The organism is Bradyrhizobium sp. USDA 3650, assembly GCF_054057395.1.
Genome location: NZ_JBSRZG010000001.1, coordinates 897,763 through 1,008,201, shown reverse-complemented (window position 1 = coordinate 1,008,201; position 110,439 = coordinate 897,763). Strand labels below are relative to the sequence as shown.

Sequence of the window (110,439 nt, the reverse complement as noted above, 5' to 3'; positions counted from 1 at the left end):
GTTTGATCTTCGAGCGTCAACTCCACCCGGCAGTTGGGATAGCGTGCCGCGTAGGCCGTGACGACGGCGACGACGACGGCGGTGCCGTAGTCGTTGGGCGCCGTGATCCGCAAGGTGCCGGTCGGCGCGGCGGCGGCCTGGGCGAGTTCGTCGAAGGCATCCTCCGCTTCGCGCAGGATCATGACGCAGCGCGCATGAAACATCCGGCCCGCCTCGGTCGGATGCACCCGGCGCGTCGTGCGCACGAGCAGGCTGGTGCCGAGATCGCGCTCCAGCTGCGCCACCTGTTGGCTCACCACGGCCTTGGTGATGCCGAGCCGCTCGGCGGCCCGCGTGAAGGATCCGGTGTCCACGACGGCTGCGAAATAGGCGAGACGGTTCAGGTTCATAGGCTCCGCCGGTAAGATCTAACTGTCAGTCTATCACATACATTCTGTCTGTTTTGTTGATATTTATCTACCAATTCGCACGTGCCACATTGCGATTCAAGGAGATCGCCATGTCCGCGCCCATTCAAATCACCTACCTGTTCGACCCGCTCTGCGGCTGGTGCGACGGCGCCTCCACGCTGCTGGAACAGCTCGCTGCCCGACCGGATTTCGCAGTCGAACTTGCGCCGACAGGCCTGTTCGCCGGCGAGGGTGCCCGTCCGATGGACGACGGCTTTGCCGCTTATGCCTGGACCAACGACCAGCGGATTTCGCGTCTGAGCGGTCAGCCCTTCAGCGAAGCCTATCGCCGCGATGTGCTGGGCGACCGCACGCGCCTGTTCGATTCCGGCCCGGCGACATTGGCGCTCACGGCTGTTGCGCTCACGGCGCCTGATCGGGAGTTCGCGGCGCTGAAGGCCTTTCAGGTCGTCCGCTATGTCGAGGGCCGCGACAGTACGGACATCTCCGTTCTCTCGGACGTGCTGCGCGCGATGAATTTGCCTGAGGTTGCCGCGCGGCTGGCGAGCCCCGACGCTGCACTGATCACCGCCTACCGCGCGCGCCTCGAAGCGGCGCGTGCTGAGATGCGCCGGTTCGGCGCCAACGGCGTCCCGGCCCTGATCGTCGGGACGGGCCATGATCGCCGCCTGGTGCAAGCAAGCGCGCTGTTCGGCAGCCTCGACGTCCTCGTCGACGGACTGAAGGCGGCCTGAGCGCAGCGATCAACACAGACCGGACCATCCAGCTTTCATTTCGCGATCCCAGACCAGCACCAGGAGACCAACATGCCGACAAGGAGAACCATCATGAAAACCACTCTCGCCGCGGGCGCTGCCGCCATCTTCGCACCCGCAGGCCTCGGCCATGCCGCCGGCGGGCTAGCCTGGAAGCATTTTCCAGCCGGACAGAACGGCTTCTTCCGGGCTCCCGTTCTGGTGTCCGGACCGAGCGAAGCCGTGCTGATCGATGGCGGCTTCACGCTTTCTGATGGCAAGGCTGTCGCTGACGCCATCAAGGCCACCGGCAAGAAGCTCACCACCATCTATATCAGCCAGTCGGACCCGGATTATTATTTCAGCCTCGGCGCGATCAAGGCTGTCTTCCCCGAGGCCCGCGTGCTCGCGGCGCCCGCAACATTGGCGGCCATTAACGCCAGCGTCGAAAAGAAGCTTGCCGTCTGGGGGCCGCAGCTCAAGGCGAACGGCCCGCAGGTGCTCGCCGATGTGGTCATCCCCGAAGCGTTCGACGGCAAGACGCTCAGCGTGGACGGCGAGACCATCGAGATCGTCAGCGCGGACGGCCTGGTCAACCGGCGCTATCTGTTCGTGCCCTCGCTCAACGCGGTGTTCGGCGGCGTGCTGATTTTCTCCGGCGTCCATGTCTGGACCGCCGACACGCCGACCAGGGAGCAGCGCGCCGCCTGGATCGCCAATCTCGAAAAGATCGCGGCGCGCAAGCCGGCGGTCGTCGTCCCCGGCCATTTGTCGGCGGATGCGAAGACCGACCTGTCCGGTGTCGAGCACACCATCACCTACCTCAAGGCGTTCGACGAAGAGCTGGCCAAGGCCAAGGAGTCCGCGGCGCTCAAGGCGGCGATGGAGGCGCGCTTCCCCGGCCTCGGCATGGGCGTTGCGCTCGACATCGGCGCCAAGGTCGCCACCGGCGAGATGAAGTGGGGTTGAGATGGGGGCGAACCTCGACCTGATCCGCGCCACTTATGAGGGATCGTCGTCGGAACAGAACGGCCGCAACTTGCTGGCCGCTCTCGCTCCCGATGCCGCATGGACCGAAGCGGAAGGCTTTCCGTACGCGGGCACTTATGTCGGACCCGACGCGATCATATCAGGCGTGTTCCGGCGTCTCGCCACCGAATGGACCGGCTACCGCGCCGATGTTCACACCTATCTCGAAGACGGCGACCGCGTCGCCGCCTTCGGTGTCTACTCCGGGACCTACAAGGCGACGGGCAAATCCATGCGCGCCAGTTTCGCGCATCTCTATCTGGTGAAGGACGGCAAGATCACCAGCATGACGCAATATGTCGACACCGCGATGGTGCAGAAGGCGCTGGAGCCTGCTGGCCTGTAACAGCGGTATGATGTCGGAATCTAGGAGAGGGGAGCCCGCGACATGCGGGCTCCCCTTTTCGTTTCGGCGTCTGCTAGATCTTGATGAAGTTGTGCGCGGCCAGCGCGCCGAAGGGCAGGGTTGCCAATCGTCCGCCGACGTCGAGCGAGCCCAGATCGACCGGGAAGAAGCCGGCGCCTTCGATGAGCTTGCGGACCTCGGCCTTTGCGGCAGCGTCATCGCCCGAATAGAACAGTACGTGCCGGCCACCCGCCACGTCCGGATTCGACAGCGCCGCGACGTCGTTATGGTTGAATGCCTTGACCACGCGGGCGTCCGGAACGAACTGGCTGAAGACGTCGCTCGAATGCTTGTCGCCGAGATCGACGGCCTTGATGCCGTAGGCCGCGAGCGGGTTGCTCGGGTCCTTCGCATCCGCCGAGTTGGGATCGAGGAATTCCACCGGGTTGGTGGCGTCGATGACGATGCGACCGTTCCAGGCCGGCAAGCGGCTGAACACTTTCTGCACATCAGTCCAGCGGACGGCGGCGATGACGATATCGGCGCCGGCCGCCTCTTCCACGGTGCCGGCCTTGATCGAGGGGCCGAGCTCCTGGACCAGCGACGCGAGCGATTCCGGTCCGCGGCTGTTGGAGATGGTGGCCGAGATGCCCTCTTTGGCGAGAGCGCGTGCGAGGTTCGAGCCGAGAGCGCCAGAACCGATGATACCAATACTCATGATGGACTCCTGTGAGGTGAGGGGCTTGAAAATCAGGACCGCCAGCGCCCCGAAGGCTGGTCAGCCATCCGCTGATCAATGCCGTTCGGCGTCGAATATATCATGTGTCAATGACACGATTACATTTAAGGGCAAAACAAATCACCAGGCGAGCGGAATGGAGAACTTGCCCAGCCGCGCCACCTCGGCTGCAACATCCGCCACTGTCGTTTTGGCGAGTTCAGCCTCGAGCGCTTTGCGCGCGCGGTCTAGGGCGGGTTGTATCGCCGCAATGATGTTGCCGCCGACCGCGCAACTCTCGCAGGGCGGGGTCCGGTGCAGGGAAAACAGCTCGGTGTCCTCGACCGCCGCATAGACATCGAGCAGCCGTATCTTCTTCGCCGGTTTCGCCAGCAAGGAGCCGCCACCCGCTCCGAGCTGCGAACGCGTCAGCCCGGCATCGCTCAGGCGGGACAACAGCCCGCGGATGACGACGGCACCGGTGTTGGCCGACCAGGCGAGATCCTCGGACCGCAGCGGCTTTCCCTCGCTCACGGCAAGCCCGGTGAGGATATGAACGGCGACGGCGAAGCGGGTGCTGGTCGGCATGATGATCTCGTTGGTGTGTAACCACCACTATTACACACTTTCGGCGATGTCAACACTCGTGCGTCTGCAAGCGGCTGGATGCGCGGCTGTGCCGGAGCTAAAGGTAAGCGCCTTTGGCGACGCGCGCGTGAACGAGGTCATGGATATGACCACCGGCGCCGTCTATACCGACGTCCGACGAGAGGCTAAAGCGGCGATCGTATGGTCGCAGTCATCGCGGTGAAGATATGACTGCCGACGATCTCGGATTTTGACGTGAGGAGCCATGGCGGTTTCGGAAGACAACAAATCTCTCGCCCGCTATTTGAGAGATGTTACGCAGGGCTCGCCGACGGTCACGAAATATTGGGATGACGCCCACGTCTGCGACGTCGACATCATGATCATCAAGAACGTCCCGGCAGGAGGCGTTTCCACCTATGCCAGCCTCGCGCTCTCTGATGCGAAGACAGGCCTGACGTCCGGCGACAAGGCCCTCGGCATCGAGATTCTGCTGGCTCTGGCGACGGAATGCGCCGAGGGCGCCAACATGATCGCGACCTGCGCTTTCAGCATCAAGAAGGCCGAGATCACACCCTTGCCCGGCGCCATCATTCCGCGAGCCCTGGAACTGTATGGCGAAGGGCGTGACATGAAGCACGCCATGCTCATCTCTCCGTTCTTGTGGGACCTGGAAACACAGTCCTTCTCGGCCAAGTCCGTCGCCTGGCTGCAGGTGCTGCCTATTTCCGACGCCGAGCGGGACTACGCGCTGGCGAACGGGCCCGAAGCGCTGGAGGATCTGTTCCAGGACCGACAGATCGACGTATTCGACATCGATCGTCCCAGCGCTCTTTGATACCTTGATGCCGCCATCCTCGTGGACGCCTGCGCGGTGCCTGGAGGGTATCGCTTCGCGTCTCCCTACCGCGGCGCCAGCCCCGCGCCGTTTTGAAATGCCAACAGCCCAATGCAGAAAATCGCTGCGCCAACCCACAGCACCACCGGCACCAGGTACGGCGACGAAATGACTTCCAGCACCGGGAATGCTTTGTCTGAAACAAACCTTCTGTGCGCCACCCATGCGGTTGCGACGAGGGGCGTAAAGGCGACAACGAAGTAAAGCGCCCCCAGGATCCAGCCAAAGGCGGTCAAATCCCTGGATCGCGTGACCTCTCCCGCGAAGCCGAGCGCGGCAATTGACACGAACGCACCCAACGCGCTGATGAGGAGCTCGGCAGCCAGGACGACGATGGATAGAGTTGCATTCATGCTTGGATTCCGTTTGCGAATGAGAATTCCCCGAAGCCGCAGCCCGGATGGCCGCTGACCGCATCAGCCATGATTGAAGTCCTCGAGATCGCGGATGAAGCGTTCGAAGTCGGGCGTCAGTTCGTGCATGTTCGGGAAGTCGGCTCGAAGGGGAACGCCCACTTGTGGGTCAAGGGGTTCCGACAGTTTAGCGCGGAGAGGAAGGTGCTTGCAATCGGCGTGGTCATTCGAACTGGGATTGGCCAGACTCGGCCAAACCGCAAGATCGGTCGAGCAAATCATGCCCGTCAGCGACTAGATGGAGCCGCCACGGAGGAGGGACGATGAAGGCGGCGCTGCAAAACTATCAGGACCGGATGCGACGGGTGCTTGATCATATCGACCGGCATCTCGACGATGATCTGGATCTGGACACGGTGAGTGCTGTTGCGGCTTTCTCAAAATTTCATTTCCACCGGCAGTTCTCGGCAACCTTCGGATTATCAGTGCATCGCTATGTCCAGCTGGCCCGCATGAAGCGCGCTTCGCATCAGCTGGCCTATATGGACGCCCTTGATGTCACGGAGATTGCGATGGATGCCGGTTACGATGCACCGGATGCCTTCGCCCGCGCCTTTCGGCAACGGTTCGGGCAATCGCCGTCGTCGTTCCGGAAGTCTCCCGACTGGGAGCCGTGGCTTGCGGCCTTCGGGCCTCTCGACAATGCGAGGAGCAAGCTCATGCAGAAAACCTTTACCACTGACGACGTGACGATCCGCGATGTGCAACCCACCAAGGTGGCGATCATGGAGCATCGCGGCGACCCGGCGACGCTTCCCGCCACGATCCAGCGCTTCATCGCGTGGCGCAAGGCGGCGAACCTGCACCCCAGGACAAGTCCGACCTTCACGGTCTGGCGCTCCGAGCGGCGTCCTGCCTCGCCGGCCGAGTACAGCACGGACCTCTGCGTCGGCACCGACCAGCCGATCGCGTCGAATGGCGAAGAGATCAAGGCCGGCGAGATCCCCGGCGGACGCTGCGCGGTGCTGCGCGTCGTCGGCTACACCGACAATCTCGAGCCGGCCGCGCTCTTCCTTTATCGCGACTGGCTTCCCGCCAGCGGCGAAGAAGCGCGCGACTTCCCGATCTATTGCCAGCGGCTGAGCTTGTTCCCGGAGGTGCGGGAGCACGAGACGGTCGCGGACGTTTTCTTGCCGCTGAAATAACCCATGGCAACGACCTGGCCTTTCGGTCGCAAGCGTCCGGCAGGCCGCCATCCGCGATCAATGCCGCCGCCACATCCGATCCCGCGTGTGACTCGGGAAACGGGTGGCGGTCGGCAGATGCCCGAGTCTTGTTCGCTCGTTTTTGACATCAGGAGAGTCTCACCGTGGAACTGGCAAACAAGACGATCATCGTAACCGGCGCCAGCAGCGGTATCGGTGCTGCTGCAGCGTCATTGTTCGCGTCCGAAGGCGCCGATGTGGTGCTCGGGGCGCGTCGCGGCCCCGAGCTGCAGGCCGTTGTTGCAAGCATCAAAAGCGCCGGAGGGCGCGCGACGTTTCTCGCGGGCGACGTTCGGGACACCGGCTATGCAGCCCGCCTTGTCGAGCACGCCGTCAAGACTTTCGGAAAGCTTGACGGCGCGTTCGACAATGCCGGCATCGTCGGCGACATGACGCCGGTCCCCGAGATGAGCGTCGAAAACTGGACCGATGTGCTTGCGGTGAATCTCACCTCGGCGTTCCTCAGCGCAAAGGCGCAGATCCCGGCACTGCGGAAGCAGGGCGGTGGCTCCATCGTCTTTACCTCGTCCTTCGTTGGCTTCAGCAACGGGGGCCTGCCGGGAATGGCGGCGTACGCAGCCTCAAAGGCAGGACTGATCGGCCTGGCTCAATCACTGGGCGCCGAGCATGCGGCCGAAGGCATTCGGGTCAACGCGCTTCTGCCTGGAGGGACCATCACCCCGGCGGCAGGCGAGGGAAATCCCGACGCCTTGAATTTCATCGCCGGGCTTCACCCGATGAAGCGGATGGCCAGTCCCAAGGAGATCGCGCAGGCGGCGGTTTTTCTCCTGAGCGACCGGGCATCGTTCATGACGGGAAGCCCCATGACGGTTGATGGCGGCATGTCGGTGCGCCTGACCTGACGACGAACCCGCCAAGCGCGCGGCGACGGTCACCTCGGCGCAAACATTGGATGTTCGCCACGTATCTCCATGATACGAGACCCCGTCGTTCGCTTCCGGAGCCCAACGTTCATGTCCGCCGCCACCGCCCCGAGTCAGCCGTCTGCAACCGCCGCCGAAACCGATCCCGAAACACTCGGCTGGATGAAGGGCTTCCCGCCGCCGGAAAACCGCACCATCAGTTTCCAGGACGGCTCGTTCCGCAGCTTCCCCGAGCTGCGCTGGGCATGGAGCAACATCCGCCAGCTGGTGCCGACCGTGAACGTCTGGCGCGGGGCGGGGCCTGCGTCGGTGCTGCCGCGCCAAGAGCATGACATCGGCGCGTCGGCCTCGACCACGATGGACGGCCGGCCCATGACGTTCGCCAAGATGCTAGAGGAGACCTACACCGACGGCATCGCCGTGCTGCATCGGGGCAGGCTGATTTATGAGCGCTATTTCGGCGCATTGAAGCCGCACAAGCCGCATATCGCGATGTCGGTGACGAAGTCGTTCACGGGCGTGCTCGCCGGCATTCTGGTCGCCGAGGGCAAGATCGATCCGCAGGCGCCTGTCACGGAGTATGTGCCGGAGCTGAAGACCAGCGCCTTCGGCGATGCGCGCGTGCACGAGGTCATGGATATGACCAGCGGGCTCGAATACACGGAGGTCTATACCGACAAGAACTCTCACGTCTGGGGCCTGCGGCGGGCGAACGGCATGGCACCGATTCCGCCGGATTACGACGGCCCGACCACCATCTTCGAATTTCTGATGGCGCAGAAGAAGCAGGGCGAGCACGGCAAGGCCTTCGCCTACAAGACCGTCAACACCGACGTGCTCGCGTGGATCATCCGGCGCGTCGGCGGCATGAACTTGTCCGATCTGCTGTCCGAGCGCATCTGGCAGCCGATCGGCGCGGAGGAGGACGCGCATTACCATGTCGATCGCATCGGCACCGAAAGCGGCGGCGGCGGCCTCTCCACCACCTTGCGCGATCTCGCCCGCTTCGGCGAGGCCATGCGCAATCACGGCCGGTTCAACGGCCGGCAGATCGTGCCTTCATCTGTCGTCGAGGACATCGCGCGCGGCGGCGATCCCGAGAAATTCAAGCCCGCCGGTTACACCACGCTAACAGGTGCCTCCTATCGCAATCAATGGTGGGTCACGCATAACGCCCACGGCGCCTATATGGCGCGCGGCGTTCACGGGCAGGGCATCTATATCGATCCCAAGGCCGAGATGGTGATCGCGCGCTACGCCTCGCACCCCGCAGCGGGCAACGCCGCCAACGACCCCGTGACGCTGCCTGCCTACATGGCGCTGGCGAAGCAGCTGATGGCGGGCGGGTGAGGCCGCCTACGGCAGCTCCCGCCAGCGCATCGGCAAAATGCCGTCCTGCCTCAAACTGGCGAGGAAGCGGAAGCGGGCGGCTTGCGGATTGGGGCGGGCTTCGATCGGCGTGCCCAGGATCTGCACGACGTCCTTCTCGTCATAGGCGGGCCAGGGTGGCAGGCCCGATCCGTTGGGATCGCCATGCGCTGCAAAATTCACCCAATAGGCCATCATGGTCCGCGCCAGAGCGCGGTCCTGTTCGGCCGGCGGTGCCGAGCTGCCGATCACCTGTTGCGGTGTCAGTGTGCCGAACACGAACGGAATTTCAGTGACGTGCGAGGCAATCGGCGTGTAGCGCGAGGTATAGCTGAAGTGATAGCCGTAGACCGGCGCACGTCCTCCGCGCCGATGCAATCGTAGCCACTGCCAGCATTGCTCGCCGACCACATAGTCGCCGTTAAGCGCCGCCGCGGAAGACTTGGCCTCCGCGTCGGTCGCGGCGGGATAGACCTTCAGGAAATCGGCCATGCGCTCCTTGCCGAACATCGCCTCGGCCGCGGCGAGAAAGGCTTGCGCCGATTGATCGGGCAGTGACTGCGAACGGAAAGGAAATTCTTCGGCCGCATTCCAGCCCGCCAGCAGCGGGATGTGCATCTGTTCGCCGCGCAGGAAGCGCCGCGCGGGCACGTCAGGCACAACATGACCATCGATACTCGGCGAGAAGGCCGTCACGACCGGGCTGGTCCTGAAACTCCACGGCGCGGCTGCATTCAACCGATCGGCCGGCATGCTGCGCAACGCTGCGATCGACGCGTTGCCCTGTTGCCGGGCAAAAGCCAGACCACGCGCGCGGGCTTCTTCAAAGCCCTGGAGGGGACCGTGCTTACCGTCCCAGAACGCACCGCTCTGTCCAATGGCCTTGTGAAACAGTCCGTGCGCGAGCGGCGAGGCCATCAGGATGCCGACGGCCATGGCGCCGGCGGATTCGCCGAACAGGGTGACGTTGCCGGGGTCGCCGCCAAAGCCGGCGATGTTGGCCTTGACCCAGCGCAGCGCCGCCAGTTGATCCTGCAGGCCGTAATTGCCTGACGGCGCCTCCGTATCGAGATCGGGATGGGCGAGGAAGCCGAGGATGCCGAGGCGATAATTGAAGCTGACGACGACGACACCTTTCGCTGCCAGCCGGCCGCCATCGGTTGCCGGATTCGCCGAGGAGCCGAACTGAAAGCCGCCGCCGTGAAACCACACCATCACGGGCCGCTTCTCATCCGCGTGCTTCGCCGCGGTCCAGACGTTGAGATAAAGGCAATCCTCGTCGCGCGGTCCCGGCCGCTGGTCGTTTTCGAGCGCCGATAGACACCCAGCGCCGAACACAAGCGCATTGCGCACGCCATCCCAGGGCGCCGGCGGCTGCGGTGCGCACCAACGCAGAGGCCCGACCGGCGGTGCTGCGTAGGGAATGCCTTTGAACGCGATCACGCCGTTTGCATCGCGCGGGCCGCCACGCACGAAGCCCGCTTGCGTGCGGACCACGCGTTGCAGCTTGGCTGCTGTCGTACTTGTGGAACCATGCATGGCGTTTCTTTCGATCGCGTGGGCGCGCCCGGCCGCCGCCGGGCAGGTTGAGACAGCAGCCTATCGACATTCTTCTGCGCTCGATTTAGATGTTCCGCCAATCAATTGCTAAAAACCGGCAAGCATGCGGCAGCCGCTCCGTTTTCCTTGGCCTGATCTCGATGTGGATGATGTCTCCGCGCCTGTGATCGCGGTGCGCGTCGACGTGATCGGGACCAAGGGCGAAGTGCCCGATCACAGCCACCGCAAGGGGCAACTTGTCTTTGCGCTGGGTGGCGCCGTGACGTGCCGCGTTCCCACCGGTCTGTGGATGGTGCCGCCGCATTGCGCGGTGTGGATTCCCGGGGGCATGCAGCACAGCAACCTCGCGACAGAAAATGCCCGGCTGTTCTTCATCTATATCGAGCCCGACCGCGTGGACTTGCCGGATCGTTGCTGCACGCTCTCGATCTCCCCACTGCTGCGTGAAGTGATCGTCGAGCTAGCCGATCAGATCGCGGATGACGAGGCGAGGGGGGACCTTCTGGCGAGCGTCCTTCTGCGCGAGCTTCCCCGCATGCCGGTTCAGCAGCTTCATCTGCCGCTCTCGCCCGAGCCGCGCTTGAAGAAAATTGCCGCAGCGCTGGCAAAAGACCCGTCCGACCGCAGAACGCTGGCCGAATGGGCCGATCGCGTCGCCCTGAGCGAGAGCAGCCTCGCGCGTCTCGTTGTCCGGGAAACGGGCTTGAGCTTCGGGCGCTGGCGCCAGCAATTGCACCTGATCGTCGCCTTGCGGGAGCTGACCTCCGGCGCGAGCGTGCAGCAGGTGTCCGCCGATCTCGGCTACGACTCCGTCGCGGCCTTCATCACCATGTTCAAGAAGGCGCTTGGGAAATCGCCGGGCAAATATCTGAGCGGCATTTCCTCATAATATAAGAGTTGACTTATATTAGCTTCGGCCGATATTCATCCTTGCACGAAACGACAGGGAGCAAGCGCCATGGAGATCGACGTCGTCAGGGTATTGGGGCTGGTTACGCGTTCGGTGAGGAATTTCGAGAAGGACGGGAAAGCGGCCAGTGCGGTGACGCTGACGCGGCTATACGAGACCAGCGTCGACGATCTCTGGGACGCCGTGACCAGCCCGCAACGCATTCCGCGCTGGTTCTTGCCGGTCGAGGGAGATCTCCAGCTCGGTGGAAAGTACCAGCTCAAGGGAAATGCCGGCGGCACCATTACGGCGTGCACGCCGCCGACCCATTTTGCAGCGACGTGGGAATTCGGCGGCGCGATGAGCTGGATCGATGTCAAGCTGACGGCGGAACGATCCCAAGCGCGGTTGACGCTTGAGCACACCGCGATCATCGAAGATCATTGGGAGCAGTTCGGTCCAGGGGCGGTAGGCATCGGCTGGGATCTCGCCATTGCGGGACTGGAGCGATATGTTGCGACCGGGGCATCGGTCGACCACGAGACGGCCGAGGCATGGATGGGCTCTCCCGCGGGTAAGGAATTCATGACGAGCAGCGGCGAGTATTGGCGCGCGGCGCACGTCGCAAGCGGCGTGGATCCTGCCTCCGCGAAGCAGCGGTCGGACCGCACCATCGCTTTCTATCGCGGCGAGACGCCGCCCGACGTCGCGCATCCTGGCACAGGAAGTTGATGCAAGTCTTCGATGTCCTTGCCGATCCCGTGCGCCGGCGCATCCTCGAGCTGCTTGCGCCCGGGGAAATGGCCTCCGGCGAGGTCGTCGAGGTGATCGGAGCGGAGTTCGGGATTACGCAGGCCGCCGTGTCGCAGCACCTCAAGGTGTTGCGCGAGAGCGGCTTCGCGACGGTTCGGGCGGAGGCGCAACGACGGCTCTATTCGGTCGATGCTGCGGGGCTCCAAGCGGTCGATACATGGATCGGTCAGTTCCGCAATTTCTGGGAGCCGAAGCTGGACGCCCTGGCGACCGAGATCGCGCGCGGCAAACGCGAGCGTCGTAACGCGCCCATGACCAAGCGGGGCGGGAAGCGGGCGTGAAGGCATCGAGGCGAAGGCAAAGTCGCTATCGCGCCGCTTCAGTGAGGCACGAAGGCCGCAGCCAAGACCGCAAGCATGCCAAAGCTGGCGATATTCCAGAACAGTGAGCGGACGAGCGGTATGCCGGACAAGTAAAGCGCGGTGTAGGCGATGCGACCGCCAAGATAGGCGATCGATCCCCAATAAGTCAGCTCGTTGTGAACGCCTGCGGCGTGAGCGATGAGGATCGCGGCGGCAAAGAACGGAAACGTCTCCATGTAGTTGCGGAAATTTCGGTTGAGCCGGCCGGGGATGGGCTTGAGCGGCGGCATCTCGGTGTCGCGCGGGCTCGCAGCCCATCTGAGGCCGTACTGCAGGTTCGCGGCTTGCGCGGCGGCGACAAGCTGTACGAAGCCCCAGACGATTGCGGCGGCCAGCATCGACAGCTCGAAGCTCATCGTCATTGGCTGTCCCCCAATCTGCAAGAAATCAGCGCGATCCCGGGTGCCATTCCGGGAGTTTGGGAATCTCGGGATCGAGGTGATCCCAGGCATATCCGCGCGAGCAGAACAGCACGACGGACGGTTTGAACGTGCTGGCGTCGTCCAGCGTGCCGACATAAATGCCGATGAACTCCGGCTTCTCGTCCGGCTTGTTATAGATCGGCGAGCCGCAGTTCGGACAGAACCCTTTGCGCTTGACTGCGCCGCTGCCGGCCGTGCGCGCGATTTCGCGTACCTCGCCGGTTACCGAGACTGCGTTGCGCGCGAACACGAAGATGGAGCTGTGGCCGCTGCCGGTGTCGCGCTGACAGTCGCTGCACTGGCATTGGAAGCCGCGGATCGGCGCGGACGCGATGGTGTAACGAACCGCGCCACAGGCGCAGCGACCTGAATGAGCCATTCGTCTCCCTCCCGACGGGGCCGACCGTTCCAATCATATCAGGCTGGTTTGATTTCGCCACATCGAGCAGCCGGCGCGATTTCACACAAGTCCGATCTTCGTCCGCACGCTCACCCGCGCGACATCTTCTCGAACTTCTTCACCAGCCGCTCCCGCTTTAGCCGCGACAGCCGCTGGATCCAGAATCTGCGTCCGTCGTCCCTTTCGTGATCCAGACTATCGTGATCCAGATTATCAAGGTGGATGGACCACCCCAGCGGGGGAGCTCACGCGGGGTGCGGAGCCGGTTCGCAATACTCGATCAGCAATTCGGTGAGGACCCGTATTTTCCGTGCGGGATGCTGACCCGGCGGGCGGACCACATAGGCCCCCGCCGGAGGTGGAGGATAGCGTGTCATGACCGGCACCAGCGCCCCGGAGGCCACATACTCGTGGGTGAGGCAATTGGGCAGGTAAGCAATCCCGAGCCCTGCTGCCGCGGCGGCGACTAGAGCAGGGCCGTTGTCGGCCTTGAAGCGCCCCTGCGGACGAACCGTGATGATCTTGTCGCCATCCGTGAGTTGCCAGCTTTCGGTACTCTGCATGAGAGCTTCATGAGCGACGAGCTCCTCCGGCGTCTCGGGCGACCCATGCGCCTTGATGTAGTCCGGGCTCGCGACGAACTTCCCATGGATCGGTCCGACGCGTCTTGCGATCAAGTTGGAGTCCTGAAGATAGCCAACCCGTATCGCACAATCATACCCCTCCGTGATGAGATCGACGAACCGATCACTGTAGCAGGTGTGGATCTGGAGCTGAGGGTGGCGTCGGGCCATTTCCGCGATGATAGGAGCGAAGTGAGACTGGCCGAACGAAAGTGGCACGGCCACTCGCAACCGGCCGCGAAGGTCACCGGCGGGTAGGATCGCTTCCCTGGCCACGTCGACCTCGGCGCAGACTCTGGCTGCATGGTCTCGGAAAGTGACCCCGGCTTCCGTGAGAGCAGCCCCGCGGGTCGTTCGTGCAAGGAGCTGGACGCCAAGTTCCGCTTCAAGCCGGAACAATCGACGACTGACGATCGACTTGGCGACGCCGAGCCGGAGCGCGGCGGACGAAATCCCCCCGGTATCAGCAACTTCGACGAATGTCCGCAACTCTTCGATATCCAATTCACTGTTCCCCATTTCGCGACACAGCGTACCGCAATGCGACGCTACCGCAGCGCATCTGGGAACGCCAATGTCCGTCTTGGGCAACGTCGCTGCTGACGTATGTCTGCGAAAAAACCAGTGCCGCTCACAACGGCAGCAAAGGATGGAACAATGACTTTTCGTAACGGCCTTGCTTCGCTTCTTCGCCCCGAAGATTCGGTACTCGTCCTGATTGACCACCAGCCTTATCAACTCGCGAACGTGAACAGCCACGAACCGCAGATGGTGATCAACAATACGACGGGCCTGGCGAAGGCCGCCAAGGCTTTCGGTGTCCCCACGATCCTGACCACTGTGATCGCTGAGCGGGGCGGTCTCCTGTTCCCTCAGATCACGGATGTTTTCCCTGGCCAGAAAGTGATCGACCGCACGCTCATCAACACCTGGCAGGATCGGAAGGTGGTGGACGCAGTCAAGGCAACGGGCCGCAAGCAGCTGGTCATCGCGGGCCTTTGGACCGAGGTCTGCGTCGCAATGCCGACGATTCAGGCCCTCGGCGAAGGTTGGGATGTAACTGTGATCACCGATGCCTCCGGCGCCGTTTCGGTCGAGGCCCACGAGGTCGCAATTCAGCGCATGATCGCGGCGGGCGCGAACATGATGACCTGGATGGCGCTGGCGGCCGAATGGCAGCGCGACTGGGCCAGGACCGATCAAGCTGCCGCGCTGACGGAGGTGATCACGCAGCATGCCGGCGGCAGCGGAATCGCGTTCCTGTGGGAGCAGCAGCTGCTCAACACGCCTGTCCCAGGCAACGCCAGGTGATCTGCAAGGTGATCTGCAAGGTGATCTGAGCGGGTGCGTAGGGTGGATTTGCCCGCGGCTGCGCGAAAGCAGGCCGTTGGCGTAGTTTGTCATCGCGCCGGGGGATGGCCGATTACGGTTCGCCAATCCACCCTACAAATTCCGCGACAGCTTCTCGAACTTCTTCATCAGCCGCTCGCGCTTGAGCCGCGACAGCCGCTGGATCCAGAACATGCCGTCGAGCTGGTCGATCTCGTGCTGGTGGCAGACGGCGCGCAAGGCGTCCGACTCCTCGCTGTGCATGTTGCCGTCGAGATCCCGATAGCTGATACGCACGCGGGCGTGGCGTTGCACCTCGTCATTGACGCCGGGCATCGAGACGCTGCCCTCGCGGTGCATGATAATCTCGGGTGAGGCCCACTCGATCTCCGGGTTGACGTAGGTCTGCGGGCCGTCCTTGGCGTCGAGCTCGAGCACGACGACGCGCAAGGGGACGCCGATATGCGGCGCCGTGATGCCGATGCCGGGCGCGGCGCGCATGGTCTCGAGCAGATCGTTCGCGAGCTCGCGCAGCGTTGCATCGAACGCGGTGACGGGGCGGGCCGGCATCGCGAGCCGGCGGTCGGGATAGCGGACGATCGGGCGAATGGTCATGCTGGCTCCTAGCACTCACGGATGGTTGAAGCATCCCGTTCTTGACGCCCTACCAACTGGAAGGTAGCTAGGGGCCATGACCAACGTTTCCTCGACTGCCGACGACATCCTGGCCTGCGCGCGCAGCTTGATCATCGCGGGCGGCTATAACGGCTTCAGCTACGCAGACGTGGCCGAGGTTGTCGGCATCCGCAAGCCAAGCATCCACCACCATTTCGCCAGCAAGGTCGATCTGGTCCGCACCCTCGTGTCGCGCTACCGCGCCGAAGCCGAGGCGGGACTGTCCGCGCTCGAGCGCAATGTCCCTGATCCGCGCGGCCAGCTCGAAAACTATGTCGCGTACTGGAAGGCGTGCATCAATGATGCGACGGCGCCGTTCTGCGTCTGCGCGCTGCTGGCCAGCGAGCTTCCGATCCTGCCGGAGGAGGTTGCGCTCGAAGTCCGCGCGCACTTCCGCTCCTTGGCTTCCTGGCTGACGGCCGTCATGGAGCGCGGCAAGCGGAAAGGGCAATTCAAACTCTCCGGCACAGCCCGGGTCGAGGCCGAAGGATTCATGGCGACCATTCACGGCGCCATGCTGTCGGCGCGTGCCTATGGCGATCCAAAGATGTTCGGTGTGATCACCACCCCGCTGCTGGACCGGCTGTCCAACAAACACTGAGAGACATCAGCGAGACGATGGCGACAGCCCGCAAGCGGGCTGGAGCGAAGTCGGTTTCGTTGTGTGTATGTAAACTACCAACTAGTAGGTATAGGAGAGAGACTGTGATGGCGCGATATCAATTGGATCCGGTTCATACCGACCGCGAGCGATGGCTGAAGCAATACTACTTCGTGCGAGCGGCATTCTCGGTTGCCTGGGTCGCTGCTGCGTTTGCCGCCGGGGCTTCTTCTCCGGTGATCGCCGGCGCCTTGCTCGTCCTCTATCCCGCATGGGACGCCGCAGCCAATTTCGCGGACGCGCTTCGCAGCGGTGGGCTCGCTCAAAGCCGCACGCAGGCTCTGAACGTCGTGGTCAGCCTGGCGACCACCGTCGCGGTGCTTGTGACCTTGCAGATGGGCATGAACCGGGTGCTCGGAATCTTCGGGGCCTGGGCGATCCTGTCGGGATTGCTCCAAGTCGGAACGGCCATCCGCCGCTGGCGGAGTCTTGGCGCGCAATGGGTCATGGTGCTCAGCGGTGGCCAGTCGGCTCTCGCAGGCGGGTTCTTCATCTTTCAGGCCACGATGCCCGCGGTTCCCTCGATCGCGAATGTCGCGGGCTATGCCGGCGTTGGTGCGCTCTACTTCCTGGTCTCGGCGGTCTGGCTCACAGTCGGCGAGTGGCGGCGCGGCGTGGCTGTTTGAAGCCTTGTTCGCGGGGATGAAATCAATAGCGGCGGGATGATGCGATAATGCAGGTGTTTTGCCCGACGAGTCAAACGGCGAGTCTTCCTTCGCACCGCAAAGAGCTGTGCTGTAAGTCCTTGATCCCAAAGCGCCCGGCTACTGTGCATGGGGTTGTTTTCGCGTTTTTTGTTTGGCAGGTCACAAAAGCGTGCCGCAAAAACTTGCGTCGGCCTGTCGGCTCACCATGTTCCCATTCGTCTTCCACCCAGACAGACCTGACGGGAGACCAAAATGAACTCTTCCTCCTATCGCTGGGTGATCGTCGCCGCGGGCGGCTTGCTCGGCTGCGTCGCCATCGGCGGCATGTTTTCGCTGCCGGTGTTCCTGCAGCCGATCGCAAAGGACACCGGCTGGTCCGTGACCGGCATCTCCAGCGCGATGACGATCGGCTTTCTGGCAATGGCCTGCACCAGCATGGCCTGGGGCACGCTGACGGACCGGTTCGGGCCGCGGCTGGTCGTGCTGACGGGATCGACAGTGCTGACCGTGAGCCTGTTCGCGGCGAGCCACGCCACCTCGCTATTGGCGTTTCAGTTCGTCTTTGGCCTTCTGGTCGGGGCCTCCTGTGCCGCGATCTTCGCGCCGATGATGGCGACCGTGACCGGCTGGTTCGACACCCATCGCAGCCTCGCGGTCTCGCTGGTGTCAGCCGGCATGGGCATGGCGCCGATGACGATGGCGCCGCTCGCGGCCTGGCTCGTCTCCGGCCATGACTGGCGCACCTCGATGCAGATCGTGGCGCTGGTGGTCGGCGCCATCATGATCCCGGTCTCGTTCCTGGTGCGCCGCCCGCCGGCGCTCGCGCACGCCATGGCCGCGCCCACGGGTGAGGGCGCCGTGCACGGTGAGATGTCGATGGGAGAGGCGCTGCGCTCGCCGCAATTCCTGATCCTGCTCGCGACCAATTTCTTCTGCTGCGCCACCCATTCCGGCCCGATCATCCACACTGTCAGCTATGCCGTGAGCTGCGGCATCCCGCTGGTCGCGGCGGTGACGATCTACAGCATCGAGGGCTTTGCCGGCCTTGGCGGACGCATCGCCTTCGGCCTGATGGGTGACCGCTTCGGCGCCAAGCGCGTGCTGGTCTCGGGCCTGCTGTTGCAGGCGTTCGGCGCACTGGCCTATGTCTTCGCGCACCAGCTCACGACATTCTATGCGGTCGGGGCTGTCTTCGGCTTCATCTATGCCGGCACCATGCCGCTCTACGCCGTGCTGATCCGCGAAAATTTCCCGCTCAAGATGATGGGCACCGTGATCGGCGGCACCGCCATGGCCGGCAGTCTCGGCATGGCCACGGGCCCGCTCGCCGGCGGCCTGATCTACGATGCGTTCTCGAGCTACGCTTGGCTCTATATCGCTTCCTGGGCGATGGGCCTCGGCGCCTTCCTGATGGCGATGAATTTCAAGCCGTTTCCGAAGCCGCGAGCGGAGTTGGCGCCGGCAGCAGCGTAAGCAGGTTCATCGAGGCGCAGCGCTAGAGCTGCGCCTCGATCGCTCCCTTGTCGATGATGGACCACACGTGCCGTATTTTTCCGTCGCGAAATTGATAGAACACGTTTTCGCAGAATGACACGCGCCTGCCGTTCACATCCAGCCCCAGAAACTTTCCAGCCGGCGTGCAATCGAACTTCAATCGGGAGGCGATCTGAGGCGGATCGCAGACCAGCAGCTCGATGTTGAAATGCAGATCCGGAATTGCGCGAAAATCCTGCTCCAGCATGGCGCGATAGCCGGACAGTCCGAACGGTCGCGCATTGTGGGCGACGTCATCGTGGACGAACTGTCCAAGCGCGAGCCAATCCTGCCGGTTCAGGCAGGCGATGTAGTCGCGGTAAATGTCGGCGAGGTCGGACCTGGTCATGGCGTTGCTCCTGCGGCTCCGGCCATAACGCGGCAACGGGAGAAAAGGCGCCGGCGCTTACAGACGTTTTTCGAAGAACAGGTCCGGGTAGGGGTCGTCATTGAAGCGGGGGATCTCGCTCCAGCCGCTTCGTCGGTAGAGCTGGCCGGCCTCCGCCAGCGCGCTGTTGGTGTCGAGCCGCAGCAGCTTGATGCCGAGCCCGCGCGCGACATCCTCGGTCATATCCATCAGCCGCCGGCCGAGCCGCAATCCGCGCGCAGCCGGTGCGACCCACAAACGCTTGATCTCGGCATAGCCGTGATCCGTGCCCTTGAGCCCGACGCAGCCGACCGGCAGCGTGTCCGACATCGCGACGATGAACGTGCCGCGCGGGCGGCGCATATCCTTGGCGTCGGGATCCCGCGACAGCGAGACATCAAAGCCCTGCTTGAAGCGGCGGCCGAGCTCGCCATAATATTCGCCAAGACAATAGCGGGCCTGCTCGCTCCGCGGATCGATCTCGTCCAGTGTGACGCGCTCGCGCGTCAATGCGCAAGCAATCAAATCCATCGCCGCCAGCAGCGCCTCGCGCTGCGAATGCTGGGCGAGGAAGCCCTCCGCCTGCGTATTCGACAGCGCCTCATAGGCCGCGAACTCGCGCCGGCCCGCACGTGTCAACGTCGCCACGCGGCGGCGCGCATCGTCCTCATGCGCATTGGTCTCGACCAGCCCTTCGTCCTCGAGGCTGCGGAGCAGGCGGCTCATCAGGCCGGAATCGAGGCCGAGATAGTCGCGAATCTCGGCCACCTCCGAACGTCCATGCCCGATCGCGTTGAGCACGCGCGCCGTCCCCAGTGGCCGCCCGCGCCCCAGGAACGACGTGTCGAGCGCGCCGACAGCGGACGTGACGGCGCGATTGAAGCGGCGGACGCGTGAAACAGGGTCGAGCACGATGTCTGACTTTAGTCAGGCATATCATCGATGTCAATCAGCGCAGGCTTTCGCTTCACCAGCAGCTGCGCTTCAGTCGAGATCCAGCGCCTTGCGGGATTTCCGCGTGAGTTTCGCGGCGACCATCGCGTGCGCCTGCGCCAGATAGGCCGTGAGCTCGGCGTCCGGCAGCGCATTGTTGCCGACGAGCTGCACCCATTTGGCGCGCGCCAGATACGGCGCCGGCCGCGCAAGGCCGTGCTCGATCAGCATGGCATAGGCCATGTTCGAGACCTTGAACATGTAGCCCCCGGAGCGCGCGGCAAAGCCGCCGCCGAGTGCGAACATCTTGCCGCCGACCTTGAACACCGAGGTGCCCTCCCACTGCACCACTTTGGTGACGGCGGGCAGGCGCAGGCAGCGTGTTTCGAAAGTTTTGGGAGTCATCGCCCGAGCGATAGCACAGCGCCCGCGACTTGCAACGCCCGCAACGTCGGAGCGCCACGGCGTGCCGCACCGCATCCGGGACACGAGAGGAACGACCCTACTTGTATCGTGCCGTCCGATCCCCCACACTCCCCACCACTCAGTCAGTCATAGGAATAAGAACATGGCTCGCGTTCGCTGTATCACCGAGATGGGTATGGGCGTCGACGTCCATGGCAGGGACGCCACAAAGGCGGCGAGGCGTGCCGTCTCTGATGCCATCAGGCATTCGAGCCTCGGCTTCTTCCGGATGATCGACAAGACCGCGAACGACATGTTCGTGGACGTCACGATCGCGGTGCCGAATCCGGAAAGCGTCGACAAGGATGCGGTCGCGAAGGAACTGCCTTACGGCACTGTCACCGTCAACGCGGTGAAGGGCGGGCTGGAGATTCCGTCGGCACCGGAACAGGGCAACGACCCCATCCTCATCGCCAATGCCGCCGTCATCGTCAGCTTCGAGAAGGAGTGAAACGGTGTCCGACGGTGACGAGACGCTGCTGGATCGCCCGATCTGGAGCGCGCTGACGACCAGCCACAAACATCTGGCCGAAGGTGGCCCGCGAGCATTGCGCTACCCGGTGGACGTGACGCCCTTTGCCGACATGGTCGACATGTCCGCGGCGAGCTTTGCCGCGCTCCGTGATCTCCTGTCGGGCTCGCAGGTCGCCGCACTGTTCACACCGGAGGCCGTCGACGTTCCCGCCGGGTTCAAGGTCGTGGTGGCCGGACCCGGCGAGCAGATGATCGGCTCGCCGGCCGACAGTCCGCTTCGCGATGCCGAGATCGTTCGGCTGGGGGCGGCCGACGTTCCCGCCATGATGGCGCTGACGGAGTTGACCAAGCCCGGTCCATTCGCGCGGCGCACCCATGAACTCGGGACGTTTCTGGGCATCCGCGCCGGCGGCGAATTGGTCGCGATGGCCGGCGAGCGCATGAAGCCGGGCAATTTCGTCGAGATGACAGCCGTCTGCGTCCACCCCGACCATCGCGGGCGGGGCTACGCGCAGGCGCTGCTGGCGGCGGTCGCGCGCCAGATCGAGGCACGCGGCGAAATTCCGTTCCTGCACGTGTTCTCGAGCAACTCTTCGGCCATCGCTCTGTACCAGCGGCAGGGGATGCGGATTCGGCGCCGCCTGCACGTCACCGCGTTCATGAAGCAGGAATAAGCCGCGCCGTCCGATCAGGCTTCTCATCCGGCGAATTCACGCTATATCGATCCCAACCATCATTGGGGGAAGCACATGGACGCCAGAACGCCTGATTTTTCCGCCACGCGGACGGCAATGCAGCGTTACGTCGATCAGGAGATCATTCCCGGTGCGTCCTGGGCGGTACTGCGGGGCCACGAGGTCGTCGATCAGCAGTGCGTCGGTTTCGCCGATCGCGAGGCGAGCACCGCGCTGCGGCCCGATCACATTTTTCGCGCGTTTTCCAACACCAAGATATTCGTCACCTGCGCGATCATGCTGCTGGTCGAGGAAGGCCGCATCGGGCTCGACGACGTTGTCGAGAAATTCCTGCCGCAACTCGGCAATCGCAAGGTTCTGAAGCCCGGCGCTTTGAGCCTTGCCGACGTCGAGCCGGCGAAAAGCCCGATCACGATCCGGCAGCTTCTGACCCATACCTCCGGCCTCAGCTACGGCATCTTCGATCCCGGTACGGTGCTGTTCAAAGGCTATAACGAGGCGCGCGTTCTCAATCCGTTGACGCCGCTGACCGGCATGATCGACCAGCTCGCCGAGCTGCCGCTGTCCTTTCATCCCGGCGCGTCCTGGGAATATTCGGTGGCGACCGACGTGCTTGGGCGTGTCGTGGAGGTCGTCTCGGGCAAGCCGCTCGACGCCGTCCTCAAGGCGCGCATTTTCGAGCCGCTCGGCATGACCGACACCGGCTTCCACGTGCCGGACGCGCAGCAGGGCAGGCTGGTCGCACTCTACAACGGCGCGGATGTCCTCGATCCCATGAAGCCCGGCCTGACCCGGGCCGACGACCTGCCTTATCCGCAGGCCTATCGGCGGCAATTCCCGCGGCTGTCGGGCGGCGGCGGACTGGTCTCGACCTTGCCCGACATGCTTGCTTTGGTCCGCGCGCTGCTCCCGGGCTCGGATGCGCTGCTGAAGCCGGAGACGCTGCGGCTGATGATGACGAACCAGCTGCCCGCGGGCGAGAACATCCGCTTCGCCAATCTCGGCCCGATCCCCGGCAAGGGCTTTGGCCTCGGCGGCGCCGTCACCTTCGCGCCGATGCCGTTCGATCCTCCGAATTCGACCGGCGAATTCCAGTGGGGCGGCCTTGCCGGCACCCATTGGTGGATCTGCCCGCAGGCCAATACCGCCGGCGTGCTGATGGCGCAGCGCTACATGGGCTTCTGGAATCCGTTCTTCTTCGAATTCAAGCGTCTGGCCTATCAGGCCGTCGGAGGCTGATCGCGAAAAGAATTGCACGTTGCCGCGAATCCTTTCTGGTCGTCGCGCCCTCTCTTGACGGTCGAGGCATTTTGCTTCGGCTTATGTCGGAGGATGTGATGGCATTTTACAGGAAGAACATCGGGAGCCTGCATCAGGCCGTGCGGATCGCCTTTGGCGTCGCGGTGGCCGTCGCGGCATTCGTGTACCTGACCGGCGCCGCGGCGTGGCTCGTTGCGCTCGGCGGCGGCAGCTTCGCACTGACCGGCCTCGTCGGCTATTGTCCGATGTGCGCGATGGCCGGCATCGGAAGGGGAGGCGTGTCGTGAGCGCCGCTGTGATCTCGCCGGACCTGTTCGAGGCCGCGCGCCTCGGCGATCCCCAGGCGATCGCGTCTCTGCTCGAGACGGCGCAACCGAACATCCGCCGCTATGCCCGCGCCACCTGTCGCAGCTCGGCGGATGCCGAGGATGCGACGCAGGAGGCGCTATGGATCCTGTTTCGCCATGTCGGCACGATCCGCTCGTGGCTGGCGTTTTCGGCCTGGCTGTTCAGTGTGGTCCGCCGCGAATGCCTGCGGCTCGCCCGTAAGACAGGCCTCGCGCCGGCGATCGACGACGGAGAGGCGGAGGCGCTGCTGCTGTCGCGTCCTGAAGCCGATTTGCGGCTCGACGTCGCTGCGGCCTTCGAGGCACTGCCGCCGCACTACCGCGATGTCGCGCTGATGCGCGACGTCAAGGAAATGACCATCGACGAAATCGCCGTCGCACTCGGTGCGACCCGGCAGGCCGTGAAAGCACGCCTGCATCGCGCCCGCGCCCTGATGCGCGAATACCTGACGAGATGAGCCATGACCTGTTATCAAAGTCCTGACGATCTGAAATCCATCCCGGCCTTCGTGGCGCTCGCGCCGGTCGAGGCCAACGCGTTCCTTGCGTTCAACCACGCGGTCGAGCGCAAGGACGGATTGATTCCGCCAAAATATCGCGAGCTGATCTCGCTCGCGGTCGCGCTCACCACGCAATGCGCCTATTGCCTCGATGTGCACACGGCGCAGGCGGCGAAGGCCGGTGTAACGCGCGAAGAAATCGCGGAAGCCGCGCTGATTGCGGCGGCGGTTCGCGCCGGCGGCACGCTCGGCCACGCGTTGCTGGCGCAACGCCTGTTCGAGCAGCACCGGAGCGAGGAACCGGGATAGAGGAGCGGGCGGATATCCGTCAGGGATCAGGAAATTGCCAAACTATCTCGGCCTTGACGGATTTCGCTTCGGCTGGGTCGCCGCCTGGATTGACGAGTGCGGCGATCACGGGTTCGACTATTCGCCGGGTCTCGCGCGGCTGCTTGCGCTGCCGCATGCCCGGGCGATGATCGACATGCCGATCGGATTGAAATGGAGCGGATATCGCATCTGCGATTTGCGCGCGCGCGAGCTGGTCGGTCCTGCCGTGTTTCTCGGCGCGCGCCGCGACCTCTGGAAATTTGCCGACATGGCCGCAGCTAACCGTCACTACTGGGAGTGCGAGGGCAAGGGCAGGGGCGTGTCAGCGCAGCTCTGGAACATCAGGGACAAGATCAGGGACGCCGACGAGATCATGACGCCGACGCGGCAGACGACGATCGGCGAAGCGCATCCGGAATTGATTTTCTGGAATCTCGCTGGGCGGGTCCGTCTTGCACGGAAGACATCGCCGGAGGGCCGCGAGCAGCGCATTGCACTCCTGGAGCAGCACGGCTTCGCGCGTTTGCCGAAATGGCTGAAGCAACGACACGGCACCGGCGTCGGCCGCGACGACCTCATCGACGCCTGTGCCTGCGCGGTCGCGGCGCGCGACAGCACGCAGCGGTTCGGCGGGGAGGAGACCGACCCGCAGGGCTTGCGGATGGAGATCAATTATTGAGGCTGCCGGGGTGCGAGGGACCGGGAAAAAGCTGCAATTTATTTGAAGCTTGCAGGAACAGACGACGGCCCGCCCGCGTTCCTCGTGCGACCGAACACGGAGAAGCTCGTCCGATGAGGGATGCCAGTCAGTTCGCGACCGCGATGCTTGCGCTCGTCTTCACCGGAGCACTGCTCGTCACCGGCCAGCTCTTCATCGAGCAACGCGCACAGCGCGATGTGATGCACGCCACCAACCATTTGCTGCGGCCGTTGTGACCTGTGCGGGAAAATGATCTGACCACTCGACCTTGCGTCGTTCGTCCGCTGGCCTAGACTAGGCGGCATCTCATGAACGAAGCCGGGGTCCTGATGTCCGATCTGTCCGCCTTTCCCGTCACCAAGCGCTGGCCGGCCAAGCACCCGGAGCTGCTCCAGCTCTATTCGCTGCCGACGCCGAACGGCGTCAAGGTTTCGATCATGCTGGAAGAGATCGGGCTTCCCTACGAAGTCCATCTCGTCGATTTCGGCAAGGACGATCAGAAGACGCCGGAGTTCCTCTCGCTCAATCCGAACGGCAAGATCCCGGCGATCCTCGATCCCGATGGTCCGGGCGGCAGGCCGCTGCCGCTGTTCGAATCCGGGGCGATCCTGCAATACCTCGCGGAGAAGACCGGCAAGCTGCTGCCGCAGGATGCCACGCGCCGTTACCAGGCCATCCAGTGGCTGCATTTCCAGATGGGCGGCATCGGGCCGATGTTCGGCCAGGTCGGCTTTTTCCACAAATTCGCCGGCAAGGATTTCGAGGACAAGCGGCCGCTCGAGCGCTATGTGGGTGAGGCCAAGCGGCTGCTCGGGGTGATGGAGATGCATCTTGCCGGCCGGCAATGGTTCATGGACGACGACTACACCATCGCCGACATCTCCATGCTCGGCTGGGTGCGCAATCTCATTGGTTTCTACGGCGCCGGCGATCTTGTCGCGTTCAGCCAGTTCAAATCCGTCGCCGCCTGGCTCGAACGCGGGCTGGCGCGCCCGGCGGTCGAGCGCGGGTTCAACATTCCGAAGCGGCCGTAAGATCAGGTTAGCGCCTTGTGGGTCATGTAGAGGGCCATCAGCAGGATGACGGCGATCATGACCCGGCGCAGCACCGATTTGCTGACGCGATTGGCTCCGCGCGCACCGAGATCAGTGCCGACCCAGAGGCCGGCAAGAATGCCGATGATGGCGGGCCAGCCGACCATGAGTCCCTTGCTCCAGTAGATCCCGGCGGCCGGAACATTGGTCGGGATGACCGAGAAGACGAGGCTGACGAGCTGCGCCTGGTGCTGCGGCACCCGCAGGCCCGCCGCGAGCCCGACAGTGATCGCCAGCCCGCCGCCGATGCCCATGAAGCCGGAGGAAAATCCGGCAAGCATGCCGATCAGGAGCAGCGGCAGCCAGGGCAGCTTGTCTCGGTCGCCGGTCTTATTGTTTTCCTCCTCGCGGTCGCGGCGCAGGATCAGGAGAGCGATCAGCGCGACGAGATGAACGACGTAGGTCCATTGCAACACCGAGTCGGAGACTGCGGCCGCAGCGTAGCCGCCGCCGGCACCGCCGAACAGAAATCCGATGCCGATCCAGACGATCCACAGCAACGGGCTGCGATTGCCGCTCTGCCAATAGCGGCGAACGCCCGCGAGTCCGGTCGGCGGAACCTGCGTGATCAGCGACGTCCCCTGGGCGACGTGTTGCTCGGCGCCGAGCAGCAGCACGCTGAAGATCACGAGACCGCCCCCGGGACTCGTGCCCATGAAGCCCGATGTCAGCCCGCCGATGAGGCCGACCCCAATGCCTGCGAGCAGGTCATGGATCCATGACATCGCTCAGCTCCTCGTCCGTCGCTTGACGTCGGCCTTCGTGGTGCGAAATCCATCGATTACGCCGGTCACGGCCGCCATGCAGGCCTCGATGTCAAAATCCTGGCCCCAGCATTTTTGCAGCACAAAGCCCTGGAAGATCGCGATCAGCACGCGCGCGATCGCTTCCGCACCGAGATCGCGCTTGATGAGGCCGTCATGCTGGCCGCGCTCGACCAGCGCGACAATCAGGGCGCGCGGCATGTCGATGCCTTCTACGATGCTGGTGCGGACGCGGCGGTTGCGCAGGGCCTCGGCCCAGCCGTGGATGCCGACACGGCGGCGCGCTTCGCCGGTGGGGTCGGTGAGCCATTGCGCGTAAACGCCGACCAGCGCGTGAAGTCCTTCGATCGGATCGCCCGACCCTTGCGCGACCGAGTTGAGCACGGCCTCGCGCCGGTGCCGGTCGTCGGCGAGTGCCTCGATCAGATCGTCCTTGCTCTGGAAGTAGAGATAGACCGCACCATGGCTCAGCCCCGACCGTTTGACGATGTCGGCCATCCCGGTCTGGTGAAAACCGTCCTCGGCGAAGCAGGCGAGGGCGGCTTCGAGAATCTGCTGCCGCCGGCCTTCACGTTGCTTGTCGCTGATCTTGGGCATCCGGCTATCCATAAATAACTGACAGGTCGATCGTTTTATTCGTTCTTCGGACAAGGCAGCCCAAAACGCTAGTTGAAAATAAAAAACGATCAGTCAGTCATTTATATTATTAAAGAAGATCCCGGTCAACCCCCGACGCCCGGGCCGGGAAACAGGAGAGCTGAACCGTTAAAAGGGGCGTCGCCGGCGGCCAGGAACCGTCCTTTGAGCGCGCGGTGCTAGAACAGCCGTCCGCCGTTTGGCACAGGCTTGCTTGGCTGCACCAGAACGACCTTGCCGTCGGCATCGGGGAAACCGAGGGTCAGCACCTCCGAGACAACAGGGCCGATCTGGCGCGGCGGGAAATTCACGACCGCAGCAACCTGTTGGCCCACCAGCGTTTCAAGCGGATGGTTCTCGGTGATCTGCGCAGAGCTCTTGCGCACGCCGATCGCGGGGCCGAAGTCGATCCACAGCCGCCAAGCCGGCTTGCGCGCCTCCGGGAACGGCTTTGCATCGACGATGGTGCCGACGCGGATATCGACCGCGAGAAAAGTGTCGAAGTCGATGGTCGGCGACGCAGTCGCGCCTGGATCGTGGGTGACGTGCATGGAGTGTCCATTCCAAGAGATGGCATCGTTCGCAATATTGTCGCGCGAACCGGAGTTGCGTACAACGCCTTGGGATCACGACACGACGGATGCGCGAGGAACGTTTTGCCCAACATCATCTACGGCATCAAGAACTGCGACACCATGAAGAAGGCACGCGCCTGGCTCGACACCCATGGTGTCGCCTACACGTTTCACGACTACAAGGCGACGGGGGTGGATAAGGACAAGCTCAAGCAGTGGAGCGACAAGGTCGGTTGGGAGACGCTGCTCAATCGCGCCGGAACGACCTTCAAGAAGCTGCCCGATGCCGACAAGGAAGGCCTTTCGGAGAAAAAGGCGCAGGCGTTGATGCTAGCGCAACCATCGATGATCAAGAGGCCGGTGCTTGAAGTTGGCGGCAAGCTGCTGGTCGGCTTCAAGCCGGACGTCTATGCCAAGGAAGTCACGACCAAGTAAGTCACGACCAAGGAAGCCGCCGCCAAATCGCGCTGACCCGCTAGTTCAGCTCGATGATCTCGGTGGGAACACCGGAGCCCTGCTGGTCTGTGAACTCGACCAGCTCGGCCGGCGCGATGCGGCCTGGGGTGCGGTGGAACAGGTCCCGGTCGATCACCGCGCGCAATCTCGGGCGCGGCAGCGCGTCATTTCCGCGCATCAGATTCTTGATCTCGAAGCCGCCGTCCTCGCAGAAGGTCTTGAGCGACGCGATGATGTGACAGACCTTGCCGTCGGTCTGGAACGGCAGCAGCAGGCGCTCATAGGCGACGATACGGCCGTAGAGGTCATCGATGTCGGCAACGCTGTAGACAGGCAGCCCGCGCGCCACGCATTCATGATAGACCGGCATCACCAGGGGCGCGAGACGCGGTCCGATATAGTCGTCGAGCAGAGCGCCCTTGCCGGTGTGTCCATAGGCGCGCGAGATGCGCGTACCTTCGCTCTGAATGGTGAGACGCGGCGTCGGCGTCGACATGTCCACCGTATAATAGATCAGATCGGAGAGCTCTTCCTCGAGCCGCGCAGGCTGGTACTCCCAGATCGCCGGGGCCGTCTGCTGGCGCGCATAGAGCCGCAGCCACGTGTTCAGGAGATCACGCTGCCTGATCGATTTCACCACGGAAGGAGCGGCGCTTGCAAAATCCAAGACAATATTCCCGGCGAATAGAAATTCCGGACGCATGAAACCCGCGCATTATCCTCGCTGCGGGAAAATTTTCCATGAAGGCTGGCGCATGGGACGAAAGACCGTTAACGACGGCTTGATGACCGGCGCTTTGCGAACCGGGAAGCCGGGCAGGCGCGACATCAAAACACGTCCGACTAAGGGAGCATAAGTCTCCCGGCCGGAGGCCTGACCTGCTCAGCTTTCCGCCTTGCCTAACCCCCGTCACCTCCGGCATATTCCGCGCCCGGAGGCGGCGTTCCGGATGGGCTCCAGGGAGTGGCTCCAAGGCCTCCGGAAAGCCGAAGCAACAAGGATAGCCACGCGCGTTGTGCGGGCAGGGGGAAAACTGTTTGGCCGATGAGTTCATTCTCGAAACGGAAGGCTTGACCAAGGAGTTCGCGGGCTTCTTCGCCGTCCGCGACGTTGCGCTCAAGGTTCGCCGTGGGAGCATTCACGCGTTGATCGGCCCGAACGGCGCCGGCAAGACGACGTGCTTCAACCTTCTGACCAAGTTCCTCAAACCGTCTGCCGGAAAAATCCTGTACAAGGGACAGGACATCACCGCGATGGCGCCCGCCGACGTGGCCCGCCTGGGGCTGGTGCGCTCGTTCCAGATCTCGGCAGTATTCCCCCATCTCACCGCGCTGGAAAACGTCCGCGTCGCGCTTCAGCGCCAGCACGGCAGCTCTTTCGATTTCTGGCGCTCAAAGTCCGTGCTCAACCAGTTCAACGATCGCGCGCGCGAGCTGTTGAACGATGTCGGCCTCAGCGAGTTTTCCAATACGCCCGCGGTCGAGATGCCCTACGGGCGCAAGCGTGCACTGGAGATCGCAACCACGCTCGCGCTCGACCCCGAGATGATGCTGCTGGACGAGCCGATGGCCGGCATGGGCCACGAGGACATCGACAAGATCGCGGCGCTGATCAAGCGCATCTCCGCGAAATACACCATCCTGATGGTCGAGCATAATCTGAGCGTCGTGGCCAATCTCTCCGACATCATCACCGTGTTGACGCGCGGACAGGTGCTCGCGCAGGGCCATTACAGCGAGCTCACCAAGGACGAACGCGTCAAGGAAGCCTATCTGGGAGCCGGTCATGGCTGAGACTGCAACGGCGGAAGCTCCCGCAAAGGCCGCGAGCGGCGGCAACCTCCTCCAGGTCCGCAACCTGGAAGCCTGGTACGGCGAGTCTCACATCCTGCACGGGATCAACTTCGACGTGAACGCGGGCGAGGTCGTCACCCTGCTCGGGCGCAACGGCGCCGGCAAGACCACCACGCTGAAGTCGATCATGGGCATCATCGGCAAGCGCACCGGCTCGGTGAAGTTCAACAACCAGGACATCATCCGCACGACCTCGGACAAGATCGCGCGGATGGGAATCGCGTTCTGCCCGGAGGAGCGTGGAATTTTCGCCAGCCTCGATGTCCGGGAGAACCTGCTGCTGCCGCCGGTGGTGCGTCCCGGCGGATTGCCGCTCGAGCAGATCTTCGATCTGTTTCCGAACCTCAAGGAACGGCTCAACAGCCAGGGAACCAAACTCTCCGGCGGCGAGCAGCAGATGCTTGCGATCGCGCGCATCCTGCGCACCGGCGCGAACTTCCTGATGCTGGACGAGCCGACCGAGGGTCTCGCGCCCGTCATCATCCAGCAGATCGGCCACACCATTGCGCGGCTCAAGAAAGAGGGGTTTACGATCCTTCTGGTCGAGCAGAACTTCCGGTTCGCATCCACCGTCGCCGACCGCTATTACGTGGTCGAGCACGGCAAGATCATTGACGGATTTTCCAATGCGGAGCTTGCCGCCAACATGGACAAGCTCCACACCTATCTCGGCGTCTAGAACTGCCAACAAAAAGATTCATAGGGAAGTAGCATGATGACAAAGTCGATTGCGTCGTTTCTGCTCGGCACGGCGCTGGCCGTGACCGCCACCGGTGCAGCTTTCGCGCAGGACAAGACCGTCAAGATCGGCGCGCTGTCCGATCAGTCCGGGCTCTATGCCGATCTCGGCGGACCGGGCTCGACGCTCGCCGCGCAGATGGCCATTGAAGATTCCGGCCTGGCTGCGAAGGGCTGGAAGATCGACATCATCTCCGGCGATCACCAGAACAAGCCCGACATCGGCACCGCCATCGCGCGGCAATGGTTCGACGTCGACAAGGTCGACGTCATCGTCGACGTGCCGAATTCCGGCGTGGCGCTCGCGGTCAACAACGTCATCAAGGAAAAGAACGGCGTCTATATCAACTCGGGCGCGGCGACCTCGGATTTGACCAACGCGCAGTGCTCGCCCAACACGGTGCACTGGACCTACGACACCTACATGCTGGCCCACACCACCGGCCAGGCGCTGGTGAAGGCCGGCGGCGACACCTGGTTCTTCCTGACCGCGGACTACGCCTTCGGCGCTGCGCTGGAGCGCGACACCACCGCTGTCGTGACCGCAAATGGCGGCAAGGTGGTCGGCGGCGTCAAGCACCCGCTCAACACGCCGGACTTCTCGTCCTTCCTGCTGCAGGCGCAGGCTTCTAAGGCCAAGATCATCGGCCTTGCCAATGCCGGTGGCGACACCACCAACACGATCAAGCAGGCGGCCGAGTTTGGCATCGTCAAGGGCGGCCAGAAGCTCGCGGCGCTGCTGCTGTTCCTCACCGACGTCAAGGCGATCGGGCTCGAGACCGCACAGGGCCTCAACTTCACCGAAACCTTCTACTGGGACATGAACGACCAGACCCGGGCGTTCTCGAAGCGCTTCGCAGAGAAGATGAAGAACAACGCGCCGCCCACCATGGTGCAGGCCGGCGTCTATGCGGGCGTGCGTCACTATTTCAAGGCACTGGAAGCGCTCGGCGGCAACCCGCATGACGGCGCCAAGGTCGTCGAGAAGATGAAGTCGATGCCGACGGAAGACGATCTGTTCGGCAAGGGCGAGATCCAGCCCAACGGCCGCACCATCCACAATGCCTATCTGTTCGAGGTGAAGAAGCCCTCCGAGTCCAAGGGACCGTGGGATTTCTACAAGCTGGTCGGCACCGTGCCGGGCGACCAGGCCTTCACGCCGCTGTCCGAGAGCAAGTGCGCGCTGTTGAAGAAGTAAGATAACCGCCCGCAGGCCATCAGGCCTGCGGGCGACTTTCAGGGAACGCCGAAGGGACCGGGTGCGGGATCGATGCAGGCTCTTTACGCTCAGCTACTGGTGGGACTGATCAACGGCTCGTTCTACGCGCTGCTCAGTCTCGGGCTCGCCGTGATCTTCGGCATGCTCAACATCATCAATTTCGCCCATGGCGCGCTCTACATGATGGGCGCGTTCGTCGCCTACTTCCTGCTGAACATCGGCGGCATCAACTATTGGTGGGCGTTGCTGCTTGCCCCGATCATCGTCGGCATCTTCGGCATGATCCTGGAACGGACCATGCTGCAATGGCTGACGGGGCTCGATCATCTCTACGGCCTGCTCCTGACCTTCGGCATTGCGCTGATCGTGCAGGGCGTGTTCCAGAACTATTTCGGCTCCTCTGGCATGCCTTACGCCATTCCGGACCAGCTCAAGGGCGGCATGAATCTCGGTTTCATGTTCCTGCCCATCTATCGCGGCTGGGTCGTCATCTTCTCGCTGATCGTGTGTATTGCGACCTGGTTCCTGATCGAGAAGACGCGGCTCGGCGCCTATTTGCGTGCCGCGACTGAAAACCCGACGCTGGTGCGCGCCTTCGGCGTCAACGTGCCGCGCATGATCACGCTGACCTATGGTTTGGGTGTCGGCCTGGCCGCACTTGCCGGCGTGCTGTCGGCGCCGATCAACCAGGTGCGGCCGCTGATGGGCGCCGACCTGATCATCGTGGTGTTCGCGGTGGTCGTGATCGGCGGCATGGGATCGATCATGGGCTCCATCATCACCGGCTTCGCGCTCGGTGTGATCGAGGGCATGACCAAATATTTCTACCCCGAGGCCTCCAACACCGTCGTGTTCGTGCTGATGGTGCTGGTGCTCTTGGTGAAGCCAACGGGATTGACGGGAAGGGCGGCCTGATATGACAGCCTTGACGGACGACACGCTGCCGGTAACCCCGCGCTCGATCCGCGACGAGATGATCGTGTTCGTGGTGATGGCGCTGCTGCTGGCTTCGGTGCCATTCACGGGGGTCTACCCGTTCTTCGTGATGCAGGCGCTGTGCTTCGCGCTGCTCGCCTGCGCCTTCAACCTGCTGATCGGCTATGGCGGTTTGCTGTCCTTCGGCCATGCGATGTTCTTGGGCACGGCCGGCTATTGCAGCGCGCATGCGCTGAAGGTGTGGGCGTTGCCGCCGGAGCTCGGCATCCTCGTCGGAGTCGCCGGTGCCTTCGTGCTCTCGCTCATCACGGGCTATATCTCGATCCGCCGCCAGGGCATCTATTTCTCGATGATCACGCTGGCGCTGTCGCAGCTTCTGTACTTCATCTACCTCCAGGCCCCGTTCACCCATGGTGAAGATGGCATCCAGGGCATTCCGCAGGGACGCATGTTCGGCGTCTTCGATCTGACCAAGCCGACCGTGCTCTACTACGTGGTTCTGGTAGGCTTCCTCGCCGGCTTCCTGCTGATCTTCCGCATCATCAACTCGCCGTTCGGCGAGGTCCTCAAGGCGATCCGCGAGAACGAGCCGCGCGCGATCTCGCTGGGTTACCGCACCGATCAGTACAAGTTCCTGGCGTTCGTCTTATCGGGCACGCTGGCCGGCTTTGCCGGTGCGCTGAAAGTCTTCGTGGCGCAGAACGCCTCGCTCACCGACGTGCACTGGTCGATGTCAGGCGAAGTAGTGCTGATGACGCTGGTCGGCGGACTCGGAACCGTGTTCGGTCCCGTGGTCGGTGCCTTCGTGATCATCGCCATGCAGCAATATCTGGCGGGATTCGGCCAGTGGGTGACCGTGATCCAGGGCTCGATCTTCGTGATCTGCGTGCTGACCTTCCGCCGCGGCGTCATCGGCGAAATCGCGCATTACTTCCGGCGGTCGCTGTAAGTCATTGATATAATAGAAGATGCGGTGACGCGCGAAAGCGGTGGATGATCCGGCTCCACGGGCGTGAGGTGGCACGCGCGTGGATCGAAAATGGTCTATGACAGTTTCATGACGGCCCGCTTGGGCCAGGCCATCATCCAACCGGTAGTCTCTCTCCCATGATGCGATTGTTTCGCGCTTTCCTGCCCAAGGAAGAACGGTTCTTCGACCTGTTCGACCGCCACGCCCAGACCGTGATCCAGGGCTCGATCGCGCTCCAGAGCATGCTCAACGGGGGCGAGGAAACGCCGGTCTATTGCCAGCGCGTCAACCAGTTCGAGAACGATGCCGACAATATCACCCGTGAGGTGCTGACGGCGGTGCGCCGTACCTTCATCACCCCGTTCGACCGCGGCGACATCAAGAACCTGATCACCTCGATGGACGACGCCATCGACCAGATGCAGCAGACCGCCAAGGCGGTGATGCTGTTCGAGGTCCGCAGCTTCGAGCCGCCGATGCGGGAGATCGGCGCGCTTCTGATCGAATGCGCCAATCTGGTCGGCCGTGCGCTGCCGCTGATGCAGAAGATCGGCCAGAACGTGGCCATGCTGACCGCGATCACGGAAGAGCTGGGCAAGCTGGAAGGCCGCGTCGACGATCTCCATGATATCGGGCTGAAGGAACTGTTCCTCAAGCATCGCAACGGCAACGCGATGGATTTCATCGTCGGCGCAGAGATCTACGACCATCTTGAGAAAGTCGCCGACCGCTTCGACGACGTCGCGAACGAGATCAACAGCATCGTCATCGAGCAAGTTTAGGGCAGGGGACCGCGCCGTGGATGTTGCGTTGGGTCTTCCCGTCCTGGTCGGACTGATCGCCGTCGCGCTGCTGTTCGACTTCCTGAACGGCCTGCACGACGCCGCCAATTCGATCGCGACCATCGTCTCGACCCGCGTGCTGCGGCCGCAATACGCGGTGTTCTGGGCCGCGTTCTTCAACTTCGTCGCCTTCATGGTGTTCGGGCTGCACGTCGCCCAGACCATCGGCACCGGCATCATCGATCCCGCGATCGTGGATGCCCAGGTGATCTTCGCGGCGCTGGTCGGCGCCATCGTCTGGAACCTGGTGACATGGGCGCTCGGCATCCCATCGTCCTCGTCTCATGCATTGATCGGCGGCTTGTTTGGTGCAGGCGTAGCCAAAGCCGGCCTGTCGGCGGCGGTCTGGAGCGGATTGTCCAAGACGGTGATCGCCATCGTGCTGTCTCCGCTGGTCGGCTTCCTGCTCGCGATGGTGCTGGTCGCGATCGTCTCCTGGGCCTCGGTGCGCTCCACGCCGTTTGCCGTCGATCGCGCCTTCCGCATCCTGCAATTCGCCTCTGCCTCGCTCTATTCGCTCGGCCATGGCGGCAACGACGCGCAGAAGACCATGGGCATCATCGCGGTGCTGCTCTATTCGCAGGGCCAGCTCGGCGGCGAATTCTTCGTTCCCTTCTGGGTGGTGCTCTCGTGCCAGGCCGCGATGGCGATGGGGACGCTGATGGGCGGCTGGCGCATCGTTCGCACCATGGGCCTGCGCATCACCAAGCTGACCCCGATGCAGGGCTTTTGCGCCGAGACCGGCGGTGCCGCGACCCTGTTCATGGCGACCTTCCTCGGCGTTCCCGTCTCGACCACCCACACCATCACCGGCGCCATCGTCGGCGTTGGCGCCGCCCGCCGCCTCTCGGCGGTGCGCTGGAACGTCGCCAGCTCGATCGTCTATGCCTGGGTCATTACGATGCCGGCCTCGGCCATCGTCGCCGCGCTCTCCTGGTGGGCGGTCAAGATCTTCCTCAGGTAACCAGCTTCAGTCCGACAATCCCGGCGACGATCAGCCCGATGCTGGCGAGGCGGAACGCGGTGGCCGGCTCGCCGAACAGGATGATGCCGAGCGTCGCGGTACCGACCGCGCCGATGCCGGTCCAGACGGCATAAGCGGTTCCAATCGGCAGCGATTTGAGGGCGAGCCCGAGCAGGATGATGCTGCCGGCCATGGCCCCAAGCGTGAGGACTGACGGAACGAGCTTGGTGAACCCCTCGGTATATTTGAGGCCGATCGCCCAGGAGACCTCCAGCAGACCGGCGACGAACAGGATGCTCCAGGCCATGACGACCCTCCATTCAAGGCAGGGTCGTCCCCGCGACTGGTGTGCTGACAGGAACGGAAGACCGTCCCTCCCAACCTGATCCGAGCCGGATATGGGGCTGGCCGTCAGGCTCCGCAATCACCAGATGAGGCTTGATCAGGCCCATTTTCCCTGCCAAACGCTGCCGCAATGTCCGACATCGCCACCACAGCCGAATCGACGGCCCGTTCCTCGCTTGCCGCTGAAGTGTCGCGGCGGCGTACCTTTGCCATCATCTCGCATCCGGACGCAGGCAAGACCACGCTAACCGAAAAGCTGCTGCTGTTCGGCGGCGCCATCAATCTGGCCGGCCAGGTCAAGGCCAAGGGCGAGCGGCGCAACACGCGTTCGGACTGGATGAAGATCGAGCGCGAGCGCGGCATCTCGGTCGTGACCTCGGTCATGACCTTCGAGTTCGAAGGCCTCGTGTTCAACCTGCTGGACACGCCGGGCCACGAGGACTTTTCGGAAGACACCTATCGCACGCTCACGGCGGTCGATTCCGCGGTCATGGTGATCGACGCCGCCAAGGGCATCGAGGCGCGCACCCGAAAGCTGTTCGAGGTGTGTCGTCTTCGCGACATCCCGATCATCACCTTCATCAACAAGATGGATCGCGAGAGCCGCGACGTGTTCGAGCTCCTGGACGAGATCGAGAAGACGCTGGCGCTCGATACCACGCCGATGACCTGGCCTGTCGGCCGCGGCCGCGAGTTCCTCGGCACCTACGACGTCGTCAATGGCGGCGTGCGCCTGCTCGAAGGCGGCGGCGCCAAGACCGGCGCGGCGCAGCAGATCGAGATCGCCGAGCTCGCCAAGCTCAACGCCAATCTCGACGTGTCGGCGGTCAAGGACGAGCTCGAGCTCGTCACCGCGGCTTCAAAACCGTTCGAGCTCGAAGCGTTTCGCGAGGGCCATCTGACGCCGGTTTATTTCGGCAGCGCGCTGCGCAATTTCGGCGTCGGCGACCTGCTGCAAGGACTCGGCAAGTTCGCGCCCGAGCCGCGCGCGCAGGAGAGCGACCAGCGCAAGGTCGAAGCCACCGACCCGCGCATGAGCGCCTTCGTGTTCAAGATCCAGGCCAACATGGATCCCAACCACCGCGATCGCATCGCGTTTGCGCGGCTGTGCTCCGGCAAGCTGAGCCGCGGCATGAAGGCGAAGCTTGTGCGCACCGGCAAGAGCATGCCGCTGTCGAGCCCGCAATTCTTCTTCGCGCAGGACCGTTCGGTTGCGGACGAGGCCTATGCCGGCGACGTCGTCGGCATTCCCAATCACGGCACGCTGCGCATCGGCGACACGCTGACCGACGGTGAGGATTTCAACTTCGTCGGCGTGCCGAGCTTTGCGCCGGAAATCGTCCGCCGCGTGCGTCTTACGGATGCAATGAAGGCGAAGAAGCTGAAGGAAGCGCTTCAGCAGATGTCGGAAGAGGGCGTGGTGCAGGTGTTCCGCCCGCGCGACGGCGCGCCCGCGCTGGTTGGCGTCGTCGGCGCGCTGCAGCTCGACGTGCTCAAGGCGCGGCTGGATGCGGAATATTCCCTGCCGGTCGAATTCGAGGTCAGCGAGTTCCAGCTCGCGCGCTGGGTCTCCTCGGAGGATCGCAAGAAGCTCGATACCTTCATCGCGGCCAACACCTCGAGCATCGCCGACGATGTCGACGGCGATCCCGTCTATCTGGCGCGGAACGAGTTCTATCTCGGCTACACCAGGGAACGTGCCGAGGGCATCGAGTTCACCAACGTCAAAGACGTCAAGAAGAAGGGCTAGGGGCGTAGTTCAGTCCGCTCCTCACCCTCCGCCGTCATGCCCCGCGAAGGCGGGGCATCCAGTACGCCGCAGCCTCTCGGCTCAACCACAATCGCCTCTGGAATACTGGTTCGTCCGGTCAAGCCGGACGACGACACCTTGAACGCGCGCATGTGAACAGCCGCAGGCTTGACGTTGCCGGCGGCAATGCCACGTTCACCCATGTGGTCTTGCGAGTTCACTTCATGTGGCGCGGCATCCTTGTTTTCCTCCTGCTGGCGATCTCGATTGTTGCCGCCGACGCGCGGCCCCGGCAGATCAACCCAATTCCGTTTTCGCACGAGCCGTGCAGCGTGCTCGACGGACGGCCCTGCACGCCGTCCTACTGCAGCCCGCTCGAGCCTGGTCCCTGCATTCCCGAGATCGACTATCCCTACGGCCAGAACCTCCAGCTCACGATCCAAAGCGTGCCGGCGGAGGCCGATCGCGCCAAATACCAGAAGCCGGATCACGATCTCGATACGATCGGCGATCTCTTCGCCGAGCTGCGCACCTGCTGGTCGCCGCCAACGGACAATGCGCGCGCGGGCATGCAGATCGCCGTGCGTTTCAGCTTCAACAAATCGGGCGGCCTGATCGGCCCGCCGCGCCTGACCTTTGCGACCGCGGGCGTCCCCGCCGAGACAAGAACCACCTACCTCAATGCGATCAATTCATCGTTGAAAGCCTGCCTGCCGCTGAAATTCACCGGCGGGCTTGGCGGTGCCCTCGCCGGGCGACCGATCGCGATCCGGTATGTCGACAATCGCGAGATCCGTAACTAGCGCATCAGTTGCGACCCGCGGCCAATCGATGATACGCCATGGGTTGGGGCGCTGGTTGAGGGGAGAATCTCGTGGGTCTGCTGGTTATGATCCTGGGGCTTGCGCTGTTTTTTGCGGCGCATATGTTCACGACGAAACGCGATGCACGCGCGCAGGCCATCGCGAGACTGGGCGAGGGGACCTACAAGATCCTCTATTCGCTTGCCTCGATCGCAGGGCTCGCACTGATCATCTGGGGCTTCGCGCATTATCGTGCGACGGGCTGGATCGACGTCTGGTATCCGCCGAAGGCGCTGAAGCACATCACGCTCGCGCTGATGCTGCCCGCGGTCATCCTGGTGGTTGCGTCCTATCTGCGCGGCCGCATCTATGCGACGCTGAAGCATCCGATGCTGGCCGGCATCAAGCTGTGGGCGGCGGCGCATCTTCTGGCCAATGGCGATCTCGGCTCCATAATCCTGTTCGGCTCCTTCCTGGGCTGGGCGGTGTATGATCGCATCACGCTGAAGCGTCGCACCGATGGTGGCGGTCCGCCGATTCCAGTCGGCGGCGTCACCAACGATCTGATCGCGGTCGTGGTTGGAATCGTCGCATATCTGGCGCTGGCGTTTGCGTTCCATCCCGTCGTGATCGGCGTTCCCGTGATGGGCGGCTAGCCGATCAGCACAAGACAGGACTGCATGCCCATGCGCGGAAGGTAACGAGAGCAACAAAGCCAAGGCATTCCGATGGACTGGTCGCATTCTCAGATCCCGCCAATGCGGTTCGAGGCGCGCTTCGGCGATCGGGTCGTGCCGGCATTTTGCGATCGGCCGTCGAGCCTGTGGGCGATGATCGCGGACGCCTGCGCCCGCAATCCCGACGGCGAAGCACTGATCGCAGGCCATGTCCGTCTCAGCTGGCGGAAGGCCGCGGAGCAGGCTGCGCGGATCGCGACGGGATTTCGCAAGCTCGGATTGCAGCGCGGCGATCGTGTCGCGATCCTGCTCGGCAACCGCGTCGAATTCCCGCTGCTGCTGTTTGCTGCCGCGCACGAGGGGCTTGTCACGGTGCTGCTCAGCACGCGTCAGCAGAAGCCGGAAATCGCCTATGTCCTCGGCGATTGCGGCGCGAAGCTATTGATCCACGAGGCGGCGCTCGCGGCGCGTCTGCCGGACGCGCTGGATGTGCCCGACATAATCCACCGCATAGCCGTCGACGACGATCCGGCTTTGTCGCGCTTCGCGGCGCTGGCAGACAACGCACCGGCCCCGGCGGCGGTCGAGACCAGCGAGGAGGATACCGCGATGATCCTCTACACCTCCGGCACGACAGGCAAGCCGAAGGGTGCGATGCTGGCCCATTGCAACATCGTCCATTCCTCGATGATCTTCGTGTCCTGCCTGCAATTGACGGCGGCCGACCGCTCGATCGCGGCGGTGCCGCTCGGCCATGTCACCGGCGTCGTCGCCAACATCACGACGATGATCTGCTGCGGTGGCGCGCTGATCATCATGCCGGAGTTCAAGGCCGGCGAATATCTCAAGCTCGCCGCGCGAGAGCGCGTCACCTATACGGTGATGGTGCCGGCGATGTACAATCTCTGCCTGCTCCAGCCAGATTTCGAGAGCTACGATCTGTCGAGTTGGCGTATCGGCGGCTTTGGTGGCGCACCGATGCCGGTTGCCACCATCGAGAAGCTCAAGGCGATCATTCCCGGCCTCGAGCTGGCGAATTGCTACGGTGCGACGGAGACCACGTCGCCGTCCACGATCATGCCGGGCAAATTGACGGCAAGCCATATCGACAGCGTCGGGCTGGCGTGTCCCGGTGCGCGCATCCTGGCGATGGGGGCGGACGGGCGTGAGCTGCCGCCTGGGGAAATCGGCGAGCTCTGGATCCAGAGTGCCTCAGTCATCAAGGGCTACTGGAATAATCCAAAAGCCACGACCGAAAGCTTCACCAGCGGGTTCTGGCATTCCGGCGATCTCGGCTCGGTCGACGCGGAGGGATTTGTCCGGGTGTTCGACCGGCAGAAGGACATGATCAATCGGGGCGGCCTGAAGATCTATTCGGCCGAGGTCGAATCCGTGCTGGCCGGCCACCCGGCCGTGGTCGAGAGCGCGATCGTCGCCAAGACCTGCCCGGTGCTGGGCGAACGCGTTCACGCCGTGGTGGTGGCGCGTGCGCCGGTGGACAGCGAGGCCTTGCGCGCCTGGTGCGCGGAGCGGCTGTCGGACTACAAGGTCCCGGAGACCATGGTGATCACCGCGGAGCCCTTGCCGCGCAATGCCAACGGCAAGGTGCTGAAGCGGCAGCTGCGGGAGCTGTTGGGAACCTGACCCGGGGAGGCGGTCTCTCCGGGCTGTCCCGGGTGGTTAACGCCTTGATCGGGCTCGCTTTGCCTTGCCACCGCCATATCGTTAGGGTACCTCGCCGCCACGTGGGGGACGGGATTCCTGACGCGAACGCTTTGGCGCGCGCACCCGGACGGGCATGGGATTAGCATAAGTGTCTGAATTATTTGACGAAGTCGACGAGGAAGTACGTCGCGAACAGCTCAAGAAGCTGTGGGATAAGTATTCGATCGTCTTCATCGCCCTGATGGTGCTGATCGTCGCCGCCGTAGGTGGCTGGCGCGCTTACCAGTATGTGGAGGCCAAGAAGGCTGCCGAGGCCGGTGCGGCCTTCGAGAAGGCCGCCGAGCTGTCCGAGCAGGACAAGCATGCGGAGGCCGAGGCGGCCTTCACCGAGCTCGCTGCCAAGGCTCCATCGGGCTATCGCACCCTGGCGCGGCTGCGTGCCGCGGCCGAGGCGGCAGCCCGCGATCCCAAGGCAGGCGCCAAGCTGTATGACGACATCGCCGCCGACCGCAGCACAGGCGGCGAGTGGCAGGATCTGGCAAAGATCCGCGCCGCCGGTTTCCTGCTCGACAGCGCCGGCTATGCGGATATGCAGCAGCGGCTGGAAGCCTCCACCGCGCCCAAATCGACCTTCCGTCATACCGCCCGAGAGATGCTGGCGCTGTCGGCCTGGCGCAACAACGACATGACTGCCGCCCGCAAATGGCTCGATGCGATTGCCGAGGACGGCGAAACGCCGCCCGGCCTGCGCTCACGCGCCGAGGCGCTGCAGGCCCTGCTGCCGCCCGTCGCCAAAAGCTGACGGTCCAGAGCTGAGACGAGATACCGATATGCGCCGCACGCCACGCTTGATCGCAGCCGCCGTCCTGATCGCCTTCACGGGCGTGCTGGGCGGTTGCTCCAGCTTCGATCCGAGCGACATGCTCGACTTCCTCGATACCAAGAAGAAGCTCCCGGGCGACCGCAAGCCGGTGTTCCCGGAAGGCGTGCCGGGCCTCGAGCAGGGTGTGCCCAAGGACATGTACAAGGGCGCGCAGCAGCAGCCCGATCCGAACGGACCCGCCGTCGCGGCTCTGCCCACCGAGCCTGCGCCCGAGCCGAAGCCGGCGAAGGGTGCCAAGGCGAAAAAGACCAGGCAGCCGGCCACCGCGGCCGTCGCGCCGGCTGGGGCGCCCGCCGGCGAAGTCGATGGCGAGGCCCAGCCCGAGGCCGCGCCGCCCGCGGCCACTCCGCCGCCCAGGCAGAAGATCGTGCGCAAGCGCACCACCGCGCCGCCGCCCGATCAGCCAGTCCAGCAGGCGCAACCGACCCAGACCACCCAGCAGCAAACGCAGGGCGCCTTCCCGGCGCCGATGCCGAGCGGCAGCTTCTCGCGCTAGAGCATGATCCGGAAAAGTGTGAAGCGGTTTTCCGAAAAGATCATGCTCAAACAATTGTCTTCATTTCATTGACAGGCGCGGCTCCGGCAGCGCACGAATGACCCATGTCCTTTAAGATTGCCATTATCGGCCGACCCAATGTCGGCAAGTCGACGCTGTTCAACCGCCTGGTCGGGCAGAAGCTCGCGCTTGTCGATGACCTGCCGGGCGTCACCCGAGATCGCCGCGAGGGCGAGGCCAGGCTCGGCGATCTCGACTTCACGATCATCGATACCGCCGGCCTCGATGAGGGCGCCAAGGGCTCGCTGACCGCCCGCATGCAGGAGCAGACGGAGGCCGCGATCGCACAGGCCGACGCGCTGTTCTTCGTGATCGATGCCCGCATGGGCCTCACGCCCAACGATCGCGCCTTCGCCGATTTCGCCCGCAAGGCCAACAAGCCGGTGCTGCTTGTCGCCAACAAGAGCGAAGGCAAGCATGGCGATGCCGGCGCGATGGAGGCTTTCGCGCTCGGCCTCGGCGATCCCATCCAGATCTCGGCCGAGCACGGCGAGGGCATGGGTGAGCTCTACGACGCGCTGCGCCCGCTGATGCCGGAGCCGGTGGAGGAGGATGAGTTCGAAGACGACGAGCCGCTGACCGAGGAAGAGGCCGCCACGCGCCCGATCCGGGTCGCGATCGTCGGCCGGCCCAACGCCGGCAAGTCGACGATGATCAATCATCTGCTCGGCGAGGAGCGTCTGCTGACGAGCCCGGAGGCCGGCACCACGCGCGATTCCATCGCGGTCGAGATCAACTGGAAGGGCCGCGAGTTTCGCGTGTTCGACACCGCAGGTCTGCGCCGGCGCTCGCGGATCGAGGAGAAGCTCGAAAAGCTCTCGGTCGCCGACGCACTGCGCGCGGTGCGCTTTGCCGAAGTCGTCGTGATGATGATGGACGCGCAGAACCGTTTCGAGGAGCAGGATCTTCGCATCGCCGACCTGATCGAGCGCGAGGGTCGCGCCGTCGTGCTCGCCGTCAACAAATGGGACCTGATGGAGAGCAAGGGTGGCGGTGCGATCTCGAATCTGCGCCGCGACGCCGATCACTTGCTGCCGCAGATCAAGGGCGTGCCGATCGTCGCTGTCTCCGGCTTGATGGGCGAAGGCATCGATCGATTGATGCAGGCGATCCAGGATGCCTATGCGCTTTGGAATAGGCGTGTGTCGACCGCGGCGCTGAACCGCTGGTTCGAGGAGGCGGTGCAGGCCAATCCGCCGCCGGCGGTGTCCGGCCGGCGGCTCAAGTTGAATTACATCACGCAGACCAAGGCGCGCCCGCCGAGCTTCGTGCTGTTCTGCTCGCGTGCGGACGCGGTGCCGCAATCCTATCTGCGCTACCTCACCAATTCGCTGCGTGAGGCCTTCGAGCTGCCGGGCACACCGGTGCGCATAACCTTGCGCGAGAAGGCCAATCCGTTCGCCCACAAGCGCAAGCGGCCGTCGTGAGCAACGAGGCCGGCGAGGCGATGGCGCAGGGCGCAGCGCCAGTCCGGCGCGGTGCGGTCGCCTTCATCTTCGTCACCATCCTGCTCGACATGCTCGCGCTCGGCGTGATCATGCCGATCCTGCCGAAACTGATCGAGAGCTTCGTCGACAACGACACGGCGCATGCAGCCCGCATCTTCGGCCTGTTCGGGACCGCCTGGGCGCTGATGCAGTTCGTGTTCTCGCCGGTGCTCGGCGCGCTGTCGGATCGCTTCGGGCGGCGGCCGGTGGTGCTGCTGTCGAATTTCGGGCTCGCGGCGGATTATGTGCTGATGGCCCTGGCGCCGTCGCTGGTCTGGTTGTTCGTCGGCCGCGTCATCTCGGGCATCACCTCGGCCAGCATCTCGACCGCCTTTGCCTATATCGCCGACATCACGCCGCCGGAGCGGCGCGCAGCGGTGTTCGGCAGGATTGGTGCTGCCTTCGGCGCCGGCTTCGTGCTCGGCCCGGCACTGGGCGGCCTGCTCGGCGATATCGATCCGCGCCTGCCGTTCTGGGCCTCGGCGGCCTTGAGCTTTGCCAATGCGCTCTATGGGCTCTTCGTCCTGCCGGAATCGCTGGCGCCGGACAAGCGCGCGCCGTTCCGCTGGAGAAGCGCCAATCCGCTCGGCGCGCTCCGCCTGCTGCGTTCCAACGCGGTGCTCGCTGCGTTGTCCGTCGTCAACTTCATCGCGCAGGTCGCGCATGTCGTGCTGCCCTCGACCTTCGTGCTCTATGCGACCTATCGCTACGGCTGGGATTCGAAGACCGTCGGACTGACGCTGGCGATGGTCGGCATCTGCGCGATGGTGGTGCAGGGGCTCGCGATCGGCCCGATCGTGCGCGTGCTCGGCGAGCGCAACGCCTTGTTGCTCGGCCTGTGCTGTGGCGCGATCGGTTTCGTGATCTTCGGCGCGGCGCCGACCGGGCCGCTGTTCTGGATCGGCATTCCCGTGATGTCGCTGTGGGGCATTTCGGGCGCCGCCATGCAATCGCTGATGACGCGGCTGGTCGCGCCCGATCAGCAGGGCCAGTTGCAGGGCGCGACCGCGAGCGTGCAGAGCGTGTCGCAGCTCGTCGGCCCGTTCCTGTTCACGCTGACGTTTTCATATTTCATCGGCGCCAGCGCGCCGTGGCAGCTGCCCGGCGCGCCGTTCCTGCTCGCGGCCGTGCTGATGGTGGCGTGCGTGGCGATTGCGGTGCGGGCGCTGGGAACGGCGAGATCAGAACCGTAGGGCGGATTAGCGAAGCGTAATCCGCCACCTTGTCCGACGCGCGAGAAGAGGTGGGTTACGCCCTGCGGACTGCGCTTTGCGCAGCCGCAGAGCTAACCCACCCTACGACTTCTTACTTCTTCACCAGCGGGCACTCGCTGTCCTTGAGCGGCTTGGCCGCATCTTCCGCCGGGATGGTCGCGACCAGCTTGTAATAGTCCCACGGTCCCTTCGATTCTTCCGGCTTCTTCACCTCGAACAGGAAGGCCGGAATGATCCGGCGTCCGTCCTCGCGCAGCGGGCCCTTGCCGAATAGCGGATCGTCGGTCGGAAGCTCCTTCATCTTGGCGACGACCTTGGCGCCGTCATGCGGATTGCCGCCGAGGGCGTCCATCGCCTTCAGAAGATGCAGCACGGCAGCATAATTGCCGGCCTGCGTCATCGAGGGCATCGCCTTGTTGGCGACCTTGTCCTGGAAGCGCTTCGAGAAGGCGCGCGTGCCTTCGTTGAGATCCCAGTAGAAGGATTCTGTGAAGGTCAGGCCGTGCGCGGTCTTCAGACCGAGCGAGTGGACGTCGTTGATGAACAGCAACAGCGCGGCGAGCTTCTGGCCGCCTTCGACGATGCCGAACTCGGCCGCCTGCTTGATCGAGTTGGTGGTGTCACCGCCGGCATTGGCGAGACCGACGATCTTCGCCTTCGAGTTCTGCGCCTGCAGCAGGAAGGAGGAGAAATCCGACGTGTTGAGCGGATGCTTGACGCCGCCGAGCACCTTGCCGCCGTTCGCGGTGACGACCGCGCTGGTGTCACGCTCGAGCGCGGCACCGAAGGCGTAGTCGGCGGTCAGGAAGAACCAGCTGTCGCCGCCGGCCTTGGTCAGCGCCTTGCCGGTGCCGTTGGCGAGCATGTAGGTGTCGTAAGTATAGGAAATGGTGTTGGCGTTGCAGGCCTTGCCGGTGAGGTCGGCACTGGCGCCGCCATTGTTGAGCAGGACCGCATTCTTTTCCTTGACGACGTTGCTGACGGCCAGCGCCACGCCGGAGTTCGGAGTGTCGGCGATCACATCGACCTTCTGGGTGTCGATCCACTGCCGCGCGATGTTGACGCCAACGTCCGGCTTGTTCTGGTGGTCGCCGCTGATCACCTCGATCTTCCAGCCCTTGGCGCGAAGACCGGAATCTTCCACCGCCATGTTGACCGCCGCCACGGCGCCGGGGCCGCCGATGTCGGCATAGAGGCTGGACATGTCGTTGAGCACGCCGATCGTGACCGACTTGTCCTGAGCGAAGGCGGATGTGGCAAAACCGAAGGCGGCACAGGCCAGAAGGGCCGCGGAGCGGCGCGCGAACGTCGTCGTCATAAAAGATTTCCTCCATTGTCAAACATGCGGACGGCTCTCTTGAACGGAGCCCTGTTCCGGCTGATGGCTCTACCGTGTCCCACGGCCGGCGGCAATGCGCCTAAAGCCGGATGACGCTGCGTCGTAGCGTCATCCATCGGTTAACTTTTGAGGAAAAATGCGTCGAGACGCTATTTCAGCGCGTCCGATGTCAGCTTGAATTTCTGGATGCGCTTTCCGGTGTCGACCTCGGCGGTATAGACGTTACCCTTGGCGTCGATCGCCATGGCATGCACCCAGTGGAATTGTCCGGCATTGCGGCCGTTGTGCCCGAAGCTGCCGACCACGCCGCCGTCGTCTCGCCTGATCACCCTGATCTCGTTGTTCTCGCCGTCGGCGCTGAGGAGCCAGGTCTGCTTCGGATCGGGCCAGATCGCGATGTCCCACACCGCGCCGTTGCCGAGCGTGTTCTTCTCGAAGAAGAACTCCTTCACGAAGCTGCCGTCCGTCTTGAACACCTGGATGCGGTTGTTGATGCGGTCGCAGACGTAGACGAGCCCGTCATTGGCGAGCTTCACGCAGTGGACGGGATTGCCGAATTGCTGGGACACCGGCGCCTTGGGATCATACGCCGCCTGCTTGGTGTCGTCGGGCTTGTTGCCGTAGGCGCCCCAGTGCCGCTTGTAGGCGAGCGCGGTTGCGTCGAACACGATGACGCGGCGATTGCCGTAGCCGTCGGCGACGTAGATTTCGTTGGCGGCCTTGTCGATCGCGGTCTCGGCGGGCTTGCCGAGCTGCGTCGTGTCGTTGCTGCCGAGGCTCGGCGCGATCTTGCCGATCTGGGCGACGAACTTGCCGTCGAGCGTGAACTTCAGGATCGCGTTGTCGTTGTCGGCATTGCCGCCGACCCAGACGAAGCCGCGCTCGTCGACCTCGATGCCGTGCTCGCGGCCGACCCATTCATAGCCTTCGCCCGCGCCGCCCCACGATCGCAGCAGATTGCCGTCGCTGTCGAATTCGAGCACCGGCGGCGCCGACACGCAGCATTTCGAGCGCGGCGGGGTGAGGCTCGCGCCTTTCTCGTCGTCGGTGAGCGAGCGCGGCCGATGGATCACCCAGATGTGGCCTTGCCAGTCGACGGTGATGCCGCCGACCTGGCCGAGGATCCAGTTGTTCGGCAACGGCTTTGGCCAGGACGCATCGACCGCGAAGGTCGGGACATCGCCGGCGGTCGCCGCGCCCGGAAGCGCGAACGCGATGGCCGCGATCAGGGCGGAGAGGACGCGAGAGACATTTGCGAGCGCACGCTTAAAGCCTGCGCGGTTCCGCCATGGCGCCATGGCAACCTCCCTTTTTTGGCCTGCAGCTTGCTGCCGCTTGAGCGCGGGCAGTCAATCGCGGGGAGGCCGTCAAGTCAATCAGGCCGGCGAGCGGAAGCTCATCAGGCTGCGCGTTTTGTAGTCGTAGAACTTGCCGGTCTCGGTCCAATCAGGCGTGCACATCGGCACGATGAATTCAGCGACCTGCTCGGCTGTATCGAGCGTCGCCGGGTCTTCGCCCGGCATCAGCGTGGCGCGCATCCGGGTGCGGACGGGACCTGGATTGAACAGATTGACGCGCAGCTTGGTATTCGCAGTCTCCTGCGCCCAGGCGCGCGCCAGCGTCTCCAGCGCCGCCTTGGAGGCGGCGTAGGGGCTGACATAGGCGGTGGCCTTGTTGGCCGCGCCGGAAGTGATGAACACCGCGCGGCCGGCGTCGGACTGCTTCAGCAGCGGCTCCATGCAGCGGATCAGCTGGAAGTTCGCGGAGACGTTGACCGCCATCACGTCGGTGAAGGCCTTCAGCTCGATATGGCCGATCGGTGAGGAGGGGCCGAGCACGCCGGCATTGCCGACGAGGATGTCGAGCTTGCCGTAGCGCTCGTGCAGGCCGGCGCCGAGCCGCGCGATGCCGTCGGAATCGGTGAGGTTGAGCGGCACCAGCGTGGCGCTGCCGCCGTCCTTGCGGATCTCGTCGTCGAGCTCTTCCAGCCCGCCCTGCGTGCGCGCCACGGCGACGATATGCGCGCCGGCCTTGGCCAGCGCCTTGGCCGTGGCGAAGCCGATGCCGCGCGAGGCGCCGGTGACGAGAGCGATGCAATTGGCGAGGGGTTTTGTCATTGAAAGGTTCTATCCAGCGTCGTCCTGGCGAAAGCCAGGACCCATACGCCGTGACGGCGATGATTGGGTGAAGATGGTCAGGCCATCCTCTTCTAACCACACAGACCTGTGGTTATGGGTTCGGCCCCCGTGCGCAATTGCGCACTAGGCCGGGACGACGAGTTTAGCTCGCCTCCGCCAGCAGCGACAGCTGCCGCGGCTGCTGCTCGGTCTGGGTCTGGTCGGTGAGGTGGGTCGGATAGGCCCCGGTGAAGCAATGATCGGAGAATTTCGGATTGGCGGGGTCGCGGCCGGGCTCGCCCATGGCGCGGTACATGCCGTCGATCGACAGGAAAGCGAGCGAGTCGGCGCCGATGATCTCGCGCATCTCTTCCAGCGAATGTGTCGCCGCAAGAAGACCGCCGCGGTCCGGCAGATCGATACCGTAATAATCGGGATAGAGGATCGGCGGCGAGGCAAGACGGAAGTGCACTTCCTTGGCGCCGGCATCGCGCATCATGCGCACGATCTTCTTCGAGGTGGTGCCGCGCACCAGTGAATCGTCGATCAGGATGATGCGCTTGCCTTCGATCGCGGCGCGGTTGGCCGAATGCTTCATGCGCACGCCGGATTCGCGGATCGCCTGCGTCGGCTGGATGAAGGTGCGGCCGACATAGTGGTTTCGGATGATGCCGAGTTCGAACGGGATGCCGGAATGCTGGCTGTAGCCGACCGCGGCGGGCACGCCGGAATCCGGCACCGGCACCACGACGTCGACCGGCACGTGGCTCTCGCGCGCAAGCTGCGCACCGAAGGCCTTGCGCACCTCGTAGACCGAGCGGCCGTGGACGATGGAATCCGGACGGGAGAAGTAGATGTATTCGAAGATGCAGGGACGCGGCGCGATCGGCGGGAACGGCTTGTGGATGTCCTGCCCGCTCTCGTCGAACACGATGACCTCGCCGGGCTCGATGTCGCGGACGAAGCGCGCGCCGATGATGTCGAGGGCGCAGGTCTCGGAGGTCAGGATCGGGCAACCATCGAGCTCGCCGAGCACCAGCGGACGGATGCCGCGCGGGTCGCGCGCGCCGACCAGCTTCTTGTTGGTCAGCGAGACCAGCGCATAGGCGCCCTCGATCTCGCGCAACGCGTCGATATAACGTTCGATGAAGCGGCTGCGCCTGGAGCGCGCGACCAAATGCAGGATCACCTCGGTGTCGGTGGTCGACTGCATCATCGCGCCGTTCTTCACGAGCTCGCGGCGCAGCGTCAGGCCGTTGGTGAGGTTGCCGTTGTGGGCGACCGCAAGGCCGCCGGCATTCAGTTCGGCGAACAGCGGCTGCACGTTGCGCAGGATGGTCGCGCCGGTGGTGGAATAGCGGACATGTCCGACCGCCATGGTGCCGGGCAGGCGGTCGATCACCTCGCGGCGGGAGAAGGTGTCACCGACCAGGCCGAGGCGGCGTTCGGAATGAAAGCGACCGCCGTCATAGGAGACGATGCCGGCGGCTTCCTGGCCGCGGTGCTGAAGGGCGTGGAGGCCGAGCGCCGTGATGGCGGCGGCATCGGGGTGGCCGTAGATGCCGAAGACGCCGCATTCCTCCCGCAGCGTATCCCCCTCCAGATCGTCTTGAAGTTCCAGCGCGGCCGGGCCGAGATCAAGTAGGGCGTCCTGGTCAGGATTTCGCATCTCGTCCGAGCCTCTCGTTAGGGCCTAATCAACGCGCCGCGGGTTTCTCGATCAGCTTTTTAAGACTGTCACGAGCCGGTTTGCTGTATCCGTCGCCACTGCCCGAAGGCTGCTGCTCGGAATCAGTTTGCTCTTCATCTGGTTTGTTTTTCTTGAATCTCTTCAAGATGGTGTTCTCGGGGTCGTCAGGCAAGAGGGCCATCAGCCAATCCCCGGTTCCCTGCAGCACCACGCGGGATTTGGCCCCTGTGACCCAGTCCGGCCGCTGCTTGTCCGGCACCAGCCAGGTGAAGAACAGGAAGGCGACCACGACGATCAAAAGCCCGCGTGCCAGCCCGAACAGAAAGCCGAGCGTGCGGTCCAGTGCGCCGATTCGCGAATCCAGGATCATGTCGGAGATCCGGACCGTGATCACGGAGACCACGACCAGGGTGCCCACGAACACGCCGGCGACCACGACCACGCTCGCGACCGTATCGTTGTTGAAATAGGTCTTTGCGGTCGGCAGCAGCTTCGAGAATGAATAAAGGGTGACGATCGCCGCCGTGCCCCAGGCCGCGATCGACAGGATTTCGCGCATGAAGCCGCGAACCATGGCGAGCAGGCCCGAAATCAGCATCACACCGAGCAGGATCAGGTCGAGGATGGTTACTGGCATCGGCTGGTCTGGTCCGCTCGTACTTCAAGGTGCTCAGCGAATCGGTGTTTGGCCGCCGCCCCTAAGTGAGGGCCAGACGACGTTCCCGGCAAGGCCGCAACCACGCAATCCCATGCTGCTTTTGTGACGGCTGTATAGCGGCGAGGGCGGGGGACGTCACCACCGGCTAACCCTCTCCACGGCGGAATCTTGCCGGTGTGGCATTTTTCTCTGCCGGCGCGCTCGAGTCGCCCCGCCGGGACCCGCGGGCGGCGATCTCGGCGACCAGCGTGGTCAGGCTGTTGATCGCGTTCAGCGACAGTCCGGCATCGCCGCCGGCTTCGCCCCGGGCCGATTCGGGCAGCACGGCGCGCTGGAAGCCGAGTTTTGCCGCTTCTTTCAGCCGCGCAGGGGTTTGCGCCACCGGGCGCACCACACCGGACAGCGAGATCTCGCCGAAATAGACCGCGTCCGAGGGTAACTGCGCATTAACCAGCGAGGACACCAGCGCTGCCGCGGCGGCCAGATCGGCCGCCGGCTCGTGGATGCGCAGGCCGCCCGCGACGTTCAGATAGACATCGTGGCCGGACAGCTTGACCCCGCAATGCGCCTCCAACACCGCCAGCACCATCGACAGCCGGCTCGGATCCCAGCCGACCACGGCCCGGCGCGGGGTACCAAGCGAGGTCGGCGCCACCAGCGCCTGCAATTCGACCAGAACGGGCCTTGTGCCCTCGATGCCCGCGAAGACTGCGGTGCCGGGCGTGCCGAGATCACGCTCCGACAAAAACAGCTCGGAGGGGTTGGTGACTTCGCGCAGGCCAAGCCCGGTCATCTCGAACACGCCGATCTCGTCGGTCGGCCCGAAGCGGTTCTTCACGGCACGCAGGATGCGGAATTGCTGCGAGCCTTCGCCCTCGAACGACAGCACCGCATCGACCATGTGCTCGACCACGCGGGGACCGGCGATCTGTCCATCCTTGGTGACGTGGCCGACCAGGATGATGGCCGCGCCGGTCCTTTTGGCAAAACGAATCAGGGCCTGCGCCGAGGCGCGCACCTGCGTCACCGTGCCGGGCGCCGATTCCACCGTGTCGGTCCACATGGTCTGGATCGAATCGATCACGATCAGCCGCGGCACTGCGCCTTCAGACAGCGTCGAGACGATGTCTTCGACCGACGTCTCGGCGGCGAGCTGCACCGGCGCATCCGACAGCCCGAGCCGCTCCGCGCGCAACCGCACCTGTGCGACCGCCTCTTCGCCGGAGATGTAGACGACGCGGTGACCGGCGCGCGCGAGCAGGCTCGTGGCCTGCGTCAGCAGCGTCGACTTGCCGATGCCGGGATCGCCGCCGACCAGCAGCACCGAGCCGCGCACGAAGCCGCCGCCGGTGACGCGATCGAGCTCCGTCATGCCCGAGGACAGGCGCGGGGCGTCCTGGGTTTTCCCGGACAGGCTCTCCAGCGCGAACGTCCGCCCCTTGCGCTTGGAGCGGATCGACACCGGCACGCTGCCGGTCGTGTCCTCCTCCGCCAGCGTATTCCACTCGCCGCAGGACTCGCACTTGCCCTGCCAGCGGTTGTAGGCCGCGCCGCAGTTCTGGCAGACGAAGGAAAGTGTGTTCTTGGCCATGGGGACAGCGAGTCCGGGGACAGCGAGTCGGGGGTTTCAGGTTTGCTGATAGCACGGAATGACGGTCGAGAGAGCGAGCCCGGGTCCGCCCCGCATATCGCAATTCGGTACGCCGGATACACTCCTTGTTAGCTTTATGCCGCCGTTCCGGGCTGGACTTTGCCAAATGTTAGCGGACGCGGGTCCAGTTTCGGAACCGATACGGGATCGCGAAACGAATGACGGGATTTTTACGGATATTGCTCGCTGTGGGCATCACCTGCGGCGCTCTGATGCCGTCTGGCGGCGCTGTTGCGGCCGATGCGAAGCGTCTCAACGTCGTCTTCGTCAACCCGGGCAAGACCGCGCGAGGTCTATTGGGACATGGTTTCGCTGACCATGCAGGCGGCCGGCCGCAAGCTCGGCGCGCATGTCGAGGTGCTGACCAGCGAGCGCAATTACCGCACCATGCAGGAGCTCGGGTTCGGCGTGGTGGCACGCAGCGACAAGCCCGACTTTCTCATTCTCTCGAACGAGGAATCAGCCGCCGTCCCGATCATGGAGGCAGCCGAGGCCGCCGGGATCAGGACGCTGCTGCTCTCGAACACGCTGATCGGCGACGATGCGGCGCGTCTTGGACCGCCGCGTCAAAAGCTCAAGACCTGGCTCGGCGACATCACGACGGATCTTCAGACCGCGGGCGCGCGGATGGCCAATGCCCTGATCGAGGCGGCGCGTGCCGAGAAATGGCAGAGCCCGGACGGCAAGATCCACATTCTCGGCATCGGTGGCGACGAGATCACGCCGGCCTCGATCGCCCGCAATGCGGGTCTCAAGCTCGCGGTGGACGCCGCGCCCGACGTCGTGGTGGATCGGATCCTGTTCGCCAACTGGACCCAGTCGGAAGCCGAGCATGTCACCACGAATTATCTGAGCTGGGCCGCGCGCAAAGATATCCGGCCCGCAGGCATATGGGCCGGAAACGATCCGATGGCGCTGGGAGCGCTTCGCGCGGTGATCGCTGGCGGCCTCACGCCCGGGCGGAACATCCAATTGGTCGGCCTCAACTGGTCGGAGGATGCGCTGCGCGAGATCAAGGCGGGCCGCTTGCTTCTGACCGACGGCGGGCATTTCCTGCTCGGCGGCTGGTCGATCGTTCTGTTGCGCGACTACGCCGACGGCTGCGATTTCGCGGCCGTATCACCCCGCGTCGAGGTCAAGACGTCCGCGATCACGCGCGACAACCTCGCTGCGGTTGGCGACCTCATCACCACGCGCGCCTTCGACCGGATCGATTTCGCGCGTTTCAGGGCCAAGGCAGGGCGCTGCGGCCAGTACGACTTCTCCGTCGATGCGCTGATCTCGTCGCTGACTCCTGTGGAAGGTGCTGCCGACTGATGCGAAACGGCGACGACATGAACGATCCGGACCGCAAGCAGCAGGCGGCGCCGCCGCGCTTGCGCTCCGTCGTCCGTGCGATGATCTGGGCGACAGTACCTGTTCTGTTGCTGGTTCAATTGCTCGCCTCCGCCGGCGTCGAGGCCTCGAGCTTCTGGTCGCAGATCAGGCAGCTCGACGCGCGCATCGCCCGCGTCGCCGAGAGCCGCGCCGAGCTGATCGCCGAACCGCTCTGGAAGATGCGCTACGATCAGGTCACGAGCGTGCTCAACGAGATCATGCACGACGAGAGCATCGCCGCGGCGGCCGTTTACGACGATACCGGAATCGCGATTGCCCGCGTGGTGGCGCGCCCGGCGGGACAGGCGGTCGCGGAGATCTCGCGTCCGATCAACTACAGCAACGGCAACATGGCGGTCCAGGCCGGCCGCATCGCGATCGTATATTCGCAAGCGGCGCTCTACGCAGACACGGGCAGCCGGCTGGTGCTGCTGCTGGTCGTCGGCCTGTTGGCAACGTTTGCGACCCTGATCGCCATGCGGATCTCCGCCAACCTCTTCATCGGCAGGCCGCTGGCGGCGATGATGTCCGCGATCCAGCGCAGCAAGCAGGACGGCCGCGCCTATCCGGCGGAGGTCAAATCCTCGAACGAGTTCGGTCAGCTCGCGCATGCCTTCAACGCCATGCAGCACACGACGTCCGGTGCGCTCGACCGGCTCGGGCACATGGCCGCGCACGATCCGCTCACGGGGCTGCCCAATCGCCGTTCGCTCTCCGAGCACCTCGCGACCCTGAGTCAGGATGCCGGCTCACCGGACGCGCTGATTGCACTCTGCTTCATCGATCTCGACGACTTCAAGGGTATCAACGACACCTTTGGCCATGATTCCGGCGACAAGTTCCTGGTGCACATTTCCGAGCGCCTTCGTGGTGCGGTCGAACCGCAAGATTGGGTGGCTCGGCTCGGCGGCGATGAATTCGTCGTCATTCGACCCGAGGTCAGCAACGAGGAGACCGCGCAGAGGTTTTCGCGCCACTTGCTGGATGCGATTTCCGAGCCGATCCGGCTTCACGACAAGCAAGTCGTGCCGCGTGCCAGCATCGGCCTCGCCGTGCGCCGTGCCGGAGATCCAGAGCTTTCGCACCTGCCGGCGCTCGCCGACATCGCGCTCTACCATGCCAAGAGCAAGGCGCCCGGCACGGTCGCGGTGCTCGACGAAGCGCTTCAGCGCGACTATCGCCGCCGCCGGGAGCTCGAACTTGCCATTCCCACAGGCTTCGACGAGAGGCAATTCGAGGTCTGGTATCAAAGCCAGGTCGATCTCGAAAGCCACGACATCGTCGGCCTGGAAGCGCTGATCCGCTGGCGCCATCCGGAACATGGCGTGATCGGTCCGGGCGAATTCTTGCCGCTGATCGAGCGCAGCGGCAACAATGCGCGGCTGACGCGCTATGTGCTCACCGATGCCTGCCGCGCCCTGCAACATCTGGCTGCGGCCGGCAGGTCGCATATCCGGATCGCGATCAATCTGCCGCCGTCCGAGCTCGCCGACCATTCGTTCGCCGCCGAGCTGCGCGCGACCTGCGCGCGCTTCGACGTGGCGGCATCATTGCTGGAGCTCGAGATCACCGAGGGATCGCTGATCAACAACATGGCCAGCGCATCCGAGACACTGCACCGCCTGCGGCGCCTGGGTGCCACCATCGCGCTCGACGATTTCGGCACCGGCTACAGCTCGCTCGCCCATCTCAGGCGGTTTCCGCTGGACAAGGTCAAGATCGACAAGGCCTTCATCAGCGAGATCCCCTATAGTGCGGAAGACAAGGCGATTGTTGGCGTCATCGCATCGCTTGCCGGCACGCTGGGTCTCACTTTGGTGGCCGAAGGCATCGAGCGTGCCGAGCAGGCCCAGGCGATGCGCGAGATGGGCGTGAGGTTCGGGCAGGGCTTTTTCTATCATCGGCCGCAGCCACTCGAGGCCGTGTTGGTATGGCTCCAGGGACGGCCGGTCCACCAGAGCCGCGTCCTCGAGGATAGCCCGTCGATCGCGCCCGAATTTGCGGTCTGAGCGCAGCGCGGCTACGGCTGCGCCGCATTCCACAGCATGGAGAGGCCGGCCGCGATCATGATGGCGTCCATCACCACGCGGAACATCTTCGGCTTCAGGCGCAGCACGAAGCGTTTGGCGATGAAGGCGCCCGCCATCAACGACGATCCTGCGACCAGGCCTTTGACGAACACATCGCCGGTCAGCGCGCCGAACCGTTCGAAGGTCACGGATTTCGCGGCATAGAGCCCGAGCGAAGAAGCCGCTTCGGTCGCGAGGAAGGCGCCCCGGGACAAGCCGTAGAACAGGAACAGTGGGACGCTAAGCGGGCCGGTGGAGACGACGATGCCGGTGAGGTAACCAATGACGGCCCCGCCGATCGCCAGATGCCAGAGATTGGCCTTGAGGTCGTGCCGCGCCAGCCAGTGCCGCACCGGCACCATCGCGATCAGGAAGACCCCGATGGCGAGATCGACGGCGTGAGAGGGCAGGGCCAGCAGCGTCCGCGCGCCGAGCACGGCGGCCGGAATGCCTGTCACCGAATAAGCCGCGCAGGCCCGCCAGTCGACCTCGCGCCACCAGGCCAAGATTCGCGAGAAATTGGCCATGACGGCGGCCACCGCCATGATCGGCACCGCCTCCTTTGGCCCATAGGCATAGACAAGCACCGGCATCAGCATGATCGACGAGCCCGTGCCGACGATGCCGGAAATGGTGCCTGCGATGAGGCCGACGATGAGGACGAAGAGAAAAGCCAAAACGGTCTCCACGAATCGGGAGTTTAGCCGCGGCCAGGGGCGCAGGCGATCTGCGAGGCGAGGGAACCCGGTCTTGCCGAGAGTTCGGCGTTAACCATCGCCGACGGTTCCAGTCTGAGCGAAATCGCTTCGAAGTTTCTTAAATCTTACTGAGTACCTCTCGTGAGCATAGTGACCTGGGGGAAGAGTATGGCTAAGCGGTCCAAGCGCGGAAAGGCGGAGACGTTCGCAATCCCGATGGCCGCGAGAGTTGCAATTGGCGCCGTGGCCGTCGCCGCTTTGGGGTACGGTTTGCTGTCCCGACCGACGAACCTGCAACCGGCACGAAAGCCGTCCGCGCACGAAGCCCAAGCGTCGTCCACTCCGGTTTACGTCTCAACGCCGGTTCGTGCATCACCGTCAGCACCGGCTCCGACGCCGGCGCCGGCTCCGCTTCCGGCTCCTGCGCCTCTGGTCGAGCCACCCAAAGCGGCCGACGTTCCCGGAGCATTCGTGCGGCAGGTAGTCGACTACGCCAGCCGCCAGACGCCGGGCACCGTGATCATCGATACCAAGAACACATTCCTCTATCTCGTTCTGAACGACGCGCAGGCACTGCGCTACGGCATCGGTGTTGGCCGCGAAGGTTTCACGTGGTCCGGTGAGCAGACTGTGGCCCGTAAAGCAGAGTGGCCGGATTGGCATCCGCCTGCGGAGATGGTCTCGCGTCAGCCTTATCTGCCGCGGTTCATGGCAGGCGGTCCCGGCAACCCTCTTGGCGCTCGGGCGATGTATCTGGGCGACACCGAATATCGAATTCACGGCACCAACAAGCCCGATACGATCGGGAAGCGGGTCTCGTCCGGCTGTATCCGACTGACCAATGAGGACGTCGTTGACCTCTATGATCGCGTGAAAGTCGGCGCGAAAGTAATCGTGCTTCCAACAACCGTTGCCCGCCGAGCACCCCAGGGAGCGCCGGCCGACGCCGCTTTCCGATTACCGGACCCGGCATCGCCGTCGAACCGGTTCTCGGCAACTCACGCGCAGATGCCGTCATCTGGAGCGAAGATCGCCGAGGCCCAGTAACGCGTCCTCGGTCTTCATCCTGCAACTCAAGAACAAGCCTTCCCGTGCCATTTCGGAAGACGCGCCTTACCGCCTCACTATCCTGTCGCTCTTCAATTGTGATCAGGAAGGCAAGTTCCCATGAACGCCAAACCAACAATCGTTTTCTGCCACGGCATTTGGGCCGATGGCTCGTGCTTCAGTAAGGTCATTCCTGCGTTGCAGGCCGATGGACACGAGGTGATTGCCGTTCAATATGGTTTGGACTCTTACGAGGAAGATCTGGCGACGGTTAAGCGCACGCTCAATCGTGTCGGCAGCCCGGTCCTCCTCGTCGGTCATTCTTACGGCGGGGCAACGATTACAGGCGCAGGCACGGATGAGCGCGTGGTTGGGCTGGTGTACATTGCAGCCGTGGCTCCGGATGCCGGCGAAACCGTACAGGATCAGCTCGACAAATATCCGTCGGACATTTTCTCTCGCGTCGAGGTGGCGGATGGGCGTGCCTGGATGCTTCCGAGCGGCACCGAGTTCTTCGCAGGTGACCTTTCCGAGGCAGACCAGAAGCTGGTTTGGGCCACCCATTATGCGCCCGTCTACGATCTGTTCCAGCAGCAAAAGCTCAGCGCGGACAAGGTCGCGTGGAGATCGAAGCCAAGCTGGTACGTCCTCGCCACGAAAGACCACACTGTGCATCCCGATCTGCAACGTTGGGTCTCGAAGCGCATGGGAGCGACAGTGACCGAGGTCGCGAGCAGTCACGTGCCAATGCTGTCCCAGCCTGACGTGGTGATCGACGTCATACGCAAGGCCGTGGCCGCCGTTCAAAAAGGCTGATCGCAGTCCACTGCGCTGAAGGCGAAGGAGAGGTCGTTCGCGGGCGATCTCTCCTCTTCACTGTCTGGTGGGCGACGACTGCTTCCGGAGGCAACCCGCCGGTGTTTTGCCCGTTTCGCAGCATGCGTAACCCATTGATTCGCCAGGGGTCGGCTACTGTGCATGGGGTTGTTTTTCATGTTTTTGTTGAGTTGGCGCGGCAAGTCGGGGCTCGCAGCACATAGGTCAGGTCCGGCTGCGCGCTGCTGACAGCATGTTGGCAGCAGGGTCCGGCTACGACCATCTCCTGACAAAACGGAGAGTGGGTCATGCGGGTCGAGGGAAGCTGTCATTGCGGTGAGACGGTGTTCGAGGTGACGGAGCCGCCCGCGAGCGTGACCCGTTGCACCTGCTCGCTCTGCGCCAAGCGCGGCGCGTTGTGGGCCTATTACACACCGGCGCAGTTTCGGCTGCTGTCGCCCGCGGAGAACGTCGCGACCTATCTCTGGGGCAGCCGCACCGTCAAACACCATTTCTGCGCAAGCTGCGGTTGCGGTACCTATTCGGAGTCGCCGGACTGGTCGACCGGCAAGCCCGATTTCGACAATCCCAGGGTCGGCGTCAACGCGCGCCTGTTCGACGAGTTCGATCTCGAGGCCGTGCCGGTGACCATGATCGACGGCAAGAATCTGTGGTGAGCATGCGCTCTCACGCATGTCTGCTGCTCGTCCGTGCTCTTGAGGCACTCTTGAAAAGCTGATCTGTTTCCGCCCGACAGAAAAGGGGAGGTAGCCGATGATGCGTCTTTTCGCGCGAGTCATGCTCGCGATGTGTCTGGCCGTTGTAGCCGGCTTCAATGCGCAGGCGCAGACCAAGCCCAAGGTCACGACATCAGGACCGGATTTCCCCAAGGCCGCGCTGTTCGTCGGCAACAGCTTCTTCTACTACAACAACGGCATGCCCGGGCATCTCTCCTTCATGGAGCGGGCTGCGTATCCCGAAAACAAGGCGGCCTATCGCAACACCATGGCAACGATCGGCGGCTCCGGCCTCGATTGGCACGACATGGACAATCTGCTGCGGCCGGGCGGCCTCGGCGCCTATTCGTTCGACGAGCAGAACAACGTCGTCTTCAACAAGCCGGGCAGGCAGTACGACGCCGTCGTGATGATGGATTGCAGCCAGTGCCCGATCCATCCGCAGTTGAAGGACGCGTTCGCGACCTTCGTGAAGAAGGACGGCGAGATTGTCCGCACGCATGGCATGCGGCCGGTCCTGTTCATGTCCTGGGCTTACGCCGACAAGCCTGAGATGACGGAAGCGTTGGCCGAGGCCTACACGATTGCAGGCAATGCCAATGATGCGCTGGTGATTCCCGCAGGTCTTGCCTTCGCGCGCGTGCGCAAGCTGCAGCCCGAGCTCAATCTGTATGCGCCGGACAAGCGGCACCCGAGCCCCGCAGGCACGTATCTGGCGACCTGCGTGACGTTCGCCGCGCTGACGGGCCGCTCGCCGGTCGGCAATTCCTACACGATGGGATTGGACGCACCGACGGTGGAGCTGCTGCAGAAAGCAGCGTGGGACACGGTGCAGGAATATTACGGGCGCTGACCTAGCGCAGCACGACCCAGGCCGGTGCGTGATCGCTCGCGCCTTCCTCGCCGCGAACCCCCTTGTCCACGCCGGCTTTTGCCAGGCGTGAGGCGAGGGCAGGGCTGAGCAGGAGATGATCGAGCCGCAGGCCCGCATCGCGCGGCCAGCGGTTTCGCTTGTAATCCCAGAAGGTGTAGATGCGCTTCTCCGGGTGCAGTTCGCGGATCGCGTCGCACCAGCCTTGTGCCACCAGCGAGGCAAAGGCCGCACGGCTCTTCGGCTGGATCAAGGCATCCTTGTCCCACGAGCGCGTCGGATAGATGTCGATCTCATCAGGGGCAACGTTGTAGTCGCCGGCGAGCACCACGGGCAGCTCCTGCTTGATCAACGTTTTGGCATGACGCTTGAGCCGCGCGAACCAGTCGAGCTTGTAGTCGAATTTCGGTCCCGGCTGCGGATTGCCGTTCGGCAGGTAGATGCTGGTGACGATGACACCGCGTACCGCGGCCTCGATGTAGCGGGCTTCGTGATCGGCAGGCTTTCCCGGCAAGCGATCGCGGGTAAGAACGGGCTCGGCATTGCGGGCCAGGATGGCGACGCCGTTCCAGGTCTTCTGTCCACACCACACTGCGCCGTAACCGGCCTTTTCGATCGCGGCCGCCGGAAATTCGCCATCACTTGCCTTCAATTCCTGAAGTGCGACGACGTCGGGCTTCGCCGTTCGCATCCATGCCAACAGATTGGGCAGGCGGCGATTGATGTTGTTGATGTTGAACGTCGCGATCTTCATGTAGAGCTACCGGCTCCTGCCTTCCGTTACCGGAGAAACAATGTCCAAGTTGAGCTTTGCCGTTATCGCCGTCGCCGTTGCGTTCTCCGGGGTCGCCTCGGCACATCATCCGATCCGCGCGGCGCGTGCAAGGCGGACTACGACAAATTCTGCGCCGGCCTTGCGCCGGGCGGCGGCATCGTCGCGTGCCTCAACGCCAAGCGCGATCAGCTCAGCGCGACCTGCAGGACGGCGCTGGACAGCAGGAAGAAGAAGTAAGCGGCGCGCTGCTCAGCCCGGCAGCGGCGGCGGGCTTGCGGGCGGCTCGATCGGCGGCGGAGCGGGCGTCTGCTGCTCGACCGCCTGTGCGGGCGCCGGCTTGGCCAGCGGCTCCACTACATTCCCGCCCTTGTAGATGCGGGCGTAGCGGCGGCCGAGGCTGGTCAGCACCTCGTAGCCGATCGTTCCGAAATGATGCGCGAGCTCGTCGACGGTGATGCCCTCGCCGAGCAGCGTCACCATGTGGCCGCGCCGCGCCGCGTTCGGCGGCAGATCGGTGATGTCGATCGCGATCAGATCCATCGAGACGCGGCCGGCCACCGGACAGCGCTTGCCGGCGACGATGACCTCGGCACCGCGGGTGCCGTCGTTGGAGCTTGCGGCGCGGAAATAGCCGTCGGCATAACCGACCGCGATGATCGCGAGTTTCGTCGGCCGCCGTGCGGTCCAGGTGCCGCCATAGCCGACGCTCTCGCCGCGCTCGATATTGCGGATCTGCACGATGCGGGCCTTGAGATCGACAACCGGCTGCATCGGATTGTCGGCCTCCGGCGTCGGGTTGACGCCGTAGAGCGCGGCGCCCGGCCGCACCATGTCGAACTGGAAGGGCGCGCCGAGGAAGACGCCGGACGAATTGGCGAGTGCCGCCGGCACGCCCGGAGAATTCGCTGGCGATGCCGCGGAAGGCCGCGAGTTGCTTGGCGTTCACCGGGTTGTTGAGCTGCTCGGCCGAAACCAGATGGCTCATCACCAGCGTGATGCCGTGATCGCCGGCGTTGATGCGGGGGATGATGGCCTGTGCTTCCCCAAGCGTCAGGCCGAGCCGATTCATGCCGGTGTCGATGTGGATGGCGGCGCCACCGGTCCAGCCGGTGCGGCGGCAGAACACGTCCCATTCGGCGAGCTCGTTGAGATCGCCGATCACGGGGCGGCAGTTGATCTGGGCGTAGTGCTCGCCGGTGTTCTGGAAATAGCCGCCGAGCACGTAGATCGCAGGCTCCGGCACCGCCGCGCGCACCTTGCGCGCTTCCTCGATGGTGGCGACGAAGAAGGTCTTGCAGCCGGCCTTGTTCAGGGCACGCGCGACCTGCTCGGCGCCGCAGCCATAGGCATCGGCCTTGATCACCGCCGAGCATTCGGCCGGCACCGCCGTCTTCTCGAGCTTGCGCCAGTTGGCGATGATGGCGTCGAGATCGACCGTGAGCACGCCGCCGAAGGCAGCGAGCGCGGCAGCCTGATTGGCCTCCGCGGAGAGAAGGCCGGATTGCGGGATGATTTTCGGGTCGGACGCCATTGTCATGGCGCCGTTTTACGCAAGAGGCCGGTCGGGTTCAACCCAGGGAACTCAGTAGTCGTTGCCGCTGCGGTCCGGCACCTGGCTGTCCGGCGCAAGATCGCCGAACCGTGTGATCGACGCTTCGAAGGCCACATCGACGGTGCCGGTCGGGCCGTGGCGCTGCTTGCCGATGATGACTTCGGCCTTGCCATGCGCAAGATCCATGTCCAGGCGCCATTTTTCGTGCTCGGGCGTGCCCGGGCGCGGCTCCTTGTTTCCGAGGTAATATTCCTCGCGGTAGACGAACAGCACGACGTCGGCGTCCTGCTCGATCGAGCCGGATTCGCGCAAATCCGACAGCTGCGGCCGTTTGTCGTCGCGCGACTCGACTTGGCGCGAGAGCTGCGAGAGCGCAATCACGGGCACGCTCAGTTCCTTGGCGAGCGCCTTCAGACTGGTCGTGATCTCGGTGATTTCCTGCACGCGGTTTTCGCTCCGCTTGCCCGAACCCGACAAGAGCTGGATGTAGTCGATGACGATGAGGTCGAGGCCCTTCTGCCGCTTCAGCCGGCGGGCGCGCGCCATGAGCTGGGCAATCGAGAGACCGCCGGTCTCGTCGACATAGAAGGGCAGCGATTGCAGCTCGATCGAGACCTCGCGGATCTTCTCGAAATCGGCCTCCGAGATGCCGCCGCGGCGGATCGAGGAGGAAGGGATGCCGGTGCGCTCGGCCACGATACGCGTGGCGAGCTGGTCGGCCGACATTTCGCAGGAGAAGAAGCCGATGACGCCGCCATGGGCGGCCTTCATGGTGCCGTCGGCTTGGAGTTCTGGAACGTAGGCCCGGGCGACGTTGTAGGCGATGTTGGTTGCAAGCGAGGTCTTGCCCATGCCGGGGCGGCCGGCGACGATGATGAGGTCGGAGTGCTGCAACCCGCCCATCTTGGTGTCGAGGTCGCGCAGGCCGGTCGAGATGCCCGACAGCTTTCCGTCGCGCTGGAACGCTTTCGCGGCCAGATCGACCGCAAGCGTCAGCGCCTGCGAGAATTTCTGGAAGCCGCCGTCATAGCGGCCGGATTCGGCGAGTTCGTAGAGGCGGCGCTCGGCGTCCTCGATCTGCGCCCGCGGCGCGAAGTCGACCGGGGCGTCATAGGCGACATTGACCATGTCCTCGCCGATGCCGATCAGGTCGCGTCGCAATGCCAGATCGTAGATGGTGCGCCCATAATCCTGCGCATTGATGATGGTGGTCGCTTCGGCGGCGAGGCGCGCCAGATACTGCCCGATGGTCATGCCGCCAATGTCGGTGTCGGCGGGCAGGAAGGTCTTCAGCGTGACGGGCGTCGCGATCTTGCCCATCCGGATCAGGCTCGAGGCGGTCTCGAAGATGGTCTGGTGCAACGGCTCGAAATAGTGCTTGGGCTCCAGGAAATCGGAGACGCGGTAAAATGCGTCGTTGTTGACCAGGATCGCGCCCAGCAGGCTCTGTTCCGCCTCGATATTATGCGGCGCGCTACGATAAGCGGGAGTTCCGGCTTCGGGCGCGAGTTTGAGAACGTTCGAATCAGTGAGGGCCATGGTCGAGCGATAGCAATTTTCTGGGGCGGATGCGGGGCCGGGATAAAGCGCCGCCTCAGACCAAAGCGGAAGCAAAAGCTCGCCGCTATCAACCGATCATTAAAATGGTGGATGATTGGCCGCCGCAGCCCGCGCCGCGCTTGACGGATTTTCCTGGAACCAGGTCGCGACCTGAAAGCCGTCGCTACCGCGCCACGGAAAACGCTCGTTGAAGTGAACCTAATGGGTTGGCGGGCCGACGTATCGAGACGCGCGCGAAATGACGCACGCTGGGCGCTTTCGGGTTGGTTCAGACCAGCAGGAGGTAAACCAGTGCAACCAGAGCCGCCCCGACGCCGGTAGCGATCAGGGCGTAATCGGTGCGGAGGTCGTCCTGCACGTCGAATGAGGTTTGGGTCTCTTTGCTCATGGCGACGGTCTAAGCCAGGGCCGACGAGACTTATGTGAAGCAGATCACATCTCCCCGGATTCTTTCGGGGGTACAGCCGGAACAGGCAAGCGGGCGGGAGGTTGTCTCCGACCTGCCACCAGGGAACGAGGCAAGCGATGCGGCCAGAACGGCAGCCCCGGAATTGGCAAAGCGAAGCAGGCAGCCGACTTTGGCTGTCGGGGCTGATCGCGGCCATGGAGCACCCTGCGAGGCCGGAAGTGCGTCGGGAGCCGGTCGCCCCCGAAATCCTGAAGGCACTGCGGATGCAATTGGCCTTAACGGCCTCTTTCCGGTCCGCTCCGATTTCGACCCTGCGCCACTAAGACTTATTCACCAGCCAGCTTCAGCCTCGGCTTGGCGCCGGCCTCGACGGCCCGCAGCCGGGCTTCTTCACGCGCGATGTAGTTGCGTGTCATCGGCACGACGCCCTGACGCCGGGTGAGTTGAATTTGGAAGTTCATCATATCCTGCTTGCGGAACGTCATCTCGCTGGCTGCCAGATAAAATTCCCACATCAGCGCGAAGCGCTCGTCATATAGCTGCACGGCTTCTTCGCGTCGCGCCATGAAGCGCTCGCGCCATGCCTTCAGCGTTTCGGCGTAATGCAGGCGCAGTATCTCGATGTCGCAGATCAGCAGGCCGGCCCGCTCGATCGCCGGCAGCACCTCCGAAAGAGCAGGGATGTAGCCGCCGGGAAATATGTATTTGGCGATCCACGGATTGGTGGAGTCCGGGCCCTGCGAACGACCGATCGAGTGCAGCAACATGACGCCGTCCTTGTCCAGCAGTTCGGCGCAGCGCTGGAAGTAGGTGTCGTAGAAGCGCGCGCCGACATGCTCCAGCATGCCGACTGAGACGATGCGGTCGAACGGGCCGGCGATGTCGCGATAGTCCTGAAGCAGGAATTTGGCCGATCTGGTCAGGCCCTTTTCGGCTGCGCGCGTATTGGCGATCTGCAACTGCTCGGTCGACAGCGTTATGCCGGTGACGTCAGCACCTGCGATCTCGGCGAGATAGAGCCCAAGTCCACCCCAGCCCGAGCCGATGTCGAGCACGCGCTGGCCGCTCTTGACGAGCAGCTTTGCGGCGACGTGCCGTTTCTTGGCGAGCTGCGCATCGTCGAGCGTGCTCTCCGGCGTCTCGAAATAGGCGCAGCTGTATTGCTTGTCGGCGTCGAGGAAGAGCGAATAGAGCCTTGCATCGAGATCGTAATGGTGTGCGACGTTGCTGCGGGAGCGCGGGCGCGGATTGAACTGCTTCAGGTGCCGCACCAGATAGCGCAGGTGCCACCAGGGTTTTGCCCAGTGCGGCAATAGGTCGGGCTGATCGAGCAGGATCGCGAGGGCATCAGCTATGGTGCCGCGCTCGACGACGAACTCGCCGTCCATGTAGGCCTCGCCAAGCCCGAGTTCGGGATTGACGAGGATCTTCCGCTCTGCGTCCGCGGTGACGAAGCGGACTGCGACCGGTTTGCCCGAGCCGTCGCCGACGGTGAACTTCGAGCCCTTCGCCGTGGTCACCGTCATCGACCCGCGGCGGATGAATTGAGACAGGAATTGACGCAACAATCGATCCATCGGCACCCATCCTCTCGAGCGGACCCGAAGAGATGCGACCAACCCGGCCTTTCACACCCTACGCCCGGGCATCTCGGCGGTTCCTATGCGTTTGCATCTAGATCTAGGGAGGTGTCCCGGGCCCGCTATTGCGCTGTGCTCAAAGCGGATATTCCAAAACCGCTTAATCACATCCTTGCGCGCGCAGGCTGCTTCCATTCGCGGCTCAATCGGATAAAAGGTGACCCGCCGCGGCGCCGCCTACCGGCTGCACCTCTCGGAATTCAATGGAGATGATGGGAATGTCGAGCCGAGCGCTCAGCCTCGCGACGATCTTGCTTCTGATCGGCTTCGGCGCGACCGATACCGTTCTCGCGCAGGCGACGAACCTCGAGGCCGGCAAGGCCCCATCCCAGCTTTTCGCGCAGACCTGCAATGCATGTCACAAGAGCCCGCGCGGCCTGTTGAAAACGGTGGCGTCGGGCTCACTGCCGGGCTTCCTGCGCCAGCATTACACGACCAGCTCCGACATGGCCGGCGTGCTCGCCTCCTATCTCGTCTCCAACGGAGCCACCGACACCCGCTACCAAGCCAAGGACGGCAAGGACAAGAAGGACGGCGCCAAGGATAAGGACAAGGAAGCCAATACCAATCCGGCGCAGTCCCCTGAACGTCAGGGTCGCCGCCAACGTTCCCAGGAGTCCGCCAAGCCGGAAGGCGAGGGTGCCCCTCCCGCGGCCGAGGGCGCGCGTCAGAAACGCGCCGCGCGGCCGGCCGAAGAAGGAACGAAGGAAGGCGCGAAGCCCGAGGGCCAGGCTGCACCCGAAGGGCGCAAGGCCAAGCGTCTCGGCAAGCGTGGCAAGCCGGGAAGTGATGAGGCACCGAAGGTCGATGCCGCGGCGCCCACGGCAGACGACAAGAAGACCGAGCCGAAGGTCGAAACAAAGCCCGAGACTGCGAAGGGGGATTCCGGCGAGGCTAAATCCGAAGGCAGCAAATCTGAAGGCAGCAAGCCGTCCGAGAAGCCCGCCGAGGCCAAGCCGGAAAGTGCCAAGGTTGAGCCGCGCGGCAGCGAGGCTCCGGCGTTGCGGCCCGATCCAGTGCCGCAGGTGACGCCGGCGGCGCCGTCCGCCGCGAAGCCCGCCGAGCCAGCTGCGCCCAAGGCGGCGGAAGACGCCGCCCCCAAGCCCGCCGCGAGGTCCGAACCGCCAGCGAAGTCGCAGGAGCCCGCGCCGCCCGCAACCGCTGCGGCCCCACCGCCGCCAGCCGAATCGTCCGGTCCGCCGACGCCGCCGATTTCGCGATAAGCGACCATATATTGCGACATGCGAAGGCCGCGCTCTCGCGCGGCCTTCGTCGTTTTGGGTACAAGCCCAATCTGTTGTCGCCCGCGGCCGGCAAGAAGCATCTGCCGGGCGAGGGTGACCACGCGGAGCGTCAGGTCTCCGTGGTCGCAGCCGACGTTTTCTGCGTCACCGACGGCGTCGAGAAGCAACCGGCAACGGTGCTCGCGTCGATCGCGATGCTGAGCGAGGACGTTGCCGCCAAAACGAAAAGCCCGGCCGCCTGAGGCGACCGGGCTTCGAAAGCCTTGCGCGAATGCGAGGCTTATTTCTCGGTCTCTTCCGCAGCCGGCGCCGGCTCGGCGTCGTCCTGCTGGGCTTCCGGATCGAAGAACTCGCCGGCAGCTGCGATCGCTTCGGCCGCAGCATCCCGGTCTTCGTTCCGGCTCGAGATGTCCTCGCCGCGGTTGATGCGCTCGGCCTCGTCCTGGCTGCGCGCCACGGTGACACTGATCTCGATCTCGACCTCGGGGTGGATGGCGACCGTGATGGTGTGCTTGCCGATGGTCTTGATCGGCGCGTCGAGCTGAACCTGCGGGCGGGACAGTGAAACACCGTCAGCTTCGAACGCCACGACGATGTCGCGCACGTTGACCGAGCCGAACAGCTGGCCGGCTTCCGAAGCCTGACGGATCACGATGATGTTCTTGCCCTGGATCTTCTCGGCGACCTTGGACGCCTCGCCCTTGGACTCAAGGTTGCGAGCCTCGAGCTCGGCCTTCATGCCGTCGTACTTGGCACGGTTGTCGGCGGTGGCGCGCAGCGCCTTGCCGCGCTTGAGCAGGAAATTGCGGGCATAGCCGTCGCGAACCTTCACGACTTCGCCCATGTGACCGAGCTTGTTGACGCGTTCCAGCAAAATGACTTCCATATTCGTTCTCCTTTGATGTGTTGAGTGAGTTGGAATTTCGAACTTGAACTTTCGGATTTGAACTCAAGATGTCGGCAGCGGCGGTGGCTGGCGCGTACGAAGGAAGCGTTCGCGGAGGCCGAACACGGCATCCGCGAGGCCGAGGATCACCATCGCCATGACGGGCCATCCGAACACGACCACGACGGCGTAGGTCGAGCCGAGCCAGAAGGTGCGGCTCTTCAGCGCCAGCGTCAGCGTGTGCAGCACGGCAAAGCCGGTCAGCGCATATCCCATCATCAGCGCCGCCGCCGCGATCTGCGCCACGATCGCAAGCAGTCCGCCGGTGAAGCAGAAGGCGAGCGCGATGCAGAGCGCCACGAGCGTCATCGGCGGCAACTCCGCCGTCATCAGGTCCGGCCAGGGGCGTCGCAGCCGGCCCGACGTCGCCGTCACCTTGGTGCTGAGCCAGAGGTTGAGGGTCAGCGTCATCATCGCGACGATGGTGGCAGCGGCCGGCACGATCCGCACCAGTGCGTCGACGAATTGGTCGGTCTCGCCGGAGGTCTGCGGGTCGGCGGCGCGGAGGAGGCGCATCAGGCCACGGCGCAGCGTGCCGGTGATGGTCTCGGCGTCGGTGCCGAGCGTGAGCAGGGCGGCGAGCGTGGTCAGTGTGGCGAAGCCCGCGATCCACAGCAGGATGCGGCCGACCGGATACCACTCGAGCACAGGCTCAGTGGGCGGCTCGGCGGCGGGCTTCGGCGCGGCGGGTCCGGCCTGCCGGCTGAGCAGGACGAGATGGCCGAGCCACCAGGCGGGCAATGCGACGGTGACGGCGAAGGCAATGCAGTAGGGCAGGCCGAACAGCGCGCCGAGGCCAACCGCGGCGGCGATGCCGCCGAGGCTCGCGCAAAGCGGTCCCCAGCCGATGGAAGCGACCATCAGCGGCAGCGGTGCGAGATAGAACAGGACGAGCGAGATCAGCGCGCCCGAAGCGATCGAGGCGAACATCAGGGCCGACGCAGCGCCGGCGATCAGGGCTATCAGTCCAAAGGCCATCATCAGCTGTCCCGCTCCCTTCGAGCGGTTAGAGGCATCTCGCCCCAACCATCGGCGACCGGACGACCCGGAAGCCTTATGAGAAACTAGGTAGCTCGGCCGGCGGCGATGTCGCCGCCGGCCGAATTCGTCTTAGCGAATGACGTAGGGCAGCAGGCCCAGGAACCGCGCGCGCTTGATGGCGCGGGCAAGCTCACGCTGCTTCTTCGCGGACACCGCGGTGATGCGGCTCGGCACGATCTTGCCGCGCTCGGAGACGTAACGCATCAGCAGCTTGGAGTCCTTGTAGTCGATCTTCGGAGCATTCGCGCCCGTGAACGGGCAGCTTTTGCGGCGACGGAAAAACGGGCGGCGTGCACCAGCTTCAGCCATTGTTCTTACTCCCCATCCGTCGTGGTGGTGGTGGTGGTTTCAGCGTCTTCGCGCGGACGGCGCGGACCGCGGTCACCGCGGAAGCCGCCACCTTCACGGTCGCCACCACGGAAACCACCCTCGCGGTCGCCACGGAAGCCACCGCCTTCGCGATCGCCACGGAAGCCGCCGCCACGGTCGTCACGCTCGCGGTCACGGTCGGCCTTGCGCATCATCGCGGACGGGCCTTCCTCGAGCTCCTCGACGCGGACGCTGAGATAGCGGATCACGTCTTCGCTGATGCGCTCCTGGCGCTCGATCTCGGCGATCGCCGCGGACGGCGCGTCGATGTTGAGCAGCACGAAATGCGCCTTGCGGTTCTTGTTCATGCGGTAGGTGAGGGAGCGTACGCCCCAATTCTCGGTCTTGGTGACCTTGCCGCCGAGACCCTCGACGATGCCGGTCATCTGCGCAGTCAGCTCTTCGACCTGCTGCGTGCTCGCGTCTTGGCGCGCGAGAAAAACATGCTCATAGAGAGCCATGGAAGTCCTTTCCTCATGTTGGCGCATCGCCCGGCGTCAAGCCCTTAAGAGGCCTTCGGAAAGGACTCTGGGATTAAGCTCAGAAGGCGGAAACACGGGACGACGGGCCGACTGGCCCTGCCACACCAAAATCGCGAATGATTTGCTGAGACCGTCCGTTCAGCTCCCGGCCGGGGTCTGCGGATGGGCGCGTTATACGGATTTCGGCTGACTTGGCAAGGTTTCTGGCAAGGTTTCTGGCAAGGTTGCAGGCGGGCGTTTTGGCGCGGATGGTCCCGATGCGGGCGGCTGGATCCACCGCGGACCACCATACCGGCTTGATTTGTTTGTTTGTATATCATACAAACAAATCTGACGGGAGCGAACCCCAATGGCAGAAAAGCCGGCCCACGAGCCGCTCGAGGCGGCAGGCGACCCCAAGCACGCCACCCGCGCCACGCGGCCGGCCGGCCGCAAAATGCGCTCGCTGCTGCTGGATGCCGCGAGCCCGCTGTTTCGGGAGCGGGGGCTGTCGGGCACGGCGATCACCGACATCGCAGCCGCTGCGAACGCGTTCCCGAGCCAGATCACCTATTACTTCCGCACCAAGGAGGCGCTGTTCGTCGAATGCGCCTGCCGCGAGCTGCTGTACCTGGCGCGAGCGACCGAGCAGGCGGCGCTGAAGGCGCGCACGCCGCAGGATTATACCCACGCGCTGGCCGAGACCGTCACGACGAGCGATTCGGTGGTCTTCTTCGCTGAGGCGCTGACGCTGACGCGGCGGCGCCAGGATCTCGCGCCGCTGGTCGAGCGCACCATTGAGCGCCTGCACAGTGAGGGTGCGCGAGCCTATGCGAGCCAGGTCGCGCGGCACGGCTGGCGCTCCCTGCGCGCGCCCGATGAGAGTTCGCGGCGGTTCTGGGCCGTCGCCATCGGCGTCATCCTCGAGGGCTACGCGATGGGCCGTTCGCCCGAGGCGCTGTGCGCCGAGATGCTGCGCGTGCTGGGTGAACAGGCGAAATCCGATCATGACGCGGCGCGCCTGCGCCTCGTCGACGCGCGCGACGCGTCGAGCAATTCGAATGAGGAGAGTTAGGCCATGACTGCGCTACGCATGCGTGCCCGCGATTTCCTGACCGACAACCAGCTTGCCGACGTGCGCCAGCGCGTGACCTGGAAAGGCGTCGCGCTGATCGCGCACGCCTGGGCGCTCATCATCGCGGCAATCGCCCTGGTCGCGTGGTGGCCCAACCCGATCACCTACATCTTCGCCGTCGCCATCATCGGCTCGCGCCAGCTCGGGCTCGCGATCCTCATGCATGACGGCGCGCATGGCTGCCTGTCCGCCGACGAGAAAACCAATTTGACTCTAAGCCAGTGGTTCTGCGCCTATCCTCTGTTTGCGGAGACGCGCAGCTACCGGCGCTATCACCTTCAGCATCATGCGCGCACGCAGCAGGAGGATGATCCCGATCTCGTGCTGTCGGCGCCGTTTCCCATCACGAAGCTGAGCTATCGCCGCAAGTTCTTTCGCGACCTCACAGGGCAGACCGGCTACCAGCAGCGCAAGGCGCAGTTGCTCAATGCGCTGGGGCCGAAGGACTGGCCGTTGCGACAGCGCGCGGCGCATTTTTGGGAGAAGCTCGGCCCGCAATGTCTGGTCAATGGCGCGATGTTCGCAGCGCTCACGGCGGCCGGCGTGTGGTGGGCCTATCCGCTGCTATGGCTGGTGCCGCTCCTGACCTGGATGATGGTGATCACCCGCATCCGCAACATTGCCGAGCACGCGGTCGTGCCCGACAGCAGCGATCCCTTGCGTAACACCCGCACCACCTACGCCAATTTCCTCGAGCGTCTGTTCATCGCGCCATACTACGTGAACTACCACCTCGAACATCATCTCTTGTTCTATGTGCCCTGCTACAATCTGCCCAAGGTTCATCGCCTGCTGAGCCAAAGCCGGCACGCGAGCCGCATGGAGGTGCAACCGAGCTACGCGGCCGTGCTGCGGCTTGCGACCGCGAAGCCGAACCGGGATGACCGACCGGGGCAATTGGTCAACAGCGCGCGCCGCGCGCAGGCGGGGTCCGAGGTCGACGCCAACCAGACGGCCGGCGGATTCTAGGGATCCGTTTCCCCGGTTGAATGCTGGTCGAAGTTCCTATCTTGGCTTGACATTCCCGCCCCGGACAGTGTCTACGGCCCCCTTTGGAGCATGATCCGGAACCATGGCCTACGGCCGTGCGTAATCGGCTGCCGGTTCTCGCAGAGATCACGCCCGACAAGCAGGGAGCCCCGATGACGGCAGCATTCACATTTCCGGGGCAGGGTTCCCAGGCGGTCGGCATGGGCAAGGCCTTGGCGGATGCCTTTCCGGTGGCGCGCGCCGTGTTCGACGAGGTCGATGCCGCGCTGGGGGAGAAGCTGACGGCGACCATCTGGGATGGTCCGGCCGAAACCCTCCAGCTCACCCAAAACGCCCAGCCGGCCCTGATGGCGGTGTCCGTCGCCACCCTACGCGTGCTGGAGGCCGAAGCCGGGTTTTCCGTGGGGCGGGATGCGGCCTTCGTCGCCGGCCACTCGCTCGGTGAATATTCGGCGCTGGCTGCGGCCGGCAGCCTGACGATTTCCGACACCGCGCGGCTGCTTCGCATCCGCGGTCTCGCAATGCAAAAAGCCGTTCCGGTCGGCGTCGGTGCGATGGCCGCTCTGCTCGGCCTCGACTACGAGGCCGCCGTGGCGGTGGCGGACGAGGCCGCGCAGGGGCAGGTCTGCCAGGCAGCCAACGACAATGGCGGCGGGCAAGTGGTCGTCTCCGGCGACAAGGCCGCGGTCGATCGCGCCGTCGAGATCGCCAAAACCAAGGGCGCCAAGCGCGCAATGTTGCTGCCGGTGTCCGCACCGTTCCATTGCAAGCTGATGCAGCCGGCTGCCGACGCGATGGCGGAGGCGCTGGCCGGGGTCGCGATCAAGGCCCCGGCGGCCCCGCTGGTGTCGAACGTGCTGGCGAGCGCGATCACCGATCCCGACGAGATCCGCCGCCGCCTGGTCGAGCAGGTCACGGGCACCGTGCGCTGGCGCGAGTCGGTTGCCTATATGGCGGAGCAGGGCGTCACCCGTTTCTTCGAGATCGGTGCCGGCAAGGTGCTGACCGGCCTCGTCAAGCGTATTGCGGACGGTGCCATTGGCGTTGCGGTCGGTGGTCCCAACGACATTGCTGCCGCCAAGGATGCATTGGCCGCTGCGAAGCAGGCCTGACGCGCGATGATTCGTCGTCGCGATCGAGTTCTTTAGTTGACGCACGATCCTTTCGGAGAACCGCTGCGCATTTTTCCGGATCGTGCCTTGGAGGAGTTATCGATGTTCGATCTGACTGGCAAAAAGGCGCTCGTTACCGGCGCAACCGGCGGCATCGGCGGCGCGATCGCACAGGCGCTGCACGCGCAGGGCGCCACCGTTGCGATATCAGGGACGCGCAAGGAAGTGCTGGATGAGCTTGCCGGCAAGCTCGGCGAGCGCACCCATGTGTTGCCCTGCAATCTCTCCAAGGCCGAAGAGGTCGAGGCGCTGGTGCCCGCTGCGGAGGCGGCGATGGGACAGGTCGACATCCTCGTCGCCAATGCCGGCATCACCCGCGACAATCTCTTCGTGCAGCTCCGTGACGAGGACTGGGAGGAGGTCATCAACATCAATTTGACTTCGACCTTCCGGCTTGCCCGCGCCGCCACCAAATTGATGATGCGCAAGCGCTTCGGCCGCATCATCGCCATCACCTCGGTGGTCGGCGTCACCGGCAACCCGGGGCAGGGCAATTATACCGCGTCGAAGGCGGGCCTGATCGGCATGATCAAGACGTTGGGTGCCGAATACGCCAAGCGCGGCGTCACCGCGAACTGCATCGCTCCCGGCTTCATCAAGACGCCGATGACCGATGCGCTCAACGACAAGCAGCGCGAAACGATTCTGACCAAGGTTCCGGCCAATCGCTTGGGCACGCCCGAGGACATCGCGGCGGCCGCCGTCTACCTGAGTTCGAACGAAGCGGCCTATGTCACCGGCCAAACCATCCACGTCAACGGCGGCATGGCCATGATCTGACGCCTCATGCCGCACCGCCCCCTTGGCGGCGCGGAATGCGGCAAACGGCCGTTTCCGGAGCGAAATGAGGCTTGTAGTCAACGCAATTGAAGTATGATAACCGGACCTTCAACGGATGGGCAAAGAACGCCATTGCAGGTTTTTGAAACCCTGTATATTGGCGATGCGGAGCCTTGGCCGTCATTCGCCGGGCCTGCATCGGTTAGGATGGGGCCAAATCAAAGTTCGTAAGCGAAGGCAGTCAACGACCACGACGGCTCGTATCGTCCCGGGGGGTCGGGTCTACAGGGAACAACACGAGGTTATGCAATGAGTGAGATTGGCGAGCGGGTTAAGAAGATCGTGGTCGAACACCTTGGTGTTGAACCCGAGAAGGTTGTCGATGCTGCGAGCTTCATCGACGACCTCGGCGCCGACAGTCTGGACACCGTCGAGCTGGTGATGGCGTTCGAAGAGGAATTCGGTTGCGAGATTCCGGACGATGCCGCGGAAACGATTCTCACCGTCGGCGACGCCACCAAGTTTCTCGAGAAGAACGCGAAGAGCTAAGGCTCTTCATTTTCGCGGGGACAACATTGAAACCGGACGGACCGCCCAACAGCGGTCAGCCGGTTTCTTGTTATTGGCCGTGAATGTTTCGATGCGGAGTTTTCGGATATGAGGCGGGTTGTCGTCACGGGTCTTGGCATGGTTTCGCCACTCGGCTGCGGTGTCGAGCCGACCTGGAAACGCATCCTCGACGGCCAAAGTGGCGCACGCAAAATCGAGAGCTTCGATGTCTCCGATCTTCAGACCAAGATCGGCTGCACGGTCGTGCGCGGCGACGGTACCAACGACACTTTCAATCCCGATATCTGGATGGAGCCGAAGGACCAGCGCAAGGTCGACGACTTCATCATCTTCGGCATGGCCGCAGCCGGCCAGGCGCTCGACGATGCCAACTGGCATCCCGAGACCGAAGAGGACAAATGCGCCACCGGCACCATGATCGGATCCGGCATCGGCGGCCTTAACGGCATTGCAGAAACTGCGGTCCTGCTGAAGGAACGCGGGCCGCGCCGGGTCTCGCCGTTCTTCATTCCGGGACGCCTGATCAATCTCGCCTCCGGCTATGTCTCGATCAAGCATGGGCTGAAGGGGCCGAACCATTCGGTGGTCACGGCCTGCTCGACCGGCGCTCACGCCGTCGGCGATGCCGCCCGCCTGATCGCGCTCGGCGATGCCGACGTCATGGTTGCCGGCGGCGCCGAATCGCCGATCGGTCGCATCGGCATTGCCGGCTTCAACGCCGCGCGTGCGCTCTCGACAGCCTTCAACGAAACGCCCGAGAAGGCCTCGCGCCCCTACGACAAGGACCGCGACGGCTTCGTGATGGGCGAGGGCGCCGGCGTTCTGGTCCTGGAAGAACTCGAACACGCCAAACGCCGCGGCGCGAAGATCTATGCCGAAGTGATCGGCTACGGTCTCTCGGGCGATGCCTACCACATCACCTCGCCGTCACCCGACGGCGACGGGGGCTTCCGCAGCATGGCGGCAGCGCTCAAGCGCGCCGGCCTTACCGCGTCCGATCTCGACTACATCAACGCGCACGGCACCTCGACGCCGCTCGGTGACGAGATCGAGCTCGGTGCGGTCGAACGTCTGCTCGGCAATGCCGCTTCCAAGGTCGCGATGTCCTCGACCAAGTCGTCGACCGGTCACCTTCTGGGTGCGGCCGGTGCGATCGAGGCGATCTTCGCCATTCTCGCGATTCGCGATAATGTCGTGCCGCCGACCATCAACCTGGACAATCCGTCGGTAGAGACTGCGATCGATCTCGTGCCGCACAAGGCGAAGAAGCGCGAGGTCAACGTCGCGTTGTCGAATTCTTTCGGTTTTGGCGGTACCAACGCGTCGGTGATCTTCCGGCGTCCGGTCCAATAGTTTGTGTTTGCGACGAATCCACCGTTTTGCCGTATTCGGCGATAGTCATACAAGTGGGCGCGTGTACTTGGCCAGACAAGCGATTGTCGGGTCGCATTTGAACCGGCAGGATTCAGGTTGCTTCGATGAGTGAAAGGCCGCCCATTTCGCCCCGGAGTCCGCGGGCAGCGCTCGAGCCCGAGCAGGTCCCGCCGCCGCCGAAGCGATCGGACCGCGCGCGCAATCCCTTCGTGATCGTCGGCAACGCCATCATCACCCTGCTGCTGATTGCGATGATCGGTGCGGGCGGCGTGTACTATTACGGTCGACAGGTGCTCGAGGCGCCGGGACCGCTGAAGGAAGACAAGATCGTCAACATCCCGCAGCGCGCCGGCAAGCGTGATATCGCCGAGACGCTGAACCGGGAAGGCGTGACCGACGTCAATCCGTGGGCGTTCATTGCCAGCGTCGCTGCGTTGAAGGCGAGTTCGGACCTCAAGCCCGGTGAATACTCGTTCCAGAAAAACGCATCCTTGCGCGACGTCATTGCCACCATCGTCGAGGGCAAGGTGGTGCAGCATGCCGTGACGATCCCGGAAGGGCTGACCTCCGAGCAGATCGTGGCGCGCCTGTCCGACAACGACATATTCACCGGCAGCGTGCGTGAGCTGCCGCGCGAAGGCACGCTGCTGCCCGAGACCTACAAGTTCCCGCGCGGCACCCCGCGCGATCAGGTGATCCAGCGCATGCAGCAGGCGCACAAGCGCGTGCTGACCGAGATCTGGGAGCGTCGCAGTCAGGACATTCCGGTCAAGAGTCCGGAGCAATTGGTGACGCTGGCCTCGATCGTCGAGAAAGAGACCGGCAAGCCAGACGAGCGCAGCCGCGTCGCCGCGGTGTTCGTCAATCGCCTGAAGCAGAGGATCAAGCTGCAGTCCGATCCCACGATCATCTATGGCCTCGTCGGCGGCAAGGGCACGCTCGGCCGTCCCATCAAGCGCAGCGAGATCACGCAGCCTTCGCCCTACAACACCTATGTGATCGAGGGCCTGCCGCCGGGCCCGATCTCGAACCCCGGCCGCGCCTCGCTTGAGGCTGCCGCCAACCCGGCCCGCACCCGGGACCTCTATTTCGTCGCCGACGGCACCGGCGGGCATTCCTTCACCGAGACCTACGACGCGCATCAGAAGAACGTCGCCAAGCTGCGCGCGATGGAAAAGCAGATCCAGAACGACACGGTCGAGCCGGCCGAGGACGCGCAGCCGCCGGCCGCCGCCGCGCCCGGTGCCGCCGATACGCCGACGGCGACCACGCCGGCGCGGCCCAACCAGCAAAAAAAGCCGCCGGCCGCTCGCCCCGCGGGTCCGCCGCCGGCCCGCCAAGGCGCGGTGCAGGCCTCGCCCCCGGTGGTGCAGCGCTAGGCCTGCGCGCAGACCTGCCCCGCGGGACTTTGCGGATTACACTTTCCTGCAAAATAGTCTTAAGATTCGCGTGGCTTGATGGCCGCGCGAATCCCGTGCTTCTGGAGAAATTGACCTGATGGCGTTGTCGTCCATGACCGGCTTTGCCCGAAGCCACGGCGCGAGCGGCCCGTATACGTTCGAATGGGAATTGAAGTCGGTCAACGCCAAGGGCTTTGATCTGAGGGTGCGGCTACCGCAGGGGTTCGACGAGCTCGAGGCTCATGCCAAGAAGCGTGCCGCCGAGCTGCTCTCGCGAGGCACCGTCTACGCCAATCTAACCGTCAAGCGCGCCAATGCGGCCACCAGCGTCCGCGTCAACGAGGACGTGCTCAACGCCGTGCTCAAGGCCGCCGCCGTGATCGCCGGCAAGGTCGATGCGGTCGCGCCGAGCGTCGACGGGCTTTTGGCCATCAAGGGTGTCATTGAGGTCGCCGAGCCCGAGGGCGACGAGGAGGAGGACAAGGCCGCGCGCGCTGCCGCTGCGGACGCCTTCGACAAGGCGCTCGCCGAACTCGTCGAGATGCGCAAGCGTGAGGGGAGCTCGCTCGGGCAGATCCTGATCCAGCGCGTGGATGAGGTCGAGCAACTGGCGAAGAAGGCGGAGGCCGCGCCCGGCCGCAAGCCCGAGGCGATCAAGGCGAGGCTCGCCGAGCAGATCGCGAGCCTGCTCGACACCTCCGACCGTTTCGATTCCGACCGCCTGATGCAGGAAGCGATTCTGATTGCGACCAGGGCCGACATCCGCGAGGAGCTCGACCGCATCGCCTCGCACATCGCGCAGGCGCGCGAGCTGATCGGCAAGGGCGGCCCGGTCGGACGCAAGCTCGACTTCCTGGCGCAGGAGTTTCACCGCGAGGTCAACACCTGTTGCTCGAAGTCGAACGACATCGAGCTGACCAATACGGGGCTCGCCATGAAGAACGTGGTCGAGCAGTTCCGCGAGCAGGTCCAGAATCTGGAGTGATCGATGACGATTGGCGGTCACGGAACTGATGGTGTCGAGCGGCGCGGATTGATGTTCGTGCTGTCCTCGCCGTCGGGCGCGGGCAAGACGACGCTGTCGCGCATGTTGATCGACCGTATGCCCGGCCTTCGAATGTCGGTGTCGGCGACCACGCGGGCGATGCGGCCGGGCGAGGTCGACGGCAGGGATTATTCGTTCGTCGACAAGGCCACCTTCGAGGCGATGGTGAAGGCCGACCAGCTGCTGGAATGGGCGACCGTGTTCGACAACAGTTACGGCACGCCGCGTGCGCCGGTTGAGGCGGCGCTGTCAGCCGGGCAGGACGTGCTGTTCGACATCGACTGGCAGGGCACGCAGCAGCTCCGAGAGAAGGCGCGCGCCGACGTCGTCAGCGTGTTCATCCTGCCGCCCTCGGCTGCCGATCTCGAGAAGCGGCTGCATTCGCGCGCGCAGGATTCCGACGAGGTGATCCGCAAGCGCATGAGCCGCGCCAGCCACGAGATGAGCCACTGGGCCGAATACGACTACATCGTCATCAACCACGACGTCGACGAGGCCTTCGCCGAGGTGCAGTCGATCCTGAAGGCCGAACGCCTCAAGCGCGAGCGGCAGACCGGCCTCGTGGGCTTCGTGCGGGGTCTGCAAGGTCAGCTTCAAGGTTAGGCTGCGTCAGCCGCGGCCCGTCCTTCGCCAGCCGTTCCAGCATCGTCGTGATCACGTCGACGTCGATGGCGTCCTCGACTCCCGCATCCTCATCGCGACCGTCCGGCTCTTCGTCATCGACCTCGTTGGCCGCGAGCCGCGGCGCGGCCTCGATCTGGAATTCTCCGTTGAAGATATCCGCGTCGTCGAGCTCTGCGGTATCTTCGTGCGCTTGCGGGACGCGCTCGTCGATCACATCGATCTCGCGATCAATCGCGGCGAGCTGCGCGGTCTTGAGCTGAGCTGGCTGCGGACGCACGGCATCGAAATCCACCGGGCGCGGCTGCCGAGCGTGCGGCGACGCGTTGAGCCAGGGCGCACGGCCATCGTCGTGATCGTGCGGCTCAAAATTGTCCCAGTTGACGCGGCGCTGGTCGGCGGCCTGGACGCGGATGCGTCCACCGGCGAAGCGGTAGACGAGGCTGGCGAGGATGCCGGCAAGCGTTAGCGCGCCGCCGATCACGAGCAGCAGCATCTGGAGCGAGCCGGTCTGCTTGTCGGCGGTGCTGTCTGCCGCGGCCAGAGCCATCGGAGCAGGGGACTTCGCCGGCTTCGTGGTCGTCGGCTGCGCAGCGGCCGCGACCGGTGCAGGCGATGGCTGCTCTGTGGGCGCGGCGGACGCCGTGGTGGCGTCGGGCCAGCGCCCGGCGACGGCGGGCTGCTGAGCGTTGACGTCGGCGGCGGGGCTCGCAGCCTGTTGCGTTGGCGCCGGTCCCGCCTGTGCAGGCGTCTTCACAGTGGCGATGCTCTGCGGCGTCAGATATTCGGCGCGCGCGTCCTGGACCGAGTGCTGCTGCGGCACAGTCGTATCCGCTGCAGGCGTATCCGGCGTAGCCTGGGCGGTTTGAGTCGCCTTGCCGCCTTCGGCACGCAGATACCAGCACTGCCGCTTGGTCGCGCGCTCGAGGCGATAATGCCAATGCTGGCCCTGCGGCGCGGCGCCCTTTGGCGAGCCAAGGCAGTCGCTCGCGGCATTTGCCGTGCTCGGTGGCGTCGATGCGTTCTGCGACACGGCGGCAAGTGGCGCGCCGGCAATGATGCTGCCTACGAGGGCAGATAAGAATTTTGCGGTGCGGTTGCCCATCCTGGTCTCCCGATTACGCATGACGCAACTCGTTACCTTCCCTTTGTCGTCAAAGACTTGGGTGGCAATGAGCCGCAAATCCGGAGAGGATGTGGCCTGAATCGGGCCTGCGCGGCGTTCGTTCCGCCGCGAAATCAGACTTTTTCGGTGCTATTGCTTGGTCGAAGTCCAGGTTCCGCCGCAGCCGTCCGAGCGGCGGAAGGATCCGGAGCCGCTGCGGGCAGCGAGGCGGCCGGAGCCGGTGAAGGTCACGCCATCGCCTTGACCGAACGTGCTGACCGCGCCGCTCGCGCTGACGGTACCCGTGACGCCTTGGCCTATGACCTTGCCTGAGGAGACCACGACCGCGCCGGACGTGGTGCCGCCGCAGCCGACGCTGACGACCATCCAGGCGCCGTCGAAACTCCCGCCACCGCCACCACCACCGCCGCGTCGGGAGGAGCTGCGCGGCTCCTCGGCCGGCTTGCTGCGGCGCGCCGAGGGCGCTGGCTCGGCGGAACGGTCCGATCGGGAGCCGGACAGCGACTTCTCGTCATTGCCGATCGAGCCGCCGGCGCTGCCGGACTGCGCAACGGCGGACGGTGGAGCAACGGTGACGGACAGGAAAAAGGCCAGGGCAATTGCGGGGATGACGGCATTGCGCATGAGCAAAAATCCAAAAAATGAAAAATCGTATCAGCGGCCGGAGCCGTCGGCACAGACGGAACCGATAATGCGGCAAGCTTTGCCAGCCTTGCCGCATTCGTCAAGCGCGGCGTCTTTCGCGCGCTGCACGCTGTCGCGCTGGACCAGCGACCAGGATTTGTCGGAGATCGCGAACGCGCCGCAGCGGTTGCCATAGAAGGACAGCTCGATCGGACATTTGGCGCCCGCGCAATTGCCGCGCGCATCCGCCACCGCCGCGCGCCGCGAGGCGTGGTTCCAGGAGATGCCCCATTTACTGCCGTCGGGCCCGTAGACGATCGAGCCCCATGGCTTCAGGTCCTCCATCTTGCGCATCCGCAGCAGCAGGCCTTCGGTGGCTTCGCCTGTCGGTGCCATGGAAATCCGCTGCTGCAGCTTCGTGATCGCGCGGGTCAGTCCATCAGGGCTGTCAGGATCGAAATTGAGCTCGTAGAGCCGCTCGCTGAGCTCGCTCAGCAGGGCGGCATCGCGCAACGGGACGCGGTCCGGATCGGCGCGCAGCCGATCCGCCGGCACAGGATCAGGCTGCATCGCTGCGACCTGCGGCGGGGCGGTTTGCGTCGGGGGTACGAAATAGAAGGTGCCGTCGATCGGCGAGGACGACACCCAGGGCTGCTGCGCGCCGGAGGTGGCGCGCTTCACCGCGAGGCCGACCTGGTTGAAGGTCTGGAACACGTCGAGGCCCGCGGTCCGGACCGTCGCGGCCAATGCTTTTGTGTAGGGGCTGTGGCCGTCGCTTCCGTCCTGGGCGACATTGCCGGGTTGGGTTGCGTAGGAGATCAGCGTGCCCTCGGGCGCGCGCATCTGCGCGAGACCGCCATCGGAGGCGCGCAGGCCGCGTGAGCCGAACGGGTTGTTGCGGCAGGCGTCCAGGATCACGAGGTTGAGGCGCGTGCCCGATCCCTGCATCTGGCGCAGCACGAGGTTGACGTCGGTCATCTGGAAGTCGACGTCGGCCTCGCGCGTCGGGTTGGCGCCGACAGGCACGAGATAGTTGGCGCCCGAGACCTGCACGCCGTGGCCGGCATAATAGAACAGCGCGACGTCGGCGCCCTGCACCTGCCGGCCAAAGCTCTGCACCGCCAGGTCCATCGCGCCCTTGTCGAGATCGAGCTGGGCGCGGCCTCCGACCAGCGTGAAGCCGAGCAAGCCAAGCGTCTCCGCCATCAGGCTCGCGTCCTTGGATGGATTGTCGAGCGGCGTGATGTTCTTGTAGGCGGAGTTGCCGACCACGAGCGCGATGCGCTTCTCGGCCGATGCCGGGTGCGTGGCGACGACGAGCAGGGCCGCGACCAGCGTCGCCAGCCCCGGGACGCGATTGAAAATCCTCGCGCGCATCAAAATTCCCCAAGAATAATGGCGTCAGTCTAACAGTCCGGCGCGCCGGCGAAAAGCGGTGCGGCGTTTGTACCGGCCGTCATGCCCGGCGATGACGCGGATAGGCCGCGTTGCGTATTCGCAGGCGAGGGGCCATGGCTTCGCGTTCCCGCGGCAGATTCTGCCCGAGCCTTTGGTTCATCGCCCAGTGGAAGCCAAAGGGCGCAGGGAAGGCCGGGCGCCGGCGGCACCCGTTGGTCCGTGCGCTACAGGAGTGCACACGGGGTGGACCGATGGGGTGGCCGATCGCCCGGCCTTCCCTGCGCGGATGGTTTTAACGGTGTCCTTCGTGCTCTCCCCGGGGAGCGATGCACTGTTGCCCCCGTCGCCCCGCCGATGGCTGATGCGCGCCGGCCGATCCCGCGTCCGGAAACTTCCCGAGGCGCAGACGTTTGATTGAGTCTGAGGAGACGCCATGCCGATCAAGGATCAGATCAAGAATCTCGCCAAGAAGCTCGTGGAGGATCATCCCGACGCGGCAACGCTGCGGGCGCTTGTGCGGGCTCGGAAGCCGGCAGCCATCCGTTTCCAGGACGATGGCATCGTGCCGAATAACCCGCATTTTCCCGTGTTGCTCTATCGCGGCGCGGTGAACCTGAAGAGCCGGCGTTTTGCTCCAGAGGTCATCGTCGACACGCTGTTCGATGGTCATGGCTGGGGCCGCTCCTGGCGCGATACGGTCTACGACTTTGTCCACTATCATTCGCAGATCCACGAAGTGATGGGCGTTGCACGCGGCACGGCCAGGATCGAGTGCGGCGGGATCAAGGGACGAATCCTGAGCGTGAAGGCCGGAGACGTTCTGGTCCTTCCCGCAGGCACCGGACACCGGCTGATCGAGTCCAGCCGGGACTTCCTGGTCGTCGGAGCGTATCCGCAGGAGGGGACGTATGACGAGTGCACGGATACGCGAGAGCGTCCTGATGCCAGCAAACGCATCGCCAAGGTCCGCAAGCCGAAGACCGATCCCGTGCCGGGTGCCGGTGGCCCGCTGCTCAAATCATGGCGAATAAAGTCATCGCGATCCTGACGCGCGCGGATCGGTCTCGCTGTGCCGGTTTCGAGTGTCGTTCGTTGGAACGCCGCCCGCCTCGCTCAGGTCAGATAATCCGGCGTGAAATCCGCGAGCGCGCGGAGTTCGTCGGGTTGCAACAGCTCGATCTCGCTTCCCTCCCAGGCAATCAATCGGCGGCCTCTCAGCTCCTGGATGGTGCGATTGACGTGGACGATCGACAATCCGCAGGCGTCGGCGACATGCCGCTGCGTCATCGGCATCTGGAAGCAGCGGTTCTTGACGAGGCCCACGACCTCCAGCCTTGCGGCGAGCTCACAGATCAGATGCGCTACCTTTGGCAGTGCCGCCTGTGCACCGAGGCGCGCGATCCATTGTCGCGAGATCGCCGCATCGATCAGCGTCTCGCGCCAGAACGCGCGGGTCAGGTGAATGGAGCCGTCAAGCAGCTGCTTGAGTTGGCTGTGTGCGACGTAGCCGACGATGGTGGGGCCGAGACCGACGAGGTCCGCATCCATCGGCGAGACCAGCAGCGTGTGCAGGCACGGCATGTCGCCCGGAACGTGGAAGGCGAGGATCTGGCTGCGATCGCCGACGATGCGAGCCTGGTAGAGGAATCCGCTGACGACGAAAACGCAGCGAGAGGCATCTTCACCCTGGCGCAGCACGATCTCGCCGTCCGAAACCTGACGGAGCGTGGACGGCAGGCCAGCGATCTGGCGGCGTTCGTCTTCTGAGAGGCCTTCAATCGCCTGGAGATGAGCGATGAACTTCGGGTGCGGCATGGACAGCAGGAGGTGTTTCACTCGTCACGCGGCATCGCCGGGTCGAGCAGGCGTTGGGAGAGTTTTGCGATGGTCCAATCGGAGACGGGAACCGCCTGGAACTCGCGGATGGCGCGCGCAAGCTCCTGATCCGACATCGGCTGCGCCGGCTCCTTCAACCTGCCTTGCAGGAAGGCATGGCTGATACTGTCTAGGTGCTCGCCCGAATCTGATGCGAACAGGTGGCGAATGCGCTTCAGGATCGTCGTGGGGCTCATGCGAAGGGCGGGCGCAGTCAGCGATCGAGGGATGGTGGGCCCGCGACCCTGTACCGTCGCAAACCGGTAGCAACCTGTGCTTCCGACCAGCGTTCTAGTCCGCTGGATACAGGCCAGATGTATCATTTGATCGAACCGGCAGGATTTTTGGCGGGACACATGGAACGGGACACATGGAAAAAGCCCATGACGTGCTGATCCGGAACCTCGGCGAGCACACCGCGCTCGCACAGGAGGATGTCGCCGAAATTCGCGGGCTGACTTTTGTGCAGCGCGAGTTCGCGCCGAACGAGGATTTCATCCGTCAGGGTGACGAACCCGAGCATTCGGCGCTGGTCGTCTCCGGCATGATCGCGCGCTACCATCTGCTCGACAGCGGCCGGCGGCAATATCTCGCGTTCCATCTGTCCGGCGACCTGCCGGATTCCCAGGGCTTGTTCATCGACCAGATGGACCATGGGCTCTGCGCCCTCGGGCCCGCCTCGGTGGCCTTCATCCCGCACCGCGAATTGCTCAACGCGTTCCGTCGGCGGCCGACCTTCGCGCTCTCGGTCTGGCGCGAGACCTTGCTCGATGCCGCGATCTTTCGCGAGGCCATCACCAACAACAGCGCCCGGCCGATGCACACGCGCATGGCACACCTGTTCTGCGAGCTGTTCTACCGCGCGCGGGCCGCGCAGCTCGTTCGCGGCAATCGCTGCCGTCTGCCGATCAGCCTGGCGCAGCTCGGCGAGACGCTGGGCATGGCGATCGCGACGGTGAACCGGACGCTCGCCGACCTCAGGCGGAGCGGGACCATGGACTTGCGCGACAGCGAGCTGATCGTGCTGAAATGGCGCGAACTGCAGCGGCTCGGAGGCTTCAGTCCGACCTATCTGCACCTCAAGCGTCAGTCGCCGCCGCGCGCCTGAGGCCGCAATGTGTCAGCTACTGGCAGATGCCGCGCGCCGAGCACTTCGTCGAAATGCTTCTTCACCCAATCGTTGCAACGGCAGGCTCTGGCTTCAAGCGCGGGCGCGTCGAGGATCAGGATGGCGCCACGGCGTGTCGCGAGGATCCGCCTCGCCTTGAACATCTGGATGACGCGGCTGGCATAGCTGCGGGAGACGCCGAGCATGCCGGCAAGCTGCTCGTGGGTGAGTGGGATCTCGGGGCCGCCGACGTGCTCCTGCGCCGAGATGATCCACTTGGCGGCGCGCTGCTCGATCGAATGCGCGGCATTGCAGGCCGCGGTCTGGAGCAGCTGCGCGAACTGGCAGTCGGCGTAGCGCGAGAACACCTGCTGGAGCGTGGCCGACCTCTGCTGGGCCTGCTCGAGCGCGCGCGGCGGCAACCGCATCAGGGTGCCGCCCAGCTTCACGACGATGCGCGAATAGGCCAGCGAGGCACTGCGGCCGGCGGCAATGCCCACCGCGCCCTCGCGCCCGACTAGCAGGCTTTCGACTTCGCGATCGTCCTCGACCGGCACGGCGAACGACACGAGTGTCGAGCGGCAGGGAAAATGGACCGCCGTGACCTCGTCGCCGGCGTGATGCAGGATATGGCTCGCCTCGAGTTCGACCTGCTGGAGGTGCGGCGCGAGCAGTTCGAAATCCGGGCGGCTGAGCCGCTGGAGAAGATCGTTCTGGGCCGACCGGTCACATGTGTTGCTCTGGCCGGGAATCGGCACCGGCTAGAACCCTACGTTTCCGTGACCGAGCCGACGGTTCCAAAGTGCACACAAGGCGTTTTTCAATCGTTGAAAAAGTGGCCTCCGGTCTGCGGAATTCCGGGAGCTGCTGGCGAGGCGAATGGCGCGCGAGGCAAATGGCGCGGCCGAACCGTCGGCCTTCAACTTCACGAACTCTGTGCAGGAGTGCACACAGCAGGGGCGCGGACCGGCGTAGCGTCCTCGTCGCGGAGCACCGCACCCCGTGCGCTCTGCCCGACGGACCGCCGGCCTATACCTCGAACGCCGCCGGGCCGGCGGACCCGAGGGCGGCGAGGATGTTCATCATCCGACGTTCGTCACCCGAAGCGTGCTTCGCAATCATGCGCGGGCCGGCTTTTTTCCGCGTGGGCGCGATAGGCATCGATCGCCCTGTTGGCGAGCATCAGTTGCCGGCGTTCACCGGTCCTGAGCTGGGCTTCAATGGCATCGAGCAGGACGTTCGCGGTCTCGTCCGGAGAGCCGAGCTCTCCGCTCTGCTCCAGGAAGCTCCAGGCGATGAAGAATGCGTTCTCGACGGTGCAGCGAATGGACATGGCTGCCAACGCGGCGCGGCCGTTGCCGTTCCGCGGGACCGACGAATGCAGTGAATTAGCGCGTGTGCCCGCGTTACTTCAGCGAGCTGCTGATCGAGGTGAACTTCTTGTTCAGCGTCGCGCCGAGATTGTGGACGACGGGATGATCGCGAGCGCGATGCCGGCGGCGATCAGGCCGTACTCGATCGCTGTGGCGCCGGACTCGTCGGCGAGGAAGCGGCGGATGGTCCGCATGGTCCTGCCAGAATTCCAATAAGAGAGCTGGCGAGGACCATAATCCGCACAGAGCGGGTTCCCCAATTTGGAACACCGGCTTGCGTCAACATCGAGCTAATCGCGATCTTGAAGCCGGCAGCGAGATGCTGACGCCCGCCGCCTCGCGCTTCTCGCGCATGCTAGTTCTTGAGTACGATGCGGCCAACGACCTTGCCGGCGCGAAGCTCGTCGATCCAGGTCTGGACGTCGCCCATCGGCTCCTCGCGCATTGGCGTCGGCTTGATCTTGCCGGCGCGCGCGAGCGCCATCAGCTCGTGGGCCTCGGTGAGCGTGCCGACCATGAAGCCCTCGATGGTCATGCGCTTGTAGACCCATTGCACCATCGGTAGCGTGAACTGGCCGCCCATCAGGCCGGAGACCACGATCTTGCCGCCGCGCGCGGCGACCGCGACCGCGAAAGCCATGGATTTCTCGTTGCCCGCGAAATCGACGATCTCGTCGAAGCCGCCATCGGTTTCCTTGAGGATGCGCTTGATCACTTCGGGCTCGGCCGGATCGTAGGCCACCGCCGCGCCGTTCTTCAGCGCGGTCTCGCGCGCGGCACCGCTGAGATCGGCGACCGTGATCGGCTGCTTGAACATGGCCGCCGCGAAGGAAAGGCCCATCATGCCGACGCCGCCGAGGCCGATCAGCAGGAGATTGCGCTGGCGCGGACGGTCGACCAGGCGCTTGAGCGCGCCATAGGCGGTGACGCCGGAGCACATCAGCGTCGCGGCCTGGTTGACGGGCAGGGGATCGTAGTCGAGCAGATATTTCGCGTCGGGCACCAGCACGTGGGTGGCGAAGCCGCCGTCGATGGAGACGCCGAGAAAGCGCTGCCTGGCGCAGAGGTTCTCGTCGCCATTGGCGCAGTCGCGGCACTGGCCGCAACCGATCCACGGAAACACCGCCTTCTTGCTGCCGACGAGACCGGCGAACACGTCGGGGCCGACTTCGTCGACCACGCCCGCGATCTCGTGGCCGAGCGTGAAGGGCAGCGTCATGCCGCGCGTGGTGTCGAGCTTCTTGCCGCCGCCGAGATCGGCGTAGCCGTCCTGGATGTGCAGATCGGAGTGGCAGAGGCCGCAGCGCTCGATGCGCACCAGCACCTCGCCTCCTTGCGGCTTCGGCGTGTCGACGATGGTCTCGCACAGCGGCGCATCGAACTTGACGAGGGACTGCCGACGCATCAACGCCATATTTCTTCCTCCGAAATTATCTCTCTGTTTCGCTGCGTATATTGGCCAATTCACGGGCCATGGCAACAAAGCCGGAAATCGGAACGGTCTCTGCGCGCCGCGTCGCGTCGACGCCGGCAGCTGCAGCGAGCCGCGCGGGATCGGCGCCCAGCGCCTTCAGGCTTTGCCGCAGCATCTTGCGGCGCTGGCCGAAGGCGGCGGCGGCGACCTGTTCGAGCAGCTTGCGATCGCAGGCGAGAGGCGTTTCGCGCGGGATCAGTCGCACGACGGAAGACGTGACCTTCGGCGGCGGCACGAAGGCGGACGGCGCAATGTCGAACAGGATCTTGGTCTCGCAGCGCCAGTTGGCGAGCACGCCGAGCCGGCCGAAGGCCTCCTCGTCCTCGCGCGCCACGATGCGCTCGCCGACCTCGCGCTGGAACATCAGGACCATCATGTCGTACCAAGGCGGCCAGGGCTCGGTGGTGAGCCAGCCGACGAGAAGGTGGGTCGCGATGTTGTAGGGCAGGTTGGCGACGATTTTTGCTCGTTCGCCCGACAGCAGCGGGCGCGGGTCGAAGGTCATGGCGTCGCCATGCACGATCTGGAGACGGCCGGGATAGCGCGCGGAAATATCCTGCAAGGCAGGGATCGCCCGCTCGTCATGCTCGATGGCGATGACGCGTCTGGCGCCGAGTGCGAGCAAGGCGCGCGTCAATCCGCCCGGGCCGGGGCCGATCTCGATGATGGTAGAGTCCTCGAGCGGAGCCGCCGCACGCGCGATGCGCGCGGTGAGATTGAGGTCGAGGAGGAAGTTCTGGCCGAGCGATTTGCGGGCCGACAAAGCGTGCTGGCGAATGACCTCGCGAAGCGGCGGGAGGTCGTCGATCGCGCTCATCGGGTTTTCGCAGCCGCCATCCGGCTCGCAAGCCTCAACGCTGCGATCAGGCTTGCCGGATTGGCCTTGCCGGTCCCGGCGATGTCGAAGGCGGTGCCGTGGTCGGGCGAGGTGCGGATGAAGGGCAGGCCGAGCGTGACGTTGACCGCGTCGTCGAACGCCACCGTCTTGATCGGGATCAGCGCCTGGTCGTGGTACATGCAGACGGCGCAGTCATAGTTGTTTCGCGCGGCTTCGTGGAACATGGTGTCGGCGGGGAGCGGTCCCTTCGCCTCGATGCCGTCGCTGCGCAACGTCTTGATCGCCGGCGCGATCACGGTCTGCTCCTCCTGGCCGAGCGAGCCGTCCTCGCCCGCGTGCGGATTGAGGCCGGAGATCGCGATGCGCGGATTCGCGATTCCGAAGTGGGATTTGAGTTCGGTCGCGACGATGCGCACGGTCGAGACGATCAGCTCGCTGGTGAGCTGGGCCAGTGCGTCGCGCAAGGAGACGTGGATGGTCACGGGCACCACGGCGAGCCGCGGCGACCACAGCATCATCACCGGCTGCGGCACGCGGCCGTCTTCCGCGGCGAGCTCGGCGAGGAATTCGGTATGACCGGGATGGCGGAAGCCGGCGCGATAGAGCACGCTCTTGGCGATCGGATTGGTGACGACGGCGCCGGCGCGACCCTCGCTGACATCAGTGACTGCCTGGCGGATCGAGGCGAGCGCGGCCGGCGCGCTCGATGCGTTGGGCTTGCCTGGCTCGGCACTCGCGGGCTCGCCGGTCGCGACCACGGGCAGGGCCGCGGGGAAAGCGGCCCCGGCCTCGCCGGCGCTCACCGAAGCAATCCTGATTTCGGCGCCGAGCGCTTTGGAGCGGCGCGCGATCAGCGCCTCGTCGCCGAGCAGATAGAAGGCGGGCAGGTCCAGTTCGCGGCGCTTGAGCCAGGCTGCAATGGTGATGTCGGGGCCGATGCCGGCAGGTTCTCCCAGCGTCAGGGCGAGAGGCTTGGCAGGCTGCTGGGCCATCAGCGGTTGCGATACTCGATCATCGCCGCCTTGCGGAGGTCCTCGAGATAGGCCTTCTGGGTCTTCTCGTACTTCTCCTGATACATCTTCTCGCGGACCTCGCGCTTCTTCGGCGTGTCGATCATGGTCGGCTTGCGCGAGCACAGCACCACCATCTCGATGCCCGCCTTGGTCGTCTCGGGGGCGGTGAGGTGGCCGATCGGCGTGTCGTCGAGGACCTTGCGTAGCGCCTCGGGCAATTCAGCGGTGGTCTTGGTGACGATGTCGCGGATGGTGGCGTTCGGCGTGGAGCGGAACAACGAATTGGCTTCTTCGCAGCTTCCGACGCGCGAGCGATATTGCTCGGCCTCCTTATGCCGCGTCTCCAGGAACGCCGGCGACGATCCGCGCGGCACGATCAGCACGATCGGCTGCATCTTGTATTCGGTGCCCTCGATCTGCAGCTTGTCGCCGGTTTGGGCCTGCACGGCCTGCGCGACGTCCTTCTCACCGACCAACAGCTTTTCCTTGAAGCGGCCGCGCACGAGGCTGGTCCAGACCATCTCGGCCTTCATGCGGCTCTTCAGGGTTTCGGGGCGGACGCCCTTGACCTCGAGCGACTTGGTGAGCTGGTCCGGCGAGATGCGCATGCGCTGCGCCATGCCATCGTAGGACTGGTTGATGTCGGAGACGCCGGGATCGACCCCGTATTTCTTGCCTTCCTTCATCTTCACCCGGTCGTCGATCAGCTCGTTGATGACCTCCTGACGGGCCGGTGTCTTCTGCGTCGTCAGCTGGTCGAGCTTGGAGCGCTGGTCAATGTCGAAGTCGGTGATGGGATCGCCGTTCACCATCACGACGATGTTCTGCGCGCGCGACGGCGTGCCGGCCAGGAGCAGGGCGGTGAGGAGGAGGAAGAGGCGGAAGACAGGCAATGGGATCGTCATATTTGTCGCTCGCATGTCAGCCGCGGTGAACCTGCGATCGGAAACACGCGGCCGGCACCTTCAAACCAATCACTGGAGACCGCCGCCGGAACTGCTGGTCGTCGCTGTGTTCGCCAGCGTGCGCAGGCCGATCTGGAACATGATCGCGTGGTTCAGCACGGGCGGCGTCGCGCCTGCGGAATAGCTATACGCTGTTACATAGTTCAAGCCGAGCACAAAACAATCGTCGACGTAGCCGGCACCGAGCACATACTGGTTGATCTTGTTGGCCTCCAGGTCCCAGCGCGCCGAGCCCGTCACCACCCAATTGGCTGCGACCTTGATCGAGCCCGTCGTCAGGATGCCCTCGCGGCGTGTCAGATAGCCGAGTTCCGGCTGCGCCGCGTAATTGCCGTACAACATGCTGACGGACCAGCGGTTGAAGTTGGCGCGGCCTTCCGCCTCGAAGCGCTGGACGTTCCAGGTCTGCTCGTCCATGCGCGAGCGAACGCTGAACGTATAGGTGCTGTTGGGCGAATAGGCGGCGCTCGCCACATAGTCGGAGCGCGGCCTTTGCAGGCCGGAATCCACGCCCGTATTGATGGAGTCCTGGACCGCGAAGGAGTTCATGCCGAACAGCTGGTAGGACTGGCCGAACAGCGTCTTGATGGCGCCGCCCCTGTCGAACTGCATGGTGGACTGCACGCCGACATTGGCGCGGCCGCCGCCCTCGACACGGTCGTAGCCGGAGAACTTGTCCACGCTGAACAGGTTCGAAGCGTCGAACACCATGCTCTGCGCGTCCTCGTTCGGGAGCTTGCCGGCATAGGTCTCGTTCGGCCGAATGATGATCTGCGCGATCGGCTCGATGGTGGTCGAGCCCCAGGGCTGAACGTTAATGAAGGGGTAGCGGTATTCGAGGCCCACGGTCGGCATCAGGCGGAACGCCTGGGTGTCGCCGACAGGAAGATAGTTCGACACGCCCGGCTGGTTGGAGACCGAGGAGTTGATCGCATCGGCGCGGAGAATGGCGAAGGGCGTCCAGATTTCACCGAACGGATCGGTGAAGGATTTGCGCCATTGCGCTTCGGCCGTCAGGCGGGTGTAGGTGCCCGGGAAGCCGCGCATCAGGCACTGCGACGGCGTGCGCGCGAGCGGATCGGCCGATGCCGTCGTGCACAGGCTGTTGGTGTTGGCGAGCGTCGTGATCGGATCGAACACCGCGGTGTCACGCGACAGGTTCACGAAATTGGTCTTGTAGCTGAACTCGCCGCCGAAGACCGGATAGTTCAGCACGTTCGAATAGTCGATCACGGGGTAGACGACCGGCACCTGGCTCTGGTTGCCCGAGTAGCTCAGCCAGTACATCGTGCGCGCGTCGAAGAAGCTGCGATTGCCGACGCCGGTCAGGTAAAGCTGCGAGAGTGCATCCGTCGGCAGATACAGGAACGAGCCGAGCGGATCGCGATATTGCGACAGCCGATAGTCCGAGAAGAAATAATAGTCGGACATCAGGACGCCGTCCCAACCCCAGACCCATTTGTCGTTCAGCGCGAACTGACCCTTGGTGTCGACGGCGCCTCGGAATTGCTTGTCGCCGGGCTGGCCGGCGAGCGCGCTCCGATCGAGCTGGTCGATGCCGTAGACGCGGATCTGATAGGCGCCGTCCATCAGGCGCTGGCGGAATTCGGCCTGGAACAGCACGCCCTGCTTGGACGTGATGCGCGGGCTGAAGGTCGCGTCCATGTCGGGCGCGATCGCCCAGTAGAACGGAACCTCGACGCCGTAACCGAACGGCGTATTCGACGTGAAGCCCGGCATCAGGAAGCCGGTCTTGCGCTTCACGGTCGGGTCGGGCGTCGAGAAATAGGGCATATAGGCGATCGGCACGCCGAAGAATTCGAGCTGCGCCGTCTCGAAATACAGCATCTTCTCCTGCTGGTCGTGGATGATGCGCGCACCCTTGACCTGCCACAGCGGCGGCTTCTTCGGATCGTCCTTGCACGGCGCGCAGGCCGTGTAGACGCCGTTCTCGAACACCGTGTAGTTGCCGCTGGAGCGATCGGAGCGGCTCGCCGCCATGCGGGTCTGGTCGGCCGTGTCGACGCGCAGCGAATCGACGAAACCGTCACGGTAGTCGTCGGATAGGTCCAGGATCTCGGCATAAGTGATCTTGCCGTCGGCATCCGTCATGCGGATGTTGCCTTCGGCATGGAGCCGCTTGGTCTTCTGGTCGTAGATGACCTTGTCGGCCTCGACGCTGGTGCCGTTGTAGAACAGCTGGACGTTACCGACCGCGGAGACGCGCGAATTGTTGTAGTCGTAATCGACCTCGGTCGCCTGAACCAGCATCTGGTTGTCGTTGACAGCCTTCGGCGGCTTCGCGCGCGGCGGCAGCGGATTGTAGGTGAAGCTCTGGGCGGAGGCCGGCGCAACGGCGGCAACGTCCACCACGCCACCGAGCGATGCCACGGCGGCGACAGCAAGCAGGAACCTGCGAATGGACAAGCCACACCCGTTCGCGCGCACCAATGTGCGCCGCGTCAAACGAGACACGGGCCCTCGGTGGACGGCCGTCACTATCCGTCCTCCTGATACAGCAAGGCCAAAAAGCCGGTGAGGCCGCCCACCACCACGGGCAACCACGCCGCAGCGATCGGATGCATCAACTCAGCCTTGCTCAAATCTTCAGTCACTTTCGACAGAACGTAGAGCAGAAAGCCTGCACCCACGCCACTCAAAACCATCTTCTGCACGCCGCCCATCCGGAAGAAGCGCAACGACACGGAAGCCGCGAGCATCACCATGGCCGCAAGCAAAAACGGCTGTGCCAGAAGCTTCTGATACTGGAGTCGGTATCCGGCTGTCGCGAAGCCCGAGCTTTCGGACGAGCGGATGTAGCTCGGTAGTTGCCAAAAGGACACAGTCTCGGGTGTGGAAAAGCTGTTGCGGACCTGCGCCTCGGTCAGCGTCGTCGGAATCTCCAGGCTGGCCTGATCGACCGGCGGCGAATCCAGCGAGAAGCGGCGGACGCCCTTGAACAGCCAACGGCCGGCCTCGAGCGTCGCCTCGCGCGCCTCGACCCGCTCCTTGAAGTGCTGCTCTGTGTCAAACCGGAACAGGGTGAGCCCAGTGAGCCGGACGCCCTGCTGCTCGCTACGCGCCGCGTTGATGATGGTCTGGCCGTCATTGGTGACCTGATTGAGCCAGAAGCCGGAGGCGTCCTGAATGCCGCCGCCCGGCGCCGAGCCGAACAGCTCGGCTTCCATGCGCTTGGAGAGCTCGCGCAGATTGGCCGACATCGGATTGTAGGCGACGGTGGCGATCACGCCGATCAGCAGCGCGCTGCCGAGCGCCGGCGAGATGAATTGCCATGCGGAGACGCCGGCGGCGCGCGCGACCACGAGCTCGAGCCGGCGGGAGAGGGCGAGATAGCAGGTCATGGCGCCGATCAGCATGCAGAACGGCGTCAGCTTCTCCAACAGTTGCGGCACGCGGAACAGCGAGGTCTCGGCCACCATGACCGCGGAGGCGGATGCGAGCCCCGAGGTCTTGCGCACCATCTCGATGTAATCGACCAGCACCAGCAACAGGAAAATGCTGGCGAACACGCCGAGCGCCGCGACCACGAAACGGCCGGCGAAATAGCGCCCGAGTGTGTTGGTGAGCATGCTCATGCGGTGGCCGGCCGTCGGAACAGCCGCGCGATGCGCGCGTTCGACCTGTTGATGGCCTCCATGAGGCGCGGCGGCGGCTCGACCACGAGGCCGCCAATGATGATCGCCAGCCCGAGGCCGATGGCACCGATGACCATCGCATATTGGACCAGCACCGCGCCCGGCGATTTCACCGCCATCACCGAGCAGGCAAAGCCGGCCATGCGCAGGCCGAACACGGCAAGAATCGATGAGCCGATCGAGAAATTGCGGCTCTGGCGCGTGGTGCGAGGCGCACCCAGGAACGCGAAGGTCAGCACGGCAAAGGCGAAGGGATAGATCGGCGCCAGCAGGCTGTCATGCAGGGCCGAGCGGAACTGGCCGGGAATCTGCTTGTAGACAGGGTCGTCCTCGGACGGCGAGAGCAGCTCCCAGAGATAACGCTCGCGGATGCCGAGGGTGACGTCGCGGCCCTGGCCCGAGAACTTCGACATGTCGAAGCCGTAGCGGCCGAACGCCACCAGCGCAGGATCGCGCTTGCCGGCCTCGAAGCGCTGGAGATTGCCGGTCTCCAGCACCAGGAACGATCCGTTGTCGTTCTTCACGACTTCGCCGTGCTCGGCGACGATCGAGACCCGCTCGTTCGGATCGCGGCGGTCGTCGATGAAGATGCCGGCGAGGATGCCGCCGGGCTGGCGTTCGCGAATCCGGATCGTCAGGTTCTTGTCGAGCTGGGCGAAGCGGCCGGGCTGCAGGATGTTGGTGAGCACGTCGGCGGTGATCTCGGCGTCCCACTGCTTGATCCGCCGCATGCCGTCGGGAGCGAGATAGGCCGCGATGAAGGCGACCAGCAGCGCCACGACGCAGGTGGCGTAGAAGAACGGATAGAACAGCCGGAACGGCGAGAAGCCGGCGGCATTCATCACGATGATCTCGGAATCCGTCGCGAGCTTGTTCAGCGTATGCGAGATCGCAATCATCAGCGCGATCGGCGAGATGATCAGGACCAGCGCGGGCACGACGAGGCTGGTGATGCCGAGGAAGGTCAGGATGGTCTGACCCTGGCTCGTCATCAGGTCGATGCCGCGCAACGCCTGCGTAATCCAGATCACGCCCGTGAGGCTGACCAGGACCAGCGCAAACGACGCGAGCGTCGTGCGGAAGATATACCTATCGATTGACCCCATGCGCTACCGCACGAATCCCACCAAGTCCCCAATGCCGGCCGGAATTCCGGCTGTCCAACCAATCCCCGCAAGGGGATCCCCAAGGTCGGCCAACCATCTCATCCGCCGGCTTACTCTCTCAGTACCATCCCTTTGATCCGTCAACAAAATGGCTGCCCCGTGGCACCCTCAATATATGGTTAATATTTCCCTCGTTGTGGCCCCTCGGCCACGGGGGGTGCTTGGCATCTGCCGGGCCGGTGGCCCATAGTGCGGCACGCCCAGTGAATCGCCGTTCAGCTCCGGCCCGTGGCCGGGACCGCCGATCGGTAAAAAGCGCAATGTTTTTGAGGAGTTACTCATGTCCGATGCCATCAAGGTCGGCTTCGTTCCATTGTCTGCCGCCGTCCGTGGCATCATGGTCGTGTTCTGCGATGACGGTCTGAAGCTCGGCCCGGCGACCGCCAAGGCGCTCGGCGGCGCCACCGAACTCGTGAAGCGGGCGGCCACCGCCGCCGCCTTCAAGGGCAAAAGCGGCGCTGCGCTCGACATCCTTGCACCCGAGGGCGTGAAGGCCACCCGCCTGATCGTGATCGGCGCTGGCAAGGCGGCCGGCCTGAAGGCCAACGACTTCCTCAAATTCGGCGGCGTGGCGGCGAGCAAGCTTCCGGCCGGGGCGACGGCCATGACCATCATGGCGGAACTGCCCAATGGCGCCATGACGAGCGAGCAGGCGGTCGCGATCGCCTCGGGCCTGCGGCTGCGCACCTACAAGTTCGACCGCTACAAGACCAAGAAGAAGGAGGGCGAGGAGGGCGGCACGCGCGCCGACGTCTCGTTTGCGGTCGGCGATGTCGTCGCCGCGAAGAAGGCGTTTGCATCGGCCGCTGCGATCGTGGACGGCGTGGTCATTGCGCGCGACCTCGTCAACGAGCCGCCGAACGTACTTTTCCCCGAGGAGTTCGCGCGCCGCGCGGGCCTGCTCCGCAAGCTCGGAGTCAAGATCGAGGTGCTCGACGTCAAGGCGATGGACAAGCTCGGCATGGGCGCCCTGCTCGGCGTCGGCCAGGGCTCGGCGCGGCCGAGCCGCACCGTGATCATGCGTTGGGACGGCGGCAAGAAGGGTGAGGCGCCGGTTGCCTTCGTCGGCAAGGGCGTCTGCTTCGATACCGGCGGCATTTCGATCAAGCCGGCCGGCAGCATGGAGGACATGAAGGGCGACATGGGCGGCGCTGCCTGCGTCGTCGGCCTGATGCATGCGCTCGCGGCACGCAAGGCCAAGGTCAACGTCGTCGGTGCCATCGGCCTCGTCGAGAACATGCCGGACGGCAACGCGCAGCGCCCGGGCGACATCGTCACCTCGATGTCGGGCCAGACCATCGAGATCATCAACACCGACGCGGAAGGCCGCCTGGTGCTCGCCGACGTGCTCTGGTACGTGGCTAAGAAAACCAAACCGAAATTCATGGTGGATCTGGCGACGTTGACCGGCGCCATCGTGGTCGCGCTCGGCACCGAGCATGCCGGCATGTTCTCCAACAATGACGAGCTTGCCGAGCGGCTGCTGGCCGCCGGCATCGAGAGCGGCGAGAAGGTCTGGCGCCTGCCGCTTGGCCCCGAATACGACAAGCTGATCGATTCCCAGTTCGCCGACATGAAGAACACCGGCGGCCGCCATGGCGGCTCGATCACCGCGGCGCAGTTCCTCCAGCGCTTCGTGGACGGCACGCCCTGGGCGCATCTCGACATCGCCGGGACCGCCATGGGAGCGCCGAAGACCGACATCAACCACAGCTGGGGAAGTGGCTATGGCGTTCGCTTGCTCGACCGTCTGGTCGCCGACCATTACGAGCGCAAATGACCCGAGATGACTGAAGTCCTTTTCTACCATCTGCAAAACATGACGGTGGAGAACGTGTTGCCGCCGCTTCTCGAGAAATCACTCGAGCGCGGTTGGCGCGTCGTGGTGCAATCGACTTCGCCGGAGCGCGCCGATGCGCTCGACGCCCATTTGTGGACCTATCGCGACGATTCCTTCCTGCCGCACGCGACATGGCGTGTCAGCGACGCCGCCGATCAACCGATCGTGCTGGCGGTCGAGGAGGACAATCCGAACGGTGCCAATGTTCGCTTCCTTGTCGACAACGCCGCGCTGCCGCAGGACGCCCAGGGCTATGAGCGCATGGTGCTGCTGTTCGATGGCGACGATCCGGACGCGCTTGCGTTCGCCCGAAGCGCCTGGACGGATTGCAAGGCGCGGGGATTTGATGTCACCTATTGGCAGGCCGACGAACGGGGCCGGTGGCAGAAGCGGAATTAGCGGTCGCTCGCAATTAATGATAATTTGCACTTTTCGGGGGATGATGGCTTTTGTCACCTTCGTGCCGCAAAGTGGTGTTGGTACAATTGCTTAGGGCCGATCCTTCACTCGGGGAATTTAGTTTATCGTGCGACATCAAAAGCTTCCCAGCTCGCTCATAGTTGCGTTGGCGGCCGTAGCCCCGCTGGTGGCGGGCTGTTCGGGCGGGACCGATCTGTTGTCCAGGGATGCCCAGTGGTTCAACACGCCCAGCCGCCTGTTCATCAAAAGCATCTCGATCGAGTCACCGCCGCTGACCCCCGACAAGCCGGTTGGGGCCGAGGATCTGGTCAGCGCTGACGGCGCTTGTGCCGGCATGGCGCCGCCGCCCGGGCCGGCCGATGCGAATGCGTCGACGACCGCGCCGGCTCCGATGGGTGGCACCGTCGCGCTCGGCCACACCGAATGCGACGTGGTGCGCGGCATTGGCGCGCCCTCGAGCGTCAACCTCTCCGGTGACGCCGCCGGCAGGCGCGTTGCGGTCGTGACGTGGACGACCGGTCCGCGCGCCGGCATCTACACCTTCACGGCCGGCCGCCTGTCCTCGATCGAGGGCACGCCGGAGGCGCCGGTCATGCCGAAGGCGACCAAGCCGAAGTCGAAGAAGAAGTCGGCGTAAGGCGAGTCGGCCTTATGCCCTGAAGCTGGTTGCGGCTGTCGATGCGATCAGCCGCGCACGCTCGTCCCCATCGTCAAGCGGCTTTGCATCCCTATTGCGATGGCAGAGGCGTGAATCGTGATCTCTCCCGTTCGCGCTCGCCGGCGATCTTGTTCGAGAGTTTCGACATCGCGGATGCCGACCTTCGCCCAAAGCGCCTTCATTGCCTCGAGCCGCGTTCTTCCGCGCGTTGAAAATCACGAGGTCGTTACGCGTGATCCGTGATCAGGCGGTTCGTGATGAGCGAGCCTTCGCGTCCGCTCTCGAAAACTGCTCCGAAGCAAAACTGGAGGAAATCTCCAGAATAATCACGCGCGTCTCAAGCAGCGGTTCAAGAATGTCATGTGCGCGAATGCTACGCCTCGAAAGGAGGGGCTAGATCGATCGAAGGATATTTGGATGTCCATTACCTCTGTGTTTTCCCCGGTTACGGGGCAACTCACCATTTTCGGCGACAGCGCGAATAACGGCCTTGTGATAAGTCGCGACAAGTCCGGCCGCATCCTGGTCAATAACGGGCACGTGAAAACGGTTGGTGGCGAACCCACGGTCGGCAACACCACCGCGATCGACATTTTCGGTCAGGGCGGTGACGACACGATCACCGTCGACGAATGCCACGGACCGATGCCGGCGGTGCACATTTTCGGCGGCGACGGCAATGACAGGATCACCGGCGGCTCGGGAGCCGATCTTCTGTTTGGTCAGGCTGGCAACGATTTGATCAAAGGGGGCGGCGGCAACGATCTGCTGTTCGGCGGAGCGGGTAACGACGTCCTGGACGGCGGCAGCGGCGACAACCAGCTGTTCGGCGAGGCCGGCGACGACGTCATGATCTGGAATCCCGGCGGCGGCACCAACCTATTCGAGGGTGGTGAGGGCAACGATACGGCCGAGGTCAACGGAAACAACGGCGCCGAGACGTTCACGATCACGGCGAACGGCACCCGCGTGCGGCTCGACGGGACGGACGCGGCGCCGTTCTCGCTCGATATCGGCACGACGGAAAATCTCGTCCTGCACGGGGGCGGTGGCGACGATGTCATCACCGCGGGCAACGGGCTCGGCAGCCTGATCTCGCTGACGCTCGATGGCGGCGCCGGCAACGACAGGATCATCGGCGGCGACGGCAACGACCTCATCATCGGCGGCAGCGGCGACGATATCGTCAATGGCGGACGCGGCAACGACGTCGCCCAGCTCGGGAGTGGCGACGACACTTTCATCTGGAATCCCGGTGACGGCAGCGACACGGTCGAAGGCGGATCGGGCAGCGACAAGCTGCTTTTCAATGGGGCCAACATCAACGAGACCATCAACATCTCGGCCGATGGCGGCCGGGTGCGCTTCACCCGCGATGTCGCCAACATCACGATGGATCTCAACAGCGTCGAGCAGATCGAATTCGATGCGCGGGGCGGCGCCGACAACATCGCCGTCGGCGATCTCACCGGGACCGGCGTCAAGCAGGTGCTGGTTGATCTCGGAGCCGTTCCGGGAGGGACGCAAGGCGACGGCGCAGCTGATACGGTGACCGTCAACGGCAGCAACGGCAATCAGCACATCGAGGTCACAGCCACGGGCACGACGGTCACGGTCACGGGGCTGCCGGAGGTCGTGACGATCGCAAACGCAGAGGCCGGCAACGACCGGCTGGTCGTGCAGGCGCTCGGCGGCAACGACGTGATCGATGCATCCACGCTCGGCTCGGCGATCGGGCTGACCATCGACGGCGGGGCGGGCAACGACACCATCACCGGCAGCCAGGGAGCCGACACCCTGATCGGCGGGGACGGCAACGACAAGGTCATCGGCGGCCGCGGCAATGACGTCGCGCTTCTTGGCGCAGGCGACGACATCTTCACGTGGAATCCCGGTGACGGCAGCGACACTGTCGAAGGCGGCGCGGGAACCGATACGCTGGTGTTCAACGGCGCCAATGTGGCCGAGACGATGTCGATCTCGGCGAACGGAACCCGTGCGCTACTCACCCGTGACGTCGGTGCTATCGTCATGGACCTCGCTGGCGTCGAGCACGTGCAGATCGCGGCAGCAGGCGGCGCCGACAACATCACCGTCAACGATCTGACCGGGACAGGAATCACGCAGGTTGCCATCGACCTCAGTGCCGGCCCCGGCAGCCAGAGCGGCGATGGAGCGGCGGACCGCGTGACCGCGAACGGCACGACCGGTGACGACAACATATCGGTTGTGACCTCCGGCGGATCGATCGTGGTCAATGGCCTCGCTGCGCAGGTGACGATTGCACACGCGGACGCCGGTGATGTGCTCGGCATCAACGGCGGACAAGGCAATGACGTCATCAATGCGTCTTCTATCAAGGCGGGACAGTCGTTCAGCCTCAACATCAACGGCGGCGACGGCAACGACACCATCACCGGCAGTGCCGGTAATGACATTGTGAACGGCGGACGCGGCAACGATTTCGCCAATCTTGGTGCGGGCGACGACACCTTCGTTTGGAATCCCGGCGACGGCAGCGACACCGTCGAAGGCGGCAAGGGCACCGACACGCTGGCATTCAACGGCGCCAATATCAGCGAGACCATCAACATCTCGGCCAATGGCGGCCGGGTGCTGTTCACGCGAGATGTCGCCGCCATTGCGATGGACCTGAACGGGGTCGAACATGTCGACTTCAATGCTCTCGGCGGTGCCGACAACATTACGGTCGGCGACCTCTCCGGCACCGGCGTCAGCCAGGTCGACCTCGATCTCGGCGCCAATGACGGCGCCGCGGATACCGTGACCATCAACGCAACCGGCGGCAACGACGTCATCACGGTGACCGAGCACGACGGCATCATCACGGTGTCGGGGCTTGGCCAGGACATCAACATCACCGATGCCGGCGCGGGCGACAGGATCGTCATCAACGGTCTCGATGGCGATGACGTCATCACGGCTTCCGGCTTGCACGGCGGCATCCAGCTCGTTGCCAATGGCGGCAACGGCGACGACGTGCTGATCGGCAGCCCCGGCAACGACACGCTGGCAGGTGGTGCCGGCGATGACGTGCTGATCGGCGGCGGCGGCCTCGACATCCTGGACGGCGGCACCGGCAACAACGTCGTTATCCAGGGCGGAGCGTTCGCGGCCGCGATGCTGCTCAACCAGGCCATGGCGGCGAGCTTCGTCCCGGCAGGTGAGGGCAACGGCGAGATGCCGCTGCCCGATCCGCACGCGGCGCAGAGCCAGGTGCTCGCACCGCCCCAGCACGCCTGAAGCTGGCGGCATCGGCCCGGAGAACGCTCATGACGACCAACGCGGTCTCCGCCGATACGGGGCTCGATGCGTTGCTGACGCTGCTGCATCTGCAAGGTGTTGCGGCCGATCGCGAGCAGCTCAGGCACCGGCTGGGCGCGGCAAGCTTCGGCGCAGCGGATATTGTCCGCTGCGCCAGGTCTCTCGGACTTAAAGCCCGGACTTATCGCACACAGTGGAGCCGTCTGCCGGACACCCCGCTGCCTGCGATCGCAATGCTGCGGGACGGCGGCTTCATGGTCATCGCAAAGGCCTCCGCCGACAAGGTGCTGGTACAGTCCCCGGAGGCGCGGCGCCCGGTGCTGATGGATCGCGACGAGCTGTGCGCGATCTGGGACGGCGGCTTGATCCTGATGGTCCGGCGCGCCGGCCTGTCCGACCTCGGCCGGCACTTCGATATCACCTGGTTCATCGGCGCGATCGGCAAATACCGGCGGCTGCTGGGCGAGGTGCTGGCGGCTTCGTTCTTCCTCCAGCTTTTTGCGCTGGTCTCGCCGCTGTTCTTCCAGGTTGTGATCGACAAGGTTCTGGTGCACCGCTCGCTGTCCACGCTCGACGTCCTCGTCATCGGCCTCGTCGTCGTCTCCCTGTTCGACACCGTGCTCGGGATCCTGCGCAATTACCTGTTCGCACACACGACCAACCGCATCGACGTCGAGCTCGGGGCCCGCCTGTTCCACCATCTGCTGGCGCTGCCAATGGCGTGGTTTCAGGCCAGGCGCGTCGGCGATTCCGTGGCGCGGGTCCGGTGAGCTCGAGAACATCCGCAATTTCATCACCAGCTCGTCACTGACGCTTCTCATCGACCTGGTCTTCACCTCGGTGTTTCTGGCAGTGATGTTCGCCTATTCGGCGCAGATGAGCTTCATCGTGCTGGCATCGTTCCCGTTCTACATCGCGATCTCGGCTGTGGCGACGCCGCTGTTTCGCCGCAGGCTGGACGAGAAATTCCGCCGTGGCGCCGAGAACCAGGCCTTCCTGGTCGAGAGCGTCAGCGGCATCGAAACGCTGAAGGCGATGGCGGTCGAGCCGCAGATGCAGCGTCGCTGGGAAGAGCAGCTCGCCGGCTATGTCTCCGCGAGCTTCGGTGTCACCAGTCTCGGCAACACGGCAAGCCAGCTGGTGCAGCTCGTCAGCAAGGTCGTTACCGCCGCCATTCTCTATGTCGGAGCCAGACTGGTGATCGGTGACGCATTAACGGTCGGCGAGCTCGTGGCCTTCAACATCTTCGCGGGGCGGGTGTCGGCCCCGGTGCTGCGGCTCGCGCAGGTCTGGCAGGATTTTCATCAGGCGCGACTGTCGATCGCGCGGCTCGGTGACATCCTCAACAGCGCGGCGGAGCCGGCTTACTCCGCCGCCCGCGCGGGGCTGCCGCCGATCCGGGGCAACATCCGCTTCGAGCACGTGTCTTTCCGCTACCGGCCCGATGGGCCGGAGATCCTGCACGATGTCTCATTCGATATTCCAGCCGGACAAACCGTCGGCATCGTCGGATCGTCCGGTTCGGGCAAAAGCACCTTCGCCAAGCTGGTGCAGCGGCTCTACGTTCCACAAGGCGGCCGCGTGCTGGTCGACGGAATGGATCTGATGACGACCGACCCGGCCGGGCTCCGTCGGCAGATCGGAATCGTGCTCCAGGACAACATGCTGTTCAACCGGTCCGTGCGCGACAACATCGCGCTGGCCGATCCAAGCCTGCCGATGGACCGCATCATCGACGCGGCGAAGCTGGCGGGCGCGCATGATTTCATTCTGGAACTCCCCGAGGGCTACGATACGATGGTCGGCGAGCGCGGCTCGACGCTCTCGGGCGGGCAGCGCCAGCGCATCGCGATCGCCCGCGCGCTGGTAGGCAATCCCCGGATCCTGATCTTCGACGAAGCCACCAGCGCGCTCGACTATGAAAGCGAGCGGATCATCCATGACAACATGAAGGAGATCGCGAAAGGCCGCACCGTCCTGATCATCGCGCACCGTCTGTCCACCGTCCGCGGCGCCGATCGCATCTTCACCCTGGAACGCGGCCGTCTGGTCGAGGATGGCACGCATGATGCGCTGATCAAGACCGGCGGCCGCTACGCCGCCCTGCATCGTCTCCAGGGAGGCATTTATGAGGTCGGCTAGCACTGTGCCGGCCGCTCGGCCGGAGCAGACCGTGATCCCGTTCCGGAATGGAAAGGGCCGGCGCGCCGAGGAAGTCGCCTTCTTGCCGGCGGCGCTGGAAATCACGGAAACACCGCCATCGCCAATCGGCCGCGCCATCGCAATGACCCTGATGCTGCTCGTCTGCGCGGCGCTGGCCTGGTCGGCCTGGGGCACGATCGACATCGTGGCCTCCGCAACCGGCAAGGTCGTGTCGAGCGGGCGAAGCAAGGTGGTCCAGCCGTTCGAGACCGGCGTGGTGCGCGCCATTCACGTGCAGGACGGGCAATCGGTCAAATCAGGCGACCTGCTGATCGAGCTTGATCCGACGGTGAACGCCGCAGAGCGCGATCGTCTGCACGACGATCTGATGGCCGAACGGCTCAATGTCGCGCGCCTCCGCGCCGCATTGGCGAGCGGCGAAGAGGTGTCCGCCGATCTCGTCGTACCAGAGGACGCCGATCCCATGCTGGTCGCGACGCAACGGCAGCTCCTCGCCAATCAGGTCAGCGAGAACAGGGCCAAGCTCGCGGCGCTGGCACGTCAGGAAGCACAGAAGGAGGCCGAACATCAGACGATTGCGGCGACGATTCACAAGCTTGATGCGTTGCTGCCGGTCACCCAGCAGCGTGTCGAGATCCGCAAGACGCTGATGGAAAAGGAGATCGGCTCGAAGCTGACCTACTATGAGACCCTCCAGCTCCAGATCGAGCAGCAGGAGGAGCTTCGCGTCCAGAGCAGCCGCTTGAAGGAGGCCGAGGCGGCCGTCGCCGCGATCCGGGAGACCCGCATCCAGGCCTTGGCGGAGTACAGGAAAAGTCTCTCCGACGAGCTTGCCAAGAGCGAACAGAAAGCCAATGGCGTCGCGCGCGATCTGATCAAGGCGCAGCAGAGGACGAGGCTTCAGCAATTGACGTCGCCGGTCGACGGCGTCGTGCAGCAGCTCGCGGTCCACACTGTGGGCGGCGTGGTCACGCCCGCGCAGTCGCTGCTGGTGATCGTGCCGACCGATACGCGGCTCGAGATCGAGGCGATGATCTCCAACCGCGATATCGGATTTGTCGAGGCCGGGCAGGGCGCTGCCATCAAGATCGACACTTTCAATTTCACCCGCTACGGGCTTCTCGCAGGCCGGGTCCTGAGCGTCTCGCAGGACGCCATCATCCGCGACCGGCCGCAGGAGCGCGGGAGCGACCGTGCGCTCGGGGCGCAACGCGACAGCAGCGAGCCCAGCGGGCAGGAGTTGAGCTACAGCGCCCGCATCTCGCTCGATCGCAGCCAGATGCAGGTGGACGACCGCCTCGTCAATCTGTCCCCGGGGATGGCGGTGACCGTCGAGATCAGGACCGGTTCGCGCACGATCCTGAGCTATCTCCTGTCGCCCCTGCAGCGCTATCGGCACGAGATCATGCGGGAGCGCTAGTTCCCGCATGTTGCCGACGAAGCTTCGTGAGGCGCGCTGAGGACCGATCAGGCCTTCGGCAGCTACACCATGCCGCGGACGCTCCACCCCTGATGAAGTCGTTTTCGTGTGGCCGCGCAGCCTGGAATGCGTACATAGGAGCAAGCAAAAAATTTGGAGGAAAGCATGCGGCTCATTGCCCTCGTATCGGCTCTGGTCCTGCCGTTTGGCGCGGCGCTCGCCCAGGACTATCCAGTCAGGCCGGTCACCATGCTGGTCCCATTCGCCGCCGGCGGACCTACGGACACCATTGCTCGCCTGACCGCGGCAGGCATGGCGAAATCGCTCGGCCAACAGGTCATCGTGGAGAACGCGCCCGGCGCCGGTGGCACCATCGCCACGACCCGTGCCTCGCGAGCCCAGCCCGACGGATACACGCTGCTGATCCATCATGTCGGCCTCTCGACCGCCGCCACACTGTACCGCAACCTCAGCTATGACACGAAGACGGCCTTTGCGCCGATCGGGCTTGTGACCAATGCGCCGATGACGATCATCGCGCGTCCGGATTTTCCGGCCGACACGCTGAAGGAATTGGTCGCCTACGCCCAACAGCAGGGCGACAAATTGACCTATGCCAATGCCGGACTCGGAGCGGCGTCGCACCTCTGCGGCATGCTGTTCATGACGGCGATCCAGAAGCAGCTCACCGCAGTGCCCTACAAGGGCAACGGCCCCATCATGAACGATCTTCTCGGCAGGCAGATCGATCTCACCTGCGACCAGGCGACGAATACCACCGGCCCGATCATGTCGAAGCAGGTCAAGGCCTATGCGATCACCACCAGGGAGCGGCTGAAGAGCCTGCCCGATCTGCCGACGGCCGACGAGGCCGGCCTCAAAGGGTTCGAGCTTGGTGTCTGGCACGGCATCTATGCCCCCAAGGGGACACCGCCGGCGGTCGTTCAGAAGCTGACCGCGGCGCTCCAGTCCGCCCTTAGGGATCCCACGCTGATCGCCCGGTTCAACGACATCAACACGGAGCCGGTCCCGCAGGAGAAGGCGACGCCGGAGGCGCTGGCCGCGATGCTCGCGAGCGAAGTCGACCGCTGGGCGCCGATGATCAAGGCAGCCGGCCAATTCGCGGACTGAGCCATTTCTGCTCGATTCGTGCCGACATCGCTGCGTGAGCGGGCCGAGTTAGCGCGGTAAAGAACAGTCCATTCAACAGCTAATCACCGGGTAGCAAAATACCGGTACTGTGCATGGGGTTGTTTTTGCGATTTTGATGTCGGCCCGGTCGTGGAGGCTTCAACCCGCCGCTTCGTCGAACTGCGTGCTCGCCTCGAGCCACTGCTCTTCCGCACGCGCCAGCGCATCGGCCGCATTGGCGCGTGCTTTCGACAGTTGCGCGGCCTGCCTGGGGTCGCGGGTGAAGATGTCGGGCAGGGCCAGCGCAGTGTCGATCTTGCTGATGATCGCGCTGACGCGGGCGATCTCGGTTTCGGCTTCCGCGATACGCTTCTTCAGCGAGCCGCGATTGTCCGATCTCGGACGCTGCGGCTTCTCGCTCGCCGCGTTGCGCTCGCGCGGGGCGGGCTCGCCATTGCGCGCGGACAGCACCAGCCGGCGATATTCGTCGAGGTCACCGTCGTAATTGGTCACGGTGCGGTCGGCGACGATCCAGAGTTGATCGGCGCAGGACTCGATCAGATAGCGGTCGTGCGAAACCATGATGACGGCGCCGGGGAATTCGTTGATGGCTTCCGCAAGCGCGGCGCGGCTGTCGATGTCGAGATGGTTGGTCGGCTCGTCCAGGATGATCATGTTGGGGCCGAAGAAGGTCGCAAGTCCCAGCAGGAGCCGCGCCTTCTCGCCACCCGACAATTTTCCAACCTTGGTGTCGGCCGCTTTGCCGGAGAATCCGATGGCGCCGGCGCGTGCGCGCACCTTGGCCTCAGGCGCTTCACCCATCAGCTTGCGGACGTGGTCGTAGGTCGAGGCATCCTCGTTCAATTCGTCGAGCTGGTGCTGCGCGAAATAGGCGATCGACAGCTTGTCCGCGCGGGTCACCTTGCCCGAGAACGGCGCGAGGCGGCCGGCGAGCAGTTTCACAAGGGTCGACTTGCCGTTGCCGTTGGAGCCGAGCAGCGCAATGCGGTCGTCATTGTCGACGCGCAAGGTGACGCGGTTCAGCACGGGCGTGTTCGGATCGTAGCCGACCACGACGTTGTCGGCGGCGATGATCGGCGGCGACAGGATTTTCTCCGGCGCGGGAAAGCTGATCTCGCGCACATCCTGGGTGACCAGCGCCGTGATCGGCTTCAGCCGCTCCAGCATTTTCACACGGGACTGCGCCTGGCGGGCTTTCGAGGCTTTCGCCTTGAAGCGGTCGACGAAGGCCTGCAGGCGCGCGCGTTCGGCTTCCTGGCGCTTGACCGCTTTGGCATCGAGCATCTCGCGCATGGCGCGCTGCTCCTCGAAGGAGGAGTAGGTGCCTTTGTAAAGCGTGAGTTTGCTGCGATCCAGATGCAGGATCTGGTCGACCGAGCTTTCAAGGAGATCACGGTCGTGGCTGATCACGATCACCGTGCGCGGGTAATGCGCGAGGTGATCCTCCAGCCACAGCGTGCCTTCGAGGTCGAGATAGTTGGTGGGCTCGTCGAGCAGCAACAGGTCGGGAGCCGCGAACAGCGTTGCGGCAAGCGCGACGCGCATGCGCCAGCCGCCGGAGAATTCGGCGCAGGGGCGGAGCTGGTCGGTGGCCGAGAAGCCGAGGCCTGAGAGGATGGCGGCGGCGCGGCTCGGTGCCGAATGCGCGTCGATGTCGACCAGCCGGGTCTGGATCTCGGCGATCCGGTGCGGGTCGGTCGCGCTCTCGGCCTCGGTGAGCAGCGCGTCGCGTTCGAGGTCGGCCTTGAGTACGACCGAGATCAGGCTCTCGGGGCCGTTCGGCGCTTCCTGCGCCAGGCTGCCGACGCGCCAGCGGGGCGGCAGGGTCACCGTGCCGTGCTCGGCGGCGAGCTCGCCGCGGATCACCTTGAACAGGGTCGATTTGCCGGTGCCGTTGCGACCGACCATACCGACACGGGATCCGGGCGTGATCTGCACGGAACTCTGGTCAATCAGAAGGCGTCCGGCGAGGCGGATGGAGAGGTCGGTGATGGCAAGCATGCGGCCTTGTCACCGCACCCGCGATCAAACGCAACCCGTTTTTCCGTGTCCGCGAGCCGGTGCTCGTCAACTCAGTGCGAATCGCGCTCGCGCTGCTTCAGCTCATTGAGGAGTTGCTCGAGGTGCGTCGGCAGCCTGGATTCGGGCCGCAGGCTCTGCTGGAGCCGTTCGCCCACCGCGTCGCGGATCGAGCGGCTGGTGCGCCGGTCGATTTGCTCGCTGTCATCGGCGAAAAGGCTAACCATCGCGGGGTTCCGTGTTCTCAAAGAAGCAACACGGTACCAAGTCCTTGGCCCCCAAATGGTTTCGCCACTCGCGGCGATTGCGCGGCATTCTAGCAAAAATTGTGTGAAGCCACGCAACACCCCCTCTGAACACAAAGCCCCGGCGCTGGGGACGCCGGGGCTTCGCTTGGAAGGTACCTTGGGGGCTCAGGTATCTTTGGAAAGGTGCTGTCGGGCTCAGTAGCAGCGGTTGATCATCCGCCAGCGGGGTCCCCAGGGGGTCGGGACCAGCCGGCGCACATAGCAGCCGCCATAGCCGTAGGAGACGGGGCCGCCGGCATAGAAGCGCGGTCCGCCCCAGCCGTGATGCCAGCCACCGCCGCCGCCATGACCCCAGCCGCCATGCCAATGAGCGGACGCGGAGGTCGGTGCCAGCGCGGCACCAAGCGCGACCGCGGCGACCGCGGCGAGCGAAAGTTTCCTCAACATGGTGATCTCCTCAAAACTGCCGGCGCGGGGCTATCGCGTCGATGGAAAGGCCGCCGAAACGGTCCGCCTCGGGCAGAGGCTTTGGTTTCGATGGACCTGAGGTTATCCGAGCGAGGCTGAACCAAACCCTGACGAGGCCTTCAGATTGGGTTCATTTGGGTGAAATCGTCGTAATCCAGGTTGGAATTCGGGCCGCTGGCCCGCGGCGAAGCGCCCGCGAGTCGGTTTTGGCGGTCGCTTGCCGTATGGCGAAGGCGCCGATATAAGCCCGGCAACTCCGAACCACCGTTTTCTCTTCAGGGACAAGATCATGGCCATCGAACGCACCTTCTCGATCATCAAGCCCGACGCCACCGCGCGTAACCTCACCGGGGCGGTTAACGCCGTGATCGAGAAGGCGGGCCTGCGCATCGTCGCGCAGAAGCGCATCCGCATGAGCAAGGAACAGGCCGAGACCTTCTATGCGGTCCATAAGGCGCGCCCCTTCTTCGGTGAGCTCGTGGACTTCATGACCTCGGGGCCCGTGGTGGTCCAGGTGCTGGAAGGCGAGGGTGCCGTCTCCAAGTATCGCGACGTGATGGGGGCGACCGATCCGTCCAAGGCGGCTGACGGCACCATCCGCAAGCTCTACGCAAAGTCGATCGGCGAGAACTCCGCGCACGGTTCGGATGCGCCGGAGACCGCCGCGATCGAGATCGCGCAGTTCTTCTCGGGCAACGAGATCGTCGGCTGATCCGTCAGCCGATCAGGTAACGAGACGCGGCGAAAGGACGTAGTGTGAACTGGCTCTGGCAGATCTTCGATCCCGCTACGATCGGGGCATTCTTCACCCAGTTCCGCGTTGAGATGGCCGAACCGACCTTCTGGGTCGCGGTCGGCAAGATCATCTGGATCAACATCCTCTTGTCCGGCGACAATGCGCTGGTGATCGCGCTCGCCTGCCGCGGCCTCAAGCCGCGGCATCGGCTGTGGGGCATGATCCTCGGTGCCGGCGCCGCGGTGCTGCTGCGG

At 64.4% G+C, this 110,439-nt stretch carries 112 protein-coding genes and 8 pseudogenes (2 of these 120 cut by a window edge); 69 read left to right on the top strand and 51 right to left on the bottom strand.

All coding sequences use genetic code 11. The annotated features are described in order from the left end of the window. Window positions 1–389 carry the 5' portion of a LysR family transcriptional regulator gene (locus tag ACVIN2_RS05035; protein ID WP_456764723.1) on the bottom strand. Its footprint begins 517 nt before the window's first position, so 389 of the gene's 906 nt are visible here — the first part of the coding sequence; its start codon is at window positions 387–389; its stop codon lies off the left edge, out of view. A gap of 110 nt (window positions 390–499) precedes the next feature. Between ACVIN2_RS05035 and ACVIN2_RS05030 the strand changes: the two genes are divergently transcribed. From ACVIN2_RS05030 to ACVIN2_RS05020, 3 genes are all read left to right on the top strand, one after another. Next, window positions 500–1,144 (top strand): DsbA family protein, encoded by a 645-nt coding sequence (locus ACVIN2_RS05030; RefSeq protein WP_456764722.1) that lies wholly within the window; start codon window positions 500–502, stop codon window positions 1,142–1,144. A gap of 72 nt (window positions 1,145–1,216) precedes the next feature. Continuing rightward, window positions 1,217–2,113, top strand: a complete 897-nt coding sequence (locus tag ACVIN2_RS05025; RefSeq protein WP_456764721.1) for an MBL fold metallo-hydrolase — start codon at window positions 1,217–1,219, stop codon at window positions 2,111–2,113. A gap of 1 nt (window position 2,114) precedes the next feature. Then, window positions 2,115–2,519, top strand: a complete 405-nt coding sequence (locus ACVIN2_RS05020; RefSeq protein WP_456764720.1) for a nuclear transport factor 2 family protein — start codon at window positions 2,115–2,117, stop codon at window positions 2,517–2,519. A 73-nt stretch (window positions 2,520–2,592) separates the two neighbouring features. Here the strand turns inward: ACVIN2_RS05020 and ACVIN2_RS05015 are convergent, their stop codons facing one another. Then, complete coding sequence (locus tag ACVIN2_RS05015) at window positions 2,593–3,237, bottom strand: NADPH-dependent F420 reductase (protein ID WP_456764719.1); 645 nt, start codon at window positions 3,235–3,237, stop codon at window positions 2,593–2,595. Window positions 3,238–3,378: 141 nt separating this feature from the next. Beyond that, window positions 3,379–3,825, bottom strand: a complete 447-nt coding sequence (locus ACVIN2_RS05010; protein WP_219683236.1) for an Rrf2 family transcriptional regulator — start codon at window positions 3,823–3,825, stop codon at window positions 3,379–3,381. On the opposite strand from ACVIN2_RS05010, the gene ACVIN2_RS05005 reads away from it, so the two are divergent. Together ACVIN2_RS05005 and ACVIN2_RS05000 are read left to right on the top strand one after the other, a co-directional pair. Next, complete coding sequence (locus ACVIN2_RS05005) at window positions 3,824–4,048, top strand: hypothetical protein (RefSeq protein WP_456764718.1); 225 nt, start codon at window positions 3,824–3,826, stop codon at window positions 4,046–4,048. The two genes, ACVIN2_RS05010 and ACVIN2_RS05005, sit on opposite strands and share 2 nt — an antisense overlap. Before the next feature lie 42 nt (window positions 4,049–4,090). Beyond that, window positions 4,091–4,663: a suppressor of fused domain protein gene (locus ACVIN2_RS05000; RefSeq protein ID WP_456764717.1), complete on the top strand. Its 573-nt coding sequence runs from the start codon at window positions 4,091–4,093 to the stop codon at window positions 4,661–4,663. Window positions 4,664–4,728: 65 nt separating this feature from the next. Here the strand turns inward: ACVIN2_RS05000 and ACVIN2_RS04995 are convergent, their stop codons facing one another. Further along, window positions 4,729–5,076: a hypothetical protein gene (locus ACVIN2_RS04995; protein ID WP_456764716.1), complete on the bottom strand. Its 348-nt coding sequence runs from the start codon at window positions 5,074–5,076 to the stop codon at window positions 4,729–4,731. Window positions 5,077–5,399: 323 nt separating this feature from the next. Here ACVIN2_RS04995 and ACVIN2_RS04990 point away from each other — a divergent pair, with 323 nt between their 5' ends. From ACVIN2_RS04990 to ACVIN2_RS04980, 3 genes are all read left to right on the top strand, one after another. After that, a complete protein-coding gene (locus ACVIN2_RS04990; RefSeq protein ID WP_456764715.1) occupies window positions 5,400–6,281 on the top strand; it encodes an AraC family transcriptional regulator in 882 nt (293 codons plus the stop codon). A gap of 164 nt (window positions 6,282–6,445) precedes the next feature. Continuing rightward, entirely contained in the window at window positions 6,446–7,204 is a 759-nt protein-coding gene (locus ACVIN2_RS04985; RefSeq protein WP_456764714.1) for an SDR family oxidoreductase, read from the top strand. Between the two features lie 111 nt (window positions 7,205–7,315). Further along, window positions 7,316–8,575: a serine hydrolase domain-containing protein gene (locus tag ACVIN2_RS04980; RefSeq protein ID WP_456764713.1), complete on the top strand. Its 1,260-nt coding sequence runs from the start codon at window positions 7,316–7,318 to the stop codon at window positions 8,573–8,575. A gap of 6 nt (window positions 8,576–8,581) precedes the next feature. Here the strand turns inward: ACVIN2_RS04980 and ACVIN2_RS04975 are convergent, their stop codons facing one another. Then, the gene (locus tag ACVIN2_RS04975; RefSeq protein ID WP_456764712.1) at window positions 8,582–10,132 is read right to left on the bottom strand and encodes a carboxylesterase/lipase family protein; all 1,551 of its coding nucleotides are present in this window, start codon (window positions 10,130–10,132) and stop codon (window positions 8,582–8,584) included. Between the two features lie 124 nt (window positions 10,133–10,256). On the opposite strand from ACVIN2_RS04975, the gene ACVIN2_RS04970 reads away from it, so the two are divergent. From ACVIN2_RS04970 to ACVIN2_RS04960, 3 genes are all read left to right on the top strand, one after another. Continuing rightward, entirely contained in the window at window positions 10,257–11,042 is a 786-nt protein-coding gene (locus tag ACVIN2_RS04970) for an AraC family transcriptional regulator (RefSeq protein ID WP_456764711.1), read from the top strand. 69 nt (window positions 11,043–11,111) lie between these two features. Next, on the top strand, window positions 11,112–11,774 hold the full coding sequence (locus ACVIN2_RS04965; protein ID WP_456764710.1) for an SRPBCC family protein: 663 nt from the start codon (window positions 11,112–11,114) through the stop codon (window positions 11,772–11,774). Further along, entirely contained in the window at window positions 11,774–12,136 is a 363-nt protein-coding gene (locus tag ACVIN2_RS04960; protein ID WP_456764709.1) for an ArsR/SmtB family transcription factor, read from the top strand. The genes ACVIN2_RS04965 and ACVIN2_RS04960 overlap by 1 nt, the downstream gene beginning before the upstream one ends. A gap of 38 nt (window positions 12,137–12,174) precedes the next feature. Here ACVIN2_RS04960 and ACVIN2_RS04955 read toward each other — a convergent pair whose 3' ends face one another. From ACVIN2_RS04955 to ACVIN2_RS04940, 4 genes and pseudogenes are all read right to left on the bottom strand, one after another. Continuing rightward, window positions 12,175–12,579 (bottom strand): MAPEG family protein, encoded by a 405-nt coding sequence (locus tag ACVIN2_RS04955; protein ID WP_456764708.1) that lies wholly within the window; start codon window positions 12,577–12,579, stop codon window positions 12,175–12,177. 25 nt (window positions 12,580–12,604) lie between these two features. Beyond that, the gene (locus ACVIN2_RS04950) at window positions 12,605–13,018 is read right to left on the bottom strand and encodes a GFA family protein (RefSeq protein ID WP_456764707.1); all 414 of its coding nucleotides are present in this window, start codon (window positions 13,016–13,018) and stop codon (window positions 12,605–12,607) included. A 110-nt stretch (window positions 13,019–13,128) separates the two neighbouring features. Beyond that, window positions 13,129–13,227, bottom strand: a pseudogene (locus ACVIN2_RS04945) (peptide deformylase); the annotation flags it as partial. A 57-nt stretch (window positions 13,228–13,284) separates the two neighbouring features. Then, window positions 13,285–14,166 carry a LysR family transcriptional regulator gene (locus tag ACVIN2_RS04940; RefSeq protein ID WP_456764706.1) on the bottom strand — a complete coding sequence of 294 codons (882 nt, stop codon included), beginning with the start codon at window positions 14,164–14,166 and terminating at the stop codon, window positions 13,285–13,287. A 153-nt stretch (window positions 14,167–14,319) separates the two neighbouring features. On the opposite strand from ACVIN2_RS04940, the gene ACVIN2_RS04935 reads away from it, so the two are divergent. Beyond that, window positions 14,320–14,973 carry a hydrolase gene (locus ACVIN2_RS04935; RefSeq protein WP_456764705.1) on the top strand — a complete coding sequence of 218 codons (654 nt, stop codon included), beginning with the start codon at window positions 14,320–14,322 and terminating at the stop codon, window positions 14,971–14,973. A gap of 132 nt (window positions 14,974–15,105) precedes the next feature. On the opposite strand, the gene ACVIN2_RS04930 is transcribed toward ACVIN2_RS04935, so the two are convergent. After that, window positions 15,106–15,606: a peptide deformylase gene (locus ACVIN2_RS04930; RefSeq protein WP_456764704.1), complete on the bottom strand. Its 501-nt coding sequence runs from the start codon at window positions 15,604–15,606 to the stop codon at window positions 15,106–15,108. Between the two features lie 76 nt (window positions 15,607–15,682). On the opposite strand from ACVIN2_RS04930, the gene ACVIN2_RS04925 reads away from it, so the two are divergent. From ACVIN2_RS04925 to ACVIN2_RS04915, 3 genes are all read left to right on the top strand, one after another. Continuing rightward, complete coding sequence (locus ACVIN2_RS04925) at window positions 15,683–16,267, top strand: TetR/AcrR family transcriptional regulator (protein WP_456764703.1); 585 nt, start codon at window positions 15,683–15,685, stop codon at window positions 16,265–16,267. Window positions 16,268–16,374: 107 nt separating this feature from the next. Next, window positions 16,375–16,953, top strand: coding sequence for a DUF308 domain-containing protein (locus tag ACVIN2_RS04920; RefSeq protein WP_456764702.1), 579 nt, complete (start codon window positions 16,375–16,377; stop codon window positions 16,951–16,953). Between the two features lie 273 nt (window positions 16,954–17,226). Beyond that, window positions 17,227–18,447, top strand: coding sequence for an MFS transporter (locus ACVIN2_RS04915; RefSeq protein ID WP_456764701.1), 1,221 nt, complete (start codon window positions 17,227–17,229; stop codon window positions 18,445–18,447). Between the two features lie 22 nt (window positions 18,448–18,469). On the opposite strand, the gene ACVIN2_RS04910 is transcribed toward ACVIN2_RS04915, so the two are convergent. From ACVIN2_RS04910 to ACVIN2_RS04900, 3 genes are all read right to left on the bottom strand, one after another. Continuing rightward, on the bottom strand, window positions 18,470–18,856 hold the full coding sequence (locus ACVIN2_RS04910) for an ester cyclase (protein WP_456764700.1): 387 nt from the start codon (window positions 18,854–18,856) through the stop codon (window positions 18,470–18,472). Window positions 18,857–18,913: 57 nt separating this feature from the next. Continuing rightward, the gene (locus tag ACVIN2_RS04905; RefSeq protein ID WP_456764699.1) at window positions 18,914–19,786 is read right to left on the bottom strand and encodes a bifunctional helix-turn-helix transcriptional regulator/GNAT family N-acetyltransferase; all 873 of its coding nucleotides are present in this window, start codon (window positions 19,784–19,786) and stop codon (window positions 18,914–18,916) included. A gap of 72 nt (window positions 19,787–19,858) precedes the next feature. Then, window positions 19,859–20,212, bottom strand: coding sequence for an MmcQ/YjbR family DNA-binding protein (locus tag ACVIN2_RS04900; protein ID WP_456764698.1), 354 nt, complete (start codon window positions 20,210–20,212; stop codon window positions 19,859–19,861). Between the two features lie 163 nt (window positions 20,213–20,375). Between ACVIN2_RS04900 and ACVIN2_RS04895 the strand changes: the two genes are divergently transcribed. The 9 genes from ACVIN2_RS04895 to ACVIN2_RS04855 all read left to right on the top strand — a co-directional run bounded on the left by ACVIN2_RS04895 (window position 20,376) and on the right by ACVIN2_RS04855 (window position 25,612). Then, window positions 20,376–20,723: a Lin0512 family protein gene (locus ACVIN2_RS04895; protein ID WP_027517469.1), complete on the top strand. Its 348-nt coding sequence runs from the start codon at window positions 20,376–20,378 to the stop codon at window positions 20,721–20,723. A gap of 4 nt (window positions 20,724–20,727) precedes the next feature. Next, window positions 20,728–21,420: a GNAT family N-acetyltransferase gene (locus ACVIN2_RS04890; protein WP_456764697.1), complete on the top strand. Its 693-nt coding sequence runs from the start codon at window positions 20,728–20,730 to the stop codon at window positions 21,418–21,420. Between the two features lie 75 nt (window positions 21,421–21,495). Further along, the gene (locus ACVIN2_RS04885) at window positions 21,496–22,680 is read left to right on the top strand and encodes a serine hydrolase domain-containing protein (protein WP_456764696.1); all 1,185 of its coding nucleotides are present in this window, start codon (window positions 21,496–21,498) and stop codon (window positions 22,678–22,680) included. Window positions 22,681–22,778: 98 nt separating this feature from the next. Further along, window positions 22,779–22,988 (top strand): YgaP family membrane protein, encoded by a 210-nt coding sequence (locus ACVIN2_RS04880; RefSeq protein ID WP_456764695.1) that lies wholly within the window; start codon window positions 22,779–22,781, stop codon window positions 22,986–22,988. Continuing rightward, window positions 22,985–23,506, top strand: a complete 522-nt coding sequence (locus ACVIN2_RS04875) for an RNA polymerase sigma factor (RefSeq protein ID WP_456764694.1) — start codon at window positions 22,985–22,987, stop codon at window positions 23,504–23,506. The genes ACVIN2_RS04880 and ACVIN2_RS04875 overlap by 4 nt, the downstream gene beginning before the upstream one ends. A 3-nt stretch (window positions 23,507–23,509) precedes the next feature. After that, window positions 23,510–23,857, top strand: coding sequence for a carboxymuconolactone decarboxylase family protein (locus tag ACVIN2_RS04870; RefSeq protein ID WP_456764693.1), 348 nt, complete (start codon window positions 23,510–23,512; stop codon window positions 23,855–23,857). Between the two features lie 34 nt (window positions 23,858–23,891). Beyond that, window positions 23,892–24,557: a DUF429 domain-containing protein gene (locus ACVIN2_RS04865; RefSeq protein ID WP_456764692.1), complete on the top strand. Its 666-nt coding sequence runs from the start codon at window positions 23,892–23,894 to the stop codon at window positions 24,555–24,557. Between the two features lie 113 nt (window positions 24,558–24,670). Further along, complete coding sequence (locus ACVIN2_RS04860; RefSeq protein WP_007609210.1) at window positions 24,671–24,814, top strand: hypothetical protein; 144 nt, start codon at window positions 24,671–24,673, stop codon at window positions 24,812–24,814. A gap of 93 nt (window positions 24,815–24,907) precedes the next feature. Beyond that, entirely contained in the window at window positions 24,908–25,612 is a 705-nt protein-coding gene (locus tag ACVIN2_RS04855; protein ID WP_456769643.1) for a glutathione S-transferase family protein, read from the top strand. Window positions 25,613–25,614: 2 nt separating this feature from the next. Here the strand turns inward: ACVIN2_RS04855 and ACVIN2_RS04850 are convergent, their stop codons facing one another. The 3 genes from ACVIN2_RS04850 to ACVIN2_RS04840 all read right to left on the bottom strand — a co-directional run bounded on the left by ACVIN2_RS04850 (window position 25,615) and on the right by ACVIN2_RS04840 (window position 27,623). Then, window positions 25,615–26,397 (bottom strand): sulfite exporter TauE/SafE family protein, encoded by a 783-nt coding sequence (locus ACVIN2_RS04850; RefSeq protein ID WP_456764691.1) that lies wholly within the window; start codon window positions 26,395–26,397, stop codon window positions 25,615–25,617. Between the two features lie 3 nt (window positions 26,398–26,400). Continuing rightward, entirely contained in the window at window positions 26,401–27,033 is a 633-nt protein-coding gene (locus ACVIN2_RS04845; RefSeq protein ID WP_456764690.1) for a TetR/AcrR family transcriptional regulator, read from the bottom strand. Between the two features lie 218 nt (window positions 27,034–27,251). After that, window positions 27,252–27,623, bottom strand: coding sequence for a tRNA-binding protein (locus tag ACVIN2_RS04840; protein WP_456764689.1), 372 nt, complete (start codon window positions 27,621–27,623; stop codon window positions 27,252–27,254). A 105-nt stretch (window positions 27,624–27,728) separates the two neighbouring features. On the opposite strand from ACVIN2_RS04840, the gene ACVIN2_RS04835 reads away from it, so the two are divergent. After that, window positions 27,729–28,082: an ArsC family reductase gene (locus tag ACVIN2_RS04835; RefSeq protein WP_456764688.1), complete on the top strand. Its 354-nt coding sequence runs from the start codon at window positions 27,729–27,731 to the stop codon at window positions 28,080–28,082. A gap of 40 nt (window positions 28,083–28,122) precedes the next feature. Here ACVIN2_RS04835 and ACVIN2_RS04830 read toward each other — a convergent pair whose 3' ends face one another. Beyond that, window positions 28,123–28,806: a hypothetical protein gene (locus tag ACVIN2_RS04830; RefSeq protein ID WP_456764687.1), complete on the bottom strand. Its 684-nt coding sequence runs from the start codon at window positions 28,804–28,806 to the stop codon at window positions 28,123–28,125. A gap of 335 nt (window positions 28,807–29,141) precedes the next feature. Between ACVIN2_RS04830 and ACVIN2_RS04825 the strand changes: the two genes are divergently transcribed. From ACVIN2_RS04825 to ACVIN2_RS04795, 7 genes are all read left to right on the top strand, one after another. Then, window positions 29,142–29,897, top strand: a complete 756-nt coding sequence (locus ACVIN2_RS04825; RefSeq protein WP_018459153.1) for an ABC transporter ATP-binding protein — start codon at window positions 29,142–29,144, stop codon at window positions 29,895–29,897. Continuing rightward, window positions 29,890–30,636, top strand: a complete 747-nt coding sequence (locus ACVIN2_RS04820; protein ID WP_007609233.1) for an ABC transporter ATP-binding protein — start codon at window positions 29,890–29,892, stop codon at window positions 30,634–30,636. The genes ACVIN2_RS04825 and ACVIN2_RS04820 overlap by 8 nt, the downstream gene beginning before the upstream one ends. A gap of 33 nt (window positions 30,637–30,669) precedes the next feature. Next, a complete protein-coding gene (locus ACVIN2_RS04815; RefSeq protein ID WP_027517482.1) occupies window positions 30,670–31,893 on the top strand; it encodes an ABC transporter substrate-binding protein in 1,224 nt (407 codons plus the stop codon). Between the two features lie 72 nt (window positions 31,894–31,965). Beyond that, the gene (locus ACVIN2_RS04810; protein WP_027517483.1) at window positions 31,966–32,829 is read left to right on the top strand and encodes a branched-chain amino acid ABC transporter permease; all 864 of its coding nucleotides are present in this window, start codon (window positions 31,966–31,968) and stop codon (window positions 32,827–32,829) included. A gap of 1 nt (window position 32,830) precedes the next feature. Next, window positions 32,831–33,799, top strand: a complete 969-nt coding sequence (locus ACVIN2_RS04805) for a branched-chain amino acid ABC transporter permease (RefSeq protein ID WP_007609238.1) — start codon at window positions 32,831–32,833, stop codon at window positions 33,797–33,799. Between the two features lie 158 nt (window positions 33,800–33,957). Next, a complete protein-coding gene (locus tag ACVIN2_RS04800) occupies window positions 33,958–34,602 on the top strand; it encodes a DUF47 domain-containing protein (protein ID WP_456764686.1) in 645 nt (214 codons plus the stop codon). 16 nt (window positions 34,603–34,618) lie between these two features. Beyond that, a complete protein-coding gene (locus ACVIN2_RS04795) occupies window positions 34,619–35,626 on the top strand; it encodes an inorganic phosphate transporter (RefSeq protein WP_007609242.1) in 1,008 nt (335 codons plus the stop codon). On the opposite strand, the gene sugE is transcribed toward ACVIN2_RS04795, so the two are convergent. Further along, window positions 35,619–35,933, bottom strand: a complete 315-nt coding sequence (sugE, locus tag ACVIN2_RS04790) for a quaternary ammonium compound efflux SMR transporter SugE (RefSeq protein WP_204510973.1) — start codon at window positions 35,931–35,933, stop codon at window positions 35,619–35,621. The two genes, ACVIN2_RS04795 and sugE, sit on opposite strands and share 8 nt — an antisense overlap. A gap of 168 nt (window positions 35,934–36,101) precedes the next feature. Between sugE and ACVIN2_RS04785 the strand changes: the two genes are divergently transcribed. From ACVIN2_RS04785 to ACVIN2_RS04750, 8 genes are all read left to right on the top strand, one after another. Then, a complete protein-coding gene (locus ACVIN2_RS04785; protein WP_247360559.1) occupies window positions 36,102–37,721 on the top strand; it encodes a peptide chain release factor 3 in 1,620 nt (539 codons plus the stop codon). Window positions 37,722–37,945: 224 nt separating this feature from the next. Continuing rightward, window positions 37,946–38,524 carry a hypothetical protein gene (locus tag ACVIN2_RS04780; RefSeq protein ID WP_456769642.1) on the top strand — a complete coding sequence of 193 codons (579 nt, stop codon included), beginning with the start codon at window positions 37,946–37,948 and terminating at the stop codon, window positions 38,522–38,524. Window positions 38,525–38,595: 71 nt separating this feature from the next. After that, a complete protein-coding gene (locus tag ACVIN2_RS04775) occupies window positions 38,596–39,180 on the top strand; it encodes an NnrU family protein (protein ID WP_456764685.1) in 585 nt (194 codons plus the stop codon). Window positions 39,181–39,252: 72 nt separating this feature from the next. Further along, window positions 39,253–40,845 carry a class I adenylate-forming enzyme family protein gene (locus ACVIN2_RS04770; protein ID WP_456764684.1) on the top strand — a complete coding sequence of 531 codons (1,593 nt, stop codon included), beginning with the start codon at window positions 39,253–39,255 and terminating at the stop codon, window positions 40,843–40,845. Between the two features lie 169 nt (window positions 40,846–41,014). Then, entirely contained in the window at window positions 41,015–41,668 is a 654-nt protein-coding gene (locus tag ACVIN2_RS04765) for a tetratricopeptide repeat protein (RefSeq protein ID WP_456764683.1), read from the top strand. A gap of 28 nt (window positions 41,669–41,696) precedes the next feature. Beyond that, window positions 41,697–42,245 (top strand): hypothetical protein, encoded by a 549-nt coding sequence (locus ACVIN2_RS04760; RefSeq protein ID WP_456764682.1) that lies wholly within the window; start codon window positions 41,697–41,699, stop codon window positions 42,243–42,245. A gap of 104 nt (window positions 42,246–42,349) precedes the next feature. Beyond that, complete coding sequence (gene der, locus ACVIN2_RS04755) at window positions 42,350–43,732, top strand: ribosome biogenesis GTPase Der (protein ID WP_027569641.1); 1,383 nt, start codon at window positions 42,350–42,352, stop codon at window positions 43,730–43,732. After that, window positions 43,729–44,985: a TCR/Tet family MFS transporter gene (locus tag ACVIN2_RS04750; protein ID WP_456764681.1), complete on the top strand. Its 1,257-nt coding sequence runs from the start codon at window positions 43,729–43,731 to the stop codon at window positions 44,983–44,985. Before der ends, ACVIN2_RS04750 begins: the two co-directional genes overlap by 4 nt. A 112-nt stretch (window positions 44,986–45,097) precedes the next feature. On the opposite strand, the gene ACVIN2_RS04745 is transcribed toward ACVIN2_RS04750, so the two are convergent. The 6 genes from ACVIN2_RS04745 to radA all read right to left on the bottom strand — a co-directional run bounded on the left by ACVIN2_RS04745 (window position 45,098) and on the right by radA (window position 52,401). Further along, the gene (locus tag ACVIN2_RS04745) at window positions 45,098–46,324 is read right to left on the bottom strand and encodes an ABC transporter substrate-binding protein (RefSeq protein ID WP_456764680.1); all 1,227 of its coding nucleotides are present in this window, start codon (window positions 46,322–46,324) and stop codon (window positions 45,098–45,100) included. Between the two features lie 170 nt (window positions 46,325–46,494). Next, window positions 46,495–47,643, bottom strand: coding sequence for a hypothetical protein (locus ACVIN2_RS04740; RefSeq protein ID WP_456764679.1), 1,149 nt, complete (start codon window positions 47,641–47,643; stop codon window positions 46,495–46,497). A 78-nt stretch (window positions 47,644–47,721) separates the two neighbouring features. Further along, entirely contained in the window at window positions 47,722–48,462 is a 741-nt protein-coding gene (locus ACVIN2_RS04735) for an SDR family NAD(P)-dependent oxidoreductase (protein WP_456764678.1), read from the bottom strand. Window positions 48,463–48,625: 163 nt separating this feature from the next. After that, on the bottom strand, window positions 48,626–50,131 hold the full coding sequence (gene purF / locus ACVIN2_RS04730) for an amidophosphoribosyltransferase (RefSeq protein ID WP_085352900.1): 1,506 nt from the start codon (window positions 50,129–50,131) through the stop codon (window positions 48,626–48,628). A 28-nt stretch (window positions 50,132–50,159) separates the two neighbouring features. Then, window positions 50,160–50,789, bottom strand: coding sequence for a CvpA family protein (locus tag ACVIN2_RS04725; protein WP_007592055.1), 630 nt, complete (start codon window positions 50,787–50,789; stop codon window positions 50,160–50,162). Between the two features lie 166 nt (window positions 50,790–50,955). Beyond that, window positions 50,956–52,401, bottom strand: coding sequence for a DNA repair protein RadA (gene radA / locus ACVIN2_RS04720; RefSeq protein WP_018459134.1), 1,446 nt, complete (start codon window positions 52,399–52,401; stop codon window positions 50,956–50,958). A 218-nt stretch (window positions 52,402–52,619) separates the two neighbouring features. Here radA and ACVIN2_RS04715 point away from each other — a divergent pair. Together ACVIN2_RS04715 and ACVIN2_RS04710 are read left to right on the top strand one after the other, a co-directional pair. Next, window positions 52,620–53,778, top strand: a pseudogene (locus tag ACVIN2_RS04715) (ABC transporter substrate-binding protein). Beyond that, window positions 53,778–55,847: a putative bifunctional diguanylate cyclase/phosphodiesterase gene (locus ACVIN2_RS04710; protein ID WP_456764677.1), complete on the top strand. Its 2,070-nt coding sequence runs from the start codon at window positions 53,778–53,780 to the stop codon at window positions 55,845–55,847. The pseudogene ACVIN2_RS04715 and the gene ACVIN2_RS04710 overlap by 1 nt, the downstream one beginning before the upstream one ends. A gap of 11 nt (window positions 55,848–55,858) precedes the next feature. On the opposite strand, the gene ACVIN2_RS04705 is transcribed toward ACVIN2_RS04710, so the two are convergent. Then, on the bottom strand, window positions 55,859–56,584 hold the full coding sequence (locus ACVIN2_RS04705; protein ID WP_456764676.1) for a sulfite exporter TauE/SafE family protein: 726 nt from the start codon (window positions 56,582–56,584) through the stop codon (window positions 55,859–55,861). A gap of 189 nt (window positions 56,585–56,773) precedes the next feature. On the opposite strand from ACVIN2_RS04705, the gene ACVIN2_RS04700 reads away from it, so the two are divergent. The 4 genes from ACVIN2_RS04700 (at window position 56,774) to ACVIN2_RS04685 (ending at window position 60,058) form a co-directional block, all read left to right on the top strand. Further along, window positions 56,774–57,652: a L,D-transpeptidase gene (locus ACVIN2_RS04700; protein ID WP_456764675.1), complete on the top strand. Its 879-nt coding sequence runs from the start codon at window positions 56,774–56,776 to the stop codon at window positions 57,650–57,652. Window positions 57,653–57,772: 120 nt separating this feature from the next. Next, window positions 57,773–58,468, top strand: coding sequence for an alpha/beta fold hydrolase (locus tag ACVIN2_RS04695; protein ID WP_456764674.1), 696 nt, complete (start codon window positions 57,773–57,775; stop codon window positions 58,466–58,468). 308 nt (window positions 58,469–58,776) lie between these two features. Continuing rightward, window positions 58,777–59,145, top strand: a complete 369-nt coding sequence (locus ACVIN2_RS04690; RefSeq protein WP_456764673.1) for a GFA family protein — start codon at window positions 58,777–58,779, stop codon at window positions 59,143–59,145. 97 nt (window positions 59,146–59,242) lie between these two features. Next, window positions 59,243–60,058: a DUF4886 domain-containing protein gene (locus ACVIN2_RS04685; protein WP_456764672.1), complete on the top strand. Its 816-nt coding sequence runs from the start codon at window positions 59,243–59,245 to the stop codon at window positions 60,056–60,058. Between the two features lies 1 nt (window position 60,059). On the opposite strand, the gene ACVIN2_RS04680 is transcribed toward ACVIN2_RS04685, so the two are convergent. Further along, complete coding sequence (locus tag ACVIN2_RS04680; RefSeq protein ID WP_456764671.1) at window positions 60,060–60,830, bottom strand: exodeoxyribonuclease III; 771 nt, start codon at window positions 60,828–60,830, stop codon at window positions 60,060–60,062. A 40-nt stretch (window positions 60,831–60,870) separates the two neighbouring features. On the opposite strand from ACVIN2_RS04680, the pseudogene ACVIN2_RS04675 reads away from it, so the two are divergent. Next, window positions 60,871–61,088, top strand: a pseudogene (locus ACVIN2_RS04675) (hypothetical protein). 12 nt (window positions 61,089–61,100) lie between these two features. Here the strand turns inward: ACVIN2_RS04675 and alr are convergent. The 3 genes and pseudogenes from alr to ACVIN2_RS04660 all read right to left on the bottom strand — a co-directional run bounded on the left by alr (window position 61,101) and on the right by ACVIN2_RS04660 (window position 65,949). Further along, a pseudogene (gene alr, locus ACVIN2_RS04670) lies at window positions 61,101–62,382 on the bottom strand (alanine racemase). Between the two features lie 51 nt (window positions 62,383–62,433). After that, window positions 62,434–63,942, bottom strand: coding sequence for a replicative DNA helicase (locus ACVIN2_RS04665; protein WP_027569657.1), 1,509 nt, complete (start codon window positions 63,940–63,942; stop codon window positions 62,434–62,436). A 756-nt stretch (window positions 63,943–64,698) separates the two neighbouring features. Further along, the gene (locus tag ACVIN2_RS04660) at window positions 64,699–65,949 is read right to left on the bottom strand and encodes a class I SAM-dependent methyltransferase (protein ID WP_456764670.1); all 1,251 of its coding nucleotides are present in this window, start codon (window positions 65,947–65,949) and stop codon (window positions 64,699–64,701) included. 281 nt (window positions 65,950–66,230) lie between these two features. On the opposite strand from ACVIN2_RS04660, the gene ACVIN2_RS04655 reads away from it, so the two are divergent. After that, on the top strand, window positions 66,231–67,235 hold the full coding sequence (locus tag ACVIN2_RS04655; RefSeq protein WP_456764669.1) for a hypothetical protein: 1,005 nt from the start codon (window positions 66,231–66,233) through the stop codon (window positions 67,233–67,235). 26 nt (window positions 67,236–67,261) lie between these two features. Continuing rightward, window positions 67,262–67,498 (top strand): annotated as a pseudogene (locus ACVIN2_RS04650) (PaaI family thioesterase); the annotation flags it as partial. Between the two features lie 38 nt (window positions 67,499–67,536). On the opposite strand, the gene rplI reads toward ACVIN2_RS04650, so the two are convergent. The 4 genes from rplI to rpsF all read right to left on the bottom strand — a co-directional run bounded on the left by rplI (window position 67,537) and on the right by rpsF (window position 70,073). Then, window positions 67,537–68,142, bottom strand: coding sequence for a 50S ribosomal protein L9 (gene rplI, locus ACVIN2_RS04645; protein ID WP_007592024.1), 606 nt, complete (start codon window positions 68,140–68,142; stop codon window positions 67,537–67,539). Between the two features lie 63 nt (window positions 68,143–68,205). Beyond that, window positions 68,206–69,183 (bottom strand): DUF2232 domain-containing protein, encoded by a 978-nt coding sequence (locus tag ACVIN2_RS04640; protein WP_456764668.1) that lies wholly within the window; start codon window positions 69,181–69,183, stop codon window positions 68,206–68,208. A gap of 129 nt (window positions 69,184–69,312) precedes the next feature. Further along, the gene (rpsR, locus tag ACVIN2_RS04635) at window positions 69,313–69,552 is read right to left on the bottom strand and encodes a 30S ribosomal protein S18 (protein ID WP_007592020.1); all 240 of its coding nucleotides are present in this window, start codon (window positions 69,550–69,552) and stop codon (window positions 69,313–69,315) included. A 5-nt stretch (window positions 69,553–69,557) separates the two neighbouring features. Next, on the bottom strand, window positions 69,558–70,073 hold the full coding sequence (rpsF, locus tag ACVIN2_RS04630; protein ID WP_085352909.1) for a 30S ribosomal protein S6: 516 nt from the start codon (window positions 70,071–70,073) through the stop codon (window positions 69,558–69,560). A gap of 370 nt (window positions 70,074–70,443) precedes the next feature. On the opposite strand from rpsF, the gene ACVIN2_RS04625 reads away from it, so the two are divergent. The 9 genes from ACVIN2_RS04625 to gmk all read left to right on the top strand — a co-directional run bounded on the left by ACVIN2_RS04625 (window position 70,444) and on the right by gmk (window position 79,142). Beyond that, the gene (locus ACVIN2_RS04625) at window positions 70,444–71,148 is read left to right on the top strand and encodes a TetR/AcrR family transcriptional regulator C-terminal domain-containing protein (RefSeq protein ID WP_456764667.1); all 705 of its coding nucleotides are present in this window, start codon (window positions 70,444–70,446) and stop codon (window positions 71,146–71,148) included. 3 nt (window positions 71,149–71,151) lie between these two features. Then, a complete protein-coding gene (locus tag ACVIN2_RS04620; protein ID WP_456764666.1) occupies window positions 71,152–72,177 on the top strand; it encodes a fatty acid desaturase family protein in 1,026 nt (341 codons plus the stop codon). A gap of 173 nt (window positions 72,178–72,350) precedes the next feature. Continuing rightward, complete coding sequence (gene fabD, locus ACVIN2_RS04615) at window positions 72,351–73,310, top strand: ACP S-malonyltransferase (protein WP_456764665.1); 960 nt, start codon at window positions 72,351–72,353, stop codon at window positions 73,308–73,310. A gap of 102 nt (window positions 73,311–73,412) precedes the next feature. Further along, window positions 73,413–74,150, top strand: coding sequence for a 3-oxoacyl-[acyl-carrier-protein] reductase (gene fabG / locus ACVIN2_RS04610; protein WP_456764664.1), 738 nt, complete (start codon window positions 73,413–73,415; stop codon window positions 74,148–74,150). A 309-nt stretch (window positions 74,151–74,459) separates the two neighbouring features. Continuing rightward, window positions 74,460–74,699: an acyl carrier protein gene (locus tag ACVIN2_RS04605; RefSeq protein WP_006020277.1), complete on the top strand. Its 240-nt coding sequence runs from the start codon at window positions 74,460–74,462 to the stop codon at window positions 74,697–74,699. Window positions 74,700–74,807: 108 nt separating this feature from the next. Beyond that, entirely contained in the window at window positions 74,808–76,073 is a 1,266-nt protein-coding gene (gene fabF, locus ACVIN2_RS04600; RefSeq protein ID WP_456764663.1) for a beta-ketoacyl-ACP synthase II, read from the top strand. Window positions 76,074–76,198: 125 nt separating this feature from the next. Next, complete coding sequence (gene mltG / locus ACVIN2_RS04595) at window positions 76,199–77,473, top strand: endolytic transglycosylase MltG (RefSeq protein WP_007609326.1); 1,275 nt, start codon at window positions 76,199–76,201, stop codon at window positions 77,471–77,473. A 118-nt stretch (window positions 77,474–77,591) separates the two neighbouring features. Next, window positions 77,592–78,479, top strand: coding sequence for a YicC/YloC family endoribonuclease (locus ACVIN2_RS04590; protein WP_027517522.1), 888 nt, complete (start codon window positions 77,592–77,594; stop codon window positions 78,477–78,479). 3 nt (window positions 78,480–78,482) lie between these two features. Next, window positions 78,483–79,142, top strand: a complete 660-nt coding sequence (gene gmk, locus ACVIN2_RS04585; protein WP_456764662.1) for a guanylate kinase — start codon at window positions 78,483–78,485, stop codon at window positions 79,140–79,142. Here gmk and ACVIN2_RS04580 read toward each other — a convergent pair. The 3 genes from ACVIN2_RS04580 to ACVIN2_RS04570 form a co-directional block, all read right to left on the bottom strand. Continuing rightward, the gene (locus tag ACVIN2_RS04580) at window positions 79,075–80,265 is read right to left on the bottom strand and encodes a hypothetical protein (protein WP_456764661.1); all 1,191 of its coding nucleotides are present in this window, start codon (window positions 80,263–80,265) and stop codon (window positions 79,075–79,077) included. The genes gmk and ACVIN2_RS04580 overlap by 68 nt on opposite strands. A 150-nt stretch (window positions 80,266–80,415) precedes the next feature. After that, complete coding sequence (locus tag ACVIN2_RS04575; RefSeq protein WP_456764660.1) at window positions 80,416–80,910, bottom strand: hypothetical protein; 495 nt, start codon at window positions 80,908–80,910, stop codon at window positions 80,416–80,418. A 30-nt stretch (window positions 80,911–80,940) separates the two neighbouring features. After that, the gene (locus ACVIN2_RS04570; protein ID WP_456764659.1) at window positions 80,941–82,287 is read right to left on the bottom strand and encodes a caspase family protein; all 1,347 of its coding nucleotides are present in this window, start codon (window positions 82,285–82,287) and stop codon (window positions 80,941–80,943) included. Window positions 82,288–82,741: 454 nt separating this feature from the next. On the opposite strand from ACVIN2_RS04570, the gene ACVIN2_RS04565 reads away from it, so the two are divergent. Beyond that, window positions 82,742–83,356 carry a cupin gene (locus ACVIN2_RS04565; protein WP_456764658.1) on the top strand — a complete coding sequence of 205 codons (615 nt, stop codon included), beginning with the start codon at window positions 82,742–82,744 and terminating at the stop codon, window positions 83,354–83,356. A 65-nt stretch (window positions 83,357–83,421) separates the two neighbouring features. Here the strand turns inward: ACVIN2_RS04565 and ACVIN2_RS04560 are convergent, their stop codons facing one another. Together ACVIN2_RS04560 and ACVIN2_RS04555 are read right to left on the bottom strand one after the other, a co-directional pair. Then, window positions 83,422–84,144 carry a Crp/Fnr family transcriptional regulator gene (locus ACVIN2_RS04560; RefSeq protein ID WP_456764657.1) on the bottom strand — a complete coding sequence of 241 codons (723 nt, stop codon included), beginning with the start codon at window positions 84,142–84,144 and terminating at the stop codon, window positions 83,422–83,424. After that, window positions 84,141–84,380: a hypothetical protein gene (locus ACVIN2_RS04555; RefSeq protein WP_456764656.1), complete on the bottom strand. Its 240-nt coding sequence runs from the start codon at window positions 84,378–84,380 to the stop codon at window positions 84,141–84,143. The genes ACVIN2_RS04560 and ACVIN2_RS04555 overlap by 4 nt, the downstream gene beginning before the upstream one ends. A 173-nt stretch (window positions 84,381–84,553) precedes the next feature. Here ACVIN2_RS04555 and ACVIN2_RS04550 point away from each other — a divergent pair, with 173 nt between their 5' ends. Beyond that, window positions 84,554–85,291: a Crp/Fnr family transcriptional regulator gene (locus ACVIN2_RS04550; RefSeq protein ID WP_027517529.1), complete on the top strand. Its 738-nt coding sequence runs from the start codon at window positions 84,554–84,556 to the stop codon at window positions 85,289–85,291. On the opposite strand, the pseudogene ACVIN2_RS04545 reads toward ACVIN2_RS04550, so the two are convergent. The 10 genes and pseudogenes from ACVIN2_RS04545 to lptF all read right to left on the bottom strand — a co-directional run bounded on the left by ACVIN2_RS04545 (window position 85,270) and on the right by lptF (window position 95,716). Next, window positions 85,270–86,021: pseudogene (locus ACVIN2_RS04545) on the bottom strand (Crp/Fnr family transcriptional regulator). The gene ACVIN2_RS04550 and the pseudogene ACVIN2_RS04545 sit on opposite strands and share 22 nt — an antisense overlap. 366 nt (window positions 86,022–86,387) lie before the next feature. Next, window positions 86,388–86,624 (bottom strand): hypothetical protein, encoded by a 237-nt coding sequence (locus tag ACVIN2_RS04540; RefSeq protein WP_007609339.1) that lies wholly within the window; start codon window positions 86,622–86,624, stop codon window positions 86,388–86,390. Between the two features lie 73 nt (window positions 86,625–86,697). Then, a pseudogene (locus tag ACVIN2_RS04535) lies at window positions 86,698–86,858 on the bottom strand (Flp family type IVb pilin). Window positions 86,859–87,019: 161 nt separating this feature from the next. Continuing rightward, window positions 87,020–88,078, bottom strand: a complete 1,059-nt coding sequence (locus ACVIN2_RS04530) for an alcohol dehydrogenase (RefSeq protein ID WP_456764655.1) — start codon at window positions 88,076–88,078, stop codon at window positions 87,020–87,022. A 16-nt stretch (window positions 88,079–88,094) separates the two neighbouring features. Next, window positions 88,095–88,955, bottom strand: a complete 861-nt coding sequence (gene rsmA / locus ACVIN2_RS04525; protein ID WP_456764654.1) for a 16S rRNA (adenine(1518)-N(6)/adenine(1519)-N(6))-dimethyltransferase RsmA — start codon at window positions 88,953–88,955, stop codon at window positions 88,095–88,097. Next, window positions 88,952–89,968 (bottom strand): 4-hydroxythreonine-4-phosphate dehydrogenase PdxA, encoded by a 1,017-nt coding sequence (gene pdxA / locus ACVIN2_RS04520; RefSeq protein ID WP_456764653.1) that lies wholly within the window; start codon window positions 89,966–89,968, stop codon window positions 88,952–88,954. The genes rsmA and pdxA overlap by 4 nt, the downstream gene beginning before the upstream one ends. Beyond that, the gene (locus tag ACVIN2_RS04515; RefSeq protein WP_456764652.1) at window positions 89,968–90,894 is read right to left on the bottom strand and encodes a peptidylprolyl isomerase; all 927 of its coding nucleotides are present in this window, start codon (window positions 90,892–90,894) and stop codon (window positions 89,968–89,970) included. The genes pdxA and ACVIN2_RS04515 overlap by 1 nt, the downstream gene beginning before the upstream one ends. A 69-nt stretch (window positions 90,895–90,963) precedes the next feature. Beyond that, window positions 90,964–93,453 (bottom strand): LPS-assembly protein LptD, encoded by a 2,490-nt coding sequence (locus tag ACVIN2_RS04510; RefSeq protein ID WP_456764651.1) that lies wholly within the window; start codon window positions 93,451–93,453, stop codon window positions 90,964–90,966. Then, window positions 93,453–94,550, bottom strand: a complete 1,098-nt coding sequence (gene lptG, locus ACVIN2_RS04505) for an LPS export ABC transporter permease LptG (RefSeq protein ID WP_027569681.1) — start codon at window positions 94,548–94,550, stop codon at window positions 93,453–93,455. Before lptG ends, ACVIN2_RS04510 begins: the two co-directional genes overlap by 1 nt. Beyond that, window positions 94,547–95,716, bottom strand: coding sequence for an LPS export ABC transporter permease LptF (gene lptF, locus ACVIN2_RS04500; protein WP_027569682.1), 1,170 nt, complete (start codon window positions 95,714–95,716; stop codon window positions 94,547–94,549). Before lptF ends, lptG begins: the two co-directional genes overlap by 4 nt. A 340-nt stretch (window positions 95,717–96,056) precedes the next feature. Here lptF and ACVIN2_RS04495 point away from each other — a divergent pair, with 340 nt between their 5' ends. The 7 genes and pseudogenes from ACVIN2_RS04495 (at window position 96,057) to ACVIN2_RS04465 (ending at window position 106,693) form a co-directional block, all read left to right on the top strand. After that, complete coding sequence (locus ACVIN2_RS04495; RefSeq protein ID WP_456764650.1) at window positions 96,057–97,556, top strand: leucyl aminopeptidase; 1,500 nt, start codon at window positions 96,057–96,059, stop codon at window positions 97,554–97,556. Window positions 97,557–97,562: 6 nt separating this feature from the next. After that, window positions 97,563–98,015 carry a DNA polymerase III subunit chi gene (locus ACVIN2_RS04490; protein ID WP_354163483.1) on the top strand — a complete coding sequence of 151 codons (453 nt, stop codon included), beginning with the start codon at window positions 97,563–97,565 and terminating at the stop codon, window positions 98,013–98,015. A 166-nt stretch (window positions 98,016–98,181) separates the two neighbouring features. Beyond that, a complete protein-coding gene (locus ACVIN2_RS04485) occupies window positions 98,182–98,673 on the top strand; it encodes a hypothetical protein (protein WP_456764649.1) in 492 nt (163 codons plus the stop codon). A 438-nt stretch (window positions 98,674–99,111) separates the two neighbouring features. After that, on the top strand, window positions 99,112–101,958 hold the full coding sequence (locus ACVIN2_RS04480) for a beta strand repeat-containing protein (protein WP_456764648.1): 2,847 nt from the start codon (window positions 99,112–99,114) through the stop codon (window positions 101,956–101,958). A 29-nt stretch (window positions 101,959–101,987) separates the two neighbouring features. Continuing rightward, window positions 101,988–104,121, top strand: a pseudogene (locus tag ACVIN2_RS04475) (type I secretion system permease/ATPase). Beyond that, window positions 104,108–105,562, top strand: coding sequence for an HlyD family type I secretion periplasmic adaptor subunit (locus ACVIN2_RS04470; RefSeq protein ID WP_456764647.1), 1,455 nt, complete (start codon window positions 104,108–104,110; stop codon window positions 105,560–105,562). The pseudogene ACVIN2_RS04475 and the gene ACVIN2_RS04470 overlap by 14 nt, the downstream one beginning before the upstream one ends. A gap of 165 nt (window positions 105,563–105,727) precedes the next feature. After that, complete coding sequence (locus ACVIN2_RS04465) at window positions 105,728–106,693, top strand: tripartite tricarboxylate transporter substrate-binding protein (protein ID WP_456764646.1); 966 nt, start codon at window positions 105,728–105,730, stop codon at window positions 106,691–106,693. Between the two features lie 159 nt (window positions 106,694–106,852). Here the strand turns inward: ACVIN2_RS04465 and ACVIN2_RS04460 are convergent, their stop codons facing one another. From ACVIN2_RS04460 to ACVIN2_RS04450, 3 genes are all read right to left on the bottom strand, one after another. Continuing rightward, a complete protein-coding gene (locus ACVIN2_RS04460; RefSeq protein WP_456764645.1) occupies window positions 106,853–108,715 on the bottom strand; it encodes an ABC-F family ATP-binding cassette domain-containing protein in 1,863 nt (620 codons plus the stop codon). Between the two features lie 71 nt (window positions 108,716–108,786). Then, window positions 108,787–108,960, bottom strand: coding sequence for a hypothetical protein (locus ACVIN2_RS04455; RefSeq protein WP_456764644.1), 174 nt, complete (start codon window positions 108,958–108,960; stop codon window positions 108,787–108,789). Window positions 108,961–109,176: 216 nt separating this feature from the next. Beyond that, a complete protein-coding gene (locus ACVIN2_RS04450; protein WP_247286380.1) occupies window positions 109,177–109,428 on the bottom strand; it encodes a sulfur globule protein precursor in 252 nt (83 codons plus the stop codon). 310 nt (window positions 109,429–109,738) lie between these two features. On the opposite strand from ACVIN2_RS04450, the gene ndk reads away from it, so the two are divergent. Both ndk and ACVIN2_RS04440 read left to right on the top strand, forming a co-directional pair. Continuing rightward, window positions 109,739–110,161 (top strand): nucleoside-diphosphate kinase, encoded by a 423-nt coding sequence (gene ndk, locus ACVIN2_RS04445; protein WP_456764643.1) that lies wholly within the window; start codon window positions 109,739–109,741, stop codon window positions 110,159–110,161. Between the two features lie 44 nt (window positions 110,162–110,205). Beyond that, on the top strand, window positions 110,206–110,439 hold the 5' end (the start) of the coding sequence (locus tag ACVIN2_RS04440) for a TerC family protein (RefSeq protein ID WP_456764642.1). 627 nt of this gene lie beyond the right edge of the window; only the first 234 of its 861 coding nucleotides appear in the window; it begins with the start codon at window positions 110,206–110,208; its stop codon lies off the right edge, out of view.

Coding starts and splice junctions, on each gene's coding strand:
- ACVIN2_RS04880 (WP_456764695.1), top strand. CDS start 22,779: ATGGCATTTTACAGGAAGAACATCGGGAGCCTGCATCAGGCCGTGCGG.
- ACVIN2_RS04695 (WP_456764674.1), top strand. CDS start 57,773: ATGAACGCCAAACCAACAATCGTTTTCTGCCACGGCATTTGGGCCGAT.
- ACVIN2_RS04530 (WP_456764655.1), bottom strand. CDS start 88,078: ATGGCGTTGATGCGTCGGCAGTCCCTCGTCAAGTTCGATGCGCCGCTG.
- ACVIN2_RS04665 (WP_027569657.1), bottom strand. CDS start 63,942: ATGGCCCTCACTGATTCGAACGTTCTCAAACTCGCGCCCGAAGCCGGA.
- ACVIN2_RS04555 (WP_456764656.1), bottom strand. CDS start 84,380: ATGAGCCCCACGACGATCCTGAAGCGCATTCGCCACCTGTTCGCATCA.
- ACVIN2_RS05000 (WP_456764717.1), top strand. CDS start 4,091: ATGGCGGTTTCGGAAGACAACAAATCTCTCGCCCGCTATTTGAGAGAT.
- ACVIN2_RS04975 (WP_456764712.1), bottom strand. CDS start 10,132: ATGCATGGTTCCACAAGTACGACAGCAGCCAAGCTGCAACGCGTGGTC.
- ACVIN2_RS04830 (WP_456764687.1), bottom strand. CDS start 28,806: ATGCGTCCGGAATTTCTATTCGCCGGGAATATTGTCTTGGATTTTGCA.
- lptF (WP_027569682.1), bottom strand. CDS start 95,716: ATGGGGTCAATCGATAGGTATATCTTCCGCACGACGCTCGCGTCGTTT.
- ACVIN2_RS04950 (WP_456764707.1), bottom strand. CDS start 13,018: ATGGCTCATTCAGGTCGCTGCGCCTGTGGCGCGGTTCGTTACACCATC.
- ACVIN2_RS05020 (WP_456764720.1), top strand. CDS start 2,115: ATGGGGGCGAACCTCGACCTGATCCGCGCCACTTATGAGGGATCGTCG.
- rpsF (WP_085352909.1), bottom strand. CDS start 70,073: ATGGCTCTCTATGAGCATGTTTTTCTCGCGCGCCAAGACGCGAGCACG.
- mltG (WP_007609326.1), top strand. CDS start 76,199: ATGAGTGAAAGGCCGCCCATTTCGCCCCGGAGTCCGCGGGCAGCGCTC.
- ACVIN2_RS04745 (WP_456764680.1), bottom strand. CDS start 46,324: ATGACGACGACGTTCGCGCGCCGCTCCGCGGCCCTTCTGGCCTGTGCC.
- ACVIN2_RS04990 (WP_456764715.1), top strand. CDS start 5,400: ATGAAGGCGGCGCTGCAAAACTATCAGGACCGGATGCGACGGGTGCTT.
- ACVIN2_RS04565 (WP_456764658.1), top strand. CDS start 82,742: ATGCCGATCAAGGATCAGATCAAGAATCTCGCCAAGAAGCTCGTGGAG.
- ACVIN2_RS04660 (WP_456764670.1), bottom strand. CDS start 65,949: ATGGATCGATTGTTGCGTCAATTCCTGTCTCAATTCATCCGCCGCGGG.
- ACVIN2_RS04970 (WP_456764711.1), top strand. CDS start 10,257: ATGCGGCAGCCGCTCCGTTTTCCTTGGCCTGATCTCGATGTGGATGAT.
- ACVIN2_RS04770 (WP_456764684.1), top strand. CDS start 39,253: ATGGACTGGTCGCATTCTCAGATCCCGCCAATGCGGTTCGAGGCGCGC.
- ACVIN2_RS04920 (WP_456764702.1), top strand. CDS start 16,375: ATGGCGCGATATCAATTGGATCCGGTTCATACCGACCGCGAGCGATGG.
- ACVIN2_RS04995 (WP_456764716.1), bottom strand. CDS start 5,076: ATGAATGCAACTCTATCCATCGTCGTCCTGGCTGCCGAGCTCCTCATC.
- ACVIN2_RS04900 (WP_456764698.1), bottom strand. CDS start 20,212: ATGACTCCCAAAACTTTCGAAACACGCTGCCTGCGCCTGCCCGCCGTC.
- ACVIN2_RS04460 (WP_456764645.1), bottom strand. CDS start 108,715: ATGCTTGCCATCACCGACCTCTCCATCCGCCTCGCCGGACGCCTTCTG.
- ACVIN2_RS04915 (WP_456764701.1), top strand. CDS start 17,227: ATGAACTCTTCCTCCTATCGCTGGGTGATCGTCGCCGCGGGCGGCTTG.
- radA (WP_018459134.1), bottom strand. CDS start 52,401: ATGGCCAAGAACACACTTTCCTTCGTCTGCCAGAACTGCGGCGCGGCC.
- ndk (WP_456764643.1), top strand. CDS start 109,739: ATGGCCATCGAACGCACCTTCTCGATCATCAAGCCCGACGCCACCGCG.
- ACVIN2_RS04960 (WP_456764709.1), top strand. CDS start 11,774: ATGCAAGTCTTCGATGTCCTTGCCGATCCCGTGCGCCGGCGCATCCTC.
- rsmA (WP_456764654.1), bottom strand. CDS start 88,955: ATGAGCGCGATCGACGACCTCCCGCCGCTTCGCGAGGTCATTCGCCAG.
- rpsR (WP_007592020.1), bottom strand. CDS start 69,552: ATGGCTGAAGCTGGTGCACGCCGCCCGTTTTTCCGTCGCCGCAAAAGC.
- ACVIN2_RS04625 (WP_456764667.1), top strand. CDS start 70,444: ATGGCAGAAAAGCCGGCCCACGAGCCGCTCGAGGCGGCAGGCGACCCC.
- ACVIN2_RS04860 (WP_007609210.1), top strand. CDS start 24,671: ATGAGGGATGCCAGTCAGTTCGCGACCGCGATGCTTGCGCTCGTCTTC.
- rplI (WP_007592024.1), bottom strand. CDS start 68,142: ATGGAAGTCATTTTGCTGGAACGCGTCAACAAGCTCGGTCACATGGGC.
- ACVIN2_RS04820 (WP_007609233.1), top strand. CDS start 29,890: ATGGCTGAGACTGCAACGGCGGAAGCTCCCGCAAAGGCCGCGAGCGGC.
- ACVIN2_RS04740 (WP_456764679.1), bottom strand. CDS start 47,643: ATGGCGCCATGGCGGAACCGCGCAGGCTTTAAGCGTGCGCTCGCAAAT.
- fabD (WP_456764665.1), top strand. CDS start 72,351: ATGACGGCAGCATTCACATTTCCGGGGCAGGGTTCCCAGGCGGTCGGC.
- ACVIN2_RS04590 (WP_027517522.1), top strand. CDS start 77,592: ATGGCGTTGTCGTCCATGACCGGCTTTGCCCGAAGCCACGGCGCGAGC.
- ACVIN2_RS04855 (WP_456769643.1), top strand. CDS start 24,908: ATGTCCGATCTGTCCGCCTTTCCCGTCACCAAGCGCTGGCCGGCCAAG.
- der (WP_027569641.1), top strand. CDS start 42,350: ATGTCCTTTAAGATTGCCATTATCGGCCGACCCAATGTCGGCAAGTCG.
- sugE (WP_204510973.1), bottom strand. CDS start 35,933: ATGGCCTGGAGCATCCTGTTCGTCGCCGGTCTGCTGGAGGTCTCCTGG.
- ACVIN2_RS04935 (WP_456764705.1), top strand. CDS start 14,320: ATGACTTTTCGTAACGGCCTTGCTTCGCTTCTTCGCCCCGAAGATTCG.
- ACVIN2_RS04925 (WP_456764703.1), top strand. CDS start 15,683: ATGACCAACGTTTCCTCGACTGCCGACGACATCCTGGCCTGCGCGCGC.
- ACVIN2_RS04725 (WP_007592055.1), bottom strand. CDS start 50,789: ATGCCAGTAACCATCCTCGACCTGATCCTGCTCGGTGTGATGCTGATT.
- ACVIN2_RS04605 (WP_006020277.1), top strand. CDS start 74,460: ATGAGTGAGATTGGCGAGCGGGTTAAGAAGATCGTGGTCGAACACCTT.
- ACVIN2_RS04760 (WP_456764682.1), top strand. CDS start 41,697: ATGCGCCGCACGCCACGCTTGATCGCAGCCGCCGTCCTGATCGCCTTC.
- ACVIN2_RS04575 (WP_456764660.1), bottom strand. CDS start 80,910: ATGCGCAATGCCGTCATCCCCGCAATTGCCCTGGCCTTTTTCCTGTCC.
- ACVIN2_RS05025 (WP_456764721.1), top strand. CDS start 1,217: ATGCCGACAAGGAGAACCATCATGAAAACCACTCTCGCCGCGGGCGCT.
- ACVIN2_RS04550 (WP_027517529.1), top strand. CDS start 84,554: ATGGAAAAAGCCCATGACGTGCTGATCCGGAACCTCGGCGAGCACACC.
- ACVIN2_RS04490 (WP_354163483.1), top strand. CDS start 97,563: ATGACTGAAGTCCTTTTCTACCATCTGCAAAACATGACGGTGGAGAAC.
- ACVIN2_RS04965 (WP_456764710.1), top strand. CDS start 11,112: ATGGAGATCGACGTCGTCAGGGTATTGGGGCTGGTTACGCGTTCGGTG.
- ACVIN2_RS04910 (WP_456764700.1), bottom strand. CDS start 18,856: ATGACCAGGTCCGACCTCGCCGACATTTACCGCGACTACATCGCCTGC.
- ACVIN2_RS04465 (WP_456764646.1), top strand. CDS start 105,728: ATGCGGCTCATTGCCCTCGTATCGGCTCTGGTCCTGCCGTTTGGCGCG.
- ACVIN2_RS05010 (WP_219683236.1), bottom strand. CDS start 3,825: ATGCCGACCAGCACCCGCTTCGCCGTCGCCGTTCATATCCTCACCGGG.
- ACVIN2_RS04735 (WP_456764678.1), bottom strand. CDS start 48,462: ATGACAAAACCCCTCGCCAATTGCATCGCTCTCGTCACCGGCGCCTCG.
- ACVIN2_RS04710 (WP_456764677.1), top strand. CDS start 53,778: ATGCGAAACGGCGACGACATGAACGATCCGGACCGCAAGCAGCAGGCG.
- ACVIN2_RS04930 (WP_456764704.1), bottom strand. CDS start 15,606: ATGACCATTCGCCCGATCGTCCGCTATCCCGACCGCCGGCTCGCGATG.
- ACVIN2_RS04570 (WP_456764659.1), bottom strand. CDS start 82,287: ATGCGCGCGAGGATTTTCAATCGCGTCCCGGGGCTGGCGACGCTGGTC.
- ACVIN2_RS04805 (WP_007609238.1), top strand. CDS start 32,831: ATGACAGCCTTGACGGACGACACGCTGCCGGTAACCCCGCGCTCGATC.
- ACVIN2_RS04870 (WP_456764693.1), top strand. CDS start 23,510: ATGACCTGTTATCAAAGTCCTGACGATCTGAAATCCATCCCGGCCTTC.
- ACVIN2_RS04850 (WP_456764691.1), bottom strand. CDS start 26,397: ATGTCATGGATCCATGACCTGCTCGCAGGCATTGGGGTCGGCCTCATC.
- fabF (WP_456764663.1), top strand. CDS start 74,808: ATGAGGCGGGTTGTCGTCACGGGTCTTGGCATGGTTTCGCCACTCGGC.
- ACVIN2_RS04955 (WP_456764708.1), bottom strand. CDS start 12,579: ATGACGATGAGCTTCGAGCTGTCGATGCTGGCCGCCGCAATCGTCTGG.
- ACVIN2_RS05005 (WP_456764718.1), top strand. CDS start 3,824: ATGATGATCTCGTTGGTGTGTAACCACCACTATTACACACTTTCGGCG.
- ACVIN2_RS04450 (WP_247286380.1), bottom strand. CDS start 109,428: ATGTTGAGGAAACTTTCGCTCGCCGCGGTCGCCGCGGTCGCGCTTGGT.
- ACVIN2_RS04685 (WP_456764672.1), top strand. CDS start 59,243: ATGATGCGTCTTTTCGCGCGAGTCATGCTCGCGATGTGTCTGGCCGTT.
- ACVIN2_RS05015 (WP_456764719.1), bottom strand. CDS start 3,237: ATGAGTATTGGTATCATCGGTTCTGGCGCTCTCGGCTCGAACCTCGCA.
- ACVIN2_RS04840 (WP_456764689.1), bottom strand. CDS start 27,623: ATGCACGTCACCCACGATCCAGGCGCGACTGCGTCGCCGACCATCGAC.
- ACVIN2_RS04690 (WP_456764673.1), top strand. CDS start 58,777: ATGCGGGTCGAGGGAAGCTGTCATTGCGGTGAGACGGTGTTCGAGGTG.
- ACVIN2_RS04495 (WP_456764650.1), top strand. CDS start 96,057: ATGTCCGATGCCATCAAGGTCGGCTTCGTTCCATTGTCTGCCGCCGTC.
- purF (WP_085352900.1), bottom strand. CDS start 50,131: ATGCGAAATCCTGACCAGGACGCCCTACTTGATCTCGGCCCGGCCGCG.
- ACVIN2_RS04895 (WP_027517469.1), top strand. CDS start 20,376: ATGGCTCGCGTTCGCTGTATCACCGAGATGGGTATGGGCGTCGACGTC.
- ACVIN2_RS04780 (WP_456769642.1), top strand. CDS start 37,946: ATGTGGCGCGGCATCCTTGTTTTCCTCCTGCTGGCGATCTCGATTGTT.
- ACVIN2_RS04810 (WP_027517483.1), top strand. CDS start 31,966: ATGCAGGCTCTTTACGCTCAGCTACTGGTGGGACTGATCAACGGCTCG.
- ACVIN2_RS04815 (WP_027517482.1), top strand. CDS start 30,670: ATGATGACAAAGTCGATTGCGTCGTTTCTGCTCGGCACGGCGCTGGCC.
- ACVIN2_RS04980 (WP_456764713.1), top strand. CDS start 7,316: ATGTCCGCCGCCACCGCCCCGAGTCAGCCGTCTGCAACCGCCGCCGAA.
- ACVIN2_RS04885 (WP_456764696.1), top strand. CDS start 21,496: ATGGACGCCAGAACGCCTGATTTTTCCGCCACGCGGACGGCAATGCAG.
- ACVIN2_RS04515 (WP_456764652.1), bottom strand. CDS start 90,894: ATGACGATCCCATTGCCTGTCTTCCGCCTCTTCCTCCTCCTCACCGCC.
- ACVIN2_RS04620 (WP_456764666.1), top strand. CDS start 71,152: ATGACTGCGCTACGCATGCGTGCCCGCGATTTCCTGACCGACAACCAG.
- gmk (WP_456764662.1), top strand. CDS start 78,483: ATGACGATTGGCGGTCACGGAACTGATGGTGTCGAGCGGCGCGGATTG.
- ACVIN2_RS04480 (WP_456764648.1), top strand. CDS start 99,112: ATGTCCATTACCTCTGTGTTTTCCCCGGTTACGGGGCAACTCACCATT.
- ACVIN2_RS04700 (WP_456764675.1), top strand. CDS start 56,774: ATGGCTAAGCGGTCCAAGCGCGGAAAGGCGGAGACGTTCGCAATCCCG.
- fabG (WP_456764664.1), top strand. CDS start 73,413: ATGTTCGATCTGACTGGCAAAAAGGCGCTCGTTACCGGCGCAACCGGC.
- ACVIN2_RS05030 (WP_456764722.1), top strand. CDS start 500: ATGTCCGCGCCCATTCAAATCACCTACCTGTTCGACCCGCTCTGCGGC.
- ACVIN2_RS04540 (WP_007609339.1), bottom strand. CDS start 86,624: ATGTCCATTCGCTGCACCGTCGAGAACGCATTCTTCATCGCCTGGAGC.
- pdxA (WP_456764653.1), bottom strand. CDS start 89,968: ATGGCCCAGCAGCCTGCCAAGCCTCTCGCCCTGACGCTGGGAGAACCT.
- ACVIN2_RS04785 (WP_247360559.1), top strand. CDS start 36,102: ATGTCCGACATCGCCACCACAGCCGAATCGACGGCCCGTTCCTCGCTT.
- ACVIN2_RS04580 (WP_456764661.1), bottom strand. CDS start 80,265: ATGGGCAACCGCACCGCAAAATTCTTATCTGCCCTCGTAGGCAGCATC.
- lptG (WP_027569681.1), bottom strand. CDS start 94,550: ATGAGCATGCTCACCAACACACTCGGGCGCTATTTCGCCGGCCGTTTC.
- ACVIN2_RS04800 (WP_456764686.1), top strand. CDS start 33,958: ATGATGCGATTGTTTCGCGCTTTCCTGCCCAAGGAAGAACGGTTCTTC.
- ACVIN2_RS04655 (WP_456764669.1), top strand. CDS start 66,231: ATGTCGAGCCGAGCGCTCAGCCTCGCGACGATCTTGCTTCTGATCGGC.
- ACVIN2_RS04470 (WP_456764647.1), top strand. CDS start 104,108: ATGAGGTCGGCTAGCACTGTGCCGGCCGCTCGGCCGGAGCAGACCGTG.
- ACVIN2_RS04845 (WP_456764690.1), bottom strand. CDS start 27,033: ATGCCCAAGATCAGCGACAAGCAACGTGAAGGCCGGCGGCAGCAGATT.
- ACVIN2_RS04640 (WP_456764668.1), bottom strand. CDS start 69,183: ATGATGGCCTTTGGACTGATAGCCCTGATCGCCGGCGCTGCGTCGGCC.
- ACVIN2_RS04455 (WP_456764644.1), bottom strand. CDS start 108,960: ATGGTTAGCCTTTTCGCCGATGACAGCGAGCAAATCGACCGGCGCACC.
- ACVIN2_RS04680 (WP_456764671.1), bottom strand. CDS start 60,830: ATGAAGATCGCGACGTTCAACATCAACAACATCAATCGCCGCCTGCCC.